At 49.8% G+C, this 113,333-nt stretch carries 85 protein-coding genes and 2 pseudogenes; 44 read left to right on the plus strand and 43 right to left on the minus strand.

Features of this window, described 5'->3' with window-relative positions:
- The 5 genes from ACO6VE_RS09355 to ACO6VE_RS09375 all read right to left on the minus strand — a co-directional run.
- The coding region (locus tag ACO6VE_RS09355) for a hypothetical protein (RefSeq protein WP_422460972.1) at window positions 1-435 on the minus strand (435 nt) is incomplete at its 3' end.
- A gap of 166 nt (window positions 436-601) precedes the next feature.
- Window positions 602-1,534, minus strand: a complete 933-nt coding sequence (locus ACO6VE_RS09360; protein WP_422460973.1) for a LysR family transcriptional regulator — start codon at window positions 1,532-1,534, stop codon at window positions 602-604.
- A 207-nt stretch (window positions 1,535-1,741) separates the two neighbouring features.
- Window positions 1,742-3,346: a GMC oxidoreductase gene (locus tag ACO6VE_RS09365; RefSeq protein WP_422460975.1), complete on the minus strand. Its 1,605-nt coding sequence runs from the start codon at window positions 3,344-3,346 to the stop codon at window positions 1,742-1,744.
- A 24-nt stretch (window positions 3,347-3,370) separates the two neighbouring features.
- Window positions 3,371-4,828 (minus strand): coniferyl aldehyde dehydrogenase, encoded by a 1,458-nt coding sequence (locus ACO6VE_RS09370; protein WP_422460977.1) that lies wholly within the window; start codon window positions 4,826-4,828, stop codon window positions 3,371-3,373.
- Between the two features lie 471 nt (window positions 4,829-5,299).
- The gene (locus ACO6VE_RS09375) at window positions 5,300-7,237 is read right to left on the minus strand and encodes an acyl-CoA synthetase (protein WP_422460979.1); all 1,938 of its coding nucleotides are present in this window, start codon (window positions 7,235-7,237) and stop codon (window positions 5,300-5,302) included.
- 463 nt (window positions 7,238-7,700) lie between these two features.
- Here ACO6VE_RS09375 and ACO6VE_RS09380 point away from each other — a divergent pair, with 463 nt between their 5' ends.
- Window positions 7,701-9,422: an NEL-type E3 ubiquitin ligase domain-containing protein gene (locus ACO6VE_RS09380; RefSeq protein ID WP_422460981.1), complete on the plus strand. Its 1,722-nt coding sequence runs from the start codon at window positions 7,701-7,703 to the stop codon at window positions 9,420-9,422.
- A 61-nt stretch (window positions 9,423-9,483) separates the two neighbouring features.
- Here the strand turns inward: ACO6VE_RS09380 and ACO6VE_RS09385 are convergent.
- Together ACO6VE_RS09385 and ptcA are read right to left on the minus strand one after the other, a co-directional pair.
- Window positions 9,484-9,909: pseudogene (locus tag ACO6VE_RS09385) on the minus strand (carbamate kinase); the annotation flags it as partial.
- A 132-nt stretch (window positions 9,910-10,041) separates the two neighbouring features.
- Window positions 10,042-11,088 (minus strand): putrescine carbamoyltransferase, encoded by a 1,047-nt coding sequence (gene ptcA, locus ACO6VE_RS09390; protein WP_422460983.1) that lies wholly within the window; start codon window positions 11,086-11,088, stop codon window positions 10,042-10,044.
- 301 nt (window positions 11,089-11,389) lie between these two features.
- On the opposite strand from ptcA, the gene ACO6VE_RS09395 reads away from it, so the two are divergent.
- From ACO6VE_RS09395 to ACO6VE_RS09415, 5 genes are all read left to right on the plus strand, one after another.
- On the plus strand, window positions 11,390-11,611 hold the full coding sequence (locus ACO6VE_RS09395) for a hypothetical protein (RefSeq protein ID WP_422449635.1): 222 nt from the start codon (window positions 11,390-11,392) through the stop codon (window positions 11,609-11,611).
- A gap of 182 nt (window positions 11,612-11,793) precedes the next feature.
- Window positions 11,794-12,243, plus strand: coding sequence for an amino acid permease (locus ACO6VE_RS09400; protein WP_422460985.1), 450 nt, complete (start codon window positions 11,794-11,796; stop codon window positions 12,241-12,243).
- On the plus strand, window positions 12,221-12,718 hold the full coding sequence (locus ACO6VE_RS09405) for an amino acid permease (protein ID WP_422460987.1): 498 nt from the start codon (window positions 12,221-12,223) through the stop codon (window positions 12,716-12,718). Before ACO6VE_RS09400 ends, ACO6VE_RS09405 begins: the two co-directional genes overlap by 23 nt.
- Window positions 12,719-12,760: 42 nt before the next feature.
- Complete coding sequence (gene aguA, locus ACO6VE_RS09410) at window positions 12,761-13,852, plus strand: agmatine deiminase (protein ID WP_422449637.1); 1,092 nt, start codon at window positions 12,761-12,763, stop codon at window positions 13,850-13,852.
- A gap of 83 nt (window positions 13,853-13,935) precedes the next feature.
- Window positions 13,936-14,130: a hypothetical protein gene (locus ACO6VE_RS09415; protein ID WP_422449638.1), complete on the plus strand. Its 195-nt coding sequence runs from the start codon at window positions 13,936-13,938 to the stop codon at window positions 14,128-14,130.
- A gap of 325 nt (window positions 14,131-14,455) precedes the next feature.
- Here ACO6VE_RS09415 and ACO6VE_RS09420 read toward each other — a convergent pair whose 3' ends face one another.
- On the minus strand, window positions 14,456-15,871 hold the full coding sequence (locus tag ACO6VE_RS09420; protein WP_422449639.1) for a hypothetical protein: 1,416 nt from the start codon (window positions 15,869-15,871) through the stop codon (window positions 14,456-14,458).
- Window positions 15,872-16,195: 324 nt separating this feature from the next.
- A complete protein-coding gene (locus ACO6VE_RS09425) occupies window positions 16,196-17,632 on the minus strand; it encodes a hypothetical protein (protein ID WP_422460989.1) in 1,437 nt (478 codons plus the stop codon).
- 172 nt (window positions 17,633-17,804) lie between these two features.
- Here ACO6VE_RS09425 and ACO6VE_RS09430 point away from each other — a divergent pair, with 172 nt between their 5' ends.
- Entirely contained in the window at window positions 17,805-18,509 is a 705-nt protein-coding gene (locus ACO6VE_RS09430) for a TetR/AcrR family transcriptional regulator (RefSeq protein WP_422449641.1), read from the plus strand.
- A 254-nt stretch (window positions 18,510-18,763) separates the two neighbouring features.
- On the opposite strand, the gene ACO6VE_RS09435 is transcribed toward ACO6VE_RS09430, so the two are convergent.
- From ACO6VE_RS09435 to glpA, 4 genes are read right to left on the minus strand one after another with little or no spacing between them, the layout of a single operon-like run.
- Window positions 18,764-19,171, minus strand: a complete 408-nt coding sequence (locus ACO6VE_RS09435; protein ID WP_422449642.1) for a DeoR family transcriptional regulator — start codon at window positions 19,169-19,171, stop codon at window positions 18,764-18,766.
- A gap of 13 nt (window positions 19,172-19,184) precedes the next feature.
- On the minus strand, window positions 19,185-20,381 hold the full coding sequence (gene glpC / locus ACO6VE_RS09440) for an anaerobic glycerol-3-phosphate dehydrogenase subunit GlpC (protein WP_422449643.1): 1,197 nt from the start codon (window positions 20,379-20,381) through the stop codon (window positions 19,185-19,187).
- Window positions 20,375-21,685, minus strand: a complete 1,311-nt coding sequence (glpB, locus tag ACO6VE_RS09445) for a glycerol-3-phosphate dehydrogenase subunit GlpB (protein WP_422460991.1) — start codon at window positions 21,683-21,685, stop codon at window positions 20,375-20,377. The genes glpC and glpB overlap by 7 nt, the downstream gene beginning before the upstream one ends.
- On the minus strand, window positions 21,682-23,379 hold the full coding sequence (gene glpA / locus ACO6VE_RS09450) for an anaerobic glycerol-3-phosphate dehydrogenase subunit A (protein ID WP_422449645.1): 1,698 nt from the start codon (window positions 23,377-23,379) through the stop codon (window positions 21,682-21,684). Before glpA ends, glpB begins: the two co-directional genes overlap by 4 nt.
- Window positions 23,380-23,955: 576 nt before the next feature.
- Between glpA and ACO6VE_RS09455 the strand changes: the two genes are divergently transcribed.
- The 4 genes from ACO6VE_RS09455 (at window position 23,956) to pntB (ending at window position 30,358) form a co-directional block, all read left to right on the plus strand.
- A complete protein-coding gene (locus tag ACO6VE_RS09455; protein WP_422449646.1) occupies window positions 23,956-24,774 on the plus strand; it encodes an MIP/aquaporin family protein in 819 nt (272 codons plus the stop codon).
- Between the two features lie 216 nt (window positions 24,775-24,990).
- Window positions 24,991-26,499: a glycerol kinase GlpK gene (glpK, locus tag ACO6VE_RS09460; protein WP_422449647.1), complete on the plus strand. Its 1,509-nt coding sequence runs from the start codon at window positions 24,991-24,993 to the stop codon at window positions 26,497-26,499.
- A gap of 898 nt (window positions 26,500-27,397) precedes the next feature.
- Window positions 27,398-28,942 (plus strand): Re/Si-specific NAD(P)(+) transhydrogenase subunit alpha, encoded by a 1,545-nt coding sequence (locus ACO6VE_RS09465; protein WP_422460992.1) that lies wholly within the window; start codon window positions 27,398-27,400, stop codon window positions 28,940-28,942.
- A 15-nt stretch (window positions 28,943-28,957) separates the two neighbouring features.
- On the plus strand, window positions 28,958-30,358 hold the full coding sequence (pntB, locus tag ACO6VE_RS09470) for a Re/Si-specific NAD(P)(+) transhydrogenase subunit beta (protein ID WP_422449649.1): 1,401 nt from the start codon (window positions 28,958-28,960) through the stop codon (window positions 30,356-30,358).
- 335 nt (window positions 30,359-30,693) lie between these two features.
- Here pntB and ACO6VE_RS09475 read toward each other — a convergent pair whose 3' ends face one another.
- From ACO6VE_RS09475 to ACO6VE_RS09485, 3 genes are all read right to left on the minus strand, one after another.
- A complete protein-coding gene (locus ACO6VE_RS09475; RefSeq protein WP_422460994.1) occupies window positions 30,694-30,858 on the minus strand; it encodes a hypothetical protein in 165 nt (54 codons plus the stop codon).
- A gap of 200 nt (window positions 30,859-31,058) precedes the next feature.
- Window positions 31,059-31,256 (minus strand): hypothetical protein, encoded by a 198-nt coding sequence (locus tag ACO6VE_RS09480; protein ID WP_422460996.1) that lies wholly within the window; start codon window positions 31,254-31,256, stop codon window positions 31,059-31,061.
- A gap of 129 nt (window positions 31,257-31,385) precedes the next feature.
- Window positions 31,386-31,718, minus strand: coding sequence for a hypothetical protein (locus tag ACO6VE_RS09485; RefSeq protein ID WP_422460998.1), 333 nt, complete (start codon window positions 31,716-31,718; stop codon window positions 31,386-31,388).
- A gap of 307 nt (window positions 31,719-32,025) precedes the next feature.
- Here ACO6VE_RS09485 and ACO6VE_RS09490 point away from each other — a divergent pair, with 307 nt between their 5' ends.
- The gene (locus ACO6VE_RS09490) at window positions 32,026-34,002 is read left to right on the plus strand and encodes a hypothetical protein (RefSeq protein WP_422460999.1); all 1,977 of its coding nucleotides are present in this window, start codon (window positions 32,026-32,028) and stop codon (window positions 34,000-34,002) included.
- A gap of 186 nt (window positions 34,003-34,188) precedes the next feature.
- On the opposite strand, the gene ACO6VE_RS09495 is transcribed toward ACO6VE_RS09490, so the two are convergent.
- Window positions 34,189-35,625, minus strand: a complete 1,437-nt coding sequence (locus ACO6VE_RS09495) for a hypothetical protein (RefSeq protein WP_422449655.1) — start codon at window positions 35,623-35,625, stop codon at window positions 34,189-34,191.
- 317 nt (window positions 35,626-35,942) lie between these two features.
- Here ACO6VE_RS09495 and ACO6VE_RS09500 point away from each other — a divergent pair, with 317 nt between their 5' ends.
- Complete coding sequence (locus ACO6VE_RS09500) at window positions 35,943-36,947, plus strand: hypothetical protein (RefSeq protein WP_422449656.1); 1,005 nt, start codon at window positions 35,943-35,945, stop codon at window positions 36,945-36,947.
- A gap of 132 nt (window positions 36,948-37,079) precedes the next feature.
- Here the strand turns inward: ACO6VE_RS09500 and nfo are convergent, their stop codons facing one another.
- The 4 genes from nfo to ACO6VE_RS09520 form a co-directional block, all read right to left on the minus strand.
- Window positions 37,080-37,931 carry a deoxyribonuclease IV gene (nfo, locus tag ACO6VE_RS09505; protein WP_422449657.1) on the minus strand — a complete coding sequence of 284 codons (852 nt, stop codon included), beginning with the start codon at window positions 37,929-37,931 and terminating at the stop codon, window positions 37,080-37,082.
- Window positions 37,932-38,088: 157 nt separating this feature from the next.
- Window positions 38,089-39,045, minus strand: coding sequence for an alpha/beta hydrolase (locus ACO6VE_RS09510; RefSeq protein WP_422449658.1), 957 nt, complete (start codon window positions 39,043-39,045; stop codon window positions 38,089-38,091).
- Window positions 39,045-39,671, minus strand: a complete 627-nt coding sequence (locus ACO6VE_RS09515) for a transcription termination/antitermination NusG family protein (RefSeq protein WP_422449659.1) — start codon at window positions 39,669-39,671, stop codon at window positions 39,045-39,047. The genes ACO6VE_RS09510 and ACO6VE_RS09515 overlap by 1 nt, the downstream gene beginning before the upstream one ends.
- 449 nt (window positions 39,672-40,120) lie before the next feature.
- On the minus strand, window positions 40,121-41,287 hold the full coding sequence (locus tag ACO6VE_RS09520; protein WP_422449660.1) for a phosphoglycerate kinase: 1,167 nt from the start codon (window positions 41,285-41,287) through the stop codon (window positions 40,121-40,123).
- A gap of 729 nt (window positions 41,288-42,016) precedes the next feature.
- On the opposite strand from ACO6VE_RS09520, the gene ACO6VE_RS09525 reads away from it, so the two are divergent.
- A complete protein-coding gene (locus ACO6VE_RS09525) occupies window positions 42,017-42,895 on the plus strand; it encodes a hypothetical protein (RefSeq protein ID WP_422449661.1) in 879 nt (292 codons plus the stop codon).
- A 30-nt stretch (window positions 42,896-42,925) separates the two neighbouring features.
- Here ACO6VE_RS09525 and ACO6VE_RS09530 read toward each other — a convergent pair whose 3' ends face one another.
- Complete coding sequence (locus ACO6VE_RS09530) at window positions 42,926-43,951, minus strand: type I glyceraldehyde-3-phosphate dehydrogenase (protein WP_422461001.1); 1,026 nt, start codon at window positions 43,949-43,951, stop codon at window positions 42,926-42,928.
- Between the two features lie 184 nt (window positions 43,952-44,135).
- Between ACO6VE_RS09530 and ACO6VE_RS09535 the strand changes: the two genes are divergently transcribed.
- From ACO6VE_RS09535 to ACO6VE_RS09550, 4 genes are all read left to right on the plus strand, one after another.
- Entirely contained in the window at window positions 44,136-45,209 is a 1,074-nt protein-coding gene (locus ACO6VE_RS09535) for a hypothetical protein (protein WP_422461003.1), read from the plus strand.
- A 222-nt stretch (window positions 45,210-45,431) separates the two neighbouring features.
- On the plus strand, window positions 45,432-46,547 hold the full coding sequence (locus ACO6VE_RS09540) for a hypothetical protein (protein WP_422461005.1): 1,116 nt from the start codon (window positions 45,432-45,434) through the stop codon (window positions 46,545-46,547).
- A gap of 223 nt (window positions 46,548-46,770) precedes the next feature.
- Window positions 46,771-47,856, plus strand: a complete 1,086-nt coding sequence (locus tag ACO6VE_RS09545) for a hypothetical protein (RefSeq protein ID WP_422461007.1) — start codon at window positions 46,771-46,773, stop codon at window positions 47,854-47,856.
- A gap of 172 nt (window positions 47,857-48,028) precedes the next feature.
- Complete coding sequence (locus ACO6VE_RS09550; protein WP_422449666.1) at window positions 48,029-49,045, plus strand: hypothetical protein; 1,017 nt, start codon at window positions 48,029-48,031, stop codon at window positions 49,043-49,045.
- 68 nt (window positions 49,046-49,113) lie between these two features.
- Here ACO6VE_RS09550 and ACO6VE_RS09555 read toward each other — a convergent pair whose 3' ends face one another.
- The 5 genes from ACO6VE_RS09555 to tkt form a co-directional block, all read right to left on the minus strand.
- Window positions 49,114-50,352 (minus strand): Bcr/CflA family multidrug efflux MFS transporter, encoded by a 1,239-nt coding sequence (locus ACO6VE_RS09555; RefSeq protein ID WP_422449667.1) that lies wholly within the window; start codon window positions 50,350-50,352, stop codon window positions 49,114-49,116.
- Window positions 50,353-50,646: 294 nt separating this feature from the next.
- On the minus strand, window positions 50,647-51,612 hold the full coding sequence (locus ACO6VE_RS09560) for an adenosylmethionine decarboxylase (RefSeq protein ID WP_422461055.1): 966 nt from the start codon (window positions 51,610-51,612) through the stop codon (window positions 50,647-50,649).
- A complete protein-coding gene (gene speA, locus ACO6VE_RS09565) occupies window positions 51,612-53,630 on the minus strand; it encodes a biosynthetic arginine decarboxylase (protein WP_422461009.1) in 2,019 nt (672 codons plus the stop codon). Before speA ends, ACO6VE_RS09560 begins: the two co-directional genes overlap by 1 nt.
- Before the next feature lie 36 nt (window positions 53,631-53,666).
- Window positions 53,667-54,542, minus strand: a complete 876-nt coding sequence (speE, locus tag ACO6VE_RS09570) for a polyamine aminopropyltransferase (RefSeq protein ID WP_422449669.1) — start codon at window positions 54,540-54,542, stop codon at window positions 53,667-53,669.
- Window positions 54,543-54,887: 345 nt separating this feature from the next.
- Window positions 54,888-56,885: a transketolase gene (gene tkt, locus ACO6VE_RS09575; protein ID WP_422461011.1), complete on the minus strand. Its 1,998-nt coding sequence runs from the start codon at window positions 56,883-56,885 to the stop codon at window positions 54,888-54,890.
- Window positions 56,886-57,142: 257 nt separating this feature from the next.
- Between tkt and ACO6VE_RS09580 the strand changes: the two genes are divergently transcribed.
- Complete coding sequence (locus ACO6VE_RS09580; protein ID WP_422449671.1) at window positions 57,143-57,571, plus strand: hypothetical protein; 429 nt, start codon at window positions 57,143-57,145, stop codon at window positions 57,569-57,571.
- 39 nt (window positions 57,572-57,610) lie between these two features.
- Here the strand turns inward: ACO6VE_RS09580 and ACO6VE_RS09585 are convergent, their stop codons facing one another.
- The gene (locus tag ACO6VE_RS09585; protein WP_422461013.1) at window positions 57,611-59,005 is read right to left on the minus strand and encodes an Npt1/Npt2 family nucleotide transporter; all 1,395 of its coding nucleotides are present in this window, start codon (window positions 59,003-59,005) and stop codon (window positions 57,611-57,613) included.
- A gap of 285 nt (window positions 59,006-59,290) precedes the next feature.
- Here ACO6VE_RS09585 and ACO6VE_RS09590 point away from each other — a divergent pair, with 285 nt between their 5' ends.
- The 8 genes from ACO6VE_RS09590 to ACO6VE_RS09625 all read left to right on the plus strand — a co-directional run bounded on the left by ACO6VE_RS09590 (window position 59,291) and on the right by ACO6VE_RS09625 (window position 70,963).
- Complete coding sequence (locus ACO6VE_RS09590; RefSeq protein WP_422461015.1) at window positions 59,291-60,253, plus strand: ArsR/SmtB family transcription factor; 963 nt, start codon at window positions 59,291-59,293, stop codon at window positions 60,251-60,253.
- Between the two features lie 101 nt (window positions 60,254-60,354).
- Window positions 60,355-61,518 carry a methionine adenosyltransferase gene (gene metK / locus ACO6VE_RS09595; RefSeq protein ID WP_422461017.1) on the plus strand — a complete coding sequence of 388 codons (1,164 nt, stop codon included), beginning with the start codon at window positions 60,355-60,357 and terminating at the stop codon, window positions 61,516-61,518.
- Window positions 61,519-61,710: 192 nt separating this feature from the next.
- Window positions 61,711-63,126, plus strand: coding sequence for an adenosylhomocysteinase (ahcY, locus tag ACO6VE_RS09600; RefSeq protein ID WP_422461018.1), 1,416 nt, complete (start codon window positions 61,711-61,713; stop codon window positions 63,124-63,126).
- A 59-nt stretch (window positions 63,127-63,185) separates the two neighbouring features.
- A complete protein-coding gene (gene metF / locus ACO6VE_RS09605) occupies window positions 63,186-64,046 on the plus strand; it encodes a methylenetetrahydrofolate reductase [NAD(P)H] (protein ID WP_422461020.1) in 861 nt (286 codons plus the stop codon).
- 90 nt (window positions 64,047-64,136) lie between these two features.
- Window positions 64,137-64,862, plus strand: coding sequence for a 16S rRNA (uracil(1498)-N(3))-methyltransferase (locus ACO6VE_RS09610; protein WP_422461022.1), 726 nt, complete (start codon window positions 64,137-64,139; stop codon window positions 64,860-64,862).
- Between the two features lie 464 nt (window positions 64,863-65,326).
- Entirely contained in the window at window positions 65,327-68,341 is a 3,015-nt protein-coding gene (locus ACO6VE_RS09615) for a flavocytochrome c (protein ID WP_422461024.1), read from the plus strand.
- Window positions 68,342-68,430: 89 nt separating this feature from the next.
- Entirely contained in the window at window positions 68,431-69,390 is a 960-nt protein-coding gene (locus tag ACO6VE_RS09620) for an FAD:protein FMN transferase (protein WP_422461026.1), read from the plus strand.
- A gap of 274 nt (window positions 69,391-69,664) precedes the next feature.
- Window positions 69,665-70,963: a hypothetical protein gene (locus ACO6VE_RS09625; protein WP_422461028.1), complete on the plus strand. Its 1,299-nt coding sequence runs from the start codon at window positions 69,665-69,667 to the stop codon at window positions 70,961-70,963.
- Between the two features lie 127 nt (window positions 70,964-71,090).
- On the opposite strand, the gene ACO6VE_RS09630 is transcribed toward ACO6VE_RS09625, so the two are convergent.
- From ACO6VE_RS09630 to pilG, 6 genes are all read right to left on the minus strand, one after another.
- A complete protein-coding gene (locus ACO6VE_RS09630) occupies window positions 71,091-71,558 on the minus strand; it encodes a chemotaxis protein CheW (protein ID WP_422461030.1) in 468 nt (155 codons plus the stop codon).
- 67 nt (window positions 71,559-71,625) lie between these two features.
- Window positions 71,626-77,985 carry an Hpt domain-containing protein gene (locus ACO6VE_RS09635; protein ID WP_422461032.1) on the minus strand — a complete coding sequence of 2,120 codons (6,360 nt, stop codon included), beginning with the start codon at window positions 77,983-77,985 and terminating at the stop codon, window positions 71,626-71,628.
- 129 nt (window positions 77,986-78,114) lie between these two features.
- Window positions 78,115-80,091 (minus strand): methyl-accepting chemotaxis protein, encoded by a 1,977-nt coding sequence (locus ACO6VE_RS09640; protein WP_422461057.1) that lies wholly within the window; start codon window positions 80,089-80,091, stop codon window positions 78,115-78,117.
- 132 nt (window positions 80,092-80,223) lie between these two features.
- Window positions 80,224-80,781, minus strand: a complete 558-nt coding sequence (locus tag ACO6VE_RS09645) for a chemotaxis protein CheW (protein WP_422461034.1) — start codon at window positions 80,779-80,781, stop codon at window positions 80,224-80,226.
- 98 nt (window positions 80,782-80,879) lie between these two features.
- Window positions 80,880-81,254 carry a twitching motility response regulator PilH gene (gene pilH, locus ACO6VE_RS09650; RefSeq protein WP_101745267.1) on the minus strand — a complete coding sequence of 125 codons (375 nt, stop codon included), beginning with the start codon at window positions 81,252-81,254 and terminating at the stop codon, window positions 80,880-80,882.
- Window positions 81,255-81,382: 128 nt separating this feature from the next.
- Window positions 81,383-81,781, minus strand: a complete 399-nt coding sequence (gene pilG, locus ACO6VE_RS09655) for a twitching motility response regulator PilG (RefSeq protein WP_101745268.1) — start codon at window positions 81,779-81,781, stop codon at window positions 81,383-81,385.
- A 260-nt stretch (window positions 81,782-82,041) separates the two neighbouring features.
- Between pilG and ACO6VE_RS09660 the strand changes: the two genes are divergently transcribed.
- The 3 genes from ACO6VE_RS09660 to pckA all read left to right on the plus strand — a co-directional run bounded on the left by ACO6VE_RS09660 (window position 82,042) and on the right by pckA (window position 86,570).
- The gene (locus ACO6VE_RS09660) at window positions 82,042-83,352 is read left to right on the plus strand and encodes a TolC family outer membrane protein (RefSeq protein ID WP_422461036.1); all 1,311 of its coding nucleotides are present in this window, start codon (window positions 82,042-82,044) and stop codon (window positions 83,350-83,352) included.
- Between the two features lie 406 nt (window positions 83,353-83,758).
- Entirely contained in the window at window positions 83,759-84,628 is an 870-nt protein-coding gene (gene hslO, locus ACO6VE_RS09665) for an Hsp33 family molecular chaperone HslO (RefSeq protein ID WP_422461037.1), read from the plus strand.
- Window positions 84,629-84,956: 328 nt separating this feature from the next.
- On the plus strand, window positions 84,957-86,570 hold the full coding sequence (gene pckA / locus ACO6VE_RS09670; RefSeq protein WP_422449686.1) for a phosphoenolpyruvate carboxykinase (ATP): 1,614 nt from the start codon (window positions 84,957-84,959) through the stop codon (window positions 86,568-86,570).
- Between the two features lie 239 nt (window positions 86,571-86,809).
- Here pckA and ACO6VE_RS09675 read toward each other — a convergent pair whose 3' ends face one another.
- Window positions 86,810-88,789, minus strand: a complete 1,980-nt coding sequence (locus ACO6VE_RS09675) for a hypothetical protein (protein WP_422461039.1) — start codon at window positions 88,787-88,789, stop codon at window positions 86,810-86,812.
- 361 nt (window positions 88,790-89,150) lie between these two features.
- Between ACO6VE_RS09675 and ACO6VE_RS09680 the strand changes: the two genes are divergently transcribed.
- The 3 genes from ACO6VE_RS09680 to rsd all read left to right on the plus strand — a co-directional run bounded on the left by ACO6VE_RS09680 (window position 89,151) and on the right by rsd (window position 94,441).
- Window positions 89,151-91,493, plus strand: coding sequence for a Tex family protein (locus ACO6VE_RS09680; protein ID WP_422461041.1), 2,343 nt, complete (start codon window positions 89,151-89,153; stop codon window positions 91,491-91,493).
- A gap of 438 nt (window positions 91,494-91,931) precedes the next feature.
- Entirely contained in the window at window positions 91,932-93,509 is a 1,578-nt protein-coding gene (gshA, locus tag ACO6VE_RS09685; RefSeq protein WP_422461043.1) for a glutamate--cysteine ligase, read from the plus strand.
- Window positions 93,510-93,970: 461 nt separating this feature from the next.
- Window positions 93,971-94,441 (plus strand): sigma D regulator, encoded by a 471-nt coding sequence (gene rsd / locus ACO6VE_RS09690; protein ID WP_101745275.1) that lies wholly within the window; start codon window positions 93,971-93,973, stop codon window positions 94,439-94,441.
- A 64-nt stretch (window positions 94,442-94,505) separates the two neighbouring features.
- Here the strand turns inward: rsd and ACO6VE_RS09695 are convergent, their stop codons facing one another.
- Window positions 94,506-95,189: an FKBP-type peptidyl-prolyl cis-trans isomerase gene (locus tag ACO6VE_RS09695; RefSeq protein ID WP_422461045.1), complete on the minus strand. Its 684-nt coding sequence runs from the start codon at window positions 95,187-95,189 to the stop codon at window positions 94,506-94,508.
- 372 nt (window positions 95,190-95,561) lie between these two features.
- On the opposite strand from ACO6VE_RS09695, the gene ACO6VE_RS09700 reads away from it, so the two are divergent.
- From ACO6VE_RS09700 to ACO6VE_RS09715, 4 genes and pseudogenes are all read left to right on the plus strand, one after another.
- Window positions 95,562-96,146: a hypothetical protein gene (locus ACO6VE_RS09700; RefSeq protein ID WP_422449691.1), complete on the plus strand. Its 585-nt coding sequence runs from the start codon at window positions 95,562-95,564 to the stop codon at window positions 96,144-96,146.
- Window positions 96,147-96,529: 383 nt separating this feature from the next.
- Window positions 96,530-96,721 (plus strand): annotated as a pseudogene (locus tag ACO6VE_RS09705) (RING finger domain-containing protein); the annotation flags it as partial.
- Window positions 96,722-96,748: 27 nt separating this feature from the next.
- Window positions 96,749-97,441 (plus strand): hypothetical protein, encoded by a 693-nt coding sequence (locus ACO6VE_RS09710; protein WP_422450568.1) that lies wholly within the window; start codon window positions 96,749-96,751, stop codon window positions 97,439-97,441.
- A 241-nt stretch (window positions 97,442-97,682) separates the two neighbouring features.
- A complete protein-coding gene (locus ACO6VE_RS09715) occupies window positions 97,683-99,611 on the plus strand; it encodes an ATP-binding cassette domain-containing protein (RefSeq protein WP_422449692.1) in 1,929 nt (642 codons plus the stop codon).
- 31 nt (window positions 99,612-99,642) lie between these two features.
- On the opposite strand, the gene ACO6VE_RS09720 is transcribed toward ACO6VE_RS09715, so the two are convergent.
- Window positions 99,643-99,876, minus strand: a complete 234-nt coding sequence (locus ACO6VE_RS09720; protein ID WP_101745279.1) for a cell division protein ZapB — start codon at window positions 99,874-99,876, stop codon at window positions 99,643-99,645.
- 333 nt (window positions 99,877-100,209) lie between these two features.
- Between ACO6VE_RS09720 and ACO6VE_RS09725 the strand changes: the two genes are divergently transcribed.
- From ACO6VE_RS09725 to hemW, 6 genes are all read left to right on the plus strand, one after another.
- On the plus strand, window positions 100,210-100,434 hold the full coding sequence (locus tag ACO6VE_RS09725) for a hypothetical protein (protein ID WP_101745280.1): 225 nt from the start codon (window positions 100,210-100,212) through the stop codon (window positions 100,432-100,434).
- Window positions 100,435-100,645: 211 nt separating this feature from the next.
- Window positions 100,646-101,791: a homoserine O-succinyltransferase MetX gene (metX, locus tag ACO6VE_RS09730; protein ID WP_422461047.1), complete on the plus strand. Its 1,146-nt coding sequence runs from the start codon at window positions 100,646-100,648 to the stop codon at window positions 101,789-101,791.
- Window positions 101,788-102,390 (plus strand): methionine biosynthesis protein MetW, encoded by a 603-nt coding sequence (gene metW / locus ACO6VE_RS09735; protein WP_422449694.1) that lies wholly within the window; start codon window positions 101,788-101,790, stop codon window positions 102,388-102,390. Before metX ends, metW begins: the two co-directional genes overlap by 4 nt.
- 199 nt (window positions 102,391-102,589) lie before the next feature.
- On the plus strand, window positions 102,590-103,072 hold the full coding sequence (locus ACO6VE_RS09740) for a DUF4426 domain-containing protein (RefSeq protein WP_422449695.1): 483 nt from the start codon (window positions 102,590-102,592) through the stop codon (window positions 103,070-103,072).
- Window positions 103,073-103,151: 79 nt separating this feature from the next.
- Window positions 103,152-103,775, plus strand: a complete 624-nt coding sequence (gene rdgB / locus ACO6VE_RS09745) for an RdgB/HAM1 family non-canonical purine NTP pyrophosphatase (protein WP_422449696.1) — start codon at window positions 103,152-103,154, stop codon at window positions 103,773-103,775.
- A gap of 22 nt (window positions 103,776-103,797) precedes the next feature.
- A complete protein-coding gene (hemW, locus tag ACO6VE_RS09750) occupies window positions 103,798-104,949 on the plus strand; it encodes a radical SAM family heme chaperone HemW (RefSeq protein WP_422449697.1) in 1,152 nt (383 codons plus the stop codon).
- Between the two features lie 19 nt (window positions 104,950-104,968).
- On the opposite strand, the gene ACO6VE_RS09755 is transcribed toward hemW, so the two are convergent.
- From ACO6VE_RS09755 to ACO6VE_RS09780, 6 genes are all read right to left on the minus strand, one after another.
- Window positions 104,969-105,592, minus strand: a complete 624-nt coding sequence (locus ACO6VE_RS09755) for a hypothetical protein (RefSeq protein ID WP_422449698.1) — start codon at window positions 105,590-105,592, stop codon at window positions 104,969-104,971.
- A 995-nt stretch (window positions 105,593-106,587) separates the two neighbouring features.
- Complete coding sequence (gene trmB, locus ACO6VE_RS09760) at window positions 106,588-107,319, minus strand: tRNA (guanosine(46)-N7)-methyltransferase TrmB (RefSeq protein WP_422449699.1); 732 nt, start codon at window positions 107,317-107,319, stop codon at window positions 106,588-106,590.
- Window positions 107,320-107,410: 91 nt separating this feature from the next.
- Window positions 107,411-107,788 carry a DUF423 domain-containing protein gene (locus ACO6VE_RS09765; RefSeq protein ID WP_422449700.1) on the minus strand — a complete coding sequence of 126 codons (378 nt, stop codon included), beginning with the start codon at window positions 107,786-107,788 and terminating at the stop codon, window positions 107,411-107,413.
- Window positions 107,785-109,023: a heme biosynthesis HemY N-terminal domain-containing protein gene (locus ACO6VE_RS09770; protein ID WP_422461049.1), complete on the minus strand. Its 1,239-nt coding sequence runs from the start codon at window positions 109,021-109,023 to the stop codon at window positions 107,785-107,787. Before ACO6VE_RS09770 ends, ACO6VE_RS09765 begins: the two co-directional genes overlap by 4 nt.
- Complete coding sequence (locus ACO6VE_RS09775; RefSeq protein ID WP_422449702.1) at window positions 109,020-110,330, minus strand: uroporphyrinogen-III C-methyltransferase; 1,311 nt, start codon at window positions 110,328-110,330, stop codon at window positions 109,020-109,022. Before ACO6VE_RS09775 ends, ACO6VE_RS09770 begins: the two co-directional genes overlap by 4 nt.
- A gap of 89 nt (window positions 110,331-110,419) precedes the next feature.
- A complete protein-coding gene (locus ACO6VE_RS09780; RefSeq protein WP_422461051.1) occupies window positions 110,420-111,175 on the minus strand; it encodes a uroporphyrinogen-III synthase in 756 nt (251 codons plus the stop codon).
- 89 nt (window positions 111,176-111,264) lie between these two features.
- Between ACO6VE_RS09780 and ACO6VE_RS09785 the strand changes: the two genes are divergently transcribed.
- Window positions 111,265-113,333: hypothetical protein (locus ACO6VE_RS09785; protein ID WP_422461053.1), on the plus strand; the 2,069-nt coding region annotated here is incomplete at its 3' end.

The following is a 113,333-nucleotide window of genomic DNA, read 5'->3' on the forward strand; positions in this document are numbered from 1 at the left end:
ATAAAAGAGACCCGTACCATCAATAGGAAGCAGATAAAGATCTTTCAACTTGCCACATTCGAATGCATAAGCTTGCAGAGCACCATTGCGCTGAACGACAGAAAACAATTCTTTAAACGGCGTCTTCAACCCGAGTGGATTAACCGGGTCAACAACCTCTCTCATTCTGGTATCGGAGGGAACTTTGCCATCTTTTACGTGATAGAGCTTTTCAAGATTATGACAGCAGATTTCATCAAGCCGCTCTTCATCAAACCCTAATAGTGAATCGAACTTTTGATGCATCATCGCAAAAGCAGATTTCAGAAAGTTAGGAAAGGGTATCACGCATTTATTTGGACGATGATCTGGAATGCTGTCGAAGCATTCTGATACCTTTTTTATCAAGTAAGAAGCACTGAATTGCCTGACATTTTTCTGAATAGCCGTACCCATGACTGACTCGACGACAATGATTGAGTAATATGCAATTTTAGTCGAAGAATTGTGCGGGCATGATTTTTTTACCTCTTCTGTATCTCTCGTGGCTGTAGTGCTTCAGGATTCATCGGGAATTACTGCTCTCGTTGAATCATATCCACGTGGCTTCTCTTTTTGCTGATTACTGCGCATCCATATACTGGGCAAACAGATCCACGACCTCTTTTACAATAGGCATTAATAAGGTTTCCGGTTTTACCAGGCATTGACTCTGCCAATAGACATCATAGGGAAATTCCAGTTTCACCAGCTCTCCGGATTGAAATTCATTCAGGAATAAGGACTCTGGTCCGGCCGTCACATAATCGGAATTCATGACAATGTATTTTGCCATGGTGTAACTTTCGCAAATGATGTCCGGCTCTAATTCGGCATTTTCCAGATACACCATGACCTGTCCGCCCAGGCTGGCGGGTATGTTGGGCGTAATGATTTTGTAGTTCGATATTGCCTGTAAATCTACGACCTGCCTGGCAACTGCGTCATGACCTTGTCGCACGGCCACCACCAGTTTTTCTGAGGTTTTCAGTGGGGCGACAATATCATCCGGAACATCAGAATCAACAAAGGGGCCAACCGCCAGATCAATCTTGCTTTTTTTCAGCTGATCCAGCAGTACATCAGCCGACATCGTGACGACAGAAATTTTAAACTGATAATCTCTCTCAGCAAAATCAAGCAATACTTTGGCTAACAGCTGCTGTTCGATAATGGGGCCAACCCCCACTCTTACCGTACCGCCCACCATATCCGACATAAGCTCCAGCTGACGTTCAATCACTTGCAACTGAGCTCTGAGACCATTGCCTTCTTTAATCAGGAATTTGGCAGCTTCTGTGGGCACCATGCCCACGCTATCCCGATTAAACAGTTCGACACCGACTTTCTTTTCAAGGCGGCTGATTTTTTTGCTCAGGGTCGGCTGTGAAACACTTAATATCTCGGCGGCTTTGTTGATACTGCCTACTTCAGTAACCACTTTGATCATGTGAATATCAGATATGTCGATCACGTCATTAGCGCCCTGAACATGAGTATTGCTCGTTTCAGGCATATTATATGTGTTCCTGTGAAATATACAGTGGTCAGTTGTTTAACCCGGATATTCCATCACTGAACTTTTATCAACAGCTGATGTCCGACTGTTCAGAAAATGTGTTTACGAGTATAACTGTGCCAGTTTTGATGCAGAGGAACGGCAAGTGGCATAGGGCCGCTTGCCAACCTTGATAGTCAATATATATGCCATACCGAATACACACTAATTACTCTTATGGGGAATATGACTCATGGTCCATTCCGATACAGCAGTAATGCTCAGTGACGGATTCACCCCCGGGTTGGCAGAAATGGCAGAACCATCACAGACATACATATTCTCGTAGCCGAAGACCTGGCCTTTATTATTGATAACGCCGGTATATCGATTCTCGCCCATCACGCAGCCCCCGAGAATATGTGCCGTGGTTGGTGTTCCCAGTAGTGCTTCCGGGGATGAAGATGAGGCTTTACCTTCTGTAATTTTTTCCACTTTGCTGGTGAGTGCCTGGGACTCTTCGATGGTACAAGAGGGGGCTGCCCCTATTCCTGTGGTACTGCTGATGATGCCGCCGGTTCCCCGTTGAAAGGATAACGTGCTATTCAACTGTTGCATAAAGAGCAAATAGATGGTCTTTTTTCCCCAATCAGGAGTCAGCAGTACTCGCAGGTTTTTGATGGGCTCAACGGCCATGGTTTTTGCCAGTGAAAAGCATCTGTTCAGGAAATTCTTGCCCGTTACTCTTGGAACATTCAGCAGCTTCATAAAGCCGGCTCGCCTGTTTTGACTGATGGGCTCCAAATGGCTGTTGTCATCCGTATGCAGGATAGAACCAATGGTGACACCCCGGGCGAAATCGACGTCTTTTTTAAACGAAGTCACCGCCGTAACGGTCTCATTGTTGGTGCGAATATGGTCACCCAACACCTCGGATAAATTGGTCAGGGACTTTTTATGCTTAAGATTCAGTAACAGCTTAACCGTGCCCAGCACGCCACCGGAGAAAACCACACCATTGGCCGTGACACGTTGCTTTTTTCTGCTGGATAACATGCGTGAAGATGTAAAGGTAATCTCGTAGCCTGACTTGCCATTGGTTTTATTCAAAGGGCGTACGTCTACTACTTCCTGTTCGGAGATGATATCCGCCCCTGATTTTTGCGCCAGGTACAAATAGTTTTTGTCTAAAGTGTTTTTGGCATTGTGTCTGCAACCGGTCATGCAGGATGCGCACTCAATACAGGGCTTGCGATCAGGCCCTTCACCGTCGAAGTAAGGGTCTGGAACAAAGTCACTTTTATCCTGCCGGTCTGAAAAAAAGACACCGACCCTGGCATTGTGGAAATCTTTCTCTTTACCAATATCTTTGGCAAGATCCTGAATGACCTGATCAGCGTCGGTCAGATTGGGATTGGGAGCGGCCCCAAGCATACGCAGGGCTTCATCGTAATGGGGTTTAAGTACCTGTTGCCAGTCTTCTAACTTCGCCCAGGTGCCAGTGCTAAAGAATTTATCCTTTGGGGTAGGAAGCGTAGCACCATAAACTAATGAACCGCCGCCTACACCAACACCAGAATACACCGTCACATGCTTGAGAATGGTTAACTTCATGATGCCACGGAAGCCAATGCTAGGAACCCAAAGCCATTTGGTAAGATTCCAAGAACCTTTCGCGTAGTCATGGTCCTTAAACCATTTTCCTTTTTCTATAACCAGGACCTTGTAGCCCTTTTGACTAAGGCGTAAGGCACTGACCGAACCGCCAAAGCCGCTACCGACAATGACGTAGTCATAGTGCATGTCGTTTATTGTTATTGTCGACATCATATTTCTCAATTTTTTAATGATTGATTATCGCTTTAACACCTTAAACTTAAACCAGAGTGATTTGACCAGCATGTTGTACATGGCGTTGTTCCAGGGTGGAGCCACCATTTTGGTCACATTAATCCGGCCTTTGCGCACAATGGTTTTCGCTTTACTGAAGTTCACGAAGCCCTCTCTGCCGTGGTAATGGCCCATGCCGGAGGGGCCGATCCCACCAAATGGTGCATCGTCTACCGCTACATGGCTCAGCGTATCGTTGACACACACACCGCCAGAATGGGTTTGACTTAATATGGTTTCGGCACGCTTTTTATCGTAATCGAAATAGTAGAGTGCAAGCGGCCGATCACGATCATGAACATACTTAAGCGCTTCTTCAATTCGGTGATAAGTTTTCACCGGAATCAGCGGACCAAAAATCTCTTCCTGTTCAATAAGCATGGTGTCGTTGGTATTCAGCACCAGGGTCATAGGCATTTTACGAGTGCCTTCGAAACTTTCATTGGCAGGGTTGATTTCAACAATGGTCGCGCCTTTTTCTTTCGCATCGTCCAGATAGCTCTTTAGCCGGATCAGCTGACGATCGTTGATAATGGCCGTGTAGTCTTTGTTATCACGCAGGGTCGGGTAGGCCTGGCTCATGGATTTGATAAAGGCATTGACGAAAGCATCCAGTTTGTTTTCCGGGCAGAAGATATAGTCCGGGGACACGCAAATCTGCCCAGCATTCATACCTTTACCAAAGGCTAATCGATCAGCAGCCTCTTCTATAGGGAATGACTCATGAATAATGGCCGGTGACTTGCCCCCCAGTTCCAGGGTCACCGGTGTCAAGTGTTCCGAGGCGGCTTTCATAACGATCTTGCCCACGGATGTAGCACCGGTAAATACCAGATGGTCAAAGGGTAATTTAGTGAACTCCGTGCTTACATCCAGTTCACCGGTGACTACAGTGACATCGTCTTCTGAGAAATAGCGGCCAATCAACGTCTGCACTAAATCCGCTGTTCCGGGTGCAAATTCCGACATTTTGATCATGGCCCGGTTACCTGCCGCCAATGCCGATACCAAGGGCGATAAACCTAAAAACACCGGGAAATTCCAGGGCACAACAATGCCTATAACCCCCATAGGCTGATACATCACATGAACGCTGGCAGGTGCCAGATTAAGAGGTGTTTTTCGACGCTCGGTTTTCATCCATTTTTTGATGCGGGATTTGCTGTACTCAATGGCATCCAGCAATGGAAATATTTCTGTCAGTATGGTTTCGGACTCTGCACGATTGCTAAAGTCCTCGTTAATGGCTGCCACGATTTCATCGGTATGGTTAATAATTAATGTTTTTAACGCATTTAACTTTTCTATTCGCGTCCTGGCACTGGGCATGGGCTGGTTTAAAAAGGCAGCCTTTTGCCGGGTTAACAAATGACTCAAGTGCTGATATTCATGAATTTGCCCGGGGATTTGCATAGAACTCATAGTCGCTACCTGCCATTTTGTTATCGAACCAGTCGAAAACCAGGGTATTTTTTTATGGCTTCAAGCATATAAAAATCCACAGTTAACGGATAATTAATACTTTAAGTAGGGGTTGCTAACAAAAGGCATAGCATGAAGAAGAGACTTTCTTTTGTGTTCTTTGTGCCTTTGTTGGTCAAACACAGAACAGTAACCACCTGAATAGATGGCTGGTACATGGTTGCATGTGTAATTGATGGCTTCCTTCTATCAATGACTCCCTGGCTCCGTTCGTCCTGAGCGCCCTTCGGCTCGGCTCAGGATGCACGGACGAAGGGCGTAAGCACCATGCCCTGAATAAAGACTGTGCCAATCACCCTTCGACTCCGCTCAGGGTGAACGGAGATTTTACACATCAAACTCATTGAAATGGACGGAGATTGTACACATCAAACTCATTGAAATGGTGTGCAAGAGTCTAATGCAACACCATTACGAAAGGGCAGACTTAAACGTATAGACACCCAGCGTCTTTTCAAACTCTGCCCGGGACGTTGCATCACATTCCCCAAGATTCACATTGGCCAGGATGCCATATTTAGGGTCTTGTTTGACATCCACTGTGACAGGCACGGTTGGTAGCTCTTTCATGGCCAGGGCAATGACGCATTTTTCAATTTCCTGCATTTCAAGTTGAGGCTTAAATACCTTGCCAATGGCGGTTAGCGGCAGCTCTTTGACCCTGTGGACAGCCTTTGGAATAGCGGCTTTTTCCTGGATTTCTCTATTGGCAAAGTCTAATAGCTCTTTATCTGAAACCTGACTGTTATCTGCGATTTGCACATAGCAAACCGGTACTTCACCTGCATGGGCATCTGGCCGACCAACAGCTGCTGCCAGGGTGACGTCGGGGTGTTTGCACATGGTTTCTTCAATCAGTTTTGGTTCAATATTATGGCCACCCCGAACAATCAGCTCTTTTTTACGACCGGTCAGCCAGAAGTAACCGTCGGAATCCTGTCGTGCCAGGTCACCGGAATTAAGCCATGTGTCACCATTGTCGTCAGTGACCCACAGGCCCTCATTCTGATGTTCCAATTGATAACCTAACGATAAATTAGGCCCTCTCATGATCAGTGCGCCAATTTCATCGGTATCGCAAATACGTACTATTTTATTGTCTTTCAGTTCAGCACAAACCATTTGTTGATAGGGGATGCGTATACCGATAGAGCCGATCTTTTTCTTGCCGTGCAATAAATTCAAACTGGATGCGCATGTGGCCTCTGTTAATCCATAGCCTTCCAGAATTTCAACCCCGGTAGCCTCCTGAAATGAACGGGCCACTTCTACGGGTAACGGTGCAGCGCCACAGATGGCTGCGTCTAATGACGATAAGTCTTTACCCTTCGTTGGGTAGTTCATCAGGGTCGAGTATACCGTGGGCACACCACTGAATGCCGATACTTTAAAGTGTGCAATGATATCCCAGAAATTCGGAAAAACATCTTCGCCACGGTAGCCCTGTGGCGTGCAGATAACGATAGATGCCCCGATCATCAGCGGTACCAGTCCGGTGACCAGGGCACCATTGACGTGGAACAGGGGTAAGCCCCCCAGTATGGATTTATCCGATGTCAGAGTGCTTTGACTCATCATTTGCAATGAGCGGGCATTAAACAGTTCATTAGCGTGTGTGCGACGTGCAATCTTTGGCAAACCGGTTGTTCCGCCGGTACAAAACAGGGATGAAATGGTGTCTTTGGTGAACTGTCGATCAAACATTAATTGATCGGCATTTTGTTTTTTGATGCTTTGCGTAAAGTTGTAATAGGTTTTACCGGCAGGCATGGTAATGGATTTACGCATCCTTCTCTGAATCATTCTGGCGATCGGCCCCGTCAATCCCTGTACATAGTGTGCGATATCTACACCGATCACATGTTCGACACTGGTCAACTGCGGAATAATGGGTTCCAGCTTGGGCCATAAATCAATGTTTTTCATTGGATTCATGGTAACTACAGCTTTCGTATTGACAGAATTGATCAGATCTTTAATTTGTTCTGATTCTAATAATGGGTTGATGGCCAATACCTGACAGCAAGCCTCACCACCCCAGATGATGTAATGGGTTTCCGGCAGATTGGGCATGATAAATGCCACAACATCATCCGGGCCCAGGCCAATGGAATGGAAAAAGTTGGCGGTCTGATTGATATGAGCAATCAATGATCCATAGGTGATGGTATGGGCTGAAGCGTATTCACTGCCCTTTAAAAAAAAGGATAAGGCGGTTTTGCCGGGGCGCAAATGGGCGCTGGTCATAATAGCTTCGTAAGTGCTTTCAAACTGACTCAGGCTTTCATAGGGAAAATCTTTTTCCAGCTGCTCTAAATCTTGTAACGATGTTATTTTTATTGGTTCCATTATCTACCGCCTCAGATTGTCACTGCGATTTTTACTGCATAGTGCTGATTTGCGCTAGGAGGCTGACCGAGAATAGCGCCCGTAGCGAGGATGGCAGAAAATTGAGGATAAAAAGTCGGACATTTTTAGTGAATAGTGGTTCTATTTGCTAAAAATTTCCGACTTTTTAGACCAATTTGCTGCCACCGCAGTAGGGCAGTCTATTCTCGGTCAGCCTCCTAGAGAAATATGCTAATGGAATGGGCGGGTTAGCTTAAATGAAAAGGTTTGGGTGCCATTGGCAAGAAATCGAATAGGTGCCTGCTATTGTTTTTTATGGATTTCTTGTATCTCCCGGTGATCAGCAATGCCCGATGAATCCTGGATCCCAACTGCCGCATAGCATACAGAGGAGGCAATAAAAACTCACCCGCACAATTTATCGACTATGATTGATTTTTAATAAATCATCGTCGTCGGATCAATGATGTATACAAATGCAGCCGCCTCAGGTGCTACTCCTGCAGCAGCCACATCATCACATGTTGATCATGGCAATGCAGAGAGTCAACGCTACATCCCGCAGTGTGGAATAGCTTCTTACTTTTCAGAAACTGCATCATTGGAAGAGCGTGTTGCCATTGAGGTAATAACGGTTACCCCAACTGAATTGAGGCTGCTGATTCAACAACAGAATTTTTCTAATGGTGTTCATTACCGGCTCGAGGGTGACTTTAGCCTTGACTTTTGCCCGGCGGCCCTGCCCAGGCACCTCACTGTGACGGGCGACTTAAACCTTTCATTATGTGAAGGTCTGAGGGCTCTGTCCGGAAATCTCACCGTGGATGGGAGTCTTATTCTTAACGGTCTCATCGAGCTGGAGACCCTGCCCGAGAAACTCTCCGTTGGGCGCGACCTTTCTCTTTTCCGTTGTGAGGCGCTGTTGGAGCTGTCAGAGCACCTCTACGTGGGGAGAAACCTTTATCTCAACGGTTGCCGTGGCCTGAGGAGGCTACCCGATGACCTCCACGTGGGGGAAAACATTAATCTTGCGTATTGTGAAGGCCTGAGGCGACTGCCCGAGCAGAAACTCAACGTGGGGGGGCAAATTATACTTAACCGTTGCACCAGCCTGTCAGCCCTGCCTAACTACATTACCGCGATGGGACGAACTTCATCGGGTATGATCCGTCTTGTCCTAATGGAGAATACCGGGTTGTCAGATGAGATCATTGACCGCCTGCGCAGAGCGCGCCACGAAGGTATGCATTTTTCTATTTCCAGAAGGGCAAGGCAGCCTGAGCAGAAGTTTTCAAGTATGGAACAAGGCCTGGCTTTTTGGGGAGAGTTGTCTGCAACCGATGCTGCAACACCGGAGCTTGTCCTCAGACCTGCCCAGACTGATCACTTTATTGAATTTCTGCAGCGACTGACAGCCACCGCAGATTACCAGAACATGGCTACTCGTCCTGTTCTGGCCCAACGGGTGATGGCGGTCATGTCATTACTGGCTGGTAATGAGCGGGTTCGGGATGACGCCCTGTATCGTATTGCAGATGCGGCCACTTCCTGTGATGACCGGGTAATCCTGGCCCTGGATGACCTGGAAACATTGCAGTTACGGACTTCTGCGGAAACCCTGGCGGTTGAAAAGCATGACCCCACTGAATTGAAGGCGTTGGCTCGGCAAATGATGATTCTGGATAAGGTCAAGGCAATCGCCAGATCACATATGCAAACACAAACCTGGGTGGATGAGATTGAGGTTGAGCTGGCGTTCCGGATTGAGTTAGGCAAGTTCTTCAAGATTCCCGGATCAACTCAAAATATGTTATTCCGTGATTGTGCTTGTGTTAACGATGAGGACATTGCAAAAGCTCGCGCCAACATTGAAGAAACCTGTACGGACGCAGCGCTTGAGGCCTTTCTCGCCCAATGGGAACCCTGGCAGAAATTTCAGCGCCCGCTGGCAGTGCCGCCCTTTGACCAACTGAATCCAAGATATGTAGACAGTATTGATGACTGCTCTTTATTTGGTGGAAAAACCGATAAAATGGTTGGGCTGGGTAATGCCCATGTTGATTACGACAGCCTTGTCAGGAGTTATCTGATCAATGGTGAGAACCCGTTCAACCGAACCCCTCTGGACTGGTCGGAAATTGAAAGGCTCGAGGAAGTTCCCACCCCTGCAAAAAATGAAGACTGAACAGACTTAAACGTATAACTGTCCAGTACCTTTTCGAATTGAGTTTTGGGGCTTTGTGCAGTTAACGGTGAATACGGGTGCCTGTCGTCCGGTTCATCACATCCAGTGCATGGTATAAATCACCGATATTACCAACACCTCCGGTCTTCTCGGCAAAGGCACAGCAGGCATCCACTTTCGGTCCCATGGATCCGGCAGCGAAGGCATAGCCTCTCATTTCGGCGACAGTAACATCAGTCAATGGTCGTTCACTTGGCTTGCCCCAGTCGACACACACATGAGCGCCGTCGGTCAGAATAAGTAGCTCGGCAGCCCCGATTTCCTGAGCCAGCATGGGCGCTGTGGCATCCTTGTCGATAACGGCCTCAAAACCTTCAATGTCTGGGCCATTTTTTACCACTGGGGCACCACCGCCGCCACCACAGATAACAATATGGTTGCGATCCAGAAGGCACTTGATGGCATCCGTTTCCATGACTTTGACCGGAGCCGGTGAAGGAACGACACGACGCCAGTAAGCACCATCAGAATAGGCTTATCCATAAAAGCCCTCGTTATGATTTATTGAGGTTGAATGAGAAAAAATGGCAGCCCGGAGCCGGGCCACCAAAACGGTTGATTAGAATCGGCTGAGGAAGGTTTCGATACGATCCTGATGGAAAGCCAGTGTTTCTTCAGTTGGCACTTCAATATGCTTATGAGTCAGGTAAACCAGCAGGGCCATCTGGGCGGTCAGTCGGTTTTCTGCTTCGTCAAAGATCACGGAACGTGGTCCATCCATGACTTCCCTGGTGCACTCGCGCTGGTCATTGGCAGGCAGGCAGTGCATGAACATGGCATTTTCACCGGCCTTGGCCATCATCTCTTCAGTCACTACATAGTTGGGAATGAAGGTAGCCAGACGCTCTTCTTTTTCAGCTTCCTGGCCGAACCAGTAGAAGCTGTCAGCAACAATAATGTCACAGTCTTCTACTTCGTTGGTGTCGTCAGTCACGGTGAGGCGACCACCGTAGGTTTCGCAGTTTTCTTTGGCAATATCCTGCCACAGCTGAGGAGCCTGATACTTTTTAGGGCCAATGTGTTTGAAGTGCATGCCAAATTTGGTGCAGCAGAACATCAGGTCGGAGCAGACGTTAGTGGCATCACCAACGAAGGCAACGGTCAGATCGTCCATTTTCTTGCCTTCAGGCAGGTGTTCCATCATGGTGAACAGGTCGGCCATCATCTGGGTTGGGTGCAGCCAGTCACAGAGACCATTGATAACAGGAACAGTGGCGTGTTCAGCCAGGCCGGCAACCGTTTTATGGTCATTCACACGGGCCAGGATGACGTCACACATACGGGAAAGTACACGACCAGTGTCTGCCAGACTCTCTTTTGCTCCCAGGTGGATATCTTTTGGAGACAGGAACAACCCATGTCCGCCAAGGATGGTGGCCGCAGTTTCAAAGGAAACACGGGTACGGGTGGATGGCTGCTCAAAAATCATGGCAACCGACTTACCTTTGAACAGTTGCGGAACGGCATTGGCCTTACGGGCTTCTTTAAGCAGGCTCATCAATTCCAGAATGCCTTCCAGGTCTTTACGGGTGTAATCCTGAGTTTTCAGGAAGTGCTTCAGTTCTGGCTTGTGCAGGTTGGTAGCGCTGGAAGATGGCAGTTTCATGGTAATACTCCTGGTCTTTATGTAATGCACGCCCGGTTTACCCAGAGCAGTGCATCCGTCTTTTCCTGGAACTGATGGTGTCTCCATCAGCAGGTCTTGGAAACTGAAGCTTAGGAGCACTATTGTCGTCTGTGTTCTTGTCGTTGAGCACACTATAAAATCCCGATATTTATCATGTTTATAAAGCTGAAAATAAATCGATGTTTGACTGATCCCGCATTCAGAAAGCTGGCTGATCCCGGTAACTGACTGCCGGATTGAATAATAAGCGGCCAACAGCTGCCATAGAGGGGAAACAATAATGTCCAATGAAGCAACGGGGAAAATGGGGCTGCCCAGCCTGACCCTGTTCAGTGTCTGCGCTGTACTGGTGGTTGACGGGCTGACGGCCAGTGCGTCAATCGGTCCATCATCGATCGTCTGGTGGCAAATCCTGATCTGTATTGGCCTGACCTGGCTGACTATCTGGATCTGTAATATCTCTGTGGATGCCGGTGTCTGGGTAACCAACCTAGGAGGCTGACCGAGAATAGACTGCCCTACTGCGGTGGCAGCAAATTGGTCTAAAAAGTCGGAAATTTTTAGCAAATAGAACCAATATTCACTAAAAATTTCCGACTTTTTATCCTCAATTTTCTGCCATCCTCGCTACGGGCGCTATTCTCGGTCAGCCTCCTAGGGGCACTGTTCAAGGTTACTGTTATTGTGGTTCTGGGTGTCGGCGGCTTCTGGTATGCCAGCCAGAACGGCGTTGCCAATGAATTTACCCTGAGCACAATGATGCCCTCTTTTGATTCAGGCCTTGGTTTCCTGCCGGTCATTATCTTTAATCTGATGGGCTTTGAGCTGATTGCCTGCATGGGCTCGGAAATCAAAAACCCACGCCGGGATATTCCCAAATCCATTCTGATTTCCGCCGCCATTGTCACCGGACTTTATGTCTTCGGAACCCTTGGCATTTTGCTGGCATTACCAGTAGAAGAGATTGGTCTGGTTGCCGGTATTGTCTCCACTTTGAGAACGCTGTTTGGTGACGGTGCTTTTGGCCAGTTCATGGTATACGGTATTGGTTCTCTGGCGCTGCTGACGTTCATTGCCAATATGACCGACGATGGGTGCCAGCCGTGCCGCCATGGAAGCTGCGCAGGCGGGTGAACTGCCGGAATTTGTCGCTAAAGAGCATCCGGTGCACAAAACCCCGGTGGGTGCGAACATGATTACCGGCATGGTATCTACCGTGGTTATCCTGCTCTATGGCCTGACTACCGGTGAAAGTGACGAGCTGTTCTGGTCAATCTTTGCCTTCTCGTCCTGCATCTTCCTGCTGCCTTATCTGTTTATGTTCCCGGCGTTCTTCAAACTGCGTGTCAGCGACCCTGACAGAGAACGCCCTTACAAGGTGCCCGGAAGCATAGCCGTTCAGGCCGTACTCAGCACCATCTGCTTCCTGTTTATTGTTCAGGCCGTTGTTCTCTTTGTCTTCCCGGACATCGGCAATGGCAATGTTGACTGGAATTACTCACTGCCTGTCGCCCTGGGTATCGCCATCACGATTGGTATTGGTGAATGGATACTGGCCACAGCAGCCAAACGCATGCAAGTGGCCACCGCCGAGCAATCCAATGTTTAATGACCCAATTGTTGTAACAATAAAGCCGTAAGGAAAAGACAAATGAGCAAGTCCCGGGAAAGTACTCCAAAACACGATGGTTTTCGCATGCCTGGTGAGCACGAGCCCCATGCAGAAATGTGGATGGCATGGCCAGAGCGGACAGATAACTGGCGTTACGGTGGTAAGCCAGCACAGCAGGTGTTCGCCAATGTTGCCAAAGCCATTGCCGAAGTGACACCTGTGACCATGGCAGTGTCTGCCGCACAGTACGACAACGCTCGTAGAATGCTGCCAGAGCATATTCGTGTGGTGGAAATGGCCACCAACGATTCATGGATGCGTGATATTGGCCCAAGTTATGTGGTGAATGATCAAGGTGAACGTCGTGGGGTGGACTGGGAATTCAACGCCTGGGGTGGCCTGGTTGACGGGCTGTATTTCCCATGGGATCGGGATGACCAGGTGGCCCGGAAAATCTGTGAGATCAACCGTGATGACCATTACCGTGCACCATTAATTCTTGAAGGTGGTTCCATTCATGTCGATGGTGAAGGCACCCTGTTTACCACCGAAGAGTGTCTGCTCCATGAAAGCCGTAATCCTAATCTGAGCAAGGCTGAGATTGAAGGGATTCTTGGTGACTACCTGAACATCGAGAAAGTGATCTGGATTCCACGGGGTCTATATAACGACGAAACCAACGGACATGTGGATAACCTGATTCATGTGGTGCGTCCGAGTGAAGTGATTCTTTCCTGGTGCAGCGATGAGAACGATCCCCAGTATGAGATCTCTCAGGAAGCCTTCCGGGTACTGTCCGAAGCAACAGACGCCCGTGGTCGTCAGCTGAAGATTCATAAGATGCATATCCCCGGCCCACTCTACATTCAGGAAGATGAGGCGGGTGGTATTGATATCTGTGAAGGCATGGAGCGCAGCGCCGGTGAGCGTCTGGCCGGTTCCTACGCTAACTTCCTGATTACCAATAGGCGGATCATTCTGCCACTGCTGGATCCTGCATACGACGAAGAGGCAAAAGCATTACTGGAAGATATCTATCCCGGCTATGAAGTGGTGGGTGTCGATGCCAGAGAGATACTGCTTGGCGGCGGTAACATTCACTGTATTACCCAGCAGGTGCCTGCGGTGTAAGCCAGTTATCGGGCCAGACGGATCTGGCCCACTGTGTTCAATAAAAAAATGATTCAATAAAAACATAACCAGCATGGTGATCCATGAATATTCACCGACGCCTGACTCGCAAAGATATTACCCTGTTCACTCTCAGTGCCGTTCTGACGATTGACGGTCTGGCAGCAGCAGCGTCGATCGGGGTTCAATCCCTGACCTGGTGGTTGATTGCCTTCCTCTTTTTTATTTTCCCTATGATCTGTTGCACACCTCATCTACAATACTCGGCCTTTTGCTAGTGATAGGCGTCGGTGAATGGATGCGCAGTAAACGTCAGATAAGTGAGGAGAAGTTAAGTGGATGTCTTGCCAGTTGAGAAGGTGGCCAGTGATAAGGCTGGCACCCCAAAGGGCAGGCGCTTGCAGGCCAGAAGCCTGGAGCGACGCCGGAAAATACTGAGTGTTGCCCGGGATATGATTACCACAGCAAGCCGACAAAGTGTACGCCATGTCTCACCAGGAATTTGGCAATATCACCCCGGCAATGGCCATGGAAGGCTGGAGAGCTGCACGGGCATCTTGCTTTGTATTTACCGGAAAAGCTTCAGCAAAAACTTCACGGGTATTAGCGCTTTTCTGATCCACCCTGTGATGCTTTACCACGGAAAAAATCAGCGAGCACCTCTCGTGTTTCCACCAAGGGAGATGTATTCCTCAAATCCGCTGCAATGATGGGTGACAGCAGCTGCCCGGTATCTTTATCGAAGTAATCTCCTCTTTCGATATCCATCGATAAACGAGGTTTGTTGCTGACATGTTGACTCTTATGCTCATCGATATACTGCACAATATCTCTCAGAAAGTGCAGGGTCATGACGGTGCGCGGAATCAACGCTGACTCTGCCCAGTGACTGAATTTCAGTTGCGAATCGGTATCCGCCCCCCACTGGTCAAAGCGGTTCATCAGTTGGCTTTCCTCACTTGAAAAACCATGGCTGAGTAACTGACGGAAAATAACTTGATAGTTTTTCTGCCATTTCCGGGGATGCGTTGCCAGCTCAAACGCTATAACTGACAGATCATCATAGTTCAGTGAATGAATGTTCCTTAGCCGGTCGTCCAGGGATTCCCAGTAGGGATCCAGGCGATACGCGAAGAGGCTGTGTTGCCGCCTGGCAAACGACACCATCAAGTGACTGACCCTGTCCATGATTCCGGTATTACCAGTCGGTAATGCGTCAAGCCATATATCCCTGGCCAGACGGAAGAAGACCGGATAATCCAGATATACGCCTGGCTTGAGTAGCAGAAAATCGGGAGGCGGATTTTTGATCAGGTTCTGAATCTCCCGGGGAAACTCACCGAAATAGTGTTGAAATTCCTCTTGAGAAAGATCCTCACAGTCCTTTGGATCAAAATGTTCAAAAATACTGGGAAAATCAGGGTGAATGCGCGGGTGGGCACGGGGGTAATCAGAACGATATAAACGACAGACATCAGTAGCAGACTTGAAGTCACACAAGAACTGTCTGGAATACATGCCAACCGTCAAAACCGGCCAGCCATAGCGGACATAGGCAGCCGACTCCTTCAGGGACTCTGGCCACTGGCTGACAATCCGGGACACTGCTTGCAGGTCTGGCCAGACCGAGTAGAGATGCAGGTTTATTTCACTTTTCACACATTCATGTATTGACTGGGCGAGCGTCACGACTTCTCTGGCTATGGAGGCTTTCGCCTTGAAGCTGGGAGTGTCGGAGATCACCTTGAGAATATGGTCCTTCAGATGTGTGATTGCCCGTTCATGCAGCCCCTTTTCTGCGTCTGAAATATCCCGTTCTGTGTCTGAAATATCCAGCTCGGAAAACTCCCGCATCTGCAGGTCCTCGGGCTCCGGTAAGTCAATAGCTGTGCTTCTGGAATCAAAGGTTGCCGATGGCAGGCAGGAAGCCTCCTGATCTGCCGAAAGCAGTACAGGATCGAGCGCACCTCCGACAACAGGGTAAGAGTCGGATGGTAGTGATGAGAAAGGATTAGCCATGAAAACTCCTGATAAGCGTAAAAACAACAGTTGCCTACTTGATCAAATGAATAATGGGCTTTTGGACTCATTCCCATTGCTCCCCGAAGGAATGCATACATGAATCATGTATAACTCTTGTTAAACTCTCATGAATCCTAGTACATGGTTTCAATGAGTTTGACGGGTTGTCGTGCCTCCGCACTCCGTTCGTCCTGAGCTTGTCGAAGGACCCATAGGGCCTAAAGGCGGAAACTCCGGACTCTGATAGATCGTGCCTAGCACCCTTCGACTCCGCTCAGGGTGAACGGAGATCGTACACGTCAAACTCATTGAAACCATGTACTAGGAGGCTTTGCCTCTGAAAAAATCAGTGAGCACCCCCCGTGTTTCCTCCAGAGGAAATGAATTACTCAGATCCGTTGCAGTGATGGGCGACAACAGCTGCCCGGTACCTTTTTCGAAGTATTCTCCGTACTCGATACTCTGCGAAGAAAAAGCCATGCCTCGTAAACACCTGGCCTTGTGCTCATCAATATATTGAGCAATATCTTTCAGAAAGTGCAGGGTCCTGGCGGTATCCGGAATCAACTCTGACTCTGCCCAACGACTGACTTTCAGTTGCGAAACGGGATCTGCTCCCCAATCGTCAAAGTGATTCATCAGCCTGCTTTCCTGACTTGAAAAAACATGGCTGAGCAACTGCCGGAAAATGTGTTTATAGTTTTCCTGCCATTTCCTGGGATGCGTCACCAGATGAAATGCCAGGGCTGACAAATCTTCATAGTTCAGCGAGTGAGCATACATTAATCGGACATCCAGTGAGTCACGGTAGCGCTCCAGGTAAAGATCAGATGAGCTGTGTAGCCAATAGGTAGACGACACCATCAAATGACTGACCCTGTCCATGGTTCCGGTATTACCAGAAGATAATGCGTCAAGCCAGATATCACTGACCAGGCGGAAGAAGACCGAAAAATTCAGATACATGCCTCTCTTGATTGACTTGGCATCGGCAGGATAGTTTTTAACCAGGTCCTGGATTTGCCGGGAATACTCGCCGTAGAGCTTTTGAAGTTTCTCTTGGGAATATTTCTCAATATCTTTTAGATCGGCAACTTCAATACGAAAAGGAATATCATCGCGAATGCGCCAGGTAACACCCGGGCAACAATCTCCATACGAGAAAGCGACATTGCTGTCAGCAGAATTGAAGTTACACAACAACTCTCTGGTATTCACGCCAACCGTCAAAACCGGCCAGTAATAGCGGATATAGGTTGCCGACTCCTGCAGGGACTCTGGCCACTGGCTGACTAATTCGGCCACTGTTTGTTTGTCTGGCCACGCCGATGAGTAATGCTTGTGAATTTCGCTCACCACACCTTTATGTATTGACTTGGCGAACTCCATGACCTCTCTGGCCATAGAGACTTTAGCCTTGATGCCGGGAGTGTCGGTGATCGCCTGAGTAACGGGAGCAAATGTGGTGGTGATATCCACACGTTTGTCGGCAAGCACCTTAAGAATCTGATCCATCCGCGGTGTAATTGCCCGGTCATGCAGCTCTTTTTCTGCGCCTGAAATATCCCGCTCAGAATACCCCAGTATCTGCAGTTGATAGCGCTCAGACAAGGCAATAGCGGTACTCCGGGAATCGAAGGTTGACGCTGTAGCCGACGGAGGGCAGGAGGCACCCTGATCTGCCGAAAGCAGTGTTTCGGGAGAGCTGCCGACAACAGGGGGCAGGGCGGGTGGTAGTGATGGAAAGGGATTAGCCATGAAAACTCCTGATTAAAGGTGAACACCCCAGTTGTTAGCATGATTAAAAAGAGACGGGCTTTTGACAGACGGGTCAGAAGTAAGTTCCCAAATTCAAGAGATGCATATTCTTGCGACTTTGGTGCAAGAGGATGACAATACTTCGATACCAGCTCCTCATGCATGAACTCCTATGACAGACGTCGTAAGCAAACAGCGCAAAGTATCCCGCAAGACTCAGGCCAGAAGTCTTGAGCGGAGAAGTACCATTCTCATGGTTGCCCGGGAACTGTTGGAAGAGAACGCCATTAATGAACTTTCACTGTACCAGGTAGCGGAAAAAGCCGGGATGCCTCCATCTTCTGTCTATCACTTTTTCCCCAAGGTAGACGCAATACTGGAAGCATTACTGGAAGACATTTTTACCGATTTTGAAGCGATTCTGGATCAGCCCCTTGATGAGAGTGCAATTCATCACTGGACAGATATCATGCGACAACTCCAGGTCAGGTATGTGAGCTACTACCGACAGCACAAATACGTTCGGGACCTGATTCTTGGGCAGTACACGCCCGGCTCCCTGCTGCATGCTGACTACCAGCATGATGATGTGCTGGGTTGTCGAATCCGGAAATGTCACGAAGCACATTACCAGCTGCCACCCCTGCCAGCCGGGTTCAATATTTTTGCCATTGCGCTGCAAATAGCGGACAAGGTTTATTCAATATCCCATCAGGAACATGGCAATATTACGGATGTTATGGCCCGTGAGGGGGGCAATGCTGCGCTGGCTTATTTGGGGGAGTATATCCCAAGGCAACTTATACCAATTCCGCCTTCTAAATATGAGATCGAGCAAGTCATTTTGGACAGCTGGGCAAGGCGGAATGACGAGTAATAGCAGGGCTATTGCGAGGAATTCCAACGAAGATCCAGCTGTTCAAAATGGCTGCGCAGTTCATATTTAGAAGGTGGAATTGGTATTATTAACCCGGATATTTCATAAACGTGCTCCCGATCTCGCTTGTCCTTTGCCGCTCTAAGGGAGTTTTGCTCAGTCGACCGTACTCCCCGGTACGGCGCTCCTTCACAAAATCCCTTAGAGCAACAAAGTCCTTCGCGATATTCGGGGCAGTTTATGAAATATCCGGGTTAACAGACAACCACCGTTGTCTGTCCAGGCTTGAGCTGCTCCATCAGGGGGATCGGAGGTTGTGCGTCAGTGAATAGTGTATCAATGTCGGCAATATGGCCCAGCCGGATCATGGCAATTCGATCTTTTTCCGCGCTCAGGTGATGTTTCCGTTCACCGTACCGGGTGTTTTCAATACTGCTGTTGGGCAGACCGGCCCCGCCATGATGGCGGGAAATTTTGCCTTGATGGTCAAGCTCATTAAGATCCCGGCGAATGGTCTGGGGCGTTACGTTAAAATGTTGCACCAGAGCTTCAGTGGTCACAAAGCCTTCCTGCCTGAGCAGGGTGATGATCATTTCATGGCGTCGGCTCTGTGGGATCTGTTGCTGTTTATGCACAAGCTTTGTCGTTTTGTGAACATCCATAAGTATTGAATTCTCAGGCTAATGACTGTGCCATGAGGGTCAACGGGTGCATCACTTTATGAGCGGTGTTCATTTCTATCTGCATCTTGCAGGACTCGCAGTCGGTGACCACATAATCTACATTAAGCGCTTCGATCTGATCAAAGACACCCTGACCAATGTTCTGAGAGGTTTGATAGTTCTCTTTTTTAAAACCGTAGGTACCCGACATTCCGCAGCACTTCTGGTCCAGCATTATCACCTCCAGCCCGGGAATACTGTTTAACAATTCCATGGTGTGAATCACGCCACCCTGTTTGATCAGGTGGCAGGGGCTGTGATAGCCAACCCTCAGGTTAACAGGCTTCATGTCCGGCTTATTGCCTTTGGCAAACTCCCTGGTAATAAAAGCGGCGGCAAACAGAATACGCTGTCTGATGGCGTGGTTATCCACATGAAGCACTTCCGGGTATTCGTCCCGAAGTGTCATGGCACAGCTGGGCTCTGTTGCCAGTACACATTCACTGTCCGCTAATGAGTCGGCAAACTGCCCCATGTTCAGTTTGGCATTTTTGCGGGCCTTATCGAAGAAGCCATTGGCTATCAGCGGGACACCACAGCACTTTTCTTTATTTAACAGCGTGACACCAATATTCATGGCATTCAGTACCGCTACCAGGTGTTTGCCCACGGTTGGGTCATTGTAGTTAGTGAAACAACCGTGGAAGAAACTGACTTGACGATCGAAGCGGGTCTGTTGTGCTTTCTGCTGCTTAAACCAGCGACGGAACGTTTGATGGGTGTATTTTGGCAATGTCTGTCGTTGATCAATTCCCAGTACTTTATCCAGCAGTTTTTTAACGGGTTTCAGCTGAGTGGCGATATTGACGACAGGAGCCGTGGAGGCAGAAAGTGACCCCATCAAGTCGGTATGGCTGAGAATAAATTCCCGGGGGCCTTTTTTGAAACCACCGTGTCGGGCTTTTGCCAGTTGAATAACTGTTCCCACCTGTACACCCGACGGACAGACAACTTCACAACGTTTGCAGTTGGTGCAGTGTTTCAAGGCTTCATCGTACAGTGCCGGGTTTTTGATGCGTAAACGTTCCCCGTCGGGGCCGGCCTGTTTGGGGCCCGGGTAGTCCGGGTTTACTTCAGCGACCGGGCAGCGGGTTGTGCAGACGGTGCATTTAATGCAGCTGTCAAAGCTGGTATCAATGGTGTTCAGCATGTTTCTTCCGCCTGAGGTATCGTTGCAATAATCCTGTTGGCAGCAAACCAGCCGGTACTGATGGCTACCCCACCCGAACTGGCTTCCTGGACCGGATTGAAACCATTGAGCACCGCACCTGCGCAGTAAAGATTATGGATTTTCTGACCGTTTCGGTACGGGTTTAACTGTTCACTGGTGTGAATACCGAAATGGCTGAAATTATGCGGCTTTCCATCCATAAAACGATGATCTGACCACTGAACTCTACTGTCCGGGGCATCAACATCAAGGCCAAAAACCGGCTCGGACAGATGATGGCGGTCACTGGCCAGCCCCTGGCTGAAAAAGCTGCCGGTTGCCAGAATAAAGTGGCTGGCGGATATGGGCATATCGGGGTTCAGTCTGGTCTTTACCGAGCACAGCCGGTTTTCTGCAAAGCAACCACAAAGCACCTGGTCACCTTCCAGGAACATACCGCCCAACTGCCGGAATCGCTGCTTCAGGGCAGAGGCCATGCGCATTCCGGGGAGTGATGGCGGCAAGGTCGCGACTTCACAAATACGCAGGCCGGTCAGTGTTTCAAGTTGACGGATCAGGTCATTACCACCTTCTACAGCGAGGACGGAGGGTATAACCACCAGATCAGCATTACCGGCTGCCTTCTGTAAAGCAGACGACAATATGTTTATACCATTAGGCTGGCTGAACAGATCACGCTTAAGGGTTCGGGCTAACTCCAGCGAGCGCAGCTCATAGGCATTTCTGGTATTAATGTTCAGGGTTGCCGTTTTGATATCCGCCAGTATGAACTCTGCCTCAGAGAATCCGGGATGTTGCTTCATACCTGCGGCCATCAGTGCCGACTGAAAGTCACGAAAGCCGGCAATATTGATGATGGCAACACGACGTATGCCTTCTGCAGGAGCCAGCAACGGCAGGCTGCCAGCACCTTCCTGGCTTAACCAGGCTGGGCGAATAGCTCCCAGTGCTGTCAGACGACCATGATTCTGCTGGCCAGAATTGCTCAATTGGATGCCAGCTGCTGCCATTTGCTCGGTAAAAAATGTCAATCCCTGCTGTAAAAATGCTGCTCCCACTTTCTGGTAGGGATGGATGGAAGGCAGTTGACGGATGGCTGCAAATGGATATTCCACGAAAGAATTATCTTGTTCAATTCCGAACACATCGATGGCACCGGAAGCAAAGGCCAGGGCACTCTCTCCAGCACTGACCACAACGGTTTTCAAGCCCGCTTCTGCGCAGCGGATTGCGCCGGTTAAACCCGCAAGGCCTCCGCCAATCACAATAACGTCGTAGTTCATGGGGCTACCTCTTCCTTTGACTCTTCCCTGGAGAGCACAGCAGCTTCGCCAGGATTGACACTGTGGGAATTTACCGGTGCCGCGTCATTAGGTTCCAGCTGGCTGTAGCCCAGAAGGTTGTTGTACAGCCAGTAGCTCAAATCGGCTTCGTGCATCGCATCACCCCACAGCACCGGCCTGACGCCCTTCCAGCGTTCCTGCATAAACTCACCCACGCTGCTCAGCGCTTGTTCACCGTTATCGTCGTGGGTTATTTCGCTGACAATACCGGCCGCTCGACAGGCACACATTTTTCCCTGGCAAGGCCCCATGCCAATGCGGGTCCGACGACGAAGGTCAACCAGATCTCTGGCATTAAGGTTATGGACGGCGTATTCGATTTCACCGCGAGTGACCATTTCGCACTCACAGATAACCGCATTCTGCTTTTTGTCGTTGGCAAGGAACTTTGCCGCTCTTTCTCCATGGCGGTACTTTGCTGAGCCTGATACCGGGATAGAAACCTGGGGAGCGTAAATATCGCTGTGTTTGCCATTAGCTCCGGGCAGTGGTCGTATAGCCGTGACACAGGGTTTGCTGTTGCCCAGGTTTTTTGCCACCGCATCCGTGGCCATTTCCGCCATCAGCCGGTAGGTCATCAGCTTTCCGCCGGTAATGGTAATAAGACCCGGCAAGGCATCCGTTTCACCGTGGTCAAGCAAGACGATCCCCCGGCTGATATTTCGACCCGATGGGTCATCTCCCAGAGAGACCAGCGGGCGAACACCGCAATAGGCACGAAGTACACGGGTCCTGGCCATGATCGGACAGAGTTTCTCACCCTCAGCTAACAGAACGTCAACCTCATCGGGGTTGACCCGGATATTCTCGATGTCACTGTATGGGATTTTCTCCGAGGTGGTACCAATAAGCGAGATGGTGTCCCCGGGAACCAGAATGTCGGCATCGGAGGGTTTGCGGCAGCGGTTGATCACCATACCATTAATGCGGTAATCAACAATCAATAACGAGCCTTTGGCCGGGAACATATGAATGGCAAGGTCTGCGTATTCAATAATCTGCTGCCCCCAGATACCGGCAGCATTCACCACCTGCTGAGCATGGATATCCACTTTTTCACCGGTTTTCAGACTGATGCAGTGTACCCCCCGTACCCGGCCATTGTTGATGATCAGGCCAACGACTTTGGTATAGCTCATAAGGCGACCGCCGTATTCTTCTGCATCAAGGATGTTGGCCGCAGTTAAACGAAAAGGGTCAACGGTACCGTCTGGAACACGGACTGCACCCAGCAGTTTGGGATTCACATTTGGCTCAATGCGCAGAGCATCTGCAGGTGTTAATGCCTCGGCCTGTATACCCGCAGATGTACAGGCGGTAATGAATGTTTCCTGAAAGGAGAGTTCGTCCTCAGGCAGGGTGATGAACAGCCCACCGGTCTCTTCAATACAGTGGCTGGCCACTTTCCTCAGAATCTGGTTTTCACGGATGCATTCAATGGCAGAGTGAGGATCGGTCACTGCGTAGCGGGCACCGGAATGGAGCAGACCGTGGTTACGCCCGGTAGTACCGTTGGCGATATCATCCTTTTCCACCAGGATGGCACGCATTCCCCGTTGAGCACAGTCGCGAAGAACGCCCGCTCCGGTGGCACCCCCACCGATGATGACAACGTCGGTCTCTATCTGCCTCATTGAATTTGCTCTTGGATGTTCGTTTATGTTCGCAATGAGCACTATAAATAAACGGCTCTATTCAGAAAATGACACAAATCAACAGAAAGGCACGAGTTGTCATCCGGTCATAAAAAAATCGCTGCCCGAAAAAGACAGGCCGCTTGTGCTTTTGCGGGAAGCGGGTAGCGGCCTTAACTAGTACATCATTTCAATGAGTTTGATGTGTACAATCTCCGCTCAGGACGAACGGAGCTTGGGAGTCATTGATAGAAGGAACCCATCAATTACATTGAAACCATGTACTAGGTCAGATGCGGAACTTATTGCGGAATAATTTCTTAGTGGTTAATTGAAGCTCATGATGCGCATGTTAAGAATTGTGTTCTGTTAGTTGTTTTTGTGAGTATTTCCCGAAGCTGGCTGTCTTTTTTGGCAATTGCTTGATTCATATCAATCTTAAGGGTTGATAATGTTTGTTTTTATTTGCAATATTTTGTCGACAAGAGGGCATTTGTTGAGTTCTTTATTTTTAATAAACGACTATGCCTTAATTAATAAATATTAATCTGCGTAAAGCAGGTGGAAGTAGCCATTATGAGAAAATCATTGCTTGGGGAATGTCTTGCCGAGTTTATAGGCACAGGTCTTCTTATTTTCTTTGGTGTGGGTTGTGTCGCGGCGCTCGTTCTGGCTGGTGTTGATTTTGGTCAGTGGGAAGTGTCCATCGTCTGGGGGCTTGGTGTTGCCATTGCCATCTATGTTACCGGCGGCATTTCCGGTGCTCACCTGAATCCGGCAGTCACGCTTGCATTAACTGTTTTTAAAGGCTTCGACAAACACAAGGTCGTGCCCTTTATTGTTGCCCAGGTGTTGGGTGCTTTCTGTTCTGCGGCCCTGGTTTACTTCCTGTACAGTGGCTTATTCGCTGATTATGAGTTGACCCATCATATTGTTCGTGGCTCTGAGGAGAGTCTGGCCACAGCGGGTATTTTCTCGACATATGCCAACCCGGCACTGACTAACCTGCAGGCCTTCGCTGTCGAGTTTGTCATCACCGCTGTGCTCATGGGCGGAATTCTGGCTATCGGTGATGAAAATAATGGTGTTTCCAACGGTGCGCTTTCTGCCCTTCTCATCGGTATTCTTATTGCTGTTATCGGTGCCTCTTTCGGCCCTCTGACCGGTTTTGCCATGAACCCGGCACGGGATTTTGGCCCGAAACTCTTTGCCTTTTTTGCAGGCTGGGGCGAAGTGGCGCTGACGGGTGCACGAGCCAACCCCTATTTCTGGGTACCGATTGTTGCGCCTGTCTGTGGTGCCATGACCGGTGCGTGGCTTTACATCAATGTGCTGGGTAAGCAGGTGGAGCCTGTTGACTGCGCAACACCTGATTGTGAAATCAAAACCGTCTGATTGTTTATTACCGACCTTCACCACCCCTTGGTAACATTTTGATTTTAAACGATTAAATATCGTGCCAACCATATATTCGAATAGAATATATGCTTCAAAATCAAATGATTACGTTATTTTGGTGGTGAAAGTGGGTTATTAGCCGCTTTTTGTGAATTTTGTGAGTTTTGTGAGAAGGCAGGGCCCCCTGCTAATTAAGGAATCAAGGACAAAAGAATGACCACTGAAAAGAAATACATTGTTTCTCTTGACCAGGGTACAACCAGTTCACGGGCCATTATTTTTAACCATGATGGTGAAATCGTAGGGACTTCTCAGCGAGAGTTTACCCAGCACTATCCCCAACCCGGCTGGGTTGAGCACAACCCGATGGAGATCTGGGCGACCCAGAGTTCGGTTCTGACCGAGGTGCTGGCAAAAACCAATATTCGCCCGGATGAGGTGGCTGCACTTGGTATCACCAATCAGCGTGAAACCACTGTTGTCTGGGATAAAACTACCGGTCAGCCGGTCTATAACGCCATTGTATGGCAATGCCGTCGTACAACGGAGATCTGCGAACAATTAAAAAAAGCCGGTCTGGAAAGTCATATCCGTGAAACCACCGGTCTGGTTCTGGACGCCTATTTCTCTGGCACAAAAATCAAGTGGATTCTTGATAACGTCGAAGGTGCCCGTGAAAGTGCCGAGAAAGGTGACCTGTTGTTCGGTACCGTGGATACCTGGCTGACCTGGAAGCTCACCAATGGCCGCGCCCATGTGACGGATGTAACCAACGCTTCACGGACCATGCTGTTTGATATCAACCGTCTGGAGTGGGATGACACCATTTTGCAGACGCTGGATATTCCGCGCAGCATGCTGCCTGAAGTGAAGTCCAGCTCGGAAGTGTATGGCAAGACCAACATCGGTGGTGAAGGCGGCACCCGGATTCCGGTGGCTGGTATGGCAGGTGATCAGCAGGCTGCCCTGTTTGGTCAGATGTGCCATGAGAAAGGCATGGCCAAGAACACCTATGGTACAGGCTGCTTCCTGTTGATGAATACCGGTGAGGCTCCAGTGAAGTCTGAAAATGGTCTTTTAACGACCATTGCCTTTGGTATTGATGGCAAGGTGCATTATGCCCTGGAAGGCTCTGTCTTTATGGGTGGGGCTTCTGTTCAGTGGCTTCGTGATGAGCTTGGCCTGGTTCGTGATGCGGCAGATACCGAATATTTTGCCGGCAAAGTAAAAGACACCAATGGTGTATATGTCGTACCGGGCTTTGTTGGCCTGGGAGCGCCCTACTGGGATCCTTATGCCCGTGGTGCCATTTTCGGTCTGACCCGTGGTGCCAACCGTAACCATATTGTGCGTGCCACGCTGGAAGCCATTGCTTACCAGTCCCGTGATCTGATTGAAGCGATGCAGCAGGATGCCGGTATCGAAATGAAACAGCTGCGTGTGGATGGTGGTGCTGTTGCCAATAACTTTCTGATGCAGTTCCAGTCAGATATTTTGAATAAAGAAGTGGTTCGTCCAACGGTGACGGAGTCAACAGCAGCGGGTTCTGCTTATCTGGCAGGTCTTGCCGTTGGTTTCTGGAAGAGCATTGATGAGCTTAAGGGCAAGGTAGGCGTTGATCGTGTTTATACTCCGGTGATGGATGATGAGCAGCGCACAGAGTTGTACAAAGGCTGGAAGAAAGCCGTAGAACGCAGCCTGAAATGGGAAGACCAGGAATAAACGGAAGTGTTCACGGGCTCAGGGTGCATTTGCTACCCTGAGCACTGCTTTGGCTAATGTGTGGAGTCTGTGCTCGATATATACAACTGTAGCCTTATAAATCAAACCTTGTTTCGCAGCATTCCTGCCCTTTTGGGAAGATTCTTTCCGTCCTCCATAACCACAGTTAACTTTTCATCACTCAACACTGACCGATAGTGCCTGTGCAAGATTGCCTGTGGATTATCAAAGTTGGCCAAAGTTTTCGGCATACAGGTAAATAGGTAATCCCACTAACAAGTGTTGTTAATTACCACTTTGTCAAAAAATCACTTACTATGTGTGCCCTGATTTATAAGAAGGGCTTCTGAGACAGGCTGCCTGCACGGGGTTTCCATCTTATGAAACAGTTCAATATGCCTGAATTTTTGGTGTGAGAATGATGTCGTTTGTTGTCGGTTCCTGTGATCTTGTCAATGTACAAATCAGGTAAGAACGTTGGTCGTTTTCACAGTAAAAGTTCCAGCATTGTTGATTGGGGTAAGCACTCTGAACTGGCTCCTTGTATCCGGTTCAGGAGCGCTAGTGCAGCTGAGCGTTGCTACCCGTACCGTTCGTACTGAGCTTGTCGAAGTACGGTGGCACCATCCTTCGACAAGCTCAGGATGAACGGGGTGTAAGGGTATTAACGCTTTTCTGCACTAGGAGCTGTCGGACTTAAGCGTCCGTAGCGAGGATTGCGAGAAATTGAGGATAAAAATTTCTGCTTCTGAGGAGAATAGCGGGGCTATTTGACGAAGAAGCAGGAATTTTTAGACCAATTTATCGCAACCGCAGTAGGACAGTCTTAAGTCCGACAGGCTCCTGGGTGCTGATGCACTGAATGAAAAGTCTATTAATTTAGCTTCCGGTGACCGTTATGCGCATAGGGATCCCTGGAGAGGTCCAGGAAAACGAGAATCGTGTTGCTGCAACGCCCGAGACAGTGGGCAAGTTGCAGAAGCTCGGTTTTGACGTCGTCATTGAACGAGGTGCAGGGGTAAAAGCGAGCTTTGGGGATGAAGCATTTACTCAGGCTGGTGCCCGGGTCGTTGATCGTGATGAAGTCTGGAATTCAGACATTATTCTCAAGGTGAACGCGCCCATTGATGATGAAATTGCACTGCTAAAAGATGGTGCTACCCTGGCCAGCTTCATCTGGCCAGCCCAGAATGAAGCACTGATGAATAAGCTTAGCCAGCGTAATGTGAACATTCTGGCAATGGACAGCGTACCGCGCCTGTCGCGCTCACAGTCCCTGGATGCCCTGAGTTCAATGGCCAATATTGGTGGCTATCGTGCGGTGGTTGAGGCATCCCACGAGTTTGGCCGCTTCTTTAATGGCCAGATCACGGCGGCTGGTAAAATTCCGCCAGCCAAGGTGCTGGTCATTGGTGCCGGTGTTGCTGGCCTGGCTGCCCTGGGTGCAGCGGGCAGTATGGGTGCCATTGTGCGTGCCTTCGATACCCGGCCTGAAGTCAAAGAGCAGGTTGAGAGTATGGGGGCGGAGTTCCTCGAGCTTGTCTTTTCACCGGAAGAGGAAGAACAACAGGACTCTTCCGATGGTTATGCGAAAGAGATGAGCCAGGCGTTTATTGATGCTGAGATGGCGCTCTTTATGGAGCAGGCCAGAGACGTTGATATCATCATCACCACGGCGCTTATTCCCGGTAAACCGGCACCAAAGCTGATCACCGAAGAAATGGTCAAGGCCATGAAGCCCGGCAGTGTTATTGTCGATCTGGCTGCTCAGACCGGTGGTAACTGTGCATGTACCGTCAAGGACCAGATCACTGTCGCCCATGGCGTAAAAGTGATCGGTTATACCGATCTGCCAAGCCGTCTGCCTACCCAGTCATCGCAACTATACGGCACTAACCTGGTGAATCTGCTGAAGCTGCTCTGTCCAAACAAGGATGGGCAGATTGATATCAACTTTGATGATGAAGTGATCCGTGGCCTGACCGTGATCCGTGACGGCAGCATCACCTGGCCACCACCCCCGGTGAAAGTCAGTGCAGCCCCGGCTGCCGGGCCGGAACCGGTGGTGGCTAAAGAGCCCGAGCAGGAAGCAAAGGCCAGGCCCTGGCTGAAGCCGGTACTGATGGCTGTCGGTGCTGTCCTCTTTGGTTGTGTGGCTAACTCTGCCCCCGGCAGTTTCCTGGAACATTTCACCGTTTTTGTCCTCGCTTCCATCGTCGGCTATTACGTTATCTGGAATGTGACGTCTGCGCTGCATACGCCATTGATGAGTGTTACCAACGCTATCAGCGGCATTGTGGTGGTTGGCGGTCTGGTCCAGATGGGCAGTGACAACAATATCGTACTTGCCCTGTCGGGTATTGCCATCACGGTCGCTGTCATCAATATTGTTGGTGGATTCGCTGTTACCCAGCGGATGCTCAAGATGTTCCGTCTGGATTAACAGGAGTCGCTCGCAATGTCTGAAGGATTACTGGTAGCGGCTTATCTGGTCGCTGCATTAATGTTTGTTATGAGTCTTGCCGGGCTTAGCCGACAGGATACGGCAAAAAACGGCAATATCTACGGCATCACCGGGATGGTGGTTGCCGTTCTGGCCACCCTGGCACATGCCCATATTGCCGGTATTACTCTGGTAACGCTCTGCATGATAGTGGGTGCGGGTGTTGGTCTTTATCTGGCGATTAAAGTCCAGATGACGGAAATGCCACAGCTGGTGGCCATTCTGAACGGCTTTGGTGGTCTGGCCGCCGTACTGATTGGTTTTGCCAGTGCGCTGGAAGCCAATGACTCACTGGCTGGTCAGTTGAAAGACCTGGTCATGTCCGCTGAGCAGTTGATTCACAGCTCCGAAATCTTTATCGGGATTATTATTGGTGCGGTGACGTTCAGTGGCTCGGTGGTGGCGGCGTTGAAGCTTCATGGCAAGATTTCCAGCCGTCCGGTATCACTGCCCGGTAAGCACTGGACCAACCTGGCTATCCTTGGCCTGGCAGTGTTGATGGGTGTTGTCTATGTACAGCAGCACAGTATTCTGGCCCTGGTGCTGGTCACTCTGCTGGCCTTTGCCTTTGGTATCACCCTGGTGCTGGGTATTGGCGGTGCCGATATGCCGGTGGTGGTCTCCATGCTGAACGCTTACTCAGGTCTGGCGGCGGCCATGACTGGCTTTATGCTGGGCAACAACCTGCTGATCATTACCGGTGCCATGGTGGGTTCTTCCGGTGCCATCCTCTCTTACCTGATGTGCGCAGCCATGAATCGGTCGTTTATTTCGGTGATTCTGGGTGGCTTTGGCACCGCAGAGGGGACGATCGTCGAAGGTGGTGATCAGGGTGACTATACCGAAGTCAGCGCAGAAGACGTTGCGGAACAGCTGAAGAACTCCGCCAGTGTTATTATCACGCCTGGCTATGGTATGGCGGTTGCCCAGGCTCAGCACCCGGTTCGTGACCTGGTCAAGAAGCTGCGGGACCGTGGGATCAAAGTTCGTTTCGGTATCCACCCGGTGGCCGGTCGTCTGCCGGGCCATATGAATGTACTGCTGGCTGAGGCAAAGGTGCCTTATGACATCGTGGAAGAGATGGATGAAATCAACGATGACTTTGCCGATACCGATACGGTTCTGGTGATCGGTGCCAACGACACGGTGAACCCGGCGGCGGCTGAAGATCCCAACAGCCCTATTGCCGGCATGCCGGTATTGCGGGTCTGGGAAGCCGGAGAAGTGATCGTCTTCAAACGCTCGATGGCGACCGGCTATGCGGGTGTCCAGAACCCACTGTTCTTCCGTGACAACAGCCGTATGCTGTTTGGTGATGCCACCGACAGCGTTGAGCAGATTCTCAAACAGTTCTGATATTCCCTCCTGTCTGGCTGGCAGCAAGCGCTGTCAGCCCGGAGCATTTCTGCCAGGAACGCTCAGTAATCCCGGTACTGTTAAAAATAAAAAACAATCATTCTTATTTGCATCTACATTTGTATTCCGAATCCTGTAACCTCGGAAACTTTGAAATGCACTCTGTACTTACTTCCTGCGTAACCATGACACCACCGTCTGATTCGGCTGCCACTGATAGTGGCCATATCCCGGAGGGTTCGTGGTGGTCGGGTATCTGGAATGTCAGTAAGACAGTGGCTAAATCCTTTCATCCGGACTTTGATCCCGGGCAACGCAGTGATCAGTCGGGTGGCTCATGGATACAGCTGGAAATTCAACCTAAAGAGCTGGCCCTGCGTCTGGCCCAGAAAGCAATACCCGCCGATAGCTACTTCAATACCATTAACCAGGTGGCTATGGCCTGTCTGGCGCTGGCCAGCCTGCCGGGTTGTGGTGGTCAGGCGACGCAAGACCAACATTCGGGAACCAGTCAAGAACGGTCTGGCACTGCTACATCAACCTCACCATCGACCAATACTGCAATGCCATCGGCTTCGGCTTCGGCTTCGTCTTCGTCTTCGTCATCAAGTTCTCAGCCGACCAGCCCAATGACTTTTTCGCCGTCTTCGACAGTTCCACAATCAGCCAGTCCTGCAACGTCAACGCTATCAAGCTCACATCAGGGAAGTGGCGGCACTGCATCGTCGGCTTCGGCAATGTCAGGGTCGTCCGGTCTGACAACGTCATCATCCATGCTGTCAAGTGCACAGTCTTCGTCACCGACTTCGACAAATTCACAATTGACCAGAAAGTCTTCGCCGAGTCTGTCAAGTCCACAGTCGGCCAGTTCACTGGCCTCGACAGCGGTGCTAACCACTGAAATTCCTGATGCTTCCACCACGGCTTACAGGGCTCAGGCAACAACTGAACTTTTATCTTCATCTCTGGATAGACCGGTCAACAGCACGGAAACCCCGACTGCCACAAGCAGCCCTGATTCCCCGAGCTATCCATTGAGTACAAAAACATCGTTCCCGGTGAGTCCGTCAAGTTCACGTTTGGAAAGTACACTAACTTCGTCGTTTTCAATCAATTCAGATTTGACCCACTCTGCAATGTCAACACCAGCACTATCAAGCTCAGAGCTGGAAAGTGGCGGCCCTTCATCGTCGGCTTCGGTAATGTCAGAATCGAGCCGTCTGGCGTCATCATCCATGCCATCAAGTGCACAGTTTTCGTCACCGACTTCGACAATTTCACAATTGGCCAGAATGCCTTCGCTGAGTCTGTCAAGCCCGCAGTCGGCCAGTTCACTGGCTTCAACAGCGATGCTAACCACTGAAAGTCCTGATGTTCCCACCACAGCTTACAGCGCTCAGGCAACAACTGAACTTTTATCTTCACCTCTGGATAGACCGGTCAACAGCACGGCAACCCCGACTGCCACAGGCAGCCCTGGTTACACGAGCTACCCATCGAGTGCAAAAATATCGTTCCCGGCGAGTCCGTCAAGTTCACAGTTGAAAAGTAAACAATTTTCGTCGTTTATAATCAATTCAGAATTGACCCACTCTGCAACGCAAGAACTATCAAGCTCACATCAGAAAAGTGGCGGCACTTCGTCTTTGTCTCCGACAATGACGGAATTGACCAGTTCTCCTGCTTTATCGTCAACAATAACAACTTCAGAATCGTCGAGTTCAGCTGCTTCGCCTTCGACTTTCCCAACATCACAACCGACCAGTCCGGCAACCACACTTACACCGCCGGGCTGCAGGGGTGAGCAGATTCATATTGGAAATAAGAATGACCTGGACAAAATCGGAAATAAGCAGGAGCTGTGCGCCAATGATGAGGATGCCTATCCAGCCAATGGTAAGTATATACAGACCGCTAATATTGATGCTGGCAACAACCATGACCCCATCAAGGGCTTCACTGGTGATTACAACGGTAACGGCAATAGCATTAGCAACCTGAATGACTGCCTCTTCAAGTTGGTGGATGGGGGGAAAGTTCGTAACCTGGTGATTCAAAACGCCAGTGTAATTATAGATTCCTATGGATCTCTAGATAATGATAATAAAGGTCAGGGCGTTGTCGTCTGTAAAGCCGAGGGAAAAGCTCAGTTGAAAAATAACACCGTGGAAGATTCTAATGTCAAACTGCTGAAAGTCAGGGGGAAAGTTAACCTGGGAATGCTGGCGGGGGAGGTCTTGGACAACACAAAACTGGAAGGTAACCAAGTCAGGCACTCGAGCATGAGTGCAGATATAATATATGGTTACAGTGATGCTTCTGTAGGGATATTGACCGGAACAGCTAGTGATTCTGAATTTAAGGACAACGCGATTGACTACTGCCAGCTCACAACAGATCAAACAGACAACGGCAGTCAAGGGAAGTTTGCTGGCCTGATGGCTGGGGAAATGTGCAAAGTCAAAATCTGGAACTCGTGCCTCACTAATAACCGGATGGTAGCCAACACGAAAGTTGTCGTTGCAGGAGGTGTCGCGGGGAAGGCGAGACAAACAACTATCGAGGGTACCCGTGCCATCAATAACACCATGCTTGCGCAGAGAGGCGACACAAATAGTATAAAAATTGCGGTCATCATTGCCGATGCGCTTAATTGCACTATTCGCGATACCATCGCTATGGATAACGAACTTATATCCGAAGGGAAGCGAGGTAGTTACCGTCGACTCTGTGCAGGAATCGTAACGGCAGAGTGTCATTCAAGCACGATCGAAAATACTCTGGCCAAAGATTCTGATTTGTCCTCAAAAGGTAACGTAGCCGTTGCCTCTGCACATGACTATATGTGCAATATCCGTAACACCACTGCCAGAAATATAACCATCACAGCCAGAGCTGAGCACAACAAAGCCATACATGTTGCAGCAATTGCTAAGGCTGAGGTTCAATGTCACGCAAGAACAAAGTACGAGATTAAACAGACAACCGCTATTGATTGCCGGATATCGGCTGAAGGAATAAATGGTTATGCGGCAGTGGGAGTAGGCTTTGAGACATATCGGCAGCATTCGTGCCAAACCATCAGCGATACCACTGCCTGCAACACTACCATCAAGGGTAATCACGCTGGCATAGTCGCTGGCTATTATAGGGAACATTCATCTACTCGCACCCGTGCCTGTAACACCACAGTCAACGGTCAGTCGGAAAACCCTGATTGCTCTAAGGCAAACTGCCTGAGGGAAACTACTGACGCGCCAGCCACACAACTCACCACGGCCACCACAACTGGCAGCAATAAAACAACAACTGACTTTTTTAATACCAGTCCACCGACTTCTTCACCGGTTAGCACAACCGATAACGTCGATACTTCCTCCCTCCTTCTTAACGCCGACGAAGTGGATGCAGGTATTCCGCTTCCTGCCATGGCTGGAGCGGTAGTAGCAGGCATTCTCACCGGCGGCATTATCCTGTATGCCAGCTACCAGTGGTACCAGGGCTATCAGCAAGGGTTAAGGGGCACAAAGTTAGCCCTGCGGCCCATTACCTGTATCAAAGATGCGATTTTCTGCCATGCACCCGCTATGGGGTACAAACGGGATAGCATGGAACTGGTTTCTTTGCGGTCGATTGATGTCTGACAGTGAATCCAGAACCGGCAGCCCGCCATCAAACGTCAGATTAATGAGGATAAACATTGAAAGCATACACGCATCCCGTCTGGTCCGAGCATAGCGCCCGTCCGGGCGACCCCATGGTGAGGGTGGTGAAAATCAAGAATAACCATTCCGTTTTGTGAGGTGAGTCTATTCTCGGACTGCCTCCGATTATCCAACGGTTAACATTGCAGTGGGATGATGCCGTTGAATTTCCCATTCGGGTAATGTCTTTCTCCAATCCTTAAGTTTCAACGGATCCCAGACATTGATTTTCCAGTACACTTTATTACTTATCCATAAACAGAGTTTCATAACGTTGATCATGAAGTTTTTGAGTTTGGCTTTAAAGCCTTCCCAGCGAGCACGACGGCTGGCGTATTGCTCATAGGCTTCGCCTGTTTTGGCTAAATCTGCCCTGCTTGCCGATGCCAGCTTTCTGCCAAGTTTGGCACCTACCACCAGAAAGTTATTCAACGAGCGGTAATAGGGAAGTGATGTGGCGGCATCTCCGGCGATGCAGATAAGCTTGCCGGATGGCGTGACATGGTGAACTTTTCGGGCATGAAAAATAGACAGGGTATGGGGCGTCAATTCTTCAGTGTCAGCAATGAGGGTTTCCTGGCAGTATTGCTGCTTTATCGCCTGCCAGTTTTTTATTTTTTCTTTCAGGCTATCCCTTACTTTACTGTCGGAGAGCTTTGCGGCATGGCCAAGGTTGTAGCCAGACAGACTCTCGAACTCTGCTTTCGAAATAAAAAAGTCGATGGTGACCTCATTGGTCTGTTCATTGAGTGGGCGAATTCTCTCTTCGACCGGTGATAACATCAGTTTGAAGGTTGCATAAACATAGCGGGAAAGATTGAGCCAGCCACTGGCCAGCTTTTTCGTTGGGCCCTTGACCTGGTATTTTACCCTGACTCGATATTGCAGGTCTTTTTTTGAGGTAAACTCACTGTCTTCATCGGTTGATGACAGTTCGGAGAAGGCAATATCTTCTCCCTGGTAGCCGGGGTTATCTGCCATTTTCAGTAACGCTTTTCTACTTTTTGAATGTGCGCCATCGGCACAGACAAGGGCATCAAACAGGGCTTCTCCTGATGTAAACGTTACTTTACCATCGCCAATGGCAACCACTTCATAATCACTGCCAGCGTGCAGGGTGATGCCCATTCGTTGGGCAATTAACTTCAGATCGGTTTCAAGCTCTTTACAACTGATATGACCATGCTGCCTGCGGATTTTATCTCTAAGCTGCGCCATTCCCTGTGTTAACACCGGATGGTCATAACTCTTCAGTGATCTGAAGCAGTGATCATCAATGTGAACTGTGTGATTTCGAGCGTATTCTGCTCTCTTTTCAAACATTTCTATATCCGTATCAGGCTGCCCTGCCTTCAATTGCAATGCATTGTAAAGGGCAATAGGGCCCATTCCCACGTAGGCTACTTTGAGGGCTCGATGATTCAGAGGCTGGCCTGTCTTTGGCATTTGTTCAGTGGAATTTTTCCTGTCGTTCGCCAACCCCTGTGACACCGCTATTTCAGGTGCTGGTAAAAATAAACCCGGATAGCGCTCATCCACGCCTGGTATTGCTTCCCTGATCATGACTTCTCAGCTCCTTCTGTGAAATAACTATTTGATAAAACTGAATTATCTGTTTTGGATTATGCAGTACGATGGTTCATAAAATCGAACTGTTAAAAGTTGGACACTTTTTTTAGAAAAACGTTCGTTTTAATTTTTGATTATGTTGTGAACAATCGATTCCAGGTGCTGGCGGGGAGAAAGTAAATATATGGAACTTTTTTTGATGAATTCTATCTATTGGTTTTTTACTGCCAGGTACACATCCAGAGTACCAATAATCTGCAACCCGGATTGCAGACTATATTCATGAATTAAAACATGAGGATAGTAACGAGATGAACTTATCGACAGTGCAGGGGGGTGCTTTTCCCCACACAGATGGTTCAAACCATCCAGACGAGGGCAGACCGAGCACCCGGCATGGGGCAAGAAACATCCATCAAATACCAGCGGCTGATGTAAGTGCTCAGATGCCTGGAGATAATCCAGAAGGTGCCGTGGGCAGGGAAACCGCATCAACACCAGTTGGTCGCTGTTTACTACCTTCAGGAGTACAACTGTTGGATCGAATTCGGGAGCAGATCCGTGATGAATTAAAGGACAGCAAAAAATGCACGGTGTATTGTACCCAGAGTGTGTATTCTGAAGACGCAAAAGCACGTTTCACCAGACAGGTCAGAGACAAGCTGTACCAGGAAGGGCTTGCTGATGAGGCAGCCAATGCGATCCAACGGACTATCAGGGCAAATGAAACGCCAGCTCTGGATTCATCAGATGATTACTTCTTCTTTGTGGAAAGTATTAAGATAAACGACTTTCTTGATAAATACTTTTCCGATTATGAGAGCTTATACGGTATATTTGAGGTTTCCAGACAGTATGAAGATATAAACTCCACCCATCATGATTACTGGGGAGAAGATTTCCTGGAAGAAGATTTCTGGGAAGAAGAATATTGCATTACTTTCCGTGTGCCAGAACCATTAGTCGACACCAGGTACTTTTATATAATTCCAAGAGTTGAAAATTATTGCCCCGTCGCAATGGTCGACAGGGAAAAGTATGTAGCCAATAGCATGGCGAAGTATTTCGGCGATACCCTGAATGTTTTTTGGGAAACGTTAAATGATCAGGGCAGTGACGACCGACAAAAGTTGGACAACTTGAAAGCTCTGCTCAGTCCCGCCAACTCTGTAGATGGAGTCTCCGGGCAGCCAGACGACAGCTTGCCACCAGGAGAAGAAGTGGGTTTGACTGCTGGGGAGTTCCTGACACGTATCCGTTTAAGAACGGGGAATGCGGATTGCAATGAACAGATGGAAATGCATGCAGAATACTAGTGCAGAAAAGTGTTAATACCCGTACACCCTGAGGCCTGTCGAAGGACCCATAGGGCCTAAAGGCGGAAACTCAGGACTCTAGGAGGCTGACAAAATTCACCTCCCGCCCGGCCCGGCGGGAGTATCCTTCGGTTACGGATAGGCTCCGGACATCATTTTCAGTGACTCTATCTCGTCCGCCCAGAGGGTTTCATCAATGGTTTCCAGAACCATGGGAATGCCGTCAAACCGGCTGTCAGCCATGATATAGCGGAACACCTCCCAGCCAATCTCGCCCTGACCAAGGCTGTGATGCCGGTCTTTTCGTGAGCCCAGTGCACCTTTGGAGTCATTCAGGTGCATGCCTTTCAGGTACTGAAAACCAATGACCTGCTCGAACTCGGCAAACGTTTTCTGGCAGGCGTCCTGTGTGCGAAGGTCGTAACCGGCAGCAAAAGTGTGGCAGGTATCCAGACAGACACCAACACGGCTTTTGTCGTCCACCTGATCAATGATTTCGGCGATTTCGGCAAATTGCCACCCCAGGTTGCTGCCCTGGCCTGCGGTATTTTCGATCACCGCAATCACGCCCTGAGTTTGCTCAAGGGCTATATTGATGGATTGGGCAATTTTACCCAGGCAGTCCGATACCCCGATTTTTCTCAGGTGACTGCCCGGGTGAAAGTTCAGTCGGTCAAGACCGAGCTGCATACACCGTTCCATCTCATCAATAAATGCCGCCCGGGACTTTTCCAGGGCTTCCTGCTCCGGATGACCCAGGTTGATCAGATAACTGTCGTGGGGAAGAATTTGTTGCGGTGTGAAATGATATTGCTCACAACGCTCTCTGAATAACTCGATGCTCTTCATTGACAGTGGTTTGGCCTTCCACTGTCTTTGATTTTTGGTGAACAGGGCAAAGGCGGTTGCGCCTAATTCATGAGCATTCACCGGGGCATTTTCGACACCACCGGCCGCACTGACGTGTGCTCCTATGTATTTCATTGATTGGGACTTCCTGTGGAGTTTATGGGATAAGTGCAACGGTAGGCACCATCTATAATGTGCTTGCTACAAGGTGCTTGTAATCGGGATTTTTATCCTCAATTTTATGCCATTCCTGCGTCGGGGTCGCCTACTGGAAAGAGTTGTCTGGAGGGGGCTATTCCCGGTCAGCCTGCCGGGCATCCATCTCTTTTGATAACCATTGCATATATTGAGCCCGAGTTTCTGTCAGCTCATTCGGCAGGTGATGCCGGGCACCTTCCAGCCAGAGGACTTTGGGCGAGCGATATAGTTGCCCTAAAGCCTGAATGTTATAGGGGCCGTCCACTGTGGTGTCATCCGTGCCCTGAAGGATCAGCGGGCTTAACGGGATTTGCTCTTTGGATGACTCTATTGTTCGAATCCAGCGGTCTAAAGCAGAGACCCATTGTGTGGGTAACACGGTTGGTGCCAGTGGATCATTGTGCGCTCTGTTCAGGAAGTCTTCATCCCGACAGTTATCTTTGAATTGTCTGGGAATCTGGCGAATAAAAGGCCGGACCAGATAGAGCTGTAGTCGGCTGAGTTTCCATAACCAGGGCCGAACCAGTGGAGCAGACAGGATAACCTGATCAAAAGGCATCGGCGTGCCTTGCCTGGTATGGTGATGCAAAAGCTCGGTAATAATGGCACCCCCTGTACTCTGACCGTAGGCAAGCCATGGCCCGGGCAGCATTGACGTGCAGTACTGCATAACATCTGCCAGCACCAGGCGATAGTGTGCAAAGTCTTCAATGGTCGCTGGCTGGCCACTGGAAAGCCCGTGACCGGGAAGATCGTAGGCCAGAACGTTAAAGCCTTCTTCAATAAAGAAGCGGATAATATGCTCAAACAAGCCGACATGGTCATAGTAGCCATGGAGCAGAAATACCGAGCCTTTGGCTTCAGGTCGGGTATATAAGTGGCAGGCAATGCGGTATTCAGTGCTGTTTATATACCCCAGGCAATGCTGGACATCAGGGAGGCGCTTTTCCAGGTCAATGCGGTAATACTCAAAGTATGCCTGCTCGTGAGGATACGGAGTCAGGCCGTACGAGAGCGGGCGCATATCAGAGATAAGCTTAAGTTTGTCCATTAACTTTCTACAGGTACTTTCTGGAGGTCCTTTAAGGGAACTTCTATCTCTTTTCTGGCAACAATCTTTTCTTCAATGCCTTCGTCAGTTCGCTGACTTTCAATGAACTGGATAAGAATAATACCACGGTCGATCTTAACACCTTTGACAAACGTACTTTCAAGATGTTGGAAAAGAGGGTTGTTATACAGTACCGACTCACCTTCTTTGAAGCTGACGGAGTCTGGCTTTTCATCCGGAATGCGGCCATTGTATTTCCAGACAAATGCCTCAATCTGGTCGATCAGCTGCTCACCATCAGGTATCGGCCTGGGTAGTAGCTTGCCCATATCCTTTTCAGGAAGTCGCCCTTCGTTATATAGCTTTTGACTGATCTTATTAAACCGGACAACCTGGGCGATGCCCCGGGTTGAACGGATTTTGTGAAAAGAGGGAAGGGCGTCCTTGTCTAAGCGGATGAACAGATAGCCCGGAAACAGGGGAACGCGAGTGCTTTTTTCCTGAATGAGAGGACAATAGGCCTCAAAGCCCTGGTGCTCAAGGTTATCCCGGGCACGAACCTCTTCCCGGTTTTTGGCTTTCAGCAGATACCATCCCTGTTGCAAAGCCGCTTGTTCAGATGACATAACAAATCCTTTTGACGACGTTTACTGAAAATAACCAACGGTCAGGTAGAGTGCCATGAAGTGGTTCCCTGCAATGTGTGAACTTCATCATCAGACATTCAGCCAATTTGGCAAGTTGCCGGGCTGTCGTACAGTTAACATTGCCCTTATTTATTGAGGGCAGCACACGACAGTAGAAGTCAGTGTATGTGCTGAATACAAGAACTATGCCAGTAAAAAGCACATTAACGCAGGCCAGCAGTTGGTTTCTGCATTCAATAGAATCAGCTGATCTAAAGGTGTTCGACGAGAGCATTCTACAGGACTCAGTCACTCAGACAATACTCAATCAGCAGCAGAGTCCTTTATGGAAAGACTATTTTTTCAGGGAAGCAAGTAAACAAGGGGGGGAAAGGAAGGAAAAATACCGGAAGAACATAAATTGTCTTCCGGCTCTTTTGATCGACCGATCAGCACTTGGCTGCTGCTTCGAGCATGGCTACTGCAGGCAGAACCTTGCCTTCGACAAATTCAAGGAAGGCACCGCCACCGGTGGAAATGTACGACACTTTATCTTTAATGCCGTACTTGTCGATAGCGGCCAGGGTATCGCCACCGCCAGCGATGGAGAATGCATCTGAGTTGGCAATGGCCATGGACAGTGAACGGGTACCCTCACCGAACTGGTCAAACTCGAAAACTCCCACCGGACCATTCCACAGGATGGTTTTTGCTGCCGTGAGAACGTCGGCAAACAGCTTCTGGGTTTCCGGGCCAACGTCAAAGATCATATCGTCATCTTCAACCTCATCCACCGACTTGATGATGGCGGTCTCGTTCTCATCGAATTTCTTACCGCAAACCACATCCACTGGCATCGGGATATCACACTTTTCCATCAGGGCTTTGGCCTGAGGGATCAGGTCTGCTTCGTAGAGGGACTTGCCCACATTTTTGCCAGCAGCTGCCAGGAAGGTGTTGGCGATACCGCCACCGACGATCAGCTGGTCACAAACGCCGGACAGCGACTCAAGCACGGTCAGCTTGGTAGAAACCTTGGAACCACCAACGATCGCCGTCATCGGACGCTCTGGTTTATCCATAGCCTTGCCCAGAGCCTCCAGCTCGGCCGCCAGCAGTGGACCGGCACAGGCAACAGCGGCAAACTTGCCAACACCATGGGTGGAAGCCTGGGCGCGGTGTGCAGTGCCGAAAGCATCCATCACATAAATATCGCACAGGGCGGCCATTTTGCGGGACAGGGCTTCGTCGTCTTTCTTTTCGCCGACGTTGAAACGGCAGTTTTCCAGAATAACCAGCTCTCCGGCTGCCACGTCAAAACCAAAGTCAACCCAGTCTTTGACCAGGCGAACTTCCTTACCCAGCAGGTTGCCAATGTAGTCTGCTACTGGCTTCAGGGAGAACTGCTCTTCATACTCACCTTCAGTCGGGCGACCCAGGTGAGAGGTCACCATGACGTGAGCACCGGCTGCCAGAGCCTGCTCGATGGTTGGCAGAGACGCCAGAATACGGGCGTCACTGGTGACCTTGCCGTCTTTTACCGGAACATTGAGGTCTTCACGGATCAGCACGCGTTTGCCTGCCAGATCCAGGTCGGTCATTGTTAAAACGTTCATTGGGAGCCCTCTTGATATTCACTGATGGCTGAGTTTCTCAGAGGTAAGCATTGTTTAAGTAGCTGGCCATATTTCATATGGTTAGCTACTTATTAATACCTGCCTGGAAGAAATTGCCTGGGGAATAGCGAAAAAACGTCGGGGACAATAGCACATAAATGACACTTCAGGTATGCATTGATACGCTCTTATGACCTGAATCAAACGGTGATCCAAGAGTTTCCAAAGGGTCACAAAATTTATCGTGGATGTTGTTTGAAAACGTTAATGGTGCGGGGATAGCTGGTGACAACTTATGGCGTTTCAGGATCTCAGACTTTACAGGATACCAACACTCAGCTTCCACCAAAGTAAAAGGCAGGTATCGGCGATAAGTAGTTAACCAAATGAAATCATATATTTCTGACTAAGTTGTCAGTCACTCTGCGGCGTTGCAACTCCGGTCACATAGCTACGGCTATGCTCCCTACGTTGCGCCTTGCATAGCAACTGCCCACTTAGCCAGAAATATACGATTCCATTTGGCCAACTACTTAAAGCAAATTTCTGCGGGATTACCCGGTGATCTGATGTGAGTACGGCAATTATCTCGGGTTTCATCATTGGGGATGGTTGAAATTACCAGTTTATTCACTTTTTGTTGAACTTTTTGTGCTTTGGGAACTCTAATGCTGCTGTGTTTGACTCAGTCTATTAATAACAACTTATCAGACCAAGGGAGTGATAACGATGTTACGTGCTGACTTTTCTTCCCCCTCAACGACGTCAGCTTTTACAGCCGCCTCTGGAAATTCTGATGGATTTTCTGATGAAAAAAAACATACACAGGCCACAAACATAAAATTTGGCGATAGATTCAGAACCATTTGCCCTGTGTTTTCTAAACCTCTTTTAGATCAGGTCAATTTGGAAATAAATAATGATGATAGATATTTCTGTTCGGAGCTTGTCAATAATTTTCTGGACGGTCATCGTGGAGTAAGATATATAAATTCAAGCAATATATTTGAAAGTCTGGATTTTACTATTAATTCTGAAAATCCTTTATTCACCGCCCGTTTATGCTTTGAAATGCCAATTCAGTTTGATGAAAATAGTCATTTGATGAACAAGGAGGTATTTCAGGCCAGCTTGACTACTTCATCGGTTGCAATCCGGGCTCTATGCTCAGAAGCATTGGATAAAATGGCCGATGAATTTCAGTGGCGGGATCGTTCGGTAAACGTTGTGGGTATTTACCTCATTCGTTACCCGTTAATTCCCTCAAGGGGGATAAAAGGTATGCACTGGCATAAAGATCCCGGCAAAAAAAGTATGGTCGTTCAATTGAATGACAATACCAACGCAACCAAAACGGGTGTGAAGTATTCAGGAGGCGGGCTTAATATTGGCAAAAAGTCACCTGGTTCAAAAGTAACATTCCCTGTTAAAGGCACTGTAGAGAATTATCCTTATGGCCCTAATGACGAAGAAATCGGGAATGCCGGGTATATGTTTTCCAATGATCAAGGTGATCTGATTCACCAGCCTGAGGATATCGTATACCATAGCGAAAATAGTGACGATCTGGCAGAAAAACGCATCATAGTGGTACTAGTTGACGATTAAGGCATTCGAAAACAGCCAAAAGTACGTTATTCAGGCTCCTAGCCAGTAACCCGCAACATCCAGCATCCGATTAGCAAAGCCCCATTCATTGTCAAACCAGCATAGTAGCCTGACCAGACGGTTGGCAGAAACCTGGGTTTGTGTACCATCAACGATGCATGAGCGGGCATCATGGTTGAAATCCACTGAGGCGTGGGGCTCGTTGGTCATACCCAGTATCCCTTCAAGACGACCAGAGGTGGCCTGTTCCAGAATATGATTGATTTCTGCTGCTGAGGTGTTTCTGCTGACCTGAACCGTCAGGTCAATACAGGAAACATTAATGGTGGGAACCCGCACGGCACTGGCTGTAAATCGCCCCCTGAGTTCAGGCAGCAAACGGTTAATGCCTTTGGCAAGGCCTGTATCAACCGGGATGATGGAGTGCAGGGCGCTGCGGGTCAGACGCAGGTCGTTCTGGTGATAGGCATCAATAACCGGTTGATCATTCATGGCGGAATGGATGGTGGTCATGGAGCCATAGTCAATCCCGAGGGCGTCGTTTAACGTTTTGAGCACAGGCACAATGCAGTTAGTGGTACAGGATGCACTGGAAACAATACAGTGCCTGGCGTTTAACTGCTGTTCATTGATACCGTAAACGATGGTTGCATCCACGTCCGGTTTTGCTGGCTGGGAAAAGAGCAGACGGGAAGCTCCCCGTTCAATATGAAGATTTGCGGTAGCCCGATCATTAAACGAGCCTGAGCATTCCAGTAGCAGGTCGATGTTCAGGTCTTGCCAGTTGACTTCCTGTGGATCTGGCTGGTTAAACACCCGAATGCGGTCATCGCCGATCAACAGGTGGCTATCGTCTGCAAACACCCGGCCCGGAAAACGGCCATGGGTGGTATCATAGCGGGTCAGGTAGGTCAGCGTGTCAATATTGGCCAGCTCATTGATGGCGACCACTTCCATACCATGCACAGGATGATCACGAAAGCCATTTTCATAGAGTGCACGCAGCACGCACTGGCCGATTCGCCCATACCCGTTAATGGCCACCCTGTATGTCATCGTTTGTTTGTTTCCAGCGGTTGTTAGCGCTGGGCATTGTACCGGAAAATATCAGGAATGTGACCAGTCTCTGAGCACCTGACCCGGGTTTCAGCAAACAATTATTCTTTTTTTTATAAATGAAACTTTTAAACATTCACTCAATCTAAGGGGGCATTATTAATAGAATTAAGGAATATATCTTATGATCTCCGGTAACCCAATACCGGCTCAAAATGGCTTGGACACTGCTCAAGATGATCCGGCATCTACTGGTTCTGGCAGCTGGCTGGGTCGCGCTATTAACGTACTTAAAGCGGTGACCTGTTTTATCTCGGGAGTAGCCGCTGTGGCTGCCCTGTCCACTGGCTTCTATATTGCGGCTGCGGTATGTGGCGCGATTTTCGCGGTGTCCGGATTATCCCTGCTGTTTGGCAATAGTCACAATAAGGTGGATCCATCAGGGGCAAGCCCAGAGCCATTGTCAGATGATCCTGATGATACAGGCGCAGTCGAACTGTGTAGCACTGATCAGTCAGAACCGGTCAGTCAGGTGGTCACCCGCAGGACCCATACTCCGTCCGATTATACGACAAGCACTGTTTACAGGGGCGCGTCGACACCGTTAAAGACAATGAGTCCACCGACGGTTAATGACAGCACCAATAGTGGCAGGGGCCTCCTGCCCAAGGCTGAACTGCTGAGGTGTCACAGTACACTGGACGATGGGATCAGAAATGTCCATGTGGCTCTAGATGCCATGAGGCTGTATAGCTTAACAGCTGACAGCCCGTCATCTTACAGGAAGCATATAGGTACTCTTAGAACTGATGAACCATTTGATGAAAATTTATTTTTGCTTCTGGCAAAACGTTTAAAGGTAGATAAATCGGTTATTGATAATCACCGGCAACTGGATAAGGCTGTCAAGATTGATTTGCTGGAGAAACTGGTTGAACAGCAGAAGGATGTGCCCAAAGTACAGCTGGGGCATGTTAAAACTCAAATGGTCAATCTGGAAAACCTTAAAGAAGACCTGCAAAGCCACTCCCCGTTACTCAACATTAGTTCAATACCTGATCCGGTACCAGAAAGTAACGTGTCACATATGAAGCGTCATGTGGATGCCCTGGATTCAGTGTTGGCCAACATTAGAAAGCGCTCGCTTGCTGACCTTATCGACGCTGATGACTCATTGCATGAACGGTTGTCAGAAGCGGATGCAGCGATTAAAAAATGTCGAAATATTTTAAATGGGACTGATCGTAAATATTATTGAAGCGGGCCATTTCAGGAACCCTGAAATAGCCTGTTTGAACAAAAATCGCGGCGGCCATGGGGAAGGCCGTGCCGTACTGAAAAATATCACAAATGTGGTCAATCCCCTGGTATTCCTCCAACCGGGGCTTGTTGCAGTAATAATTATTTTTTCATAAATGAAACTTTTTAACAGGCGCACACTCTAAAAAGGGAATTCTAAGACAATAAAGGAATATACCTTATGATCTCTGGAGCCCCGATAACCCCCCAAAATAGCTTGGGGGCTGCTCAAAATGATCCGGCAACTACTGGTTCTGGCAGTTGGCTTGGTCGCACTATTAAAGTATTTAAAGGGGTGACTTGTTTTGTCTCGGGAGTTGCCGCTGTAGCTGCCCTGGCTACTGGTTTTTATGTTGTGGCTGCGGTATGCGGGGCGATTCTCGCTGTTTCCGGGTTATCCCTGCTGTTTGGCAAAAGTCATAATAACGTGGAACCATCAGGGGCAAGCCCACAGTCACCGTCAGATGATCCTGATGATTCAGGCGCAGTCGAACTGTGTAGCACTGATCAGTCAGAACCGGTTAGTCAGGTTGAACTGTGTAGCACTGGCCAGTCAGAACCGGTCAGTCAGGTGGCCACCCACAATACGCATATTCCTGCCGATCCTTTGACAAGCCCGGTTTACAGGGGCTCGTCGGTGCCGTTGCAGCCAGTGAATCCGCCGACAGTTAATGTCAGCACCAATAATGGCGTGGGCCTACTGTCCACAACTGAACTGTTAAGGTGTGACAGTGAGCTGCATGATGTTATCAGAAATGTCCGTTTTGTTCTTGAGGCCATGAGGATGAATAGCTTGACAGGGCTCAGTGGTTCTGATTACAGGCAACGAATAGGTGATCTCAGGGCCAGTGAACCATTTGATGAAAATTTATTTCTGCTTCTGGCAAAAAATTTAAAAGTAGAGAAATCGGTTATTGATAGTCACCAGCAAACGGATAAGGCTGTCAAGATTGAGTTGCTGGAAAAACTGGTTGAACAGCAGGAGGAAGGATTACAAGCGCAGTTGCAGCATGCTAACACTCACATGGTCAATCTGGAAAACCTTGAAAAAGACCTGGAACGCTATTCCCTGGTACGCAGAATTATTTCCATCCCCGATCCGGTCCCGGAAAATGAAGTGGCACAAATGAATCGTCATCTGGATGCCTTGGATACACTGTTGGCCGACATTAGAAAGTGCTCGCTGCCTGGTTGCTTTATTGACTCCGATGGTTTTTTGCAGAGACGGTTGTCAGAATTTGATGCAGTGATTAATAAATGTCGAAATATTTTAAACGGGACTGATCGTAAATATTAATGAAGTGGGCCATTTCTGGGACTCTGAAATAGCTTGTTTGAACAAAATCACGGCTTTCATGGAGAAGGCCGTTCTATACCGAAAAATACACCAATGTGGTCAATCCCTTGGCACTCCTCCAACCGGGACGGTTCAGGTAAACAATAATTTTTTTTCATAAATGAAACTTTTTAACAACTGCACACTCTAATAAGGGAATTCTAATGCAATAAAGGAATATTTTATGATCTCTGGAAACCCTACAACTCCCCCAAACAGCTTGGGAGCTTCTCAAAATGATCCGGCATCTCCTGATTCTGGCTCTTGGAAGGGGCGAGCGATCAAGGTACTTAAGGCAGTGGGCCTTTTTGTCTCGGGGGTAGTCGCTTTGCCTGTCGTGATTCTGGCTACAGGCGTTTATCTTGTGGCAACGTTATTGGGGGCAGTTTTCGTTGTACCAGCAATACCCTCGCTGTTTGACAATATTAATCAAGCTAAGGATGCTTCAGAGTACGATTCCCAATCACCGGCAGATGATGGTGATAAAGAAGATGATGGTGATAAAGAAGAAGTTCTCGGCCATATTGGTACTTGCCCGATAACACGTAACTCTACTTACGAAAGTGTCTCTGGTCATTTCAGAGAGGAAATGTTTTACCGGAACCCTTCGGATCCGGTTAATACAACGAGGTCAGAGAGGGGCAATGAAATCCCCGGTAATCGCTATAAACCGGATTTAGCTGACTTGGAGATGTGTAAGATTAATTTGCGCCTCGGGCAAGCAGAAGTTAATACAGTTCTTAGTCTCATATTTTACCATTGCTTAAAAGACTGTCGCGATCTGACTCATCCCAGGGAACAATTGGATATTCTAAAAGCTAAAGAACCATTTGATGACAAGCTCTTTCTGGAATTGGCACAAATTTTACGCGTAGAGCAATCGATTATTAATGGTCACCAGCGTATTGATAAATCTGAAAAGATTGCGTTGTTAGAAAGGGCGTATAAACAGCTGGCGGAAGTGCCTGAGTTGCAACGGAATAGTATTTGTAAACTAAAGGAGGATTTCGAGAACATTAATCAGAACCTGCATGCCTTTGTTCTACCAGACAGTTTAATTAGCGAATCTGATGCAGTTTCAGATATTGATATAGCAACAATGAAGGAGCATGTGGATGCTTTTGATGCGCTATTATCCCGCATTGACAAAAGTGCCATTGCTGAACTGATCCGGGCTGATGAAAAACTGAAACGCAGGATGTCAAAAGCAGCTGAAGCTGTCCAGAAATGTAGAAATATTCTTCACAAACCACACCGTAAATGGTCGTGAGTGGTCTATTTCAGTATCCCTGAACCAGAGAAAGTTCAGGGACCAATTCTCGGACAGCCTCCCAGGCATTCCTCCAGCCGGGGCTTGTTCCAGCAGCAATTATTTTTTTTCATAAATAAAACTTTTTAACAGCTGCACACTCTAATTAGGGCATTCTAAAGGAATATAATTTATGATCTCTGAAGCCCCGATGCCCCCCCCAAATAGCTTGGGATCTGCTCAAGATGATCCGGCATCTACTGGTTCTGGCCGCTGGCTTGGTCGCGCTATTAAAGCACTTAAAGCAGTGACCTGTTTTGTCTCGGGAGTAGCCGCTGTGGCTGCCCTGTCCACTGGCTTCTATGTTCTGGCTGCGGTATGTGGCGCGATTTTCGCGGTGTCCGGATTATCCCTGCTGTTTGGCAATAGTCACCATAACGTGGATCCATCAGGGGCAAGCCTGCAGTCATTGTCAGATGATCCTGATGATACAGGCGCAGTCGAACTGTGTAGCACAGATCAGTCAGAACCGCTCAGTCAGTTGGCCACCCACAAGACCCATACTCCTGCCAATTATACGACAAGCTCGGTTTACAGGGGCGCGCCGACACCGGTTAGACCGGGTTTAGCTGATCTGGAGACGTGTAAGCTCGAATTGTGCCGCGGGCAAGGAAAAGTTGGTATTGTTCTTAATCACCTATTTATCCATTGCTTAACAAACGCTCCCGACCTGTTTAATCCCAGGAAACAATTGGATATTCTAAAAACTAAAGAACCATTTGATGACAAGCTCTTTCTGGAATTGGCACAACTTTTACGCGTAGACCAATCGATTATTAATGGTCACCAGCGTATTGATAAATCTGAAAAGATTGCGTTGTTAGAAAGGGAGTATCAACAGCTGAAGGATGTGACTAAGGTGCAACAGGATCACACTCTTAAACTAATGGCGGATCTCGATAACATTAAACATAACCTGAAATCCTTTGTTCTACCAGACAGGTCAATTCGCGTACCAGATCCGGTTTCAGATATTGAGAGAGCAATAATGAAGGAGCATCTGGATGCTTTTGATTCGCTGTTATCCCGCATTGACAAAAGTGCCATTGCTGGACTGATCCGGGCGGATGAAAAACTGCAACGCAAGATGTCAAAAGCAGCTAAAGCTGTTCAGAAATGTAGAAATATTTTTGCACAAACCACACCGTAAATGTGAGTGAGTGGGCTATTTCAGCGTCCCTGAACCAGATAAAGTTCAGGGACAATTTTCGGACAGCCTTAACCTACCGTTACAGGCGCTTCTATTTCTCCTTCTTTCTTTACCAACGACAGTGAAGCGATAGAGAGTATTCCGCAACCAGCCATCACCGCTGCCATGGGAATGGCTGTTCCATCATGCAGGTAACCAACCAAAGCAGAGGCAATCCCCCCCATGGTAAAACGCAGTGCGCCTGCCAGGGCATTTGCTGTTCCTGCCGATTTGGGGAAGTGGGCCAGGGCCAGGGCGTTGGAGTTAGGACCCGTCAAGCCAATACAGGCGATATAGCAGGCAATCGGGATCATCAGTCCGGGCAGGCTGCCAAAGCCGGTAACCGTGTTTAGCAGGAGCAAAAGTGCAGAGACCGCTGCGATCAGGCTGCCTGAGCGCAGAATCGTAAACAGTTTGAACTGCTCAACCAGGCGGATATTCACCATATTGGTGATCCCCATGGCCAGGATGTTAATGGCAAAGAACAGCCCATACTGTTCAGCGGGGATGCCAAACAGCTCAATGTAGACGAAGGGAGAGCCGGAAATAAACGCAAACATGCCACCAAAGAAAAAAGCATGGCAGAGAATACAGCCAATGGCTTCCCGGTTTTTCAGGATGTTGGCGTAGTTCAGTGCCAGTTGTACTGGCGACACCATAAGCCGGTCTTCAGCTGGCAATGTCTCCTTAACCCGGAAAAAGGCCAGAATTAATGACAGGCAGGCGGTTATCGCCAGAAAGATAAACAGGCTCTGCCAGCCAAAGAACTTGAGAATCTGCCCGCCCAACAGTGGCGCAGCCAAGGGTGCCACGGTCATGACCATGAGAATGGAGGACAGTGCTTTGGCTACCTGTTCCCTGGGGAACAGATCCCGGATCATGGCCGGAATCGTCACCATAATGGCCGCTCCGGCCATCGCCTGCAGTACCCGGACAATAATCAGCTGGGTGGCGCTGGTACACAGGGCGGCCAGAATATTGGTCAGGATATAGAAGATGATGCCCGGGAACATGACCGTTCTCCGGCCGAACCGGTCCGATAACGGGCCACACACCAGCTGGCTTATGGCAAAGCCAATGGTATAGGCACTCAGCGTGTACTGTATCCGGCTTAATGGCTCCCCCATGCTCTTTGCGATGGTGGGCATGGCGGGCAGGTAGAGGTCAATGGCCAACGGCCCAAGTGCTGTTAGCGCCCCCAGGGTCAGAATCAGGAACAAGCGCTCGCCCCGGTTCTCTGTTGTTACCAGATGAGTTGACGTTGTCATTTTTCAGGCTCATATTTTCGGGCAGCCGGGAGTTTGGGTTTCAAGAGGTTTTTGTCCCGAAATGGCGGTGGCTGCATTTATATAAAAATTGTCTGACTTAACAGCCGAACCGCTGTAGCACTTTGAGAAATGCACGACACTGGTTTATTGTTTATGAGGGAACGTCTTGTCCGCTAAAGCAATGGTTGGTAACGGACAGGTAACGGCATCAATTTATAGTTTATACGGCTATAAATAATTCTTTCATAAAAGCATTAAGCGATAAATAGAAAAGTACACTTGTATAAATAGTACTTACCATGCATTTACTGCCGGTCGCTTCTCTGGTGATAATTTTTCTGCCGCCACGTTCCTGTGATTCGGGTGCTGGAAGTGATTGAAGCTCATGCGATAGCCGCAGCTTAATTGGATTTCACCGGTTGCAAGACATTGGTATGGCGTATTTTCCGCCAGTAACTCTTCTGGTCGCCGGGCATTAAAACCGATCAGATCCCAGCAGCCAGGGTTCAGCTGTTTCAGCAGTATGGTGACAATCGGTGAGTTGGCCAGATCAAGGTTGGTGGCAAAACTGACGTATGAGCTGTTTTTATGCGGTGTGATATGGATGGTGGCATAGCGGTTACCCCGAATCGCATTCAGGGAGTAACCACAGGGGGTAAACAGCCAGTCGCTCAGGGCAAAGTCCGGAAACAGCCTGTTCAGTTTAAGCAAACGACGGATGTCTTTAATCGTCTGGTGCTCACAGCGCAGGCTGTCAGCATTCTCCCCCCGGATATGGTACATCAGCAGTTCGCTGGTGGTGTCATCAAGCGCTGGTCCATAGGGCTTGTCCAGATGGAATACAAAGCTATGATGGCCATCCGGATAGCCCAGACGAAAGGCACAGCCGGGCACACGCTGGCTCAGTCGGTCAACGTCGTCCATAAAGGACGTCATCTGAAGATGGGGCTGGTACTCATTTTTGCGCTGGAATCGGGCGCAGCGGATATGCTCCAGAGGGGTCTGTTCAAAAAAGTAGAGGGCAGCATCCACCAAAGTAGTAGTGCCACAGGTAAGCATCAGAAACCGATCATGCCAGACAAACAGGCTGGACTCCGACAATAGATAAGCGTCACAGTGTTCGTTGCTGAGAATGGCCAGGATGTCGGCCCGGGCTCTGGCCACCATCTGTGCCCAGAAGCTTCTGCCCAGGGTCCTCAGGGAAATCCATTCCGGGCTGGTGACGATCTCTATTTTTTTTTCTGAGCCTTCAAAAAACATCACGGCAGGCTCCCTCCAATAAACTCCAGGTAGGTGTAGCCCCGGAGCCCTGATTCCAGTTCCGCCAGTATGGCCCGCTGTTGTCCTGGTGGCAGGTTTTCCCTGACCAGCTGCCGGTAGGTGCGAAGAAAGCTTTCCGGCTGCAGGTTGACATAACGCATCACCTTTTCCACGGTATCGCCCGCCTGGTAACCGGTGACTTCCACTTCTCCCTGCCCATTGATGTGGACCGAGGCCACATCGGTATCCCCGAACAGGTTATGCATATTCCCCAGAATTTCCTGGTAGGCACCCACCATGAAAATACCGATCAGGAACGGGTCTGCCGGTTGCCATTGAGGCACTGGCAGGGTGGTTTCTATGCCCTGGCCGTCTACGTACTGATTAATGACGCCGTCGGAGTCACAGGTGATATCCAGCATTACTGCCCGGCGGCTTGGCGGGCGATCCAGACCGGACAGGGGCATGACCGGAAAGATCTGATCAATACCCCAGGCATCGGGCAGGGATTGAAACAGGGAGAAGTTCACATAGAACTTGTCTGCCAGTTTGTCACTGAGTTCATCAATCAGCGGGCGATGGGCCCGGATGTGGGGGGAGAGCCGGGCTTTCAGTTCATGGCAGAGTCGCAGGCTGGTGTTTTCTGCCCAGGCCCGGTGCTCAAGCCCCAACAGTCCCATGGCAAACTGGGTGTGGACTTCTGCCAGGTCAGCCTGGCTGTTGTGATAAATCTCGGTCAGGGTGCGTTCACCCCGGCTATGACTCAGGTCTTGCCAGGAACTCCACATATTATGCAGCAGAAGGGGGGCATCCGCGCTGGGGGGGGGCAGTACTTCCGGTTCATAGCTTTCCACCCCCAGGATATCGGTGATCAGCACCGCGTGGTGTGCCACCAGGTGTCGGCCCGACTCGGAAATAATACCCGGAACCGGCAGGTCGTACTGCTGGCAGATATCGCCCAGGGTGAAGACGATATTGTTGGCGTACTCCTGCAGGCTGTAGTTCATGGAGCAGGAACTCTGACTGCGAGAACCTTCGTAGTCCACTGCCAGGCCGCCGCCCACATCAACAAACCGGATCGGCAAGCCCATACGGTGCAACTGGGCATAAAGGCGGCCACATTCACTGACACCCTTGCGCACATCCTCGATATTGGCGATCTGGGAACCCAGGTGGAAGTGCAGGAGCTGCAAAGACTCCTGTTGCCGGGCCTGCTTTAACCGTTCCACCGCATGGAGTACCTGGCTGGCGCAAAGACCGAACTTGGATTTTTCCCCACCACTGGCCTGCCACTTGCCTTTGCCCTGAAAAGCCAGACGTACCCGAAGGCCCAGACGGGGCTGAACACCCAGGCTGGCCGCTTCGCTGAGTACCATGTCCAGTTCGGTGAGCTTTTCCAGAACAATAAAAACCTGATGACCCAGCTTTTCCCCGATCAGGGCCAGGCGAATATACTCCCGGTCTTTGTAGCCGTTACAGATAATCACTGAGCTGGCCCGTTTGGCCAGGGCCAGAACTGCCAGCAGTTCCGGTTTGCTACCCGATTCCAGGCCCAGCTGTGGCTGTTTGCCGGAGGACTGACTGTTCAAAATATCTTCCACCACCGTCCGCTGCTGGTTGACCTTGACCGGGTAAACGGCCAGGTATCGATGGTTGTAACCGTAATCACGGATGGCCCAGTTAAAGGCGTGGCACAGATTATCCAGACGCTGATGGATAATCTGCGGAAAACGCACCAGTACCGGCAGGGATACGCCCTGACGGTTCAGCTGGCTGGCAATGGTACTCAGTTCAACCGGTGGTATGCCTTTGATATTGACCGTGACATGACCCTGATCGTTCAAATCAAAATGATTCTGGCTCCAGAAACGGATGTTATAGGTGGAGCGTGCTTGATCAAGGTTCCACCCGTCGCGATCCTTATTGCCAGAATATTGCGGATCTCTGGCGGTTAACGCTTCAGTCCCATCGCTGCTCCCGGCTGGTGTTGTGTTCGTTAACTCTGTTTTTTTCGCCATTACCTGCCTTAACCCCCGGGAGGCTGCCTTACTGCTTTACGCCATTGCTTCTGAAATAGCTGTTTCAATGTAACGGGGCAGGGCGAAAGCTGCCTGATGGACCGATGGAGTATAGTAGCGCGTGGTAATACCGCTGAGGGCAAACCTTGCTTCGAGTTCGACCAGGGGGATATGGCGGGCTTTAAGGTCATCGGTGCCCCAGGCAAAGGTCATGATGCCACAGGCGTAGGTGGGAACGGCGGCGCTGTAAAAATGCAGGTCCGATACATAGCTGGCCAGGCGATGGGCGGTGGTTGTTACCTCATTCAACTGCATAAACGGTACCCCGTTTTGGGCAACGAAAATGCCTTTATCAGTCAGCAGTCGTTTGCATCCCCGGTAAAATTCAGAGGAGAACAAGACTTCCCCCGGACCGATAGGGTCGGTGCAGTCAGAGATAATAACATCGAAGCTATGGTCGGCGATCCCGTGGTTGTTGACGAACCGGACGCCATCCTCAATCACCAGGTTAACTCTCGGGTCATCATAGGCCCCGGCACAATGGTTCGGCAGCCACTGGCGGCAGAGATCGACCACAGCCCGGTCAATTTCCACCATGGTGACCTGTTCAATGGATTGATGCCGGAGTACTTCCCTGAGCATACCGCCATCGCCACCGCCAATAATCAGTACGCGCTTTACCTTGCCATGGGCCAGGATGGGCACATGGGTCAGCATTTCATGGTAGATAAACTCGTCTTTTTCGGTGGTTTGAATCACGCCGTCCAGGGCCATGATGCGGCCAAAGAACCGGTTCTCAAAGATGATCAGATGCTGGTGTTCGGTGTGATCTTCAAACAGCAGCCGGTCAATCGAAAAATTCTGTCCATAGCCTGAATACAGTGTTTCCTGATAGGTATCTTCGCAGTGCATTGTTGCCAATCCTGTCGATAAATAAAAAGAACCGCAAATACTCGTTGTATGCCGATGAATCTGTTGAATATTGGACCAATAGCCAAATGATTGGCAGCGGGCCTGATGGGGAAACGGTTGTTCACGGGTATGAACTTTGGTTATTCCCTGTTGCCGCAAGGCCCACCCAGGGGAAATAAGACGACATTGTCAGATTGAAATGTTTTATTTTAAAAAAGCTGAATTAAACCTGCATGGATATCGGATGCCAAGTTGGGAAAGTGAGGAAAAAACGGCCAACAGTGTAGATGGTCGTTTTCAACGATGAGAGGACAGCCATCCCTTTACCGGGATGGCTGAATGGATTTACCCGAGCAGTTCTTCGGCGATTGCCACGATATTGTCAACAGTAAAGCCAAAGTATGGGAACAGGTCTTCTGCCGGAGCGGACTCACCGTAGGTGGTCATGCCAATAATGCGCCCATCCAGGCCAACGTACTTGTACCAGAAGTCAGCAGCAGCGGCTTCAATCGCAATACGGGCAGGCACTTCCAGGGGCAGAACGGACTGTTTGTACTCAGCATCCTGGGCATCAAACACGTCTGTCGATGGCATGGAGACCACACGTACTTTATGTCCCTGGGCAGAGAGAGCCGCCTCGGCGTTCATAGCCAGTTCTACTTCTGAGCCGGTAGCTATCAGAATCAGCTCAGGCGTACCTTCACACTCTTTCAGGATGTAACCACCCCGTTCAACCCGGGCAATCTGTTCATCGGTTCTGGCCATGCATGGCAGGCCCTGGCGGGAGAAGATCAGGGCACTGGGGCCATCAACACGTTCGATGGCATGTTTCCAGGCGACGGCAGATTCTACCGTGTCACATGGACGCCATGCATTCATGTTCGGTGTCATGCGCAGGCTGGCGATTTGCTCGATAGGCTGGTGGGTTGGACCATCTTCACCCAGGCCGATGGAGTCGTGGGTGTAGACCAGGATTGAGCGCTGTTTCATCAGCGCGGCCATACGGACGGCGTTGCAGGCGTATTCCATAAAGACCAGGAAGGTTGCGCCGTAAGGAATGAAACCACCGTGCAGGGCAATACCGCTCATCATGGCGGTCATGCCGAATTCACGGACGCCGTAAAACAGGTAGTTGCCATCAGCATCGTCACGCTTGATGCCTTTGGAGCCGCTCCACAGGGTCAGGTTGGAGCCCGCCAGGTCTGCCGAACCGCCAAGCAGTTCCGGGAGGAGCGGACCGTAAGCGTTCAGGGTGTTCTGGGAGGCCTTACGGCTGGCGATCTTTTCACCTTCCTGTTGGCAGGACTTGATATAAGCCGATGCCTTTTCGGCAAAGTCAGCGGGCAGATCACCTTTCTGGCGACGGGTAAATTCTGCCGCAAGCTCCGGGTATTCGGCCTGATAGGCTGCGAACATTCCATTCCAGGCGGTTTCTTTGGCGGCACCGGCTGCTGTGGCATTCCACTGGTTGTAGATGTCAGCAGGCACTTCAAACGGTGCATGCTGCCAGCCGAGACGCTCGCGGGTCAGCTTGATTTCATCATCGCCTAACGGCGCGCCGTGGCACTCCTCTTTACCGGCTTTGTTGGGTGAACCAAAGCCGATAATGGTTTTACAGCAGATCAGCGTGGGTTTGTCCTGTTCGGCGCGGGCGGCTTCAATGGCGGCTTTGATCGCTTCAGGGTCGTGACCGTCAACCGCCGGAATGACATGCCAGTTGTAAGCTTCAAAGCGCTTGACGGTGTCGTCGGTGAACCAGCCTTCCACTTCACCATCAATGGAGATGCCGTTGTCATCGTAAAATGCCACCAGTTTGCCCAGGCCCAGGGTGCCCGCCAGGGAGCAAACTTCATGGGAGATACCCTCCATCATGCAGCCATCACCCATAAAGACGTAGGTATGGTGGTCAACAATATCGTGCCCAGGCTTGTTGAACTGAGCGGCCAGTGCCTTCTCGGCGGCGGCCATACCAACGGCATTGGCGATGCCCTGGCCCAGGGGACCGGTGGTGGTTTCAATGCCCGGTGCATAACCATACTCGGGATGGCCTGCCGTTTTGGAGTGCAGCTGACGGAAGTTTTTCAGGTCATCAGTGCCCAGATCGTACCCGGTCAGGTGCAGCAGGGAATAGATCAGCATGGAACCATGGCCATTGGACAACACAAAACGGTCACGATCCACCCACTCTGGATTGGCGGGGTTGTGATTCAGATAGTCGCGCCACAGCACTTCAGCAATATCAGCCATCCCCATGGGGGCACCGGGATGACCGGATTTGGCTTTTTGTACGGCGTCCATGCTGAGGGCGCGAATGGCATTGGCAAGCTCACGACGTGAGGACATGGGAATCTTTGCTCCTGGGAATCCAGTCTGGTTAAATTCGCGCGCTAGTTTAGCGAAACCGGCAGCATTCTTCATCCATATTGGTTTACTGACTAGATGCAGAGAAATAATCTGCTATTACTGTCTGTGAGATTGAAAACAACAGGTGAGATGGAAAACAAGGCAGGCCTATTAATGAAGTGATTGAAACGTTGAACTATCATCGGTGCGTGGTGTCACATATGTACGTGTTTTGTACGTTGAATTCCGGAGGCTTTATGAGCCCCTTAACTGGTACCCAACCGCTCCCCAGGGATAGTTTTACCACGCCAGAATCAAAGAAGGAGAAGGCTGTCGATAAGAGAGCCATGTCGATAGAGTCAAAGCAATCCTTGCCACAGAGTAACCAGAGAGGGCTGTCAGATTACAATATCAAGGTTGACGGTAAAAGAAATGCCATAACTGTCGGTGCAGAAGGAAAAATGCACGACGAATACTGTGCAAAATGCCGGATGGCCGCTGACCAGCAGAATAACTCCAATACCTGTGTCAGTAAAAAGGAAGTGATGCATGACTACCGCCAGGATGGCATCTGGTCCTGGGGTCTGAATGGCGTGAACATTGCAGGTTATCCTCAGTGTCCTGTGCCTGGTTGTGCAGGCCATATTCCGGAAGGCGCAATGCTGATCGGTAAGCACTGGAGATAAAGACAGGCTTCATAATCCGGGCATCAGTTGGTCAGCCTCCTAGAGTTCCGTTCGCTCATGGTAATGTCTGCCCAAATGCTTGATGGCGATCAGCCACAGGGCAATGGCCAGTATAAAAGCCCCTGCCAGCCAGGACATGGCAAGGCTGAGGGAGCCAAAAAGGGTAATTAAAATCTGTTGAAAAAAAGAGCTGCCTGACTTGCCAACCCGAGTCACCACTAACTCAATAGCTGCTTTTCCCTTGTACTTTCGCTCAGCATCAAGAGGTACGAAAGTGATCTCTTTGGTGGCATCAAACAGCGTATATTTTGCCGACTTGCCAAGGGCATGGCAGTACATGCCGATCTGCAAGCCGATCATGGTCAGATCCATATAACAAATACCGAAAAAGCTGACCTGTGATTTCTGAAACATGGCCAGGAGAAAAAAAGGCAGGGCCGTGGCTGTCAGAATAATGGGGGTTGCGAAAGCCGCTGCCCACCAGCTGATCTTCAGCAGGGTTGGCGTTAGCAGACCACAGATAAGACTGCCTATGCCGCTGATCATGGCCACCTTGCCCATAAACATCGAGTAGTCTGCCTCGCAGGGGTACAGCTGCACCAGCTGGCTTTTCCAGGCCAGCTCAACCATGTTAATGGCGATGCAATAAGCCAGCATAACCAGCGCAATGCTGGCCAGGTACGGGCAGCGCAACAGGTATCGTGCGCTGGCCAGCAACGGCAGGTTGGTTGGGGTGTGTGTCTTCCCGCTGGCGCTACCTGTGAGGTTGTTCGAAGTTAAGCGGTAGCAGTATTCATTGAGCAGCAGAATCAACAGCCCGAAAAGCACGAACAGAAGTGATAAGATCTCCAGGCTCTCCTGCCAGCCTGAATCCGGGGCCATAACTCCCCTGGAAACGCAGTAGTAAAGCATAGGGCCGGAAATAATGGATGCGCTGCTGCCGATCATGGTGATCAGGGGATATTGCCGGGTGGCACTCTGGGCATTGTGGAAATCATTGACGGCTGTCCAGAAGAGGGTGCAGATCACCGCCGATCCCCAGAGTTCCGCCACGGCAAAGAACAGCGTCAGGGGCCAGTAATAGACCATGCCGACAATAAATTGCAGGTTTTCATGGATGAGTGGGGACAGCAGGGCAAGCGCTGCGGTGGGGGCGAAAGACTCCAGGTTTGGATGGATCACCATGGAAAACAACGGCATCCAGATCAGAAAAGGGATTAATGCAACGGCAAACAGGGTACGTTTACTGAGCCGGTTAGCCAGAAAGCTGTAGGTGATTAAAAAAATAAAAGCGACAGGCATGACAACGATCAACTTGATGAAGGGAATGGCTTCCGCACCAAGCCGGGTTATGAGCAATGACTCTTTCAGGTTCCAGAGTATGTCAAAGTTGAAGGTGCAACAGGACAGCATGGCAATTTGCAGATAAAGCATCGAATTGGAATTACCAGCAACGTTTCTGGATGAATTTTTAGTCATATACCGCGTGTTTCCTACCTCCCGTTATTGCTTCCAGATACTGATGCTCAGCAGGCTGTTGTCATTCAGGCACAGAAAGTGCTGGATAAATATAGTGCAGAGATTGGATTTCTTGTGTCTATTGATTGTATATAAAAATATTTTGATATAGATTTTGGCTCTTGCTAAACTTCCCCCTTCGAATATCCCGGTAAATGAGTCAATGATTTACTGTGCTTAAGTGATTGGAAAGGATGACGTGTGTTGACGGATGCTTTTGAGCAGCTGGCCACGGTGAGCAAAGCCAGTGGCGATGTTCTGAGATTACAGATTCTGAGGGTCTTGAGCACAGAGTCTCTCGGTGTGCTGGAGCTGAGCGGTGTGTTTGCCATGCGTCAGCCAGCCATGAGCCATCATTTGAAGGTTTTGTCTCAGGCCGGGTTAGTCTCAACCCGCAAAGAAGGCAACACGGTTTTCTACCGTCGGGCACTGCCCACATCGGCAGGTCATCTTGAAGGGGTTGTCCGCTCATTGTTTCAGGCGGTGGATGGTATACCGCTACCTCAAGATCTTGCCGAACAGCTTCAGGCCATTCGCCTTCAGCGGGCGGAACTGTCCCAGGCATTTTTTGCCCGCAATAGCGAAGAATTCCGTCAGCACCAGGAGTTGATTGCCGAGCACCAGCTCTATGCTGAAACGGTGGCAGACCTTATTGAGACTACCGACTTTCCTGAACAGAGCCTGGCCCTTGAGCTTGGTCCCGGTGAGGGAAACTTTCTGCCAATACTCGCCTCTGTGTTCAAGCTGGTTTACGCACTGGATAACTCGGAAAAAATGCTGAGTTACTCCCGGGCGCTGGCCAAACAGCAAGGCATTGGCAATGTCACTTTTGTTCATGGCGAGATCCAGTCGCTGAGCAACATGACCAGCGCCTTTGACTGTATCGTCATCAATATGGTGCTGCATCATGTTCCCAGTCCGGCGGACATCTTTAACTGGTCTTCCCGGCTATTGAAGCCCGGTGGGAGCCTGTTTATCAGTGAACTCAGCCATCATGACCAGGACTGGGTTCGGGAGTCCTGTGGTGATCTGTGGCTTGGTTTCAGTGCGGGTGAGTTGGCTCAATGGGCGGATAAAGCGGGATTAATCAGCGGTGAATCCCAGTATCTGGGGTTACGCAATGGTTTTCAGATCCAGGTCCGACGTTTCTTCCTTGCCGGATAAACGATGACCTGGTTAACGCCTCAATTGAACGTATTTTATGAGCAGATGGTTTCATGAAATCAAAGAGGCGCACTCAATTTTTTCAAGAGGGTAAAACGGCTATGTCTGAGTATTCGCTATTCACATCGGAGTCGGTATCTGAAGGGCATCCAGACAAAATTGCTGACCAGATTTCTGATGCTATTCTGGACGCCATCATCAAGGATGACCCGGAAGCACGGGTTGCGGTAGAAACCATGGTGAAAACCGGCATGGTGATTGTTGCCGGTGAAGTACGCACCACCACCTATGTTGATATTGAAGAGCTGGTTCGTAATGTCGTCACCAGCATTGGTTATAACCATGGAGACCTGGGCTTCGATGGTGAGTGCGTTGCGGTTCTGAATGCCATTGGCAAGCAGTCTGTGGACATTGCCGTTGGTGTTGATGAAACCGACGAACACGAACAGGGCGCTGGTGATCAGGGCCTGATGTTTGGATATGCTACCAATGAAACACCGGTGCTGATGCCTGCCCCTGTGTACTATGCCCATGAGCTGGTTAAGCGCCAGGCGCAGTTGCGCAAGAATGGTGTGTTACCCTGGTTGCGTCCTGACGCCAAGAGTCAGGTAACCATGCGTTACGACCAGAATGGTAAGGTGCAGAGTGTCGATGCTGTGGTGCTTTCTACCCAGCACTCTCCGGATGTCTCTCTGGATGAAATTCGTCGTGAAGTGCTGGAGCAGATTATCAAGCCTGTATTCCCGGAAGGCTGGCTCCATGAAGACACCAAATACCACATTAACCCGACGGGTATATTTGTGATTGGCGGGCCTGTTGGTGACTGCGGTCTGACCGGACGCAAGATTATTGTTGATACCTACGGTGGCATGGCCCGTCATGGCGGTGGTGCCTTCTCCGGTAAGGATCCATCCAAGGTTGACCGTTCTGCCGCCTACGCCGGCCGTTATGTTGCCAAGAACATTGTTGCTGCCGGTTTGGCGGATCGTTGTGAGATTCAGGTGTCCTACGCCATTGGTGTTTCTGAGCCTACCTCGATTTCCATTAACACGTTTGGCACCGGTAGGGTGTCCGATCAGCGTATTGTTGAACTGGTGCGTGAATATTTTGATCTGCGTGCCGGTGGACTGGTGAAGATGCTGGATCTCAAGCGTCCAATCTATCAATCCACGGCAGCCTATGGCCACTTTGGCCGGGAAGAGGCCGAGTTCACCTGGGAGCGCACCGATAAAGCGGAACAGCTTCGCAAGGCTGCAGGCCTTTAATTTTTCCTTCTTCAGGCAGCCGGTTGGCTGCCTTTTTTACCTGCTTTTCTCAATACTCTTTCCTTTCCTCTGTATTGTTCTACCTTGCCAATAAAGCAAATGCAGCATCTATATCAAAGTTTGTTGATATAGGTTGTTGCCGCTGCTAGACTGCAAAATAATTCGGATAATACGCAGAACAGGATACGTTTTATGAGTGCTAACCCTGAGTTAACTGCTGATTTGCACAGCGCCACCAAGGGCCCGGACTACCGGGTGGCTGATATTTCCCTGGCGGACTGGGGAAGGCGCGAGATTCAGATTGCCGAAGGTGAAATGCCGGCACTGATGGCGATCAGAGCCAAATACCGTGATTCTCAGCCGCTGAAAGGCGCAAAGATCATGGGCTGCATTCACATGACCATCCAGACTGCGGTACTGATTGAAACGCTGGTAGCACTTGGTGCTGAGGTACGCTGGTCTTCCTGTAATATCTTTTCTACCCAGGATCACGCCGCCGCCGCCATTGCCGCAGCTGGCATACCGGTATTTGCCTGGAAGGGTGAGACCGAAGAAGAATTCTGGTGGTGCATCGAGCAGACGGTCCTCGATGGTGCCGGTAAGCCCTGGCAAGCCAACATGGTGCTGGACGACGGCGGTGACCTGACACTGCTGTTACACGACAAGTACCCTGCACTGCTGGACAACATTCACGGCATTTCTGAAGAGACCACCACCGGGGTTCACCGCCTGCTGGAGATGCTGGAAAAAGGTACCCTGAAAGTACCGGCAATCAATGTTAATGATGCGGTCACCAAAAGTAAGAACGACAACAAGTATGGCTGTCGCCACTCTTTGAATGATGCCATCAAGCGGGCCACCGACCATCTGCTGGCGGGCAAGAAAGCGCTGGTGATTGGTTACGGTGATGTGGGCAAAGGTTCCGCCGCTTCGTTGCGTCAGGAAGGGATGATTGTCAAGGTAACGGAAGTGGATCCGATCTGTGCCATGCAAGCCTGTATGGATGGCTTTGAAGTGGTTTCACCCTACATTGATGGTGTTAACGATGGCACCGACGCTGCTATCAACCGGGAGCTGCTGGCCACCACTGACCTGCTGGTGACCACCACGGGTAACGTTCATGTCTGTGACCGCCACATGCTGAAAGCCCTGAAAAATGGCTGTGTGGTTTGTAATATTGGCCATTTTGATACCGAAATAGACACGCAGTTCATGCGGGATAACTGGACCTGGGAAGAGGTCAAGCCGCAGGTCCACAAGATCGTCCGGGATGACTCTTGCAATGATCACCTGATACTGCTTTCCGAAGGGCGACTGGTAAACCTGGGCAATGCTACCGGACACCCGTCGCGTATCATGGACGGCTCCTTTGCTAATCAGGTTCTGGCCCAGATTCACCTTTATGAAGCAGGGTTTGCTGACCTGCCAGCCGATCAAAAATCAGACAAGCTGGCTGTAACCGTACTGCCCAAGAAACTGGATGAAGAAGTCGCTGCCTACATGGTGGAAGGCTTTGGTGGTGTGATTACCCGGCTGACTCAAGGCCAGGCTGACTACATCAATGTACCTGTTGATGGCCCCTTCAAGAGCGACGATTACAAGTACTAAATGTCTTTTTCGCTGGCTGATGTCTCTTCACCAGCCAGCGACCTCTGCTGGTGATTACCATGGCAAATACAATAACCAATAATACTCCTGTCAGCTTTGAGTTCTTTCCCACTAAAACAGAAGAGGGTGCCCGGAAACTTGAGCAGAATGCCCTCAGCCTGGCCAGATACCAACCGGAATTTTTCTCGGTGACCTACGGTGCTGGTGGCTCAACACGGGACAGAACCCTTGAAACTGTGCTGTCAACTCAGAGCCAGACTCGAATAGCAACCGCTCCTCACCTTTCCTGCGTTGGTGACTCCCGGGAGCAGATTAAAGAGTTGCTGAATTTTTACCGTGACCAGGGCATTGAGCGTATTGTTGCCCTGAGAGGTGATCTGCCTTCAGGTATGGGACGTGACAGTGGCGAACTGCGCTACGCCAATGAGCTGGTGGAGTTTATTCGTACTGAAACCGGGGATCACTTTCATATCGAGGTTGCCGCTTATCCGGAAGTTCATCCGCAGGCACCCAATATGGAAAAGGATCTGGCAAACTTCAAGCGTAAGGTGGATGCCGGCGCGGATTCGGCGATTACCCAATATTTCTTTAATGCAGACAGTTATTTCTATTTCCTGGAGCGTACGCACTCACTGGGCATTGATCTCCCGGTGATTCCCGGAATCATGCCGATCACCAACTATAGCCGCCTGGCTCGCTTTTCCGATGCCTGTGGTGCCGAGATTCCACGATGGATTCGTAAGCAACTGGAAGCCTATGGCGATGATATCAGCAGTATTAAGCAGTTTGGTGAAGAGGTGGTAACCCGGCTCTGTGAGAGGTTACTGCAAGGTGGTGCTCCGGGTTTGCACTTTTATACCCTTAATCAGGCGGTTCCCTGCCAGGGTATCTGCGATAACCTGGGCATTTTGGCTGATTGATGGCATGAGTTATGAGTTGTGAGGGAATTGTGAATGGTATTATTATTCCTGTTCCTCCGTAACTCATAACTCTCAACCCAGTGCCCCTCCATGAGAAACCCTCGTATTTATTCAGCGCAGCCGCTTCAGGCTGACAGCTCCATCGAACTTTTTGAAAATGCCGCCAATCATGTTGGCCGTGTTTTGCGCATGAGACCCTCAGAGCCCCTGGTGCTGTTTAATGGTCAAGGGGGAGCCTGGCAGGGAACCGTAGAGAGCGTTAGCAAAAAGTCGGTTACCGTTTATCTTGAGTCGTTTATCGAGGGTGATGCCCAGTCCCCCCTGACTATTGAGCTGGGTCAGACACTCAGCCGTGGTGAGCGTATGGATTATGCCATTCAGAAGGCAACGGAAGCGGGTGTTACCGCCATTACCCCATTATGGAGTGAGCGTTGTGAGGTGAAGCTGAATGCAGAACGTTTGGATAAACGGGTCAAACACTGGCAACAGGTGGCTATCAGTGCCTGTGAACAGTGTGGCCGTAACATCGTACCGACCATACATACGCCCGTTAAGCTGGAAGACTGGCTCACCACCCGGGCGACTGAACTGAACTTTGTACTGCATCATCGAACCAGAGAGAAACTCAGTGGTTTTGCCCAGCCAGAATCGGTATCTCTGTTGATTGGCCCGGAGGGTGGATTAACCGCTCAGGAAATTGAGTTGGCTGAGGGTCACCGCTTCAACCCGCTGGCGTTAGGCCCCCGTGTGCTGAGAACGGAAACTGCACCGGTAGTGGCGATTACGCTGATGCAGTACCTCTGGGGAGACTACTGAATGTTTGTCGCCCGGTGCTGCCATAACGGTTATTCTGTGATTCTTCACACTATTGGTCGGTGTCCGGGCCGTTTTCAGGATCAGAATAGAAGGGTTGACGAAACTACCCCACTTCTCCTTGCTACTGACTTTCTTATTACCGAAAAAGACCTGCGCCCACCTTATCAGAAACCACCAGCCATCTCGTGTTCTGGTTCTGTTTCAGCGGCTGTTTTCGGCATCGCCTAAATTAGTGCCCCAAAACCATTTTTATAGCAAAACTTCATGCAACTCGATGGGATATATGGGTGTTTATCACTATACATGCAAAGTTGATGGTGTGAAAAAATGCCGATGATTTTTCGCTGGGCTTAATATTGAGCCCTTGTCTTGATACTGGTCTTAACAAAAGTATTTATTCCATAAACAGTCAGCCCAGTGAGCAAACGTTTGTACGGTCATTGGGTTGAAATAAGGAAGTCTTGATGGCTCATTTGATCGACGAAGTTCTGTTTCAATCAGGTAACAAGTTCAAGAATCGTATCGTGATGGCTCCGATGACGATTCAATCCGCCTTTTTTGATGGCGGCGTCACCCAGCAGATGATTACCTATTACGCCGCTCGCTCTGGCGATGCAGGTGCTGTAATTGTCGAAAGTGCTTTTGTGGAAAATTACGGCAGAGCTTTCCCCGGCGCACTGGGTATCGATACTGACGGCAAAATTGCTGGTCTGAAGCAACTGGCGGATGCCATCAAGGCCAAAGGTTCAAAAGCTATTCTGCAAATCTACCACGCCGGTCGTATGGCAACGCCTGAGTTTAATGGTGGCCATAAACCGATCTCAGCCAGCCCTGTCGCTGCGCTGCGTGATAATGCGGAAACCCCGCTGGAAATGACCGAAGAGCAAATCGAAGAGATGATCGAGTTGTTCGGCAATGCCGTGAACCGTGCCATTATCGCCGGTTTTGATGGTGTTGAAATCCACGGTGCCAACACTTACCTGATCCAGCAGTTTTTCTCGCCACACTCCAACCGCAGAAATGACCGGTGGGGTGGCGATATTGAAAAGCGCACCACATTCCCGCTGGCTGTTCTGGCCAAAACCAAGCAGGTGGCACAGTCTCATAACAAGGCTGATTTCATTGTCGGTTATCGCTTCTCACCTGAAGAGATCGAAGAGCCGGGTATCCGCTTTGAAGATACCATGTTCCTGTTGGATAAACTGGCGACAGAAGGCCTGGACTATTTCCACTTCTCTATGGGCAGCTGGGCACGTAACTCTATCGTAAACCCGGAAGACAAAGAGCCACTGATCAACAAGTATCGTCAGCTGCAGTCTGAGGCGGTGGCCAGCGTACCGGTAATCGGTGTGGGTGGTATTGCCCAGACTGGCGATGCACAAAAAGCACTGGCCCAGGGTTATGATATGGTGGCCGTGGGCAAGGGCTACCTGGTTGAACCTACCTGGGCAACCAAGGCTCTGAACAATGAAACCTGCGCCGAGTTCGCCGATATCGCTCAGCAGGAAGCCCTGCTGATCCCGACGCCGCTGTGGGACATCATGGATTACATGATTGTCGACAGTGCGGCAGAAGCGGAAAAACATCAGCGCATCAAAGAGCTGCAAGGTATTGAGATCCGTTTCCAGCCAGGAACTTATACCGCTTATGGCCGTGGCCACAATGGTGACCTGCCGGTGACGGTAACCTTCTCTGAAGATGAGATTCTTGAGATTGTGGTGGACTCTTCCAGAGAGTCAGACGGTATCGCCAACCCGGCCTTTGAGCGTATTCCACAGCAGATCGTTGATGAGCAGACGCTCAATATTGACGTGATCTCCGGCGCAACCGTCAGTAGTCAGGCGGTAATCGACGGTGTTTCCAATGCGGTTGATCTGGCCGGTGGTCACTCCGAGGCTCTGCGTGTGAAAGCGCGTAAGGCAGTTGAGTGGATCGCGCAAACCATCGAAGAGAGCGCCGATGTGGTGGTGATCGGTGGTGGCGGTGCCGGTTTGAGTGCGGCACTGACAGCCCTGGACAAAGGCAAGTCAGTTATCCTGCTGGAGAAGTTCCCGGCCATCGGTGGTAACACGGTCCGTACGGGCGGTTGGGTTAACGCTGCTGAACCCGCGTGGCAGGGTGATTTCGCGGCACTGGCGGGTGAAAAAGAGACCCTTATGGCCCTGGCTGAGACGCCAGAGTCTGAGTTCGCCGGTGAATATCTGGACGATTTCCGTACCCTGAAGTCACAGCTGGATAATTACTTCAACCAGCACGACCATGGCAACAAATACCTGTTCGACTCGGTAGAACTGCACCGGATCCAGACCTACCTGGGCGGTAAGCGTACCGACCTGAATGGCGAAACCATCTATGGTCAATACGATCTGGTCAAGCAGCTGACTTCCCGCTCCATGGAGTCCATCGACTGGCTGAGCGAGAAAGGCATCGAGTTTGAGCGTGGCCTGGTGGATATCGCTGTTGGTGCCCTGTGGCGTCGTGCCCACAAGCCAAAGCGTCCAAAAGGCGTTGAGTTTGTTGATAAGCTGCAAAAGCGCATTCTGGAACAGAATGGTCGCATCATCACCGATACCCGGGCTACTGACCTGATCGTTGAAGATGGCAAGGTTGTGGGTGTCAAGGCGATCCAGGCCAACGGTAATGAGCTGATTGTAAAAGCGAGCCACGGTTTGGTCATGACTTCTGGCGGCTTTGGTGCCAATACCCAGATGATCAAGAAGTACAACACCTATTGGAAAAATATTGCTGACGATATCAAAACCACCAACTCCCCTGCGCTGGTGGGTGATGGTATCGAAATGGGTGAAAAAGTCGGTGCCGAGCTGGTGGGAATGGGCTTTGCCCAGCTGATGCCAATCGGTGATCCGAAGTCCGGTGCTCTGCTGACTGGCCTGATTGTACCACCGGAGAACTTTGTCTTCGTTAACCAGAAGGGCAAGCGTTTTGTTGATGAGTGCGGTACCCGTGACAAGTTGGCCGACGCCTTCTTCGACAATGGTGGCACCGTTTACATGATTGCCGATGCCGAGATTCGCAAAACAGCGGCCAACACCTCTGATGAAACCATCGCCCGTGAAATCAGCGAAGGCATCATCCTGGAAGCGGATACGCTGGAAGAACTGGCCGACAAGATGGGTGTGCCACAGGCGGAATTTGTGCAAACCATCAAGCAGTACAACACATGTGTTGAGCAGGGTCACGATCCTGAATTCAACAAGAGTGCGTTCGGCTTGAAGGTGGAGCACGGACCGTTCTACGCCACACCACGTCAGCCTTCTATTCACCACACCATGGGTGGCTTGAAGATCGATACCAGCACACGAGTGATTGGCAAGGATGGTAACGTTATTGCTGGTCTGTACGCAGCGGGTGAAGTCACTGGCGGTATCCATGCCGGTAACCGTCTGGGTGGTAACGCCCTGATCGATATCTTCACGTTTGGCCGTATTGCCGGTGAAAGCGCGGCGGACCTTGTTTAAGGTGTAGCGGCGACAACCAAAAGCCTGCCCTGCCAAGTGGCGTGGCGGGCTTTTTAGCAGCGAACTATTTCATACAAAAGTACCAGTTCATGCAGAAGTACCAGACCAGATTCCAGATGATGGGAACAGTGATTGATCTGGTCGTTTATCATCAAAATGGTGAGCAGCTGCTCAAAGCGGCCTATCACCAACTTTCCCAATACGCCCAGCGGTTCACGGTTAATCAGCCTGCTGTCAATCAACCAGATAGTGAGCTGATGGCGATCAACCAAAATGCGGGCATCGCACCCATCGCGGTTGAGTCTGATCTCTTTCACCTGATCAACGTCGCCAAGGCGGCAAGTCAGGACAGGCGCAACCCTTTCAATATTGCTATTGGCCCTCTGGTCAAGCTCTGGCGCATCGGCTTTCGGGATGCCAGACTGCCATCAGCGGCGGAGATATCTGCACGGTTGGCGCTGGTCGATCCCGATAACATTGTCCTGAACGAGCAGGAGAGAACGGTATTTTTGCGTCAACCCGGTATGGAGATCGACCTGGGGGCCATCGCGAAAGGCTATTTTGCCGATCAGGTCAAACAAGCGCTGGTCAACGCCGGTGTTGACCATGGCTTTATCAGTCTGGGGGGCAATGTGGTCACCATCGGTCACTCCCCCACCAATGCCAACCGGGCCTGGAATGTGGGTATTCAACACCCGCTGGCAGAGCGGGGCACCATTATTCGTGCGCTGCCACTGAACGATGCTTCCATGGTCACCTCTGGCATCAACGAACGCTATTTTGATGTCAATGGTCAGCGTTACCACCATCTGCTGGATGCACAAACCGGTATGCCCATTGCCACGGAGATTGCCAGTCTGACCATTATTTCCAAACACTCCGTTGATGGTGAAATCTGGAGTACTGCCGGGTTTTTATCCTCGGCGGATGATGCGTTGCACTATTTATGTCAACAGGCATTTATCGAAGCCGTTGTTGTGACAAAGGATGGCACCGTTAAGATGACCGATGGACTGGTTGATCATGGTCGTTATATTGCTTTGCGGTGAATAGACCATCTACCAGCCAGTTCTGCTCCAGTTCATGTCTGCGGTATGAGAAGCACTGGCTGCGGGAATCCCGCCAGCAACCATGACGGTTTAAACACACGTTGCCGAAAAAACATCCGATTTTAAACAGAAGGAATATTAACTGTTGAATTAAAAACCACCTGAAAATTTTGGGATTATTGAATCGTTTGCGAAGAATAAATATTGCACTATGATGATTTAATCATGCACAGGATTGCCTGAATCGCCATAACCAGTTAGAGAAATAATTTGTATGTTTGCAGTTAATAATGACAATAATCCCAGTGCAGGTATTAATTATAATCCTGAAAGCCCACGTCCGGATGATACATCTGCCAGTCATGTTTTCCAGGGTTTGTATGAAGTAACGCAAATCCAAACCGACAAAATTACCAGAGCTTTTGTTAATCAAACTGAATTATTCAAACCTCAGCTGGGTGAACCGGGTTTTCCCCGGTTGGACCAGAAAAATGTCAGCAGATTAATTACCAATAAAGTGGCAATTGTGCCTGAAGGTACTGCACCTCAGATCGGGATAGCCGAAGTGAGTCCTTCAGCTAATGGTAGTAATACTGCGGTAAATGGCCCGTTTGCAAATGCAGTGGCATTAACCAATCAGTCAGTTGGCAAGAATCAGTCTTTGCCCGTGCTCAACAATAGTGATTGTGAGGCTTCTTCCCGTCTGTTTGATGCTTTCCAGGCTGGCAATGCTCAACTTGTCATCCAGTATTGTCAGCAAATACTGGGCAGCCCCCGCGATGAGTGGGTAAAGCAAACACTGCTGGAAGCCAAAAACCCTGCTGGTATTCCCGGTCTCTACATAGCGCTCAAAAAAGGTCATACCGACTGCATCAGTGCCTTTCTCGATCAGGTACAATGCAGTAACCTGAACGTTGAAATGAAGCAGAAACTGTTGGCACCCCAAGCCCTTTTAAACAACACGCCAGGTCTTCTTCTGGCTATGAGAAATGGCCACGCTGACCTTGCCCGCACCTATTGCGAATGGATACTATCAACAAATAACTCTGATTGCTGGAAAGAAGAACAGCTAATGGCTATTGATTTATCTCCTATTGAAGGGTTAGACGGGCCAGATTATCGAGCGCCCGCTTTGCACGAAGCCATGGAAAAAAACCACAGTGAGTGTGTTAAGGTTTTTTGTAAATTAGTTTTAGCCAGTAATCTCAGCGTTCATATCAAAGAGAATCTGATAACAGCTAATCAAGTTGAATGGCCATTGAGGCCGGGTCTCTACAGTGCTTTTCTTAAAGGCAAAGCTCACAGTACGGAAGCTTTTTGCCAACAGGTTCTGGAAGCAAAACTTAACGTTAGCGTGAAGCACAGGTTGTTGGCACCAAAATGGTATGGTGCAACAATCAAGCAGGAAGCCAATTTGGGATCTGAATTATTTCAGATATACAAAACCACTATAAAAGATAGCAATTTGAATTTTATAGCAAAAACATCACTAACATCTGGTGTTTTAAATCGGTTAAAAAGAACTTTTGATCCTGTCCGCCTTTATCTCAACGTTCGTGATGCAGTTCGGTAGATAAGTTACAGGACCGGGGAACTGATTATTAAACGAATGGCCTTACTATCAAATTGCGAACAGTTTTCGTCACCAAATTGTGGATAAGTAACTGGCAAATAGGTAATGGTTTGGCTTTTTCGTTTCATTAACAACCTCCACCAGCTAAATCGCTGGAGGATGTCAATTTCTGTTCCACAAGAGAAAGATCCGGAATTGAAGCAGGAACGTCTCTCATAATAATCCGATATTTCTCCATGGGGCCTTTTTCCTCGGCGGAATTCCGTACTTCTTCCCGTACCAGTGTTAATGGCTGTGGAACCCCCTGCACCACCATGGCATAGAATGGCAGGCTATCGTTTTTGCTGGTGCGATGCATAATGGCAATACGATTGGTGGCAGAGAACTCGGCAAATCGTCCCTGGTTCAGTCTTTCAAAGGAAACCACCGGGATCTTTGTACCCCGCCAGTCAAGATCACCCAGCAGCCATTCGGTTTCCGGGTAATTGGCTTCCGGACGACTGTAGTCCTGAATACCGGCGATGCATGCTGAAGGTATCAGCAGGGGGCGCTGCTGCATGGGGATCAGCACGGACGAAATGGGCTTGTGGGACATGGTTTCCTCTTCTTTCTGCTATTGTGCGGTTGTTGTGAAGGGCAGGGCTTCCCGGGAAGCCCTGCTATCACGCTGTCTCAACTTCAATCAGTTTTTCAATCGCTTCGAGTAATGGCCCTTCCTGGAAAGGTTTGCCTATGTACTCATTGACACCCAGGCTTAAGGCCCGGTGGCGATGTTTCTCACCGGTTCTGGAGGTGATCATGATAATCGGCAGGTCTTGAAGCCCAGGGTCATTCCTGACCGCGCTGGCCACCTCAAAACCATCCATACGGGGCATTTCGATATCCAGCAGCATAATGTCTGGCTTCTGTTCAGCGAGACGGGTCATGGCTTCCACACCATCCCGTGCCGAGATCACCTCGTATCCCTGACGGGTTAGCAGACGACTGGTGACTTTTCTTACGGTCACCGAGTCATCCACCACCAGCACTCTCATGGCCTGATCACTGCTGTCCGGTTCATGCCTTTCCACGGCGTCAGGTTTGGCTTCCTGAATGACCAGCTGATGTTTGCGGTAAAGTGCCGCCGGATCAAGGATGACCACAACCCGACCATCACCAAGAATGGTGGCACCGTTTACCCCGGCAAGACCGGAGAACTGAATGCCCAGACTCTTGGTAATGATTTCCCGGCTACCCACGATAGCATCAACCTGAACCGCTATATTCTCACTGCCTCTTTGCACCATGACGACCGGACACTGGCCGTCACTTATTTTGGGGCTGCCAGTACCGAGAAGAGCGCCCATGTAGATCAGCTGGTGCTCGGTACCATTGCCATAGATGAGTGGCGCTCTGTTTTGGTAGCAATCGGCCAGCATGCTTGCTGACACCATGGAGATGCCATCAATGGCATGCATCGGCAGTGCGTACAGGCTGCTGCCTACTTCCACCATCAACGCCCGGTTAATGGACAGGGTAAATGGCAATCTGAGAGAGAATTGTGTGCCGAGCCCGGCCTCAGACTTAACCTGTATACTGCCGCCCATTTGGCGAACCGAGTTATTCACAACATCCATCCCGACACCGCGGCCAGAAAGGTGGGTCACCTCGCTTGCGGTACTGAATCCGGACTTCATGATCAGTTCGATGGCTTCCTGATCCGTTACCGGTTCGTCAGGACTGATCAGTTGCTGTTCAATCGCTTTGGCTTTTACGGCTTCAATATCGATGCCACGACCATCGTCGGACAACTCAACCACCACGTCGGCACCATCGCGTCGGATCGATAAGGCAATCTGGCCCACTTCAGGTTTGCCTGAATTCTGTCTTTCTGCCGATGAATCTTCGATGCCGTGACCAATGGCATTTCGGAGCATGTGACCCAGCGGAGCAAGCATGCGCTCAAGCATGGTTCGGTCCATCTCACCTTCAGCATTACTGACCACAAGCTTGACGGGCTTGTTCAGGTCATCAGACACCTGACGGACAATCTTGCGCAGCCTGGGAACCAGTCGGCTGAACGATACCATCCGGGCTTTCATCAGCTGCTCCTGGAGCTCAATCTGGGTTCTGGACTGTTGCTGGAGCAGCGTTTCTGTATCCCGGGATTTTTCCTGCAGGGCCTCCCGCAGATCCATAAGGTCAGAGGCGGACTCCACCAGTGAGTGAGAGAGCTGTGACAGTTCTGAGTACTGGTCCATTTCCAGTGGATCAAAATCAGGGTTATCACCAAGATCGCCCTGGTGCCGGGAGATGATCTGGCTCTGCGTTTCGATATCGAGTCGCCGCAACTGTTCCCGAACCCGCAGAATGGTTCGATTCATCTCTTCCAGGGTTCTGGAGGCATCTGTCGTCTGCTGCTCAATGCGGGAGCGGCTGATGCTGGTTTCCCCGGCAAGATTGATCAGGGTTTCCAGAAGTTCCGGGGGAATGCGGACCATTTCACTGAGTGATGACTGAAGCGTTGTCTCTGACCCATCGGCAGTGGTCTGGGGCACTACCCGGATGGTAGAAACGGGTTCCGGTACCTGACCGGGCATCGGCTTCGGTAGTTCAGGTGCTGGCAGTTCTGACAGGTTATTGACCCATGTATCTTCATCAAAGGTCCCGGCGAGAGGTTTGGCTGGCGCAGCCTGCCCCAGGTAGTCAGGAAGAGTGTCAGGCTCTTCAGCGGTTGAGTGGCTGGTGTTCAGTCTATGCTGCCATTGCCTGAGCTCTTCCAGCATGCGCTGTACGTCAGGGGATGGCTGCCCGTTGCCAGGGTTTTTCAGTGTTGTCTCTATGGTGTCGTGAGTTTTCTGAATCAGCGCCAGAGGGGCGATTTCAGGCTCACAGCTGCCATTGGCAATGGATTCATAGATATCTTCCAGCCCATGGCTCAGTTCTCCAAGCTCATGAAGTTCTGCCATCATTGCTCCCCCTTTCAGGGTGTGCAGGCATCGTTGAAGCTCATGAACCGGTTGTAAATCGCTGGTATTGCCCAGCCATGTTTCCAGAGACTGGGCTGAGTCTTCGAGCAGCTCATAAGCCTCCTCGATAAACAGCTTATGCAACTCCGGCTCGGGCTCTGACCCATTGCTGTACGGAGCAAAAGAGGTGCCTTCTGCCGTGACTGAAGCACTCCAGGACGGCTGGGCTATCGGTTTGAAACGATTATCTTCAGTGAACGATAAGTCGATGTCTTCTGCTGCCTCTGTCTCGGCATCAAAATCAAGCAGGGCATCAAAGTCATGATCCTCGTGGTCTTCTTCGAACGTCAGGTCTGGGTCTGCCTGACTTAATGCCTGCTCAAACAGCAAAGACTCCAGTGCTTCACGCAGAGCGCTGAAAATTGCGTGTGGGGATTCCGGCGTTTGCTGTGAAGCCACCTGGTTCATCATTTCAACCAGGGCTTCGAAGCCGTCTGTAAATGGCGGCAGTAACTGTTGGGGAAGGCGGGTCTCATGGGTCTCCAGATAAGTGCAGACATCATGTAACACATCACAGAGCTCTGTGATAGCCGACAAATCTGCTTCATTGGCATTCTCAGCAAGCACTTTCAGTTCAAACTTGAACCGGTCAAGCTCCTCGTGGGGCGTGCCGTTAACCCATGATTTCAGATGGCTGCTGGCATCCAGTAACAGGTCAAGGTCGCTGGCCAGGAAAAGTGCTGCCTGTTGGCCTGTTGGCTGCTTTACGGGTGCAGGCTCCGGGGCAGACTCATCATGCAAGCTGTTGCTGAGTAGTTGGTTATGAAGCGCACCAAGCCAGTTAAGAAAGCTATCAACTTTTAGTTCCAGAGGGTGGGAGTTGGTTTGCAATTGTCGCAGTGCATCCTCAATCAGGTCTACCCCTTGTTCAAGCATGCTGATGACTTGGCTATCAGCAGGCACCAGGTGTGCCCGGAATTCCTTGATGGTCTTTTCAATAGCGGCAACCAGCTCGGCAAGGGGGGTAATCTCTGCCATAAAGGCACTGCCTTTCAGGGTGTGCAGTGCCCGCTGGACAGAATCTGTAATCTGGATATCGCCACCCATTTGATAGCTACTGGCGATGAACTCTTTGACGACACTGAGATGGCTTCTGGCTTCTGTATCAAAAATGGCCAGTAACTGTTGGTCATACCCGCTATCCAGCTCAACGGTTTGCTCTTCAATTGCAACGTTACTGATTGCCTCAGTTTTCGGAGGCTCTGTCAGTTCATTATCCAGCTCATCAACGTCGCTATGCAGGGCTTCTTCGGCATTGTCCTCGATAATGTTGCCAAACATCATGGCCGGTTCTTGCTGCTCAGGCTCTACCAGCTCCTCACTATCAACGACAAAGTGGTTTCCTTTCCCCAGGGCATCTGCTTTTTCCATGCACAGCAGAACTTCCGGTGTTAGCTGTTGACTGTCCCTGGCAAAATCATTCACCAGTTCAGGCAGCATAGCGATGACTTCATGGAGTAACTCAGCTATTGGCTCAGACGCTTTAATCGTGCCTTTGACCACGTTGTTCAGCATGTTTTCCAATGACCATGCCAGCTCACCGATAACGTCAGCACCGATCATGCGGCCGCTGCCCTTTAATGTATGAAAGGCTCTTCTGATCTCATTGGTGGTGGCTGCATCATGGATATTACTGCGCCATTGTGGCAATAGCGCTTTGAGCTGTTGCTGAACTTCTGTCGCTTCTTCGACGAAAACTTCATGGAGGTCGTCGTCATCATCTTCATCCATTGACAGGCTGAAGGTGTCTTCTTTAGAGAGCGTGTCTTCTTTAGAGAGAGTGTCCTTTGGGGAAGAGTGGTGTGACGGTGTCAGATCCCCGGTGATGTCATCGCTGCCCGGGGTGTTATATGTGGTTAAGGTACTATCTGGTGAAGAGGTCAAAACCTCAGAAAGTGAGAACGTTTCTTCAGAAGAGCCGCTTTCCAGGTCCGACAGATTTTCTTCATTCGCCGAAAAATCAATCGTCTGTGCCAGCTCATCACTCACTGTTAGCGGGCTTTCAATAGACGCCGCTGCCGGAATCAGGTTCTCCCTGTGGACTATATTGATCGAGTTGGAGTCGGTCGTGTCCTGTTTCCCGGTAACTGCCTGGGAGGGGCTCAGACTGTCGGTTGAGAACTCTATGGTTGGGCCGTAGTCTGCTTCTTTTTCACTGGCAGCAACCGCTCCGGTAGCTGACGGCAGAGGCTTTTCATAGTGAAACTCAATAACGTCATTGTCAGCCGCTTGTTCCTCCTGGGCCGCTCTCTCTTCATCGGAAAGCAGGTGGGCAGCGAACGGGTTAGCTTTGGCTTCAGGTTTCGGGGTGGATGAAATGGCTGGCACCGCAGGTTCTGCTTTTGTGACGGTAACGAATGACTCAAGCCGATCAATACTTTTCCGGGTAATATCCAGCGTTTTTTCGACGTAGGCAGAAGCCCCACCACTCAACTGTTCCAGATAGTATTCAATGCTGGACAAACTATCGGCCATTGCATCCAGCTCATCGAGGCCGGGCTTGAGGTTTTTGTCCAGCCATTGCTGTTGAATATGCCTTGAACAGCGACTGATTAACTCAGCAACACGGTCCAGAGGAATCATGGCAAGACTGCCCTGGATGCTTTTCATCAGGGGTAATAACTTGACCAGGAACTCCGGATTATAATCACTGCCCAGATAGCCCTCCACAGCGCCTTTGGCCTCTTTCAGGTTGTTCCGGGCTTCATAAATTACTTTCTGGTGAATATCGTTTATCTGTGCTGATACAGAACTCTGGCCGGTTACCGATCGGTTGAGGCCCATGAACTGGTTCAGTCCGGACTCCACTTCAAGCAACCGGGCCGCCGTATTGATCAGGGTGTCGTTCACTTTTTCGGGTGAGTGGTCACCAGTAAGAATCATCTGCAGATGTTGATGCTCTCTGTGCATGATTTTCTGCAACGATTCGAGGCCAAGCATGCCTAATGTGTCAGAGATTTGCTGGCAGGTGGCCAGTTGATCCCGAAGCCTGGATTGATTGTCCCCGGGGTTCAGCAGGTAGAGATCCAGAGCGTCTTTGATATGAGTGAGCTCTTCCTTGATGGCTTTCACCACCGATGTTGCTGCATCAATGTTGAGCAGCCTGGCATCCTGCGGCTCTGCCTCCAGGGCCTGGTCCAGAGAGTATCGTCGCTTCAGAGAGAGGATAAGCGCATGATCACTGTTTGCTTTGGCGATCCGATAAAGAATCCCTCTCAGTATCTCTTCCGAGGGCGGGGTGTTCAGGCGTTTGGCTTCCTCACTGGCCAGACACTTGAACTGATTGTCCATTTCACGAAGGATTCTTATGGCGTGACTGTCTATGGCAATAGAGCCTTCCTTGAGGCCCTCGGAGAATGCGGTGCAGGCATCCCATAGCGGGGATATTGGCGAGTCCCAGCAAAGGTTTTGCAGCTTGGCAAATATTTTACTGATGACCGTCAGTTGCTGGTCCCGCTGGCTGTCCCTGAGAATGCCGGCAAGACACAGCTGATATTTCTGCCGTATTTTCCGTACCAGAACGGCAAAGCCGCTGGCCTGCAGCTTGTTCAGCTGTGCTTCCGGGATTGGTGCAATGGTGTGAACGATGGCCGGGGCAAAAAAATCAATATCAGACAGCGCCCGCTGCCCGCGTAATTGGCGCATTTCATTGAGCAGGTGCTTCAGCAGGCTGGGGGTATCCCTGCCAGATCTGGAGGTATGGACAAGATAGCCTGGCAGCTGAAGCATGGCCTGAATCAGTACCACCAGCCGTTGCTGACTGTTATTCGCCGGAGTCTCATTCAGGCTATCTAATAACAGCAGAATTTCCCGGGTCAGTAACCGGGCTCCCTTCTGTTTCAATATCTTCAGCGTGCTGTGAATTTGCTGGATTTTGGTACGACAATTCTCCAGAAACACAGCCTCATCTGTGGAATCAGCATACTGTTCAAGGTCCTGACGGGCTTCAGTGAGGGTGCCTTCAATCTCTCCGATAACCCAGTCCAGACCTATGTATTCACGCTGTTCGACCATGCCTGGCTCCCGTTTCCAGCTACCATTCCCGCTGTCGTATGCGCTCTTTTTAACGCTCTGTTTAACAAGAGCGCCCGAGCGGCGGGCATTATGCTTGTTGTCATACTCTCGTCTCTTGCAGAGTCAGTGTCAGGACTCTGAGGTTTCAGGCAGTTTGAAACCCGTAACCGACTGACGCATCTCCATGGCCATACCGGCCAGATCACCGATGGATTGAGCGGTTGCCTTGGTACCTGAGGAGGTTTGAATCGAAATATCCCGGATGGCCACCATGCGGCTGGAGATCTGTGAGGCTGACTGTGCCTGGACTTTTGCGGTTTCAGAAATGTTCCGAATCAGGCCTGACAGGCTGTTGGACACCTGCTCGATCTCTTCCAGTGCCACACCGGCATCCTGCGCCAGACGGGCTCCGTGTACCACTTCAGAGGTGGTCTGTTCCATGGAAATGACCGCTTCGTTGGTGTCAGTCTGGATGGTTGATACCAGCGCTTCGACCTGTTTGGTGGCTGCCGATACCCGTTCTGCCAGACGTTGCACCTCGTCGGCAACCACGGCAAAGCCCCGGCCGGCTTCGCCGGCCATGGACGCCTGGATAGCGGCGTTCAGGGACAGAATGTTGGTCTGGTCGGCGATCTCGTTGATCAGCGAGATAATGTCACCGATCTCCTGAGAGGACTCACCCAGTCGTTTAATACGCTTGGAGGTATCCTGAATCTGTTCACGGATAGTGGTCATGCCATCGATGGTATTTCGTACCACCAACCCACCGTTAGCCGCGATCTGTACCGAGCGCTCGGCCACATCTGCGGAGTCGGAGGCTCCGCTGGAGACTTTATCAATGGACTCGGCCATCTGGTTCACGGACTGGGTTGTAGCGCCGATTTCCTGGGCCTGGTGGTCGGAAGCTTCGGCCAGCAGTCGGGCGGTTGCCTGTGTTTCCTGGGCGGCTGCGTCAACCTTGACGGCCGTCTGGTTGATGGTGTTAACCAGGGCGCGCAGTTGTTCAATGGAGAAGTTAATGGAGTCGGCAATGGCACCGGTAAAGTCTTCGGTAACACTGGCTTTAACCGTCAAGTCACCGTCTGCCAGATCCGCCATTTCATCCAGAAGTCGCAGAATGGCCTGCTGGTTAGCAGCGTTCTGGGCTCTGGTCGCCTCGCTCTGGGTTTTGGTTTCTTCCAGACGACGGCGGGTATCCATAATGATGGACATGGCGGTGAGCAGGATAAACAGCAGGGAAAGGCCTCCGGAAGTCATGATGGCCAGCTCCAGTGCCTTCTGTTCAATAGTGGACGTGGACAGGGTATCTGCCAGCACCGATGTTTGCTGCAGCAGCTGTTGTGAATCGGTGAAGATAGTGTCGGAGGCGGCGCGTACCTGGAACAGCTCAGGAGAGGTTTCCAGAATCTCATCAACACTGCCATCGACGAATTCAAACAGGTCAGAGATCTCCATAAGACGGTCAACGGCCTCATCATCGGTCACCTGACTGATGCGCATGGCAATGTTACCTTCCAGCATACCCTGCAGTACCCGACCGAAGAGCTTGGCATCACGGCCAAAGCTGTCAGCCGCCATGATGGAGTCTTCGCCACCTTCCAGAACCTTGGCAACACTCCGGATAATACGCTCTGCCAGCCAGGGCTGGCGCTGAGCCATGGCAATCTGGTCGGAGGGTGCATTATTATCCAGAAGGATTTCTACCACCTCGTCGTATTCAATTTGCAGTTGGGGAATGGTTTCACTCAGTGTGGTAGCAACTTCATGCAGAGACAGTACGGTGTCTTGTGCCGCGAGAATACTGTCGGCTTCTACCTTCATTTCAGACCATGAAGAATCCAGGGCTTCAATTTGCTGGGCAGTAGCACTGTTGGATGTGTCAATAAAGGGAATAACAGAAAGGCTGGCACGGTTCAGCTCATCAATATATTGGCCAAACATCGCTGTTGCTTCTTTCAGCAGGGGAAAGGCTTCTTCTTTACCGGAGGCCGCTTCTGAGGCGTTTTTGGCAATCTGCTGGGAAAGGACCCGAAGCTCACTGGCATTGGTTTCATGGGTGTGCAGCAGCTGGGACTGCTGGTCATTATAGATAAATGCACCTGTCATCACTGACAGGGACAGCACCAGCATGGTGATCGAAGCGATCGTGGCTCTGTTAGCCTTGCTTCCCTGTCCCGTATTCGCTTGATTGCCTTTCATGGTTTATTCCCCGATTTCTGATGTGAAATCAAATCCTGTTTATTCACTGGCGGCCTTTAGAAAACGCTCGTTGGTAACGAGTCCCTCAACACTGAATACGACATAGTGTTGATCTTTGATATAGGAGCCCTGGGTAAATGGATGAATATTTTCCGGAATGGTCGCCGGTATCTCATCTGCGTGGCTGCCGACGGTAAACTGCTGCATACCTTTTACTTCATCAACGATAAGGCCAACGGAAATGTCTTTCTTCTCGATAACAAGTATCCGGTTGTTATGATTGGGTTGACTGGCAACATAACTGGCCTGGTTACCTTTCAGAAAGTCGCCCAGGCTGACGACGGGTATCAGACGTCCCCGGACATTCGCTAATCCCCTGACCCATCGTTGCACACCGGGCAATGGCGTTGTCTGGGGAACGGGAAGAATCTCAGATATTGAACCAACCTGAACCATATAATGCTGGCCGTCCAGCACAAAGCTGACACCCTTCCAGTAGCTCAGATCAGTTTGCTCTATCGGGATTTGAGCACTGTACAGGGAAGCACTTTGCTCAAGTGTCTCCAGATAGTCGAACGGATGACTGGAGTTGCTCATAGTACTCCTTTCCTTCATTGTTCCCTTGACAATTGACCGTGACGAATGCGGGATAGCCCTCGTGTCCGAAAGGGTTTTTCGGAGTAGCCGGGCCTGATTCAGGCCGCAGCATCACTCAGGACTTCGTTCAGCGTTTCCAGAAGCAGGGTTTCCTTAATGGGCTTGGTCAGATAGTTTCTGGCTCCCTGTCGCATGCCCCAGACGCGATCCGTTTCCTGATCTTTGGTGGTGACAATAATGACCGGAATGTGTCCAGTACTGCCATCTTTGGAGAGTTGTCGGGTGGCTTGAAAGCCGTTCAGGCCGGGCATGACGATATCCATTAATACCGCATCAGGCTGCTCTGCCCGGCAGAGGGCGACACCATCGGCACCGTTGTCAGCCGTCATTACGGTATGACCATGTTTCTCGAGCATTGCGCTCAGCTGGTACAATTCGGTTGGTGAGTCGTCAACAATTAATACCTTAGCCATAAATCCCCCGGGTGTTTTGGCCTGAATAAGGGCCGCACCAAACTTGCTTACTTGCTTTTATTTATTTTCTGAGCCCTTCCGGGTCTCATTGACAGAGACGTCGTCATGGGCTTCCCATTTACGTACGGTTAAACGGCCAGAGCATAGTCAGGGCAGTGTTCCCGAATCGTTGTGAACAGTTCATCACGGCTGAATGGCTTGGTCAGGTAGTAATCTGAACCGGCAATTCGTCCTCTGGCACGGTCGAAGAGACCGTCCTTACTGGAGAGCATGATGACGGGAATCTGTTTAAATGCGTTGTTATTTTTAATCAGCGCACAGGTTTGATAGCCGTCCAGACGAGGCATCATGATATCGACAAAGATGATGTCCGGTTCGGACTCGGCGATTTTTGCCAAGGCGTCAAAGCCATCGGTGGCGGTAACCACCTGGCAACCCGCCTTGGTTAGAAGTGTTTCAGCTGTACGACGAATCGTCTTGCTGTCATCGATGATCATGACCTTGAGGTCTGTTCCGCTACCTTGCATGTTTTACCCCTGGCAATCCGCAGAAGAAGCGACAATGGTTCGCTGCCATTCTTTTCTTGTTGGTCCGTTCCCAGTGGCTTAATTCTGTTTTAACCGGATATCTGGACCGTTTAATATCCTTTTTTATCATAAGTTGGTCATTGCTGACCAGAAACGTAATGGTTACAAGTCACGATTTTTCCAACCAACTGTAAAGTCCCGACGGTTCATGGCGATGTATCTAGATAATAAATCTCCGTGCGAAAGAGACAGGGACCTCCATGAACCGTTTTCAATTTCTGCTGATCAGCGTGTTTTCTGGCCTGCTTGGATGGAATGCTGACGTCTCAGCTGAATCTCTGGAAGAAGCACTGGGCCAGGCTCTGCGTTCAAACCCTCAGGCAAAAGTCGCTCTTAGCCGTCTAAAGGCTGAGAGAAAAAATATCGATGCTGTCGCTGCCGATTTCTGGCCAACGATTGATCTTGCGGCCGGTATCGGCAGACAGCAAAAGGATACCAGTCCAGATACCGATGGGGACAAGCTCACCCGCAAGGAAGCTTCATTTTCTCTGAAACAGAACCTCTTTGCCGGTTTTAATACCTGGTACAACGTGAAGGGTGCCCGTAAAGGTGCTGAGGCGGAGCACTGGCGACTCTACTCTACACTGGAAGATCTGGCGCTGCAGGTTATCAATGTCTATCTCAAAGTGCTTGAGCGTCGTGACCTGGTGGAACTGGCAGAAGAAAACCTGGACATTCATCACGAAATTTTTGATCAGATTGAGCGTCGTGCCCGTCAGGGGGTGGCCCGAAGCTCTGATTTGATTCAGGTAGAGGGGCGGCGGGCAAGAGCAAATGCCAATCTCATCAGTGCCAGAAATAATCTGATGGATGCTGAAAGTGAGTACCGTGCCCTGGTCGGGCATAGTCCCGGTGATTTGGAGTTTCCCGGCTTTGCACATCTTGATTTGCCAGAAGATTTGCAAAATGCCATTAAAAACAGCAGGCAGGATCACCCCAATGTCAAAGCTGCTGAAATGGATGTTGAATCATCGGAACACGCATACTCTTCCCGTAAAAGCAGTTATCTGCCATCACTGGATGCTGAGTTAGACCAAAGCTGGAGGCGCAATGCCGATGGCCAGCTGGGTGATTATGGTGATACGGTCGCCATGGTTCGGCTTCGCTACAACTTATTCCGTGGCGGCGGTGATCAGGCTCGCTTGCTGGAGAGTGCCCATCAGGCAGAAGAGCGGCGCTCCGAGAAAGCCAGGGTCATGAGAAATGTCGAAGAAACAATGCGTATCAGCTGGGCGGCTCTGCAGTTTATTGGCGCACAACGTGAGTATTTATTGCTTCATGAAGATGCCAGCCGGGATACGGTTGCGGCATACCGGGAGCAATTTAACATTGGTAAGCGGACACTGCTGGACTTGCTGGACAGCGAAAATGAATTATTTCAGTCAAGCAACAGTTTAACGTCCGCCATCTATCAGGAAACCTATGCCCGTTACCGTGTTCTGGCGGCGGTGGGCAGGCTACTGGAAAATGTGGAATTTTCTATCCCGAAAAGCTGGCATCTGGATGGTTAGAAAACGTCGTATTTTCTAATCGGTCAGCCTTCTACAGGAGGATTATTGCGAGTGTCGACACCTATGGCGTTTGGGCTGGATCAGCTGCCCATGCTTCATCTTTGGCTTGGAAGGTGTGAAATGGGGTGATGTAGATACTGTGTTATTAAGCACCTGACCTTTCTGATATGTCCTTTCCCAGCTCAAGCTGGCCTCCCTGGATTATACCCAAACAACGATTTAGAAAGAGAAGCTATAAACAGGGCGAAGTGTTTTTGTCTGAATCGTAATATAATACGCCGCTTCCAATTTTATGTGTTTTAGTAAATCAGTGGCTTGCCTGTGCTTGGTCGGTAGTTAAGTAGTTGGTTAACATCTTATTATGCTGTCGTCAGTTTTCTGATAAGCCCGAAACGGAATGTTGCTCATGAGCAGAACTGATAATGCAGTACAACGCTTTATCTTTGAAAATACCGATATTCGCGGTGAAATTGTTTCCCTTAACCACAGTTATGTTGATGCCCTGGCTGCCCATAATTATCCCGAGGTGGTCAGACGCCTGCTGGGGGAGTTGGTGGCCTCTGCCCTTCTGTTGAGTACAACACTGAAATTTGAGGGGCTGCTTACCCTTCAGGCCAGAGGTGACGGGCCATTGACTTTGCTTATGGTGGAATGTACCGACCAGCGGTCGTTCAGAGCGGTTGCACAATTCAAGGATGATCTTTCTGAGGGAACGCTTCAGGAGCTTCTGGGCAAGGCAAGCCTGTTGATTACCGTGGACCCGGTCAAAGGTAAGCGTTACCAGGGCATTGTTCCCCTGGAAAAGGAAACGCTGTCAGCCAGTCTTGAAGACTATTTTACGCAATCCGTGCAGTTGCAGACTCGCCTGTGGCTGGCCTGTGATGGCCAAACCTGTGGCGGTTTTCTGTTGCAGGCTCTGCCCGCCAGTGTTGAGCTTTCCGAGGACATTCGCGCTGAATCCTGGCAGCGCATGATGGCTCTTGCTGAAACCACTCAAGATGCTGAGCTGCTGGAGCTGGATCATGAAACACTGCTGGTCAGACTGTTTCATGAAGAAACTGTCCGTATTTTTGACAAGGAGCCTGTTCGTTTCGTCTGCACCTGTTCTCAGGAAAGAAGTGCAAAAATCATCAGCACTCTGGATCGCAAAGAAATTGAGTCAATTATTGAAGAAGAAGGTCAGGTGGCGATGGACTGCCAGTTCTGCAATCACCAATATGTCTTTGGTAAAGATGACATCGATTCAATCTTTAACGAAAAACCACAACTTCACTGAAGTTTTCTGATTCCTCTCCTTCCGATCCGGTCAGGAATTCCATTGAATTTCTGGCCAGTCAGAGTAAAAGGCGACAGTATTCGTCTGTATTTTCTTCCAGTGACTGATGATAAATTTGACTCGGGGCAATACTTTTAAGCCGACAAAGGTTTAACGTTTTTACCAGACTCAATTAACCAAGAGGCGTGATGAGGGGGTCTATAACCTGTAATTCCAGAGTTATATTTCAATAATAGATCCAATACCCTATCATAGCACGTCACAAAAATTACCATAATCTAACAACACAAAACGTTAAGTTGAGCGTATTGCCTTAGGAGAACTTTGCATGGCCCATGTAAACGTAAAGGAAGCTCTGGCTGCTGTCGGAATCAAGGATGTCATTGATGTGGTTTATAACCCTTCTTATGAAACGCTGTTTGAGGAAGAGACCCGTCCGGAGCTGGAAGGTTATGAACAAGGGGTAGTTACTGAAATGGGGGCAGTGTCGGTGGATACCGGTATCTTCACTGGCCGTTCTCCGAAGGACAAATACATCGTCAAAGACGATACAACCCGGGATACCATCTGGTGGTCAGACCAGGGTAAAAATGATAACAAGGCAATTACTGAAGAAGTCTGGGCAGATCTTAAATCACTGGTAACCAATCAACTGTCCGGCAAGCGTCTGTTCATTATTGACGGTTTTTGTGGCGCTAATCCTGAAACACGCCTGAGTGTGCGTTTTGTGACCGAAGTGGCATGGCAGGCTCACTTCGTCAAGAACATGTTTATCCGGCCCGGCGAAGATGAGCTGCAGGGCTTTAAACCGGACTTTATTGTCATGAACGGTGCCAAATGCACCAACCCGAAATGGCAGGAGCACGGTCTCAACTCGGAAAACTTTGTGGCATTCAATCTCACGGAGCGGATCCAGGTGATTGGTGGTACCTGGTATGGCGGTGAAATGAAGAAAGGGATGTTCTCCATTATGAACTACCTTCTGCCGCTCAGAGGCATAGCGTCCATGCACTGTTCTGCCAATGTGGGTGAGCAGGGTGATACTGCCATTTTCTTTGGCCTGTCCGGAACGGGGAAAACCACACTCTCTGCCGATCCCAAGCGTGCCTTGATCGGTGATGATGAACATGGCTGGGATGATGATGGCGTGTTCAACTTTGAAGGCGGCTGTTATGCCAAGACCATTAACCTGAGAGAAGAAAATGAGCCTGAGATTTTCCACGCCATTCGTCGTGACGCGTTGCTGGAAAACGTAAGCGTTGATGCCCAGGGTAACATTGACTTTGATGATGGCTCAAAAACCGAAAATACCCGGGTTTCCTATCCGCTGTATCATATCGATAACATTGTTAAGCCGGTTTCCAAGGCTGGTCACGCCAAAAAAGTGATCTTCCTGACTGCCGATGCTTTTGGTGTTTTACCGCCGGTCGCCCGTCTGACCCCTGAGCAGACCAAGTACCACTTCCTCTCCGGTTTTACCGCGAAACTGGCGGGCACTGAGCGTGGTATCACGGAGCCAACACCGACGTTCTCTTCTTGCTTCGGTGCTGCCTTCTTGTCACTGCACCCAACCAGGTATGCTGAAGAGCTGGTTAAGAAGATGGAAGCCCATGGCGCTAACGCTTATCTGGTAAATACGGGATGGAATGGTACCGGCAAACGCATCTCCATCAAGGCAACCCGGGCGATCATTGACGCCATTCTGGATGGCTCTATCGATAAGGCCGAAACCAAAACGCTGCCTTTCTTCGGATTGCATGTACCGCAAAGTGTTGCTGGCGTTGATGGCAGTATTCTGAACCCTCAGGATACCTATGAGGACCCGGCAGAATGGGAGCGTAAGGCACACGACCTGGCGGATCGATTTATCACCAACTTTGTTAAGTTTACCGATAACGAAGAAGGTAAGGCGCTGGTAGCTGCCGGTCCATCACTGGGCTGATAGGTATACAGTTCCGTGGGAAGGACGGGGCAATAATCTCCCCGTCCTGGGTGATAAGTAGTTAACCAAATGAAATCATATATTTCTGACTAAGTTGTCAGTCACTCTGCGGCGTTGCAACTCCGGTCACATAGCTACGGCTATGCTCCCTACGTTGCGCCTTGCATAGCAACTGCCCACTTAGCCAGAAATATACGATTCCATTTGGCCAACTACTTATACTCCCTCGTCGGGGCTGTTTAAGATTGTCTCTCTCTGGCAGGAATTTTCCAGAGCAGCGCAGTAGATCCTTTCGGTATGAGGCACGTTAGATCATTGGCGCAGTGAATTATTAAATAATCACCATCGGGGCTAAATTTGGCCCCTCTAACGCGATGATCCAAGATTATCAGTTCTTCATCTATCCATTCACCATCATCACCCTTGCACCAGAGTTGCACAAAACCCGGCTTGTGATGATCCTGCTGAATGTCTTTGCTGCCATAGGTCAGAAAGCGGTTATCTGTCCCATTAAATTCGGCACCTCTGAGGCCATAGCCATCAGGGATGGTCACAGCATGTTTGATCCACTTGCCATCGTCATTGCGCCAAAGGATGTAGGATTCAGAGTCTGTGGTAAAGTGAAGGGCACAGGCCATACGCCCTGAGGGTGAAAACCGGCTGTCATCGACTCTGCCTTCAAGTTGAACCACCAGCTGTTCCTGCCATTGGCCCTGGCTGTCGAGGCTCTGGATTTTCACCGTGTTATCATTAAGGCTGCTGGTCAGTACACTGTCCTCCTGATGGTTGAAGGCAGCGTTGTCGATGGCTCCCTGATGACGTATCCATGCCTTGTTAATCAGGTTGCCTTCCCCGTCATCACCCCAAATGCAAACGTCACTGGTTTGCTTGCCGTAGCTCAGGAGAAAATTCTCGAAGGGGCTGAAGATGGCTGTGTCACTGCCGATGTGCCTGAAGCACTGACCTTTATCCAAAGTGTCATCATTACGGTTGCAGTTACAGAGTATAAAAGCACCACGATTGAGATAGGCCAGTAATTTACATCCGGAGGGGCTGAAGTCGACATAATTGCAACCCGGAATCGTTTTTTTATCTACCCAGTCACCGTTATTGTCATAACCGGAGATTATAACGTTTTTGGCTGTGTCTCTGGTCAGTGCATGCTGCTCATCACTGCTCAGGAGGGCAGCTTTGAGTTCCACGTGGCTATGCATGACCGTTTTCACCTTAAGACAGTTGTTCTCATCGTTAAAGCCCCAGATGGTCGCTGATCTGTTGTTATTGAGGGTCAGTAAATAATTGTTCGTGGTCTTGAAGGGCGGTTTCTTAAGCTCAGTTTGCATGGCGCAAATGATCTCTAATGGCTGGCGTTGTCGGGTCCACCGGCCGTTACTGTCCAGACGCAGTACGTTGATTTTGAGATTCCTTGGGTCGAAGGTCACAATTTTATCATGCAACGGGCTGAAACTTGCAGTCACTGGCGGATGGTTTTTTTCAAGTGGGTTGTGTGCAAGTGCCGCCACCTCCTCCCAACAGCCATCATTATTCAGCTTACTCACTTTGACATCGCCATCGTCACAGAGGCTCAGAAGCGTATCTTCTGACGGGTTTAGCTGACCAAAAATCTTTTGGGAACCCTCGATCTTCCCGTTCTTCGACCAGTTGCCATCCGGATCTTGTCGCCAGGTTCTCAGACTGAAATCTCTTAAGCTGTCGCAACCCGTGATTAACAGATTCTTACCCGTTGGGCTGATACTGACCTCCTGAATATAACAACCAAAGCTGGCCTTCAGTTTGAATTCAAGACGATTTGTCCGGCATTGAAAAATGTCACTCTTCCGGGGGGTAACAGAGCCAGGCTCAATACGACTATCGCCCGGTATCATCCCGGTATGGGGCTGTTCATGGGGTTGCGATGCATCGGCCACACTGGCGTCTGGTGAAACATAACTGGTGGAAAAATTCAGCCTGACAATGTTCGGTTTACGATCACCAATATCTGTATCTGTGATGGCCACCCATCCGGGTGGTAAATCCAGTTTCAACCGTTTGAGCGATTGAGTCTGTTTGGGGACTTCTGAAATACTTTTGTTAAATTTAGCCACTAACCTGGATACTGGCTCCAGACCGTTAATTAATGCCTGTTGGTCTTTTGCCAAATTCCTTGGGGTGGCGTTACCAAGCGAACCGCTGAAGTGACTCTGTGCTGATGGTTCCATAATAACTCCGGTATATTGCCGCAAAGTGAATTTACAGGACCATTGATCAGTAGCATCCAATGGATATTTGACTCGTCATGCTGTTGCCTGTCTGAGTCATCAGTATTTGAGCTGTAGATCAGTAAACAGGGAAAAAGTTCCTGCCTTAGGCATTTTCCGGTACTCTGAAGGTTTGTTTGCATACAAATGGTTCAGTTTCGTTATAATTCCGGGTTTTCTGTGGTCATTAGCGTGTCTTTATGGCTTGAATTTTTCAGGTAAAGATAGACATTGATTACCGGCTGGATGCAGAAATGGTGCTGTTTCTGAGCATTTTCTGGAAACTGTCCTATTGTTTTGATTCCCATGATGAGTGTGTTTTATGCAGAGTATCTCCCAGCGTATAGCTGATGAGTTGGGTGCCAGACCTGAACAGGTCACCAGTGCTGTACAGCTGCTTGATGATGGCTCTACGGTGCCTTTCATTGCCCGTTATCGAAAAGAGGTCACCGGAGGTCTGGACGATACTCAGCTGAGAACGCTGGAAGAACGTCTTCGTTATCTGCGAGAGCTGGAAGAGCGCCGTGAAGCCATTCTCAAGAGCATTACCGAACAGGACAAGCTGACGCCTGAACTGGAAAAAGATATCCGCTCCGCAGAGACCAAAACCCGCCTGGAAGACCTTTATCTTCCCTACAAGCCCAAACGCCGTACCAAGGCTCAGATTGCCCGTGAGGCGGGTCTGGAGCCTCTGGCCGATCTGCTGTTCGATACCCCGGAAAAAGCGCCTGAGGTGGAAGCAGCGGCTTTTGTTGACGCAGATAAGGGCGTAGAGGATATCAAGGCAGCTCTGGAAGGTGCCCGCTATATCCTGATGGAACGTTTCAGCGAGGATGCCGAACTGCTGGGTCAGCTGCGTGAGCTGCTATGGGATGAAGGCATCCTGAGCAGTCGTGGCGTTGAGGGTAAAGAAGAGGAAGGTGCCAAGTTCCGCGATTACTTTGAGCACGATGAGCCACTGAAAACTGCTCCGTCCCATCGGGCGCTGGCCATCTTCCGTGGGCGAAATGAAGGGGTATTGCAGGCTAACATCCGCCTCGCCAATGAGCCGGAAGACCGTCGTGAAACCCATCCCTGTGAAAAGCTGGTGGCTGATTTCTGGAAGGTTGAGCATAAAGGCCGGGCGGCAGATGACTGGTTGAAGGATGTGGTGCGCTGGACCTGGCGGGTTAAGTTGCTGTCTCAGTTGGAAACCGAGTTAATGACTCGCATCCGCGAAAATTCTGAAGATGAAGCCATCAAGGTCTTTGCCAAGAACCTGAAAGACTTGCTGCTGGCGGCACCTGCTGGCCTCAGGCCAACCCTGGGTCTGGATCCGGGCTTGAGAACCGGTGTGAAGGTTGCCGTGGTGGATGGTACGGGTAAATTGGTCGAGCATACGACTATTTACCCCCATGCTCCCCAGAAGAAATGGAAGGAGGCCCTTGGCACTCTGGCCACCCTCTGTCTGACCCATCAGGTTGAGTTGGTCAGTATCGGTAATGGCACGGCATCCCGTGAAACGGACCGTCTGGCTGCTGAACTGATGCGCAGCTATCCAAAACTGGGCCTGACCAAAATTGTGGTCAGCGAAGCCGGTGCATCCGTGTACTCTGCATCTGAACTGGCTGCCCGTGAATTCCCGGACCTGGATGTTTCTATCCGTGGTGCCGTATCCATCGCCCGTCGTTTACAGGACCCTCTGGCCGAACTGGTTAAGATTGAGCCGAAATCCATCGGGGTGGGCCAGTACCAGCATGATGTCAGCCAGATCAATCTGTCCCGCTCTCTGGAAGCGGTAGTTGAGGACTGTGTAAACGCGGTAGGTGTTGATCTTAATACCGCTTCCAGCGCCCTGCTGGCACGCGTATCGGGCCTTAACCGAACTCTGGCCGACAACATCGTTGCCTATCGCAATGAAAATGGTACCTTCAGAAGTCGTAAGGACCTGCAGAAAGTGGCCCGGTTTGGTGCTAAAACCTTCGAGCAGGCCGCAGGCTTCCTGAGAGTAATGAATGGTGATAACCCTCTGGACAGTTCTGCCGTGCACCCTGAGGCGTATCCAGTGGTAGAGAAGATTGCCAACCAGTCAAGCCGGGATGTGCGAGCCCTGATCGGGGACTCGGCTTTCTTAAAGGGCCTGAATGCGGCGGACTTTACCGACGAAACCTTTGGTCTGCCCACCGTTACTGACATCATCAGTGAGCTGGATAAGCCTGGTCGTGACCCGCGTCCGGATTTCAAAGCCGCCGAATTCAAGGATGGCATTGAAGATATCCGCGATCTGAAGCTGAATATGGAACTGGAAGGCGTGGTCACCAACGTCACAAACTTTGGTGCGTTTGTGGATGTTGGCGTCCATCAGGATGGTCTGGTGCATATCTCCGCGTTGTCTGAAAACTTCGTTAAAGATCCCCGTGAAGTGGTAAAAGCTGGCGATATCGTTAAGGTCAAAGTCATGGAAGTGGACGTTGCACGTAAGCGTATCGGACTTTCCATGCGGATGTCGGATAAGGCCGAAGAGCGTGCTGAAGCTCGCCAGCAACCACGGCAAGCCAGAACCGAAAAGCCTGCAGCTCGCAGCAAGCCACAGAAAGCCGGTCAGTCCGGAAATCGTGGTAAAAAGCAGGATTCAGGTGGTACTTTTGCCGACTTGTTTGCCAATGCGAAACAACTTCGCAAGTAAACAAACTCAGAGAAAAAGCCGGTTTTGACAGTGTCTGCAAAGACACTGTTAACGGCGATGTTTGCCTGCCAACGAAAGAGCCAGACAAGCCTTTGTCTGGCTTTTTTTAGGGGATTTAGACAATTCAGGCTGGTATTATATGGACGACAGGACGAGGCTGTCGCACAGGCTCCCGGGCCAAAACGTAATATGCCAGGAATGATTACCCTTCGCAGTTTCGGAAAATGCCGTTGATCTGTCTTTTGCGACAACCTCAGGCGGTGGTCAGCTGCTAAGCTGATTGCTATTTTATCAGGCTCATTCAGGTTGTCTTGCCCGGTTTGAAGCTGAGTACTTATGAGAGTTCGTTCATGGTGTCGTGGTCGCGGGTATCCGTGTTGCCAATTAGAATCATCTCTCTGAACGAATGTTATAGATAATTATTATTGGATCTGTACCTTGGCTACTGAGTATCAGGATCGTCTGGAGCTTTTCCAGTCCAGTGCTAACCATTCAGTTCTTCATGGCATCTGCCATGGTATTGAGCGTGAAAGTCTCAGGGTTACCTCAGATGCCCGTCTTTCCCGGAAAAATCATCCTGAGAAACTGGGGCGTGCATTAACCCACCCTTATATCACCACTGACTATTCTGAAGCATTGCTTGAATTCATAACACCGGTGCACAGCCGCATCAGCGATACGCTCTCCTTTCTGGAGCAGCTGCACCAGTATACCTGCCAGAATATGGCAACAGAGTTCCTCTGGGCCGGCAGTATGCCGCCGCTGCTGGAAGGGGATGACAGTATTCCTATCGCGCAGTATGGGAGTTCCAATATCGGGGTAATGAAAAGTGTTTATCGTGAAGGGCTCTGGCATCGCTATGGCAAGCCAATGCAAACCATTGCCGGTATTCACTACAACTTCTCTATGCCAGAAGAGTTCTGGGCCCTGTTACAGCAGTCCTCCGGACAAGAGGAGATCAGCGCTCAGGACTTCAGGTCAGCGGGTTATTTTTCCCTGATCCGGAATTTTCTGCGTTACTCGTGGCTGCTAATGTACCTGTTTGGGGCCTCTCCAGCCGTTAGCCGAAGTTTTTTTGCCGATAGCGGGGTTCAGTCAGGCCTGCAGGCGCTGGATAAAGACTCGCTTTTTCTTCCTTATGCGACGTCGTTACGTATGAGCGATATGGGGTACAGCAATCACGCCCAGTCTTCCCTGAAAATTTGTTACAACACACTGGAAGAGTACGTGGACAGCCTTTCCAGCGCCATTCGCACACCATACCCTCCCTATGAAGCCATTGGTCTGAAACAAGACGGTAAATACCTGCAACTGAATACCAACCTGTTGCAGATAGAGAATGAATATTACAGCACCATTCGCCCCAAGCGGATTGCCCGTTCCGGTGAAAAACCAGTGACCGCCCTGCGCAACGAAGGCGTTGAATATGTTGAGGTACGTTGCCTTGATATCAACCCCTTTGAACCAATGGGACTGAGTGAGCAGGATGCCCATTTTCTGGATGTTTTCCTGGTCTACTGTTCGTTGCAGAACAGCAATCCTATTCATGCCGATGAGTGTGATGAGGTCAGCAATAATTTCAAAACAGCGGTTACAGAAGGCCGCCGCCCGGGTGTCGAGTTAAGACAGCAAGGGCAGCCTGTCCTGCTCCAGAGCTGGGGGCTACAGCTGCTGGATGACATGTCTCCCATTGCTGAGATTCTTGACCAGGCAAACGAATCATCAACGTTTGTTGAGAGCCTGTGTGCGCAAAGAGAAAAGCTGAAAGATGCCGCTTTAACCCCTTCTGCGCAGGTGCTTAATACCCTTGAAACCGGAGATTCCGGTTATCTTGAGTTGATGATGTCTTTATCGGAAAAGCACTCCAAACGCTTCTCTGAGCACGATCTGAGCGATGAACGAATAGCCTACTTTGAACAGCTTGCCCAGCGCTCTGTTGCTGATCAGCTGGCAACAGAAAACAATGATAGCCGTGACTTTGATACGTTCCTGCAGGAATATAAGGCAGCAGAATAGTTCCTGAACCATTGCCTTTAGTCAGTCGCCGGTGGAAAGGACTCTCTGGCGAATGTCTGAGATTAGAGCGTGGCAGTGAGGGTGGCAGAAATTAATAGACAGTACCCGGCTCCATCTTTAAATCAGACTTTGGAAAGTTGCTTTTATCTGGATGAAATCAGGATACTGCCAGCAGTATCTGAACTAGTATCAGAATCTGGAAATTAAAATAATTTTTTTTAATTAAATGGTTTTTTTTTAGTTGAAAAAGTTGTTGGACTACCATGAAAACTCCCTGAAACCATTGGATTCATAACGTTCCTGCAAAACTTGCAATTTAAATTGTGTTGTGTTTTGAAAAATAAACGCTTGCCGCAAAAAATTCACTGTCATAACCTAGCATCTGAGCTGCCTGACAAAGGCGCTTACGAGGTCCCCATTCACGCAGAAGAGATCTAATTGTTAAAGAGGAACTGTCTATCATGCTGGAGGGTTGCCAAACGGCTAAAGAACGTTGGGGAGGTGTATCAGAAATTATTGATCGCTGGCTCAACGAGCGTCAGGAGCTGATCGTCCTTTACTGCTCCATCAATGGAATGGATCAATTTGATGATGACAAGCGTCCGGTAGTCAGTAAATTAAAGGAACTGTGCCAGATTCTGGTGGATTATGCGTCAGCTGGTCACTTTGAGGTTTACGAGCAGTTGATTCAGGAAGCCCGGGAATTTAATGATGGGGGCGTTGAACTGGCTCATACGGTGCTGCCAAAGCTTGAAGAGAATACCTCAAGATGTCTGAAATTTAATGACAGTTGTGAATCAATCAGCTCTCTGCAAAAACTCCAGGGCGCTGTATCGGAATTAGGTGAAACGCTGGCAGAACGTTTCAGTCTTGAAGATAAAATGATAGAAACTCTGCATGAATCCCACCGGGAAAGGCTCACGGGATCATGATGTTCAGATCAGATGAGGACAAACTGTATTCAGACCATACAGTCGCTTTGTCCTCATTTCATTTTTAACTGCTTTTGTTCACATCCCTGAGTTCTACCTTGAAAATAATTGCCTCATTAGGTCCGATGATTCCGGGAATACCGCTGGAGCCGTAGGCCAGAGTCGAGGGAATAAAAAGCTCCCAGGTAGAACCTTCAGGCATTTTCTGTATTCCTTCTGTCCAGCCCGCGATAACCCGGTTTAACTGGAAAGTGGCGGGTTGGTTTCGAGTGTATGAGCTTTCGAAAAGGGTTCCGTCTATCCGGCGGCCTTCATAGTGAACGGTTACATGATCAGTAAGGGATGGCTTGATGCCAGTACCTTTTGTCAGTACCCGGTACTGCAAACCGCTTTCCAGCACAACAATGCCTGGTTTTTTGCTGTTTTCTGTCATAAAAAGCTGGCTTTTTTCCAGGCTCTCATGCGCTGCTGCCTGGTACTGAACCTGTTCGAGGTTTTTCTTTTGCACCTGCGCTAAATCTATAAAGTAGGTGACTTCATCCTGTGACAGCTGTAAAACCTGGTTGCCAAGATTATCCTCTACCCCCTGGATAACGGCGTTAACATTGATCCCATCAAATTGTTTCAGTTGCTCTGCCATGGACACTCCGAGGCTATAGCTTAATTTGTCATTGTCTGTTTCCAGAGCGGCAAATGAACACAGTGAGTAAGAGAACAGGGTAACGCTGGCAAGCGCTTTGAAGATCATATTTACACTCTTTCTGATAAATTTGTATCCTGCGTTTTGGCACAGTCTTTTCAGTACAGGTAACTCTGAGCCCTATCATTTAGTAAATTTGTTTTTTTGGCAACCCCGGACGAGGGTTGTGTAATGAAAAAGTGCCTTATTTAAAGTGTTTTTCGAGATAATGAATATGAAAAATACACGTCCTCTTCTATCTATCTGTTTTAGGAAAATGGAATTTAATTAGAAAAAAAACAGAGAGAAAGCTAAAAAAAAATTTGCAGATGACGAATAAGCACTCTATGTTGGAATTAAAACTGGATATAAATTATTCAGTTTTTATTACGATGTACTAACTACTAGTAGATTGGTTAAATTAAAACGAGGGACGACCCAATGCCTGCAACAAGGAAGACTGCAGCTAAAAAAAGCACTGTCAGGAAGGCTGCTGCTAAAAAAGCTCCTGCTAAAAAAACCACTGCCAGCAAGACCGTTAAAAAGGTCGACATGGTGAAAAAGTGGGAAAAAGAAATCGACGCACTGAAGAAAAAGCTGGAAAAAGCCAAAGAAGCCTTGAAAAAGGCCAAGGCCAGTGCCAAGAAAGCTACTGCTAAAAAAAGCACTGCTAAAAAAGCCACTGCCAAGAAAAAGGTAGCGGTAAAGAAGAAAACTACTGAGAAGAACGCCACCGTCAAAAAGGCGGCAGCCAAGAAAAAGACAGTAACCAAGAAAAAAGTGGCTGTTAAGAAGAAACCAGCGGCCAAGAAGAAAGTAGTAGCAAAGAAGAAACCTGCCACTAAAAAGAAAGTAGCTGCCAAGAAAAAGCCAGCAGCCAAAAAGGCAGTTGTGGCTAAGAAGAAGCCTGTAGCTAAAAAGAAAGTGGCCGCTAAGAAAAAGCCAGCAGCCAAAAAAGTAGCTGCCAAGCGGAAGGCTCCAGCCAGAAAAGCAGCTGCAAAAAAGTCTCCTGCTAAAAAGAAGTAACATAGTTGGTAACTCGAAGCTCTAAAGGGGGAATTCTATTCCCCCTTATTATTTTTGTATCTTCACTCTTTTCTCCTCTCTAGATATTCGATTCCTCTGAGTTACCTGTCCGCATTGAAAGACAGTTGTCACTTAATCTTCGCAAACCCGATACCTCAGTGAAAGCAGTTACCAGGAACCAACCCAAAAACTGTGGCTGGGACATGACTCATGATGAAAGTACCTGGGCTGATAGGTTTTGGATCTTTGCCCTGATTTGAAATGAGTCTGATCGATAGCTATTACGGTAATAGCATTCATACACGCTATTTCCTTGAAATAAGTATCGGGAACTAAAATCTGCAAATACAGTCTGAACAGAATAAAACAAAAGGGTATTTAACATGATTGATGGAATCAACCCTTTCACGATCCAGACAAGCAGCCCGGAAGCAGAAAAATGTTCTGTCTGCCTGATGGCCTTCGGCAGAGATGTGGCTACTCTCGTCACTGGCGTGTGTAAACACACCTTTCACACTGATTGCCTTAAAAATTCTCTCATTGCACAAAAACAATTCGCAAATAGGACTACCTGTCCACTTTGCAGAACGGATTTATCGAGTTTGGCAAAAGCATTAGTCAATTCAGCTACCACGGGCCAAGGGGAGCATGGGCAGGGCAGGCCTGACTCAGTGCCCCAGCGGGATATCAACCAGAATGCTCTTGTTTATGTAGATCGCATAAGGGAGCAACAAAGGGAACGCGCAAGGGCGCGCTACCAAAATGACCCTGCTTATGCACAGTACCAGAGGAGGCGACAAAGTACATACCAGGCGGCGCGTAGCCAAATTGATCCTGTTTACGCCGAGCGTGAAAGGGCACGCAAAAGGGAGCTGCAAAGGGCACGTTATCGGAATGATCCCGCTTACGCAGAGCGCGAAAGGGAACGTAAAAGGGAGTATAGGCAGCGCCAAAGGGAGCGTTACCAGAATGAGCCTGCTTACGCAGAGCGCCAAAGGGAACGTGAAAGGGAGTATAGGCAGCGCCTAAGGGAGCGTCACCAGAATGACCCTGCTTATGTCGAGCACCAAAGGCAACGCCAAAGGGAACGTGAAAGGGAGTATAGGCAGCGCCAAAGGGAGCGCCAACAGAATGACCCTGCTTATGCCGAGCACCAAAGGCAACGCCGGAGGGAAAGTAATAGGGCTCGCAGGGAGAGAAACCAGAGAGTCAATCAATTGCAATCGGTTGCAACGGTAAACTCTGTAGCAACAAGGGTGCTGGGCACGAATCAAACGAACGAAAGCACTAATTAATCCTTTCCTACCGGTCATCGACTCTTGGGAGTTACTATAGATAAATTGAACAAGGTGTTTAAGATTTGGCTTTTTGTTCAAAGAATTTTTTGCCTTCTCTGAGCTGGCGGTTTATACCGTCACCCAGTCTTTGCTGCTTCGATGATACCCTCTTGCAGGTAGCAGTATGTTTTTTCCGGCGTCACGATAGGCCTCTCCTTTATTATTAGCCTGATCGGTCGTCCACAATTAGACCATGTCAATGATCACATTGAATTCCATCAGCCTTTTAAGGTCTGGCAAGCTCCTTCTGGAGAATGCATCAACAATTATCCATTCCGGTCAGCACGTTGGCCTTGTGGGTGCTAATGGGTGTGGCAAATCAAGCCTGCTTGCGTTGCTTACCGGAGATTTGCAACCTGATAAAGGTGAACTCGCGTTTGATAAGGGGCGTGGACTGGCGCATATGGCTCAGGAAATTGATGTCCTGGACCGAAATGCCGTGGATTATGTATTGGATGGTGATATTGAGCTGCGCCGGATAGAGCAGGCGATTACTGAGGCAGAAGCGGCAGGAAAGCACGAAAAACTGGCCGATCTCCATGAGCAACTGCTGAGTGCCGATGGTTACACAGCCCGTTCCCGGGCAGAACAGTTGCTGCATGGATTGGGCTTTAATCACCAGGTACTGAACAAAAATGTCCGCGACTTTTCCGGTGGATGGCGGATGCGCCTGAATCTGGCCAAGACCTTGATGTGCCCGTCAGACATTATGTTACTGGATGAACCCACCAACCATTTGGATCTTGATGCCATTGTCTGGCTGGAAAACTTTCTCAAGCGATACCCGGGAACGTTGCTGGTTATTTCCCATGACCGGGATTTTCTCGATGCCATTACGGATCACACACTCCATATAGAACATCAGACACTGTTCCAGTACCGTGGCAACTATTCAGCTTTTGAGCACCTGCGCGCACAGCGACTGCAACAGCAGCAGGCTGCCTTTGAGAAGCAGCAGAAACTGCGGGCTCATATGGAAAAATTTGTTGAACGTTTCAGGGCCAAGGCGACCAAAGCCAAGCAGGCTCAAAGTCGCCTGAAGGCGCTGGCAAGGCTGGAAGATATTTCAGCGGCCCATGTGGATTCACCGTTCTCTTTTGCCTTTCCGGAAGCCGATAAGATGTCTGCACCGTTACTGGTACTGGATACGGCTGAGCTCGGTTATGGTGATAAGCCGTTATTAAAACTCAGCATCAATATTCAACCTGGCAGCCGTATCGGGCTCCTTGGTGCGAATGGCGCTGGTAAGTCAACCCTGATCAGAACACTTGCCGGGGAATTGCCACTGATTTCGGGCAAGGTCCATCTGGGAGAACACTTAAGCATTGGCTACTTCGCCCAGCACCAGCTGGAGAGTCTGGATTTCAATGCCAGCCCTCTGCTTCATCTGCAAAGGCTTTCGCCGGAGGCCAAAGAGCAGACGTTGAGAAACTTTCTTGGCGGGTTTGGTTTTCATGGTGATAAGGCCCTGGAGTCGATTCAGGGGTTTTCCGGTGGTGAGAAAGCGAGACTGGCTCTGGCGATCATTGGCTGGCAGAAGCCAAACCTGTTGCTGCTTGATGAGCCAACCAACCATCTTGATCTTGATATGCGTCTGGCCCTGACCATGGCCTTACAGTCATTTGAGGGGGCGGTGATTCTGGTTTCCCATGACCGAAACCTGATTCGCAGCACCACCGACGAGCTTTATCTGGTTCATGATGGCCGGATGGAAGAGTATTCAGGTGATCTGGATGACTACAGCCAATGGCTGGATCATCTTCGCTCTAAGGAACGTAATGAATCCCGAAGCGCCAGAAACGAAGAGAATGGCGGGGAACTGGTTGGCTCTTCACAACAGAACGCACAACAGAAGAAAGACATACGACGCCAGGAGGCTGAAAGGCGAAAAGCACTAAGGCCGTTGAAGCAAAAAGCGGAGCAACTGGAAAGTCAGCTGGAAGACCTGCAATCGTCCCTTGAACAGGTTGAAGAACGGCTCTCTGACCCTTTGATATACGAAGAAACCGCCAAAGAAAAATTGAAAGAGCTGCTAACCCGGCAAACAGCACTTAAACAGCAAGCCCTGGAAATAGAAGAGGCATGGATGGAAGCCCTGGAGGCCATCGAAAACGCCGAAACCAACTAATAAAATTGTGGGGCATGAATGCCCCATAATTTTATGCGACAGCTTCCTGCTCGCTGGCTTCTTCCTCTGTTACGATATCCAGCTTACCCAAAAGAGCACTCACACGGTCACCCCATGCGCTGAGTTCCTGCTTAAGCTGGATATTTTCTTCTTCAAGGCGGGTATTAGCAGACCTGAGGTCTTCTACTTCCATTCTTGACAGTTCCAGTTTGTCAATCAGGTTCTGGAGTCTTGATTCAAGCTGGCCTAGGGATTCAATAGACATAACGACATTTGCACCGAGAGGTCTGTGAAAAGTATTTAATAGTTTGCACTATTGCGGAAAGTTACGATAGCACGTTTTTATCGGTTTTGATCACGGTTTTGATCACAAGAGTTTACCGCTATTAAGAATACTTCAGTAAAGCCTGACTATACTAGGTTTAATTCAAGATAATCGTTGAATTTACCGGTAGTTGAATTTATCGGTATCAGTGCCATGCATTTTAAAGCAGAGCAATCTGTTGCCTTGTGGGCCCATTCCGAATGAAGTTTCATTGCAGGATAGTCCTTCATAGGAAGACAAGTACCCAGAAGCCTGTCGCTTCGGGAGTTCCAAATGAGCAAGACTTCTCAGCCCTGTGCCAGAATTATTTCAGCCTTGAATGTTGAAGATGAGGCGATTCGGGCCTTCTATATTTCCCTGATCAACAACCAAAGTGTTGATGAATACATTAATGAACGACACCTGCACTTTTGCTCAAGACAGGTTGAAGGTTACTTTTTGAGCCATGTCCTGGCGTTGACCGAACTGGCTTTGGAGTTGCCTGTCGTCAGGACCTGATGGCCCACCGCCAGGCGCTGGTCAGACATCAATCCCGGATAAGCTGACAAAAAAAAATGAAGACGATAAACTGCCTGCAATTTCTGCTGCTCTCGTCGTGTGAGAGCGCTCTTTAATGAATAATAAGCCTGAAGCGCCATAGTGAACCACCATAAGTAAAGTTAAGCGGATTGGGAATTTGCTATGGCCAGGAAAGGGATACAGGAAGTTTATGCCTGAATTGATTCCTGCCGATTCGGTTGGTCTCGTAGCGCCCATTGCGATACCGTTTGATCAGCCCCTGTCGTTGAACTGTGGCGAACAGCTGGACAAGTTTCAGCTGATGGTCGAAACCTATGGTGAGCTGAATCAGTCCCGCTCCAATGGGGTACTGATCTGCCATGCCCTCAGTGGTCACCATCATGCGGCAGGCTATCACAGCATGGCAGATCGCAAGCCCGGTTGGTGGGATAACTTTATTGGCCCGGGAAAACCAATCGATACCCGCCGGTTCTTTGTTGTCGCCCTCAATAATCTGGGGGGATGCCATGGCAGTACGGGGCCGACCAGCATCAATCCCGAAACCGGCAAACCTTATGGGCCAGACTTTCCGGTGGTCACTGTCGCAGACTGGGTTAACAGCCAGGTCATGCTGGCTGACCATCTGGGTATTTCCCAATGGGCAGCAGTGATCGGTGGGAGCCTGGGCGGGATGCAGGCACTGCAATGGAGCATTGCCTATCCCGAAAGACTTCGCCATGCCGTTATCATTGCTTCTGCGGCCAGGCTGTCGGCCCAGAATATTGCCTTTAATGAAGTGGCCCGGCAGGCCATCATGTCCGATGATCAGTTTGCCGGTGGTCGTTACCTGGAAGCGAACAACATTCCCCGCAAGGGATTGGGGCTTGCCCGCATGGTGGGGCATATCACTTATCTGTCTGATGATGCCATGGGGGCCAAGTTTGGTCGTGAGCTGAAAAATGACGGCTTCAGTTACGATTACAATGTTGAGTTCCAGATAGAAAGTTATCTTCGTTACCAGGGGGAGAGTTTTTCCGGCAGCTTTGATGCCAACACCTATCTGTTAATGACCCGGGCACTGGATTACTTTGATCCGGCCAGTGACTATGACAACAGCCTGCCAGATGCGCTCAGCAGGGCGACCGCCAGATTTTTTCTTGCTTCGTTCTCAACCGACTGGCGTTTCTCCCCCGAGCGTTCAAGAGAGATGGTCGATGCACTGATGAAAGTGGATAAGGATGTGACGTATCTTGAAGTGGATGCTCCCCAGGGGCACGATGCTTTTCTGATGGATATTCCCCGCTACGTGCGAGGTTTGTCGGCCTATTTGCATCGGGTAGCGGAGGAGTGCTTATGAGCCGGGGGGATTTTGAGATTATCAGGAACTGGGTTGCCCCGGGCAGCCGGATTCTCGACCTGGCCTGTGGTGATGGACAGCTGTTGCACGAGCTTCAACGAGAGAAGCAGGTCAGTGGCTATGGTCTGGAAATTAATGCCCAGGATATTGAAGCCTGCATTGAGCGGGGGGTAAACGTTATTGAACAGAACCTGGATCGCGGGCTGGGCAACTTCAGGGATGGTAGCTTCGATACCGTGATTATGACCCAGGCACTTCAGGTGATGCACTTCCCACACCTGGTGCTGGAGGAGATGCTCAGGGTTGGACGGGAATGCATTGTCACTTTTCCTAACTTCGGCCACTGGCGCTGCCGCCTCTATCTTGCCGCCTATGGTCGCATGCCGGTCTCGAAGTTTATGCCTTATACCTGGTATGACACCCCCAATATTCACTTTTGTACCTTCAGGGACTTTGAAGCGCTGTGCCGGGAGAAAAATTACCGGGTGTTGAACCGAATGGTGGTGGATCAATCGTATAAAAGCGGCCTTGCGGGGCGTGTCTGGCCAAACCTGATGGGTGAAGTGGCCATTTATCACTTGGGAACGATCCTGAAATAGTTTCACATTTTTACAGACGCTCCCCGCTGCCCGCCTCCCGCTACTCGAAAAGCCGAAATTGCTTGTGCTTTTGCGGGCAGTGGGTGGCGGGAAGCGGGCAGCGACCCTCTCCAGGACTGTGTAAAATGATGAAGTTATTCTGGAACAAATCAAAAAACCGGAGAATTGCATAATGGCGATGCTGCGCAGTATTACGTCAATGACTCAGCGTTGGATGGCATGTCTGGCCCTGCTGGTGTTGGGCGTTGTCGGGATGGTTAATCCGGTGACGGCTGACAGCCAGATTCCGGAAGCCCGGGTGATGAGTCAGGAACCCATTGAAATGGGCAACTACCGGATCTATTTCAGTGCCTTCAACAGTACATTTGTGCCGCCTGGTATTGCCGAGCAATATAGTCTCCGTCGAGGAAGCCGGTACGGTATTGTCAACATTGCCATTCGTGATGTTTCATCCGATGAACTGGGTACCGCAGTCACCGGCAGGGTCAGTGGCCACACCATGAACCTGCTGACTCAGAAAAGCAGCCTGAAGTTTTCTGAGGTCAAAGAAGGCAGTGCGATTTACTATCTGGCCGATTTTAAGTTTTCAGATGAAGAGCTGCTAAAATTTGCCATAGATGTTAAGCCTCAGGGCAGCTCGCGAAGCGAGACACTTCGCTTTGAACAGATTTTTTACCATTAAAATGTCGCCTGTTAGTTCTGTTTGTGTTGCAGGTCAGACATTTTAATCAGGGGTCAAGTGCAAAATTGTGGGAAACAGTATGAATGAGGGGATTCGCAAGGTGGTGCTTGCCAGTGGTAATCAGGGCAAGCTGGCGGAGTTTCAAAAGATGTTCGAGCCCCTGGGGATTCTGATGCAGCCCCAGAGTGAGTTTGGTATCGGTTCAACCTGGCCGGAAGCGGAAGAGACGGGCCTGACCTTTATTGAAAATGCCATTATCAAGGCCCGCTATGCTGCCGGAATATCAGGCCTTCCGGTTATTGCCGATGATTCGGGCCTTGAGGTTGATTACCTCAATGGCGAGCCGGGCATCTACTCTGCCCGTTATGCAGGACCCGACGCTTCCGCTGCTGATAATAACCAGAAGCTGTTGCATCGATTACAGGGGGTTAAGTCGGCCGAGCGAACCGCACGATTTCACTGTGTGCTGGTTTACCTGCGTCATGAACATGACCCCACCCCGGTTATTGCCCATGGCCAGTGGGAGGGGTATATCATTGAAGAAGCCCTGGGAGAACACGGGTTTGGCTATGACCCCCTGTTTCTGGTGCCCGCAGAACACTGTACGGCGGCGGAACTGCCTTCAGAGTTAAAGAATCAACTGAGCCACCGGGCCCAGGCATTGCAGCAGTTGGTTGCCCGCCTCAAGGAGAGAAAACACTGAAGCCTGCTTCAGTGCTGTTAACATGCTTAAGCTTCCTCCCCTTAGTCTTTATATTCATGTGCCATGGTGCGTGAAAAAGTGTCCTTATTGTGATTTCAACTCGCACAGGATCACCGGCGATATTCCTGAAGATGCCTACATCAAAGCGTTGCTGCATGATATCGACAACGAATTGGACAGCGTCCAGGGACGCCCGATCCATTCCATTTTTATTGGCGGTGGCACTCCCAGTCTGCTGACGGCAAACGCTTATCAGCAGCTGTTTAACGGCCTTCAGGCGCGGGTAAGGTTCTCGGATGATATTGAGATCACCATGGAAGCTAACCCCGGTACCTATGAGCACGATCGCTTTCAGGCGTATCTGGAGGCGGGTGTGAACCGGCTCTCACTAGGTGTACAAAGCTTTCAGGATGAGAAGCTGGCCGCCCTCGGGCGTATTCATTGTGCCGATGAAGCGCGACAGGCCATTGCCGCAATCACCAGCCATGGCTTCAGCAATATCAATATCGATCTGATGCATGGTTTACCGGGGCAATCTCCGGAGGATGCGCTTTACGATCTGAAGCAGGCCATTGACCTTAAGCCAGCGCATATCTCCTGGTATCAGCTGACCATTGAGCCCAATACGGTTTTCTACACCAAAACACCGGCATTGCCGCCGGATGATACGCTCTGGGATATTCAGGAAGCCGGGCAGGCCCTGTTGGCATCAGCGGGGTTTCAACAGTATGAGATTTCTGCCTACAGTCAGCCCGGGCGTCACTCAAAACATAACCTGAACTACTGGCAGTTTGGTGACTATATCGGTATCGGTGCTGGTGCCCATGGAAAGTTAACCCATGCATCTACCGGGCTGATTTACCGTAACTGGAAAACCCGCATGCCGGCAGATTACCTGGCAGCCGACAGCTATATTTCCCATGCCTTTGAGGCAGGGCGACGCGAGTTGGAAGCCGATGAGCTGCCCATCGAATTTATGATGAATGTACTGCGACTGCATGAAGGCGTTGATGCACAGCTTTATGGTGAGCGAACGGGACAGACATTAAGCGGTATCCACCAGCAACTGAAACTTGCCCGGCAAAAAGCGTTGCTGGAATCTTTAGAGTCGAGGCTCAAGCCTACTCCTGCCGGTCGGCTTTTTCTGAATGATTTGCTGGAATTGTTTGCGTGAGTGATTCGCTGGGGCGTGGTCAGGTATTGCCGGTTCTGTTGGGCTCGTCTGCTGGAGACATGGAGATATTTATTGCTAAGGTGACAAGCCTTCCGCGATCCGATTTTATCTCTTTTGTTGCCTCTATAAACTTATGAACACACTTTTGTACATCATCTCTGAAGTTACCAATATCCGCAGGGGGCAGGCTGCCAATATTTTTTGTTTGGTATTGAGAGGCCAACATATTCAGGCTGCCTTGACTGCTATTAAAGGCCATAGCAGCGTTCCATGTTGATGTTGCTCTCCAGGAGAGTTGTTTGTACACATCCAGTAAAGCCTTTCGAAGAGATTGAAGACTTTTGCCCACGTTGATTGTCGCGCACTTAATATGCTCCTCCACTACTAATTCTATGGTTGGTGCAATATTTTCAGGTGTGTGCAGCACCTTACAGGTTGATTGAATAGTTATTCCCGGAGTGTTCGGGCAGTTCTCAGGGAGTTGCCTTTCACAACTGAGCACAGGAGGTTGAGTCAACGTCGTAGCAGAGGATCTCTGCCAAAAAGGCTCGAGATTTTTTTTAAATGGCTGGTCAATGCCTACCACAAATTCTTTATTGGCAGCTCCTTCTTTTACCTTAAATTCAGCTTTTCTCTGGCACATCCGTTGCCCCATCTCCTGCAACTGATTCTCAAAACCACCGGGCTCCGAAGGCCTGGGTCGGGTTGGTAGCTCGCAGCAGCTTATCCTTGCTTTTTGGGAAATGGTTCTGGTGGAGTTTGTTTGGCCTGATGCGCCCAATAACGTACGGTTACTGGTATTGGATTCTGTTCTGCCTGATAAGGAATGACTGTCCCGTCGTGAGTTTACCGATGGTTGTCGGGGCTTATAACCGGAATGTGCAGAGATTGAAACTGACAGGGGGGTAAATAGATTTTTTACTGTGGTTACAGACGTTGCCTTGCTGCCATTATTCAAAAGATTTGGCCGACTCCGTGCCGGTTGCGATGATGGTCTGGCCGATTGTTGATCATACTTTGCCTTGCCATGGCTTTTAAAATGGCCGGAGTGAGCCGTGGTTTTTTTCGTCGTTATACTATGTGCCGTTAACTCTCTCGGGTTTTTCGTCACGGACTCGTGGTGCCGGGGAGCTGTTGGTAGTTGTTTATCTGCCTGAACCTCACTGCGTTTTGGCGGTTGATTTGGACGTCGCTGCCCTGGCATTTCCGTGGCAGAAAAATTCTGGATGGGTTGAAAAGGGTTTGGACGAAGCGGATCTGCCATTTTATACACCCATTAAGTGAATTTAATGGGTATATAGATGTTTATTCTATAAGATAGTTTTAGATCGAGTAGCACCTTATCCTCAACCTGAAATTGAGAACCGCTATAATTTGCCCGCAGGGTTATATATTGCCATCGACGTTTACCTGTTAACGTTACAGGGCAGTCTATTCTCGGTCAGGCTCCTAGGAGGCTGTCCGAGAATAGCGCCCGTAGCGAGGATGGCAGAAAATTGAGGATAAAAAGTCGGAAATTTTTAGTGAATAGTGGTTCTATTTGCTAAAAATTTCCGACTTTTTAGACCAATTTGCTGCCACCGCAGTAGGGCAGTCTATTCTCGGACAGCCTCCTAGGGGCAGGTTCCACAAGGCCATCTACCGGATGCGCTTGAACAGCAGGTCCCAAACCCCGTGCCCTAATCGATGACCACGCTTTTCAAACTTGGTGAGCGGACGAAAATCCGGTCTTGGCGAATAACCGTTTTCTGCGGCCATGTTCTCGAAGCCTTCTGCTGAGTTCATCACTTCCAGCATCTGTTCGGCATAATTTTCCCAGTCAGTGGCCAGGTGAATAATGCCACCGATGTCCAGCTTGGGACGAATAGACTCAATAAAAGCCGGTTGAATCAGGCGGCGTTTGTGGTGGCGTTTCTTGTGCCATGGGTCCGGGAAGTAAATCTGTACCCGTGACAGGCTACCATCGGGTACGCACTGCTTCAGCACTTCAACTGCATCGTCGCAATAGGTTCTCAGGTTGTGGATGCCTGCCAGACGGGCTTCATTAAGCAGGCTGCCGACACCCGGGCGGTGTACTTCAATACCAATAAACTGCTTATCGCTCTCCTGTGTCGCCATGGTGACCAGGGAATGTCCCATGCCATAGCCAATTTCCAGAACCCGGGGTGCTGCATCCGTAAAGGCATTCAGGAAACCCTCTGTGCCTTGCACCAGAGTCAGTCCCCAGTCCTGCCAGCACTCATCCCAGCCCCTTTGCTGGCCCGTGGTCATGCGGCCAGCGCGGAGCACAAAACTCTTGATTTGACGTTTGTGGAGCGTTTCCTGTTGTGGCTCATCAGCCTCATCGGCCGGTTTTACAGTATCGTTCATGGAGATCTGAGTTGGTAGAAAATGATCGGCGTAAGATACTGCTCGGGGCGTAAAATGCAAATTTTAGAGGCTGTCTATTCTCAGCAGCCTCTTAGATGCGGGAATAATCTCTGGCGGCAAAAAAGGCCAGTATCAACCAGCCAATGATGAATGAAACACCTCCAAGCGGTGTAATCATCCCCAGCCAGCGGATGCCGCTCAAACTCAAGAGATAGAGGCTCCCTGAAAACAGCACAATGCCCACAGCAAAGAGGCCAGCGCTCCACTTCAGCTTTGTTGAGTCCGGGTAATTTGTTCCCAGCAAGGCCACAAACACCAGTGCCAGGCTATGGTAGAACTGATAGTCTGCGGCGGTCTGAAAAGTGTCCATTGCCCGCTCAGAGAGAACGCCCTCCAGCGCATGAGCGCCAAAGGCGCTCAGTGCCACGGCAGTCATACCGCTGATGGCACCAACCAACAGGGCATTCATGACTTGTGCATCCCCGGCAGATGGGTTGCACTGTCCGCCGCTAACAACAGGCCTTCCTGGAAATAGTGTGAGCTGGTTTCAAACTCATCAAGGTGTGCCAGCAGATGACCCAGTTCGTTATACACATCAACACTTTTCCGGAGCCTGAGGCTGGCTTCAAGATACTCCCGGGCTTTACCCCAGAGTTCATTGCGCAGTGCCAGGCGACCAAGCGCCAGTAACAGTTCGGGGTCATTGGTCCGCTGGTTGAGCAGCGATTCTGCAAACAGCAGTTGCTTTTTCAGGTCTTTGCCCGGCGTTTTGCCATAAAGGCGGATCAATGGCTCGCTGTAGCAGTGATGAAGATTTTCCCGCAGCAGCAGTTCGGTTTTTTCCCCAGCACCCAGTCGAACCAGACAGTCACAGTAGCGATAGAGGATGGCCGGATCCTTCCTCTGACTGTGGCTCAGGCCGGACCAGATATCATCCGCCGGTTTGGTTTTCTCTTCGCTGGAGACGCGGTTTCGGCCGTAGTTATAAGCCTGTTCGAACAGCGCTTTGAATGCCAGTTGTTCCAGCTGGTGATATTCGTCATCCTTAATCACTTTTTGCTTGCGCAGCCTGGGCAGCAGTTTTTCCAGTGATTGCCAGTCATTCAGGCGGATATAGACCTGCTTGAGCATTTTCAGAATGTAGCCATGACGTGGATACTTCTTGTGCAGATGGGTCAATGTGGCCAGCGCCTGTTCCAGGTGGTTACTGGCCAGTTGCAGTTGTGCCTGGGTGATACCAATCGCCATTTCTGCACCCGGTGCCTTGCTGTCCGCCTGTCTTAGCCAGTTGGCGCTGGCTTCATGATTTCCTGCTTCATGGGCCGCCCTGGCGGCGGCCAGATAGTTGATTAACGGTGATTCACTGTTTTTCGCCGCCTGCCCAAGGAGCCGCTCCGCCTTTCGCCAGTGCCCTTTGGTAAACTCAGCCAGACCCCGATCAAACAGTTTTCTGGCCCTGGCTTTGCGGGCACCCGTTGACAGTGGGTAGATAACACTGAATGTGCCCAGCAGTAACCGACCCATAATCACCGCCAGCCAGACCAGGCCAAGGGAAATGACAACCAGCAGCAGCAAACCCCAGAGACTGCTTTCAAAGGTCATCTCATCGTAAGCAATCAGCACATAACCATGGTCGTTGACCATGATATTGGCCAGTAAGAAACAGGCAGAAACAATGGTCAGGAACAGTGCAAACCCTTTCATGAAAGTTGCACTCCCTGTTCATCAGGCTGATCCGGCTCTATCAATGGCGGACTGCTTTTCCCTTCATCGCCATCGGGTGATGCTGGTGTTGTCTGGTTTTCTTCCGGCTCGATGGTTGAATCATCGTCTGCAGGTGTGAGAGTTGAGCTGGACTGGTGCTCTTTCAGTGCCTCCAGAGAACGATGAATAGTGGGCATATCGGGGGTAATGGAGAGTCCTTCCAGTTCAGTAAGCTCTTTAGCCAGCTGATTGCTGACATCACCACCGAGCATAAAATAGCGACTCAGCCAGTCGCTGGTTTGTTTGAGACTGTTTTGATAAATCGTCTGTTGTCCGGTAATCAGCGCGAGTTTACTCTGTTCGATCAACATCAGCATCTTCTGACGGATTAACTGCTCCTGTTCCGGTGTCAGCAATACTTCAATGGGTTGCTCTCGCTGGGTATTAATACGGAACAGTCTGGTGAAACGGTGCCAGGTGTCCAGCACTATGGCCTTGATGGTTTCCTGCCAGGTTCTGTCCGCTGGTGGGTTAGTTTCATCAGTGACCATTGATCCGGGGTCCGGGGCACTGGCCACATCGGCAATATGGCCATCATCCAGGATCACAAGACCGGGGATCAAATCTGCAATGGCTTGCAGTCGCAGCCAGATACCTTCCTGATCCAGCAGGGTGGTCGCTTTCAGAACCGCTATATCTTCTGCCAGGGCCTCTCTGACCGGAAAGAGAGTGTAGTCATCCAGTTGCCCCAGTATCTGCCCGGCACTGGCCATCAGTTCAAGGGCCCCGGTAACATCATTGACCGTCAGCAGTCGCTGATTGGCGAGGCGCAGCAGGTATTCGACTTCGGCAATACGCCATTGGTTGCGTGTGGAACCTTCAAGTTCCCGGACTTTGCTGGACAGGGTATCAACCCGGGATAAAAGTCTGTCTTCCCGCTGTTGCAGGGCTTGCAACTGTTCTTCGTGTCTTTCTATATCGGTGGCGGTGTTTTGTGCCACCGTAGTCAGCCTGGCCTGTTGTCGTGCAATCTGTGTCTGCAGATGATCCATGCCATCAAGCAGAACCGGCTGGTTCTGTTCCAGTGGCATGGCCCGCCAGCCGATGTAGCCACTGAGGCCAAGGGCGCAGGCGGACAATAACAGGGCAAAGCCTGCCAGACCTTTACCTGAACCTTTGCTTTGGTGTTTTTTGGCGGCTTGCTGTTCTGAATGGGACTCTTTCGCTGAATAGATGTCGGTTTTCTGCTGAACATCTTCAGGGGTATTGTCTGGTAAACGGTCTGTGTTCTGGTCTGTATCGCTCACGCTTGGGCCTTCCGATTGTTCGAGAGGATAGTCTCCCTTGTTTTTCTATCTCTTGCCCGGGCACTTCTTTCAAGGTTCCCGCTCATTTTTCACAAGAGGCAGATTTGGGCCAATGCTTGCAACATCATCTCGTTGCTGGCGCCACCAGTATTGGTTACCTGTTGAAAACCCAGGCTATGGGCCTCCCTGGCAACCCGTTCACTGGGAACAAGCAGCCGGTAGTCAGCTCGATAGGGCATGGGTAAATAGTACCCAAGGTTTGTCAGGGTTTCGCCACTACCGCAGAGAATGACATTGATTGAATGGCTTTCCAACTTTTTTACCACTGCATTGCGTTCATAGGTGGGGCAGGAACGCTGGTAAACGTCCAGTGTGTGGACCGTGGCACCGGCATTAGTGAGCTGCTCTTTCAGCATCTCCCGTCCCCCCACGCCCTTGATAATCAGGACCTTCTTATTCTGAACATGGTGAAATGTATCCAGGGTAAGAAGGGCCTCACTGTCTACGCCGGTGTCTGAATAGTCAGCCCTGATCGCAAACTGCTCAAGTTCAGCTGCTGTGCTGCTGCCAATGGCAAACCACTGGCAGTGAATTGGTAGCTGTGGCCAGTACCGTTCGATCAGCTCTACGCCCAGGCGGGCGGCCGGACGACTGGTGACAATAATATGGTCAAACTGGTCGAGCATCAGCAGGCAGTCTGTCATTGCCTGTGTTTCTGCCAGCGCATCAATAGCAAGCATGGGTACGGGCCAGGCCTGGCCACCAGTTTTCTTGATGGCATCTGCCAAAGCCTGTGCCTGAGGCTCAGGGCGGGTTACCAATGCGCGAATATGAGACAGTTTCATTATGCAGTTGAACTAATTCTTTATCCAATAAGTCAGAGTTGGTGCTACTCAGACGTCAAGTGCAATCAACCAGACAGAGAATATTATTCATGGAAACAAATGTACAAGTAACGAATGCAAACACTCGAGTCGAATCGAATTTTACACCAACATCCATCACTGAAATAGTTTTATTAAACGGGCATAGGCTGAGTCACACGGATACAGTTAAAAGTCGAATGTCTGATAATTGTCCAATCTGTCAAGAAGCACTATTCTCGGAAGAAAAAGGCATTATAGAAAGACCTTGCCATCATTTTGAACACCAGGAATGTATTATCAGGAAAATGACCGCCGACAATCAAGCTACCGCTATAACAATATGTGCTACCTGCAGAAGTGAAAAGCCGCACGATAAAGAAAATATCTTTTATAACAGCGGTACTGAATGGTTGAAGAAAGCTGAGCAAAAATGCGAGAGAAAAGATTGCTTGTATGTCCACAAAGGAAATGACAAAGCAGTGGTGCCTGAGTGTCCATATCCATATTCAATGTTTCCGGACCATGGAAGTGCGAATGGCTTCCTTCATCAATACGGCAAATTAGTAGACGAACTTATTGTAACGCAACTGAGCTACTCCGGTATTAAAGCCTCTGGATTACGTGTGGAAAATATAACTGAGGAACAAAAGAATGAAATGGAAAGAAAGTATGGCAAAGAAAATGATTTGAAGAACCTGGTTGATCAATTTGATGAAAACCACTGGAGAGCAGAAGAGAGTATAATCACCCTGGAACGAACATTTAATCAGGGTTTTGAGCATACCATTGACAATACAAAGTCTGTCAGACGTAAAATAAACTCAGAAAATATGACGGATGAAAGTGAAAATACTATTAGAGATAGAATCCAGGACGCCAAACAAGCCTTATCAAATACGGCGGTCAGTAAATCTCTTATTGATTTGCGTGCTGCGCTTGAGAATGACAGAGAGCAGTCCGGGGGGTGGGGGGTACCTGAAATCACATCAATGATTTCACTGTCAAAGCCAAATCCTCATGAGCTGATTCCCGGTTTGGCAGAGTCAACGGATATGGATTTCTCCCTGGTCAGAAACTTTTTTATAGATGGGGTGAATCATCCATTCGAAGTTCGATTGGATTCACAGATCCTGAATGAATCCAAATCAGTGAATGAGGCTGTTTCAAATGTTATTAACTGTGTTCGGTGTGAGCTTGTGATGAGTAAACTCATGAAGAACTATCCGGCCTATTTTGATGATAAAACCAAAGTGTATTTAAAAACACCATTTGATTACTGGGGTGATAAAATTGAGATTGTTTGCAGATATAGTAAAGAACAGGCTTATGCCATCAAGTTGAGTGAAGTATTTGATTTTGAAAAAAAGGTATTTAACTTCACAGTATTTCTGGATGCCGTGGATAAATTCAGGAGTTATGGTATTAATCGCCATGATCTCAGAAATGGTCCAAAGCTTCCGGCAAGCCACAGGCCAATGGGTCGGTTCGGTATGGAACGTTCAAACCGTCAGAGTGGACTGTTTGGTCGCGATTCTGGAGGTTTGGCATCTGAAAGCCCGTCAGTATCCAGGAGCTTCTTTGATGCACCCAGTGGGTTTGGGAATTTTGGATCTGCGGCACAACAATCAGTACCCCCGTCAAGACCAATGGGCTTATTTGGTACATTCGGTGGGTTGACGTTTGGTCCATCCGGCGGGTCGAAAAAGGTTGGGTTTGGATCAGAGCCCTCGTCAGGATCCACGAGCTTGTTTGGTTCACCCGGCGGGTCGAAAAAGGTTGGGTTTGGATCAGAGCCCTCGTCATCATCCACGAGCTTGTTTAGTCCACCAGGCGGGTCGAAAAATATTGGGTCTGGATCAGAGTCCTCGTCAGGATCCACGAGCTTGTTTGTTCCACTCGGCGGGTCAAAAAATGCTGGGTTTGGATCAGAGCCCTCGTCAGGGTCCACGAGCTTGTTTGGTCCACCCGGCGGGTCAAAAAATGTTGGGTTTGGATCAGTGCCCTCGTCAGGATCCACGAGGTTGTTTGGTACACCCGGTGGGTCGAAAAATGTTGGATCTGCGGCACAACAATCAGAGCCCCCGTCAGGATTCACGGGCTTGTTTGGTGCCCCCGGTAGATCAGAAAATGTTGGATC

Source organism: Endozoicomonas sp. ALB115 (genome assembly GCF_049310245.1).
GTDB lineage: Bacteria > Pseudomonadota > Gammaproteobacteria > Pseudomonadales > Endozoicomonadaceae > Endozoicomonas.

Coding starts and splice junctions, on each gene's coding strand:
- metX (WP_422461047.1), top strand. CDS start 100,646: ATGCCTGAATTGATTCCTGCCGATTCGGTTGGTCTCGTAGCGCCCATT.
- ACO6VE_RS09475 (WP_422460994.1), bottom strand. CDS start 30,858: ATGTTGGTCTTGCGTCGCCTGACCACCACAACCCGGCAGGCTGGCCAG.
- ACO6VE_RS09425 (WP_422460989.1), bottom strand. CDS start 17,632: ATGGCTAATCCCTTTCCATCACTACCACCCGCCCTGCCCCCTGTTGTC.
- ACO6VE_RS09395 (WP_422449635.1), top strand. CDS start 11,390: ATGTCCAATGAAGCAACGGGGAAAATGGGGCTGCCCAGCCTGACCCTG.
- ACO6VE_RS09580 (WP_422449671.1), top strand. CDS start 57,143: ATGAGCCCCTTAACTGGTACCCAACCGCTCCCCAGGGATAGTTTTACC.
- ACO6VE_RS09420 (WP_422449639.1), bottom strand. CDS start 15,871: ATGGCTAATCCTTTCTCATCACTACCATCCGACTCTTACCCTGTTGTC.
- ACO6VE_RS09405 (WP_422460987.1), top strand. CDS start 12,221: ATGGAAGCTGCGCAGGCGGGTGAACTGCCGGAATTTGTCGCTAAAGAG.
- ACO6VE_RS09635 (WP_422461032.1), bottom strand. CDS start 77,985: ATGGTCGAACAGCGTGAATACATAGGTCTGGACTGGGTTATCGGAGAG.
- speE (WP_422449669.1), bottom strand. CDS start 54,542: ATGCACTGCGAAGATACCTATCAGGAAACACTGTATTCAGGCTATGGA.
- ACO6VE_RS09585 (WP_422461013.1), bottom strand. CDS start 59,005: ATGCTTTATCTGCAAATTGCCATGCTGTCCTGTTGCACCTTCAACTTT.
- ACO6VE_RS09630 (WP_422461030.1), bottom strand. CDS start 71,558: ATGTCCCACAAGCCCATTTCGTCCGTGCTGATCCCCATGCAGCAGCGC.
- pntB (WP_422449649.1), top strand. CDS start 28,958: ATGTCTGAAGGATTACTGGTAGCGGCTTATCTGGTCGCTGCATTAATG.
- ACO6VE_RS09415 (WP_422449638.1), top strand. CDS start 13,936: ATGAATATTCACCGACGCCTGACTCGCAAAGATATTACCCTGTTCACT.
- ACO6VE_RS09540 (WP_422461005.1), top strand. CDS start 45,432: ATGATCTCTGGAGCCCCGATAACCCCCCAAAATAGCTTGGGGGCTGCT.
- ACO6VE_RS09660 (WP_422461036.1), top strand. CDS start 82,042: ATGAACCGTTTTCAATTTCTGCTGATCAGCGTGTTTTCTGGCCTGCTT.
- ACO6VE_RS09725 (WP_101745280.1), top strand. CDS start 100,210: ATGAGCAAGACTTCTCAGCCCTGTGCCAGAATTATTTCAGCCTTGAAT.
- metW (WP_422449694.1), top strand. CDS start 101,788: ATGAGCCGGGGGGATTTTGAGATTATCAGGAACTGGGTTGCCCCGGGC.
- ACO6VE_RS09700 (WP_422449691.1), top strand. CDS start 95,562: ATGCCTGCAACAAGGAAGACTGCAGCTAAAAAAAGCACTGTCAGGAAG.
- trmB (WP_422449699.1), bottom strand. CDS start 107,319: ATGAACGATACTGTAAAACCGGCCGATGAGGCTGATGAGCCACAACAG.
- ACO6VE_RS09430 (WP_422449641.1), top strand. CDS start 17,805: ATGACAGACGTCGTAAGCAAACAGCGCAAAGTATCCCGCAAGACTCAG.
- pilG (WP_101745268.1), bottom strand. CDS start 81,781: ATGCAAGGTAGCGGAACAGACCTCAAGGTCATGATCATCGATGACAGC.
- glpK (WP_422449647.1), top strand. CDS start 24,991: ATGACCACTGAAAAGAAATACATTGTTTCTCTTGACCAGGGTACAACC.
- ACO6VE_RS09525 (WP_422449661.1), top strand. CDS start 42,017: ATGTTACGTGCTGACTTTTCTTCCCCCTCAACGACGTCAGCTTTTACA.
- aguA (WP_422449637.1), top strand. CDS start 12,761: ATGAGCAAGTCCCGGGAAAGTACTCCAAAACACGATGGTTTTCGCATG.
- ACO6VE_RS09455 (WP_422449646.1), top strand. CDS start 23,956: ATGAGAAAATCATTGCTTGGGGAATGTCTTGCCGAGTTTATAGGCACA.
- ACO6VE_RS09515 (WP_422449659.1), bottom strand. CDS start 39,671: ATGTCATCTGAACAAGCGGCTTTGCAACAGGGATGGTATCTGCTGAAA.
- glpB (WP_422460991.1), bottom strand. CDS start 21,685: ATGAACTACGACGTTATTGTGATTGGCGGAGGCCTTGCGGGTTTAACC.
- glpC (WP_422449643.1), bottom strand. CDS start 20,381: ATGCTGAACACCATTGATACCAGCTTTGACAGCTGCATTAAATGCACC.
- ACO6VE_RS09610 (WP_422461022.1), top strand. CDS start 64,137: ATGAGAAACCCTCGTATTTATTCAGCGCAGCCGCTTCAGGCTGACAGC.
- pilH (WP_101745267.1), bottom strand. CDS start 81,254: ATGGCTAAGGTATTAATTGTTGACGACTCACCAACCGAATTGTACCAG.
- ACO6VE_RS09645 (WP_422461034.1), bottom strand. CDS start 80,781: ATGAGCAACTCCAGTCATCCGTTCGACTATCTGGAGACACTTGAGCAA.
- ACO6VE_RS09620 (WP_422461026.1), top strand. CDS start 68,431: ATGCAGAAGTACCAGACCAGATTCCAGATGATGGGAACAGTGATTGAT.
- ACO6VE_RS09695 (WP_422461045.1), bottom strand. CDS start 95,189: ATGATCTTCAAAGCGCTTGCCAGCGTTACCCTGTTCTCTTACTCACTG.
- metK (WP_422461017.1), top strand. CDS start 60,355: ATGTCTGAGTATTCGCTATTCACATCGGAGTCGGTATCTGAAGGGCAT.
- rdgB (WP_422449696.1), top strand. CDS start 103,152: ATGAATGAGGGGATTCGCAAGGTGGTGCTTGCCAGTGGTAATCAGGGC.
- ACO6VE_RS09720 (WP_101745279.1), bottom strand. CDS start 99,876: ATGTCTATTGAATCCCTAGGCCAGCTTGAATCAAGACTCCAGAACCTG.
- ACO6VE_RS09380 (WP_422460981.1), top strand. CDS start 7,701: ATGATGTATACAAATGCAGCCGCCTCAGGTGCTACTCCTGCAGCAGCC.
- ACO6VE_RS09520 (WP_422449660.1), bottom strand. CDS start 41,287: ATGAACGTTTTAACAATGACCGACCTGGATCTGGCAGGCAAACGCGTG.
- ACO6VE_RS09500 (WP_422449656.1), top strand. CDS start 35,943: ATGAACTTATCGACAGTGCAGGGGGGTGCTTTTCCCCACACAGATGGT.
- ACO6VE_RS09755 (WP_422449698.1), bottom strand. CDS start 105,592: ATGTGCCAGAGAAAAGCTGAATTTAAGGTAAAAGAAGGAGCTGCCAAT.
- ACO6VE_RS09545 (WP_422461007.1), top strand. CDS start 46,771: ATGATCTCTGGAAACCCTACAACTCCCCCAAACAGCTTGGGAGCTTCT.
- pckA (WP_422449686.1), top strand. CDS start 84,957: ATGGCCCATGTAAACGTAAAGGAAGCTCTGGCTGCTGTCGGAATCAAG.
- ACO6VE_RS09560 (WP_422461055.1), bottom strand. CDS start 51,612: ATGTTTTTTGAAGGCTCAGAAAAAAAAATAGAGATCGTCACCAGCCCG.
- rsd (WP_101745275.1), top strand. CDS start 93,971: ATGCTGGAGGGTTGCCAAACGGCTAAAGAACGTTGGGGAGGTGTATCA.
- ACO6VE_RS09435 (WP_422449642.1), bottom strand. CDS start 19,171: ATGGATGTTCACAAAACGACAAAGCTTGTGCATAAACAGCAACAGATC.
- ACO6VE_RS09535 (WP_422461003.1), top strand. CDS start 44,136: ATGATCTCCGGTAACCCAATACCGGCTCAAAATGGCTTGGACACTGCT.
- ACO6VE_RS09370 (WP_422460977.1), bottom strand. CDS start 4,828: ATGAGTTCTATGCAAATCCCCGGGCAAATTCATGAATATCAGCACTTG.
- ACO6VE_RS09530 (WP_422461001.1), bottom strand. CDS start 43,951: ATGACATACAGGGTGGCCATTAACGGGTATGGGCGAATCGGCCAGTGC.
- ahcY (WP_422461018.1), top strand. CDS start 61,711: ATGAGTGCTAACCCTGAGTTAACTGCTGATTTGCACAGCGCCACCAAG.
- ACO6VE_RS09495 (WP_422449655.1), bottom strand. CDS start 35,625: ATGATCAGGGAAGCAATACCAGGCGTGGATGAGCGCTATCCGGGTTTA.
- ACO6VE_RS09640 (WP_422461057.1), bottom strand. CDS start 80,091: ATGACAGGTGCATTTATCTATAATGACCAGCAGTCCCAGCTGCTGCAC.
- nfo (WP_422449657.1), bottom strand. CDS start 37,931: ATGAAATACATAGGAGCACACGTCAGTGCGGCCGGTGGTGTCGAAAAT.
- ACO6VE_RS09780 (WP_422461051.1), bottom strand. CDS start 111,175: ATGAAACTGTCTCATATTCGCGCATTGGTAACCCGCCCTGAGCCTCAG.
- ACO6VE_RS09510 (WP_422449658.1), bottom strand. CDS start 39,045: ATGGACAAACTTAAGCTTATCTCTGATATGCGCCCGCTCTCGTACGGC.
- ACO6VE_RS09715 (WP_422449692.1), top strand. CDS start 97,683: ATGATCACATTGAATTCCATCAGCCTTTTAAGGTCTGGCAAGCTCCTT.
- metF (WP_422461020.1), top strand. CDS start 63,186: ATGGCAAATACAATAACCAATAATACTCCTGTCAGCTTTGAGTTCTTT.
- hslO (WP_422461037.1), top strand. CDS start 83,759: ATGAGCAGAACTGATAATGCAGTACAACGCTTTATCTTTGAAAATACC.
- ACO6VE_RS09675 (WP_422461039.1), bottom strand. CDS start 88,789: ATGGAACCATCAGCACAGAGTCACTTCAGCGGTTCGCTTGGTAACGCC.
- ACO6VE_RS09555 (WP_422449667.1), bottom strand. CDS start 50,352: ATGACAACGTCAACTCATCTGGTAACAACAGAGAACCGGGGCGAGCGC.
- hemW (WP_422449697.1), top strand. CDS start 103,798: ATGCTTAAGCTTCCTCCCCTTAGTCTTTATATTCATGTGCCATGGTGC.
- ACO6VE_RS09365 (WP_422460975.1), bottom strand. CDS start 3,346: ATGATGTCGACAATAACAATAAACGACATGCACTATGACTACGTCATT.
- ACO6VE_RS09375 (WP_422460979.1), bottom strand. CDS start 7,237: ATGGAACCAATAAAAATAACATCGTTACAAGATTTAGAGCAGCTGGAA.
- speA (WP_422461009.1), bottom strand. CDS start 53,630: ATGGCGAAAAAAACAGAGTTAACGAACACAACACCAGCCGGGAGCAGC.
- glpA (WP_422449645.1), bottom strand. CDS start 23,379: ATGAGGCAGATAGAGACCGACGTTGTCATCATCGGTGGGGGTGCCACC.
- tkt (WP_422461011.1), bottom strand. CDS start 56,885: ATGTCCTCACGTCGTGAGCTTGCCAATGCCATTCGCGCCCTCAGCATG.
- ACO6VE_RS09680 (WP_422461041.1), top strand. CDS start 89,151: ATGCAGAGTATCTCCCAGCGTATAGCTGATGAGTTGGGTGCCAGACCT.
- ACO6VE_RS09740 (WP_422449695.1), top strand. CDS start 102,590: ATGACTCAGCGTTGGATGGCATGTCTGGCCCTGCTGGTGTTGGGCGTT.
- ACO6VE_RS09625 (WP_422461028.1), top strand. CDS start 69,665: ATGTTTGCAGTTAATAATGACAATAATCCCAGTGCAGGTATTAATTAT.
- ACO6VE_RS09360 (WP_422460973.1), bottom strand. CDS start 1,534: ATGCCTGAAACGAGCAATACTCATGTTCAGGGCGCTAATGACGTGATC.
- ACO6VE_RS09770 (WP_422461049.1), bottom strand. CDS start 109,023: ATGAAAGGGTTTGCACTGTTCCTGACCATTGTTTCTGCCTGTTTCTTA.
- ACO6VE_RS09615 (WP_422461024.1), top strand. CDS start 65,327: ATGGCTCATTTGATCGACGAAGTTCTGTTTCAATCAGGTAACAAGTTC.
- ACO6VE_RS09765 (WP_422449700.1), bottom strand. CDS start 107,788: ATGAATGCCCTGTTGGTTGGTGCCATCAGCGGTATGACTGCCGTGGCA.
- ACO6VE_RS09550 (WP_422449666.1), top strand. CDS start 48,029: ATGATCTCTGAAGCCCCGATGCCCCCCCCAAATAGCTTGGGATCTGCT.
- ptcA (WP_422460983.1), bottom strand. CDS start 11,088: ATGAAACTGCCATCTTCCAGCGCTACCAACCTGCACAAGCCAGAACTG.
- ACO6VE_RS09465 (WP_422460992.1), top strand. CDS start 27,398: ATGCGCATAGGGATCCCTGGAGAGGTCCAGGAAAACGAGAATCGTGTT.